Source organism: Trinickia sp. NRRL B-1857 (assembly GCF_050470685.1).
Classification (GTDB): domain Bacteria; phylum Pseudomonadota; class Gammaproteobacteria; order Burkholderiales; family Burkholderiaceae; genus Trinickia.
The window spans coordinates 3,498,609-3,613,951 of record NZ_JBFLUK010000001.1; the positions used below are offsets into that span (position 1 = coordinate 3,498,609).

The 115,343-nt window shown below is 63.8% G+C and carries 84 protein-coding genes (2 of these 84 cut by a window edge); 47 read left to right on the plus strand and 37 right to left on the minus strand.

Annotated features, from left to right (window positions below; genetic code table 11):
- On the minus strand, nucleotides 1-558 hold the 5' end (the start) of the coding sequence (locus AB1286_RS15685; RefSeq protein ID WP_430365084.1) for an FAD-binding oxidoreductase. It extends 864 nt beyond the left edge of the window; the window shows 558 of its 1,422 coding nt (coding positions 1-558); the start codon lies at nucleotides 556-558; its stop codon lies off the left edge, out of view.
- A 318-nt stretch (nucleotides 559-876) separates the two neighbouring features.
- Between AB1286_RS15685 and AB1286_RS15690 the strand changes: the two genes are divergently transcribed.
- A complete protein-coding gene (locus AB1286_RS15690) occupies nucleotides 877-1,458 on the plus strand; it encodes a cob(I)yrinic acid a,c-diamide adenosyltransferase (RefSeq protein WP_430364126.1) in 582 nt (193 codons plus the stop codon).
- A 153-nt stretch (nucleotides 1,459-1,611) separates the two neighbouring features.
- Nucleotides 1,612-2,820 carry an NO-inducible flavohemoprotein gene (gene hmpA, locus AB1286_RS15695; RefSeq protein ID WP_430364127.1) on the plus strand — a complete coding sequence of 403 codons (1,209 nt, stop codon included), beginning with the start codon at nucleotides 1,612-1,614 and terminating at the stop codon, nucleotides 2,818-2,820.
- 124 nt (nucleotides 2,821-2,944) lie between these two features.
- Here the strand turns inward: hmpA and aroG are convergent, their stop codons facing one another.
- The 4 genes from aroG to AB1286_RS15715 all read right to left on the minus strand — a co-directional run bounded on the left by aroG (nucleotide 2,945) and on the right by AB1286_RS15715 (nucleotide 10,961).
- Nucleotides 2,945-4,018: a 3-deoxy-7-phosphoheptulonate synthase AroG gene (gene aroG / locus AB1286_RS15700; RefSeq protein WP_430364128.1), complete on the minus strand. Its 1,074-nt coding sequence runs from the start codon at nucleotides 4,016-4,018 to the stop codon at nucleotides 2,945-2,947.
- 327 nt (nucleotides 4,019-4,345) lie between these two features.
- On the minus strand, nucleotides 4,346-5,812 hold the full coding sequence (gene tldD / locus AB1286_RS15705) for a metalloprotease TldD (RefSeq protein WP_430364129.1): 1,467 nt from the start codon (nucleotides 5,810-5,812) through the stop codon (nucleotides 4,346-4,348).
- 24 nt (nucleotides 5,813-5,836) lie between these two features.
- The gene (locus AB1286_RS15710) at nucleotides 5,837-6,673 is read right to left on the minus strand and encodes a carbon-nitrogen hydrolase family protein (protein ID WP_430365085.1); all 837 of its coding nucleotides are present in this window, start codon (nucleotides 6,671-6,673) and stop codon (nucleotides 5,837-5,839) included.
- 73 nt (nucleotides 6,674-6,746) lie between these two features.
- Nucleotides 6,747-10,961 (minus strand): YhdP family protein, encoded by a 4,215-nt coding sequence (locus AB1286_RS15715; RefSeq protein WP_430364130.1) that lies wholly within the window; start codon nucleotides 10,959-10,961, stop codon nucleotides 6,747-6,749.
- A gap of 201 nt (nucleotides 10,962-11,162) precedes the next feature.
- On the opposite strand from AB1286_RS15715, the gene glnE reads away from it, so the two are divergent.
- The gene (gene glnE, locus AB1286_RS15720; RefSeq protein ID WP_430364131.1) at nucleotides 11,163-13,976 is read left to right on the plus strand and encodes a bifunctional [glutamate--ammonia ligase]-adenylyl-L-tyrosine phosphorylase/[glutamate--ammonia-ligase] adenylyltransferase; all 2,814 of its coding nucleotides are present in this window, start codon (nucleotides 11,163-11,165) and stop codon (nucleotides 13,974-13,976) included.
- 51 nt (nucleotides 13,977-14,027) lie between these two features.
- Here the strand turns inward: glnE and recN are convergent, their stop codons facing one another.
- The gene (gene recN / locus AB1286_RS15725) at nucleotides 14,028-15,692 is read right to left on the minus strand and encodes a DNA repair protein RecN (protein WP_430364132.1); all 1,665 of its coding nucleotides are present in this window, start codon (nucleotides 15,690-15,692) and stop codon (nucleotides 14,028-14,030) included.
- Nucleotides 15,693-15,748: 56 nt separating this feature from the next.
- Complete coding sequence (locus tag AB1286_RS15730) at nucleotides 15,749-16,657, minus strand: NAD kinase (RefSeq protein ID WP_430364133.1); 909 nt, start codon at nucleotides 16,655-16,657, stop codon at nucleotides 15,749-15,751.
- 262 nt (nucleotides 16,658-16,919) lie between these two features.
- Between AB1286_RS15730 and hrcA the strand changes: the two genes are divergently transcribed.
- The 7 genes from hrcA to AB1286_RS15765 all read left to right on the plus strand — a co-directional run bounded on the left by hrcA (nucleotide 16,920) and on the right by AB1286_RS15765 (nucleotide 26,503).
- Complete coding sequence (gene hrcA / locus AB1286_RS15735) at nucleotides 16,920-17,939, plus strand: heat-inducible transcriptional repressor HrcA (RefSeq protein WP_430364134.1); 1,020 nt, start codon at nucleotides 16,920-16,922, stop codon at nucleotides 17,937-17,939.
- 203 nt (nucleotides 17,940-18,142) lie between these two features.
- Nucleotides 18,143-19,210 carry a ferrochelatase gene (gene hemH / locus AB1286_RS15740; RefSeq protein WP_430364135.1) on the plus strand — a complete coding sequence of 356 codons (1,068 nt, stop codon included), beginning with the start codon at nucleotides 18,143-18,145 and terminating at the stop codon, nucleotides 19,208-19,210.
- Nucleotides 19,211-19,349: 139 nt separating this feature from the next.
- Entirely contained in the window at nucleotides 19,350-19,757 is a 408-nt protein-coding gene (locus AB1286_RS15745; RefSeq protein WP_430364136.1) for an RNA-binding S4 domain-containing protein, read from the plus strand.
- 516 nt (nucleotides 19,758-20,273) lie between these two features.
- Nucleotides 20,274-20,846 carry a nucleotide exchange factor GrpE gene (gene grpE, locus AB1286_RS15750; protein WP_430364137.1) on the plus strand — a complete coding sequence of 191 codons (573 nt, stop codon included), beginning with the start codon at nucleotides 20,274-20,276 and terminating at the stop codon, nucleotides 20,844-20,846.
- Between the two features lie 258 nt (nucleotides 20,847-21,104).
- The gene (gene dnaK / locus AB1286_RS15755) at nucleotides 21,105-23,060 is read left to right on the plus strand and encodes a molecular chaperone DnaK (RefSeq protein ID WP_430364138.1); all 1,956 of its coding nucleotides are present in this window, start codon (nucleotides 21,105-21,107) and stop codon (nucleotides 23,058-23,060) included.
- A gap of 226 nt (nucleotides 23,061-23,286) precedes the next feature.
- Nucleotides 23,287-24,423: a molecular chaperone DnaJ gene (gene dnaJ / locus AB1286_RS15760; protein ID WP_430364139.1), complete on the plus strand. Its 1,137-nt coding sequence runs from the start codon at nucleotides 23,287-23,289 to the stop codon at nucleotides 24,421-24,423.
- A gap of 70 nt (nucleotides 24,424-24,493) precedes the next feature.
- The gene (locus AB1286_RS15765; protein WP_430364140.1) at nucleotides 24,494-26,503 is read left to right on the plus strand and encodes a chorismate-binding protein; all 2,010 of its coding nucleotides are present in this window, start codon (nucleotides 24,494-24,496) and stop codon (nucleotides 26,501-26,503) included.
- Between the two features lie 47 nt (nucleotides 26,504-26,550).
- Here the strand turns inward: AB1286_RS15765 and panB are convergent, their stop codons facing one another.
- Genes panB through AB1286_RS15800 form a run of 7 tightly spaced genes read right to left on the minus strand, consistent with a single transcriptional unit; the run spans nucleotide 26,551 to nucleotide 32,834 of the window.
- Nucleotides 26,551-27,366: a 3-methyl-2-oxobutanoate hydroxymethyltransferase gene (gene panB / locus AB1286_RS15770; protein ID WP_430364141.1), complete on the minus strand. Its 816-nt coding sequence runs from the start codon at nucleotides 27,364-27,366 to the stop codon at nucleotides 26,551-26,553.
- 56 nt (nucleotides 27,367-27,422) lie between these two features.
- Complete coding sequence (locus tag AB1286_RS15775; RefSeq protein WP_430365086.1) at nucleotides 27,423-28,052, minus strand: deoxynucleoside kinase; 630 nt, start codon at nucleotides 28,050-28,052, stop codon at nucleotides 27,423-27,425.
- Nucleotides 28,053-28,057: 5 nt separating this feature from the next.
- Nucleotides 28,058-28,651 (minus strand): 2-amino-4-hydroxy-6-hydroxymethyldihydropteridine diphosphokinase, encoded by a 594-nt coding sequence (folK, locus tag AB1286_RS15780; protein ID WP_430364142.1) that lies wholly within the window; start codon nucleotides 28,649-28,651, stop codon nucleotides 28,058-28,060.
- 55 nt (nucleotides 28,652-28,706) lie between these two features.
- The gene (gene pcnB / locus AB1286_RS15785) at nucleotides 28,707-30,299 is read right to left on the minus strand and encodes a polynucleotide adenylyltransferase PcnB (protein ID WP_430364143.1); all 1,593 of its coding nucleotides are present in this window, start codon (nucleotides 30,297-30,299) and stop codon (nucleotides 28,707-28,709) included.
- Entirely contained in the window at nucleotides 30,296-30,982 is a 687-nt protein-coding gene (locus AB1286_RS15790; protein ID WP_430364144.1) for an HAD family hydrolase, read from the minus strand. The genes pcnB and AB1286_RS15790 overlap by 4 nt, the downstream gene beginning before the upstream one ends.
- Before the next feature lie 11 nt (nucleotides 30,983-30,993).
- Entirely contained in the window at nucleotides 30,994-31,737 is a 744-nt protein-coding gene (gene hda / locus AB1286_RS15795; protein WP_430364145.1) for a DnaA regulatory inactivator Hda, read from the minus strand.
- A gap of 20 nt (nucleotides 31,738-31,757) precedes the next feature.
- Nucleotides 31,758-32,834, minus strand: a complete 1,077-nt coding sequence (locus AB1286_RS15800) for an AI-2E family transporter (RefSeq protein WP_430364146.1) — start codon at nucleotides 32,832-32,834, stop codon at nucleotides 31,758-31,760.
- A 60-nt stretch (nucleotides 32,835-32,894) separates the two neighbouring features.
- Between AB1286_RS15800 and purM the strand changes: the two genes are divergently transcribed.
- Together purM and AB1286_RS15810 are read left to right on the plus strand one after the other, a co-directional pair.
- A complete protein-coding gene (purM, locus tag AB1286_RS15805; protein WP_430364147.1) occupies nucleotides 32,895-33,962 on the plus strand; it encodes a phosphoribosylformylglycinamidine cyclo-ligase in 1,068 nt (355 codons plus the stop codon).
- Nucleotides 33,963-34,142: 180 nt separating this feature from the next.
- On the plus strand, nucleotides 34,143-34,394 hold the full coding sequence (locus AB1286_RS15810) for an AbrB/MazE/SpoVT family DNA-binding domain-containing protein (protein WP_430364148.1): 252 nt from the start codon (nucleotides 34,143-34,145) through the stop codon (nucleotides 34,392-34,394).
- 51 nt (nucleotides 34,395-34,445) lie between these two features.
- Here the strand turns inward: AB1286_RS15810 and miaA are convergent, their stop codons facing one another.
- Nucleotides 34,446-35,414: a tRNA (adenosine(37)-N6)-dimethylallyltransferase MiaA gene (miaA, locus tag AB1286_RS15815; protein WP_430364149.1), complete on the minus strand. Its 969-nt coding sequence runs from the start codon at nucleotides 35,412-35,414 to the stop codon at nucleotides 34,446-34,448.
- 5 nt (nucleotides 35,415-35,419) lie between these two features.
- Entirely contained in the window at nucleotides 35,420-37,450 is a 2,031-nt protein-coding gene (gene mutL / locus AB1286_RS15820; RefSeq protein WP_430364150.1) for a DNA mismatch repair endonuclease MutL, read from the minus strand.
- Nucleotides 37,451-37,629: 179 nt separating this feature from the next.
- On the opposite strand from mutL, the gene AB1286_RS15825 reads away from it, so the two are divergent.
- The 5 genes from AB1286_RS15825 to AB1286_RS15845 all read left to right on the plus strand — a co-directional run bounded on the left by AB1286_RS15825 (nucleotide 37,630) and on the right by AB1286_RS15845 (nucleotide 43,008).
- On the plus strand, nucleotides 37,630-38,316 hold the full coding sequence (locus tag AB1286_RS15825) for a DedA family protein (protein ID WP_430364151.1): 687 nt from the start codon (nucleotides 37,630-37,632) through the stop codon (nucleotides 38,314-38,316).
- 85 nt (nucleotides 38,317-38,401) lie between these two features.
- Nucleotides 38,402-39,028 carry a ParB-like protein gene (locus AB1286_RS15830; protein ID WP_430364152.1) on the plus strand — a complete coding sequence of 209 codons (627 nt, stop codon included), beginning with the start codon at nucleotides 38,402-38,404 and terminating at the stop codon, nucleotides 39,026-39,028.
- Nucleotides 39,029-39,044: 16 nt separating this feature from the next.
- On the plus strand, nucleotides 39,045-40,772 hold the full coding sequence (locus AB1286_RS15835; RefSeq protein ID WP_430364153.1) for a SulP family inorganic anion transporter: 1,728 nt from the start codon (nucleotides 39,045-39,047) through the stop codon (nucleotides 40,770-40,772).
- Nucleotides 40,773-40,847: 75 nt separating this feature from the next.
- Nucleotides 40,848-41,777, plus strand: coding sequence for a c-type cytochrome (locus AB1286_RS15840; RefSeq protein WP_430364154.1), 930 nt, complete (start codon nucleotides 40,848-40,850; stop codon nucleotides 41,775-41,777).
- A gap of 217 nt (nucleotides 41,778-41,994) precedes the next feature.
- Nucleotides 41,995-43,008: a zinc-binding alcohol dehydrogenase family protein gene (locus tag AB1286_RS15845; protein ID WP_430364155.1), complete on the plus strand. Its 1,014-nt coding sequence runs from the start codon at nucleotides 41,995-41,997 to the stop codon at nucleotides 43,006-43,008.
- Between the two features lie 95 nt (nucleotides 43,009-43,103).
- Here AB1286_RS15845 and icmH read toward each other — a convergent pair whose 3' ends face one another.
- The 3 genes from icmH to tssJ all read right to left on the minus strand — a co-directional run bounded on the left by icmH (nucleotide 43,104) and on the right by tssJ (nucleotide 45,953).
- Nucleotides 43,104-43,886, minus strand: a complete 783-nt coding sequence (gene icmH / locus AB1286_RS15850) for a type IVB secretion system protein IcmH/DotU (RefSeq protein WP_430364156.1) — start codon at nucleotides 43,884-43,886, stop codon at nucleotides 43,104-43,106.
- Nucleotides 43,883-45,229, minus strand: a complete 1,347-nt coding sequence (gene tssK / locus AB1286_RS15855; protein WP_430364157.1) for a type VI secretion system baseplate subunit TssK — start codon at nucleotides 45,227-45,229, stop codon at nucleotides 43,883-43,885. Before tssK ends, icmH begins: the two co-directional genes overlap by 4 nt.
- A gap of 91 nt (nucleotides 45,230-45,320) precedes the next feature.
- Nucleotides 45,321-45,953 carry a type VI secretion system lipoprotein TssJ gene (gene tssJ / locus AB1286_RS15860; RefSeq protein WP_430364158.1) on the minus strand — a complete coding sequence of 211 codons (633 nt, stop codon included), beginning with the start codon at nucleotides 45,951-45,953 and terminating at the stop codon, nucleotides 45,321-45,323.
- A gap of 356 nt (nucleotides 45,954-46,309) precedes the next feature.
- Here tssJ and AB1286_RS15865 point away from each other — a divergent pair, with 356 nt between their 5' ends.
- The 9 genes from AB1286_RS15865 (at nucleotide 46,310) to tssA (ending at nucleotide 57,014) form a co-directional block, all read left to right on the plus strand.
- Nucleotides 46,310-46,975, plus strand: a complete 666-nt coding sequence (locus AB1286_RS15865; protein WP_430364159.1) for a tetratricopeptide repeat protein — start codon at nucleotides 46,310-46,312, stop codon at nucleotides 46,973-46,975.
- 37 nt (nucleotides 46,976-47,012) lie between these two features.
- A complete protein-coding gene (gene tssB, locus AB1286_RS15870; protein ID WP_430364160.1) occupies nucleotides 47,013-47,543 on the plus strand; it encodes a type VI secretion system contractile sheath small subunit in 531 nt (176 codons plus the stop codon).
- Between the two features lie 18 nt (nucleotides 47,544-47,561).
- On the plus strand, nucleotides 47,562-49,052 hold the full coding sequence (gene tssC / locus AB1286_RS15875) for a type VI secretion system contractile sheath large subunit (RefSeq protein WP_430364161.1): 1,491 nt from the start codon (nucleotides 47,562-47,564) through the stop codon (nucleotides 49,050-49,052).
- An 81-nt stretch (nucleotides 49,053-49,133) separates the two neighbouring features.
- Nucleotides 49,134-49,637 carry an Hcp family type VI secretion system effector gene (locus AB1286_RS15880; RefSeq protein ID WP_116136620.1) on the plus strand — a complete coding sequence of 168 codons (504 nt, stop codon included), beginning with the start codon at nucleotides 49,134-49,136 and terminating at the stop codon, nucleotides 49,635-49,637.
- An 80-nt stretch (nucleotides 49,638-49,717) separates the two neighbouring features.
- The gene (gene tssE / locus AB1286_RS15885; protein ID WP_430364162.1) at nucleotides 49,718-50,236 is read left to right on the plus strand and encodes a type VI secretion system baseplate subunit TssE; all 519 of its coding nucleotides are present in this window, start codon (nucleotides 49,718-49,720) and stop codon (nucleotides 50,234-50,236) included.
- A gap of 66 nt (nucleotides 50,237-50,302) precedes the next feature.
- On the plus strand, nucleotides 50,303-52,129 hold the full coding sequence (tssF, locus tag AB1286_RS15890; RefSeq protein ID WP_430364163.1) for a type VI secretion system baseplate subunit TssF: 1,827 nt from the start codon (nucleotides 50,303-50,305) through the stop codon (nucleotides 52,127-52,129).
- Nucleotides 52,093-53,178: a type VI secretion system baseplate subunit TssG gene (tssG, locus tag AB1286_RS15895; protein WP_430364164.1), complete on the plus strand. Its 1,086-nt coding sequence runs from the start codon at nucleotides 52,093-52,095 to the stop codon at nucleotides 53,176-53,178. The genes tssF (AB1286_RS15890) and tssG overlap by 37 nt, the downstream gene beginning before the upstream one ends.
- Before the next feature lie 25 nt (nucleotides 53,179-53,203).
- Entirely contained in the window at nucleotides 53,204-55,882 is a 2,679-nt protein-coding gene (gene tssH, locus AB1286_RS15900; protein ID WP_430364165.1) for a type VI secretion system ATPase TssH, read from the plus strand.
- A 1-nt stretch (nucleotide 55,883) separates the two neighbouring features.
- Nucleotides 55,884-57,014: a type VI secretion system protein TssA gene (gene tssA, locus AB1286_RS15905; protein WP_430364166.1), complete on the plus strand. Its 1,131-nt coding sequence runs from the start codon at nucleotides 55,884-55,886 to the stop codon at nucleotides 57,012-57,014.
- Nucleotides 57,015-57,023: 9 nt separating this feature from the next.
- Here the strand turns inward: tssA and AB1286_RS15910 are convergent, their stop codons facing one another.
- From AB1286_RS15910 to AB1286_RS15925, 4 genes are all read right to left on the minus strand, one after another.
- Nucleotides 57,024-57,983 (minus strand): OmpA family protein, encoded by a 960-nt coding sequence (locus AB1286_RS15910; RefSeq protein ID WP_430365087.1) that lies wholly within the window; start codon nucleotides 57,981-57,983, stop codon nucleotides 57,024-57,026.
- A 4-nt stretch (nucleotides 57,984-57,987) separates the two neighbouring features.
- A complete protein-coding gene (gene tagF / locus AB1286_RS15915) occupies nucleotides 57,988-58,974 on the minus strand; it encodes a type VI secretion system-associated protein TagF (RefSeq protein WP_430364167.1) in 987 nt (328 codons plus the stop codon).
- On the minus strand, nucleotides 58,971-62,903 hold the full coding sequence (tssM, locus tag AB1286_RS15920) for a type VI secretion system membrane subunit TssM (protein ID WP_430364168.1): 3,933 nt from the start codon (nucleotides 62,901-62,903) through the stop codon (nucleotides 58,971-58,973). The genes tagF and tssM overlap by 4 nt, the downstream gene beginning before the upstream one ends.
- 89 nt (nucleotides 62,904-62,992) lie before the next feature.
- Nucleotides 62,993-63,856 (minus strand): M15 family metallopeptidase, encoded by an 864-nt coding sequence (locus AB1286_RS15925; RefSeq protein WP_430364169.1) that lies wholly within the window; start codon nucleotides 63,854-63,856, stop codon nucleotides 62,993-62,995.
- 125 nt (nucleotides 63,857-63,981) lie between these two features.
- Between AB1286_RS15925 and AB1286_RS15930 the strand changes: the two genes are divergently transcribed.
- Nucleotides 63,982-64,887 carry a phage tail protein gene (locus tag AB1286_RS15930; protein WP_430364170.1) on the plus strand — a complete coding sequence of 302 codons (906 nt, stop codon included), beginning with the start codon at nucleotides 63,982-63,984 and terminating at the stop codon, nucleotides 64,885-64,887.
- A gap of 30 nt (nucleotides 64,888-64,917) precedes the next feature.
- Here AB1286_RS15930 and AB1286_RS15935 read toward each other — a convergent pair whose 3' ends face one another.
- Together AB1286_RS15935 and AB1286_RS15940 are read right to left on the minus strand one after the other, a co-directional pair.
- Complete coding sequence (locus AB1286_RS15935) at nucleotides 64,918-66,048, minus strand: alpha/beta fold hydrolase (protein WP_430364171.1); 1,131 nt, start codon at nucleotides 66,046-66,048, stop codon at nucleotides 64,918-64,920.
- A gap of 141 nt (nucleotides 66,049-66,189) precedes the next feature.
- Nucleotides 66,190-67,359, minus strand: coding sequence for a zinc-dependent alcohol dehydrogenase (locus AB1286_RS15940; RefSeq protein WP_430364172.1), 1,170 nt, complete (start codon nucleotides 67,357-67,359; stop codon nucleotides 66,190-66,192).
- 218 nt (nucleotides 67,360-67,577) lie between these two features.
- On the opposite strand from AB1286_RS15940, the gene AB1286_RS15945 reads away from it, so the two are divergent.
- From AB1286_RS15945 to AB1286_RS15990, 10 genes are all read left to right on the plus strand, one after another.
- Nucleotides 67,578-68,072, plus strand: coding sequence for a ferritin-like domain-containing protein (locus AB1286_RS15945; RefSeq protein WP_430364173.1), 495 nt, complete (start codon nucleotides 67,578-67,580; stop codon nucleotides 68,070-68,072).
- Nucleotides 68,073-68,126: 54 nt separating this feature from the next.
- The gene (locus tag AB1286_RS15950; protein WP_430364174.1) at nucleotides 68,127-68,669 is read left to right on the plus strand and encodes a phasin family protein; all 543 of its coding nucleotides are present in this window, start codon (nucleotides 68,127-68,129) and stop codon (nucleotides 68,667-68,669) included.
- Nucleotides 68,670-69,050: 381 nt separating this feature from the next.
- The gene (locus AB1286_RS15955) at nucleotides 69,051-69,602 is read left to right on the plus strand and encodes a GNAT family N-acetyltransferase (RefSeq protein WP_430364175.1); all 552 of its coding nucleotides are present in this window, start codon (nucleotides 69,051-69,053) and stop codon (nucleotides 69,600-69,602) included.
- Between the two features lie 137 nt (nucleotides 69,603-69,739).
- Nucleotides 69,740-70,078, plus strand: coding sequence for a DUF6916 family protein (locus AB1286_RS15960; protein ID WP_430364176.1), 339 nt, complete (start codon nucleotides 69,740-69,742; stop codon nucleotides 70,076-70,078).
- Between the two features lie 50 nt (nucleotides 70,079-70,128).
- Nucleotides 70,129-70,746, plus strand: coding sequence for a phage tail protein (locus tag AB1286_RS15965; protein WP_430364177.1), 618 nt, complete (start codon nucleotides 70,129-70,131; stop codon nucleotides 70,744-70,746).
- 50 nt (nucleotides 70,747-70,796) lie between these two features.
- A complete protein-coding gene (locus AB1286_RS15970) occupies nucleotides 70,797-79,745 on the plus strand; it encodes a DUF4347 domain-containing protein (RefSeq protein ID WP_430364178.1) in 8,949 nt (2,982 codons plus the stop codon).
- 29 nt (nucleotides 79,746-79,774) lie between these two features.
- Complete coding sequence (locus AB1286_RS15975; protein ID WP_430364179.1) at nucleotides 79,775-81,358, plus strand: TolC family protein; 1,584 nt, start codon at nucleotides 79,775-79,777, stop codon at nucleotides 81,356-81,358.
- Nucleotides 81,355-82,179 carry an efflux RND transporter periplasmic adaptor subunit gene (locus AB1286_RS15980; protein WP_430364180.1) on the plus strand — a complete coding sequence of 275 codons (825 nt, stop codon included), beginning with the start codon at nucleotides 81,355-81,357 and terminating at the stop codon, nucleotides 82,177-82,179. Before AB1286_RS15975 ends, AB1286_RS15980 begins: the two co-directional genes overlap by 4 nt.
- 5 nt (nucleotides 82,180-82,184) lie before the next feature.
- Nucleotides 82,185-83,645 carry an efflux RND transporter periplasmic adaptor subunit gene (locus tag AB1286_RS15985; protein ID WP_430364181.1) on the plus strand — a complete coding sequence of 487 codons (1,461 nt, stop codon included), beginning with the start codon at nucleotides 82,185-82,187 and terminating at the stop codon, nucleotides 83,643-83,645.
- A gap of 35 nt (nucleotides 83,646-83,680) precedes the next feature.
- Nucleotides 83,681-85,792 carry an HlyD family efflux transporter periplasmic adaptor subunit gene (locus tag AB1286_RS15990; RefSeq protein ID WP_430364182.1) on the plus strand — a complete coding sequence of 704 codons (2,112 nt, stop codon included), beginning with the start codon at nucleotides 83,681-83,683 and terminating at the stop codon, nucleotides 85,790-85,792.
- Here the strand turns inward: AB1286_RS15990 and AB1286_RS15995 are convergent.
- Complete coding sequence (locus tag AB1286_RS15995) at nucleotides 85,789-86,649, minus strand: hypothetical protein (RefSeq protein ID WP_430364183.1); 861 nt, start codon at nucleotides 86,647-86,649, stop codon at nucleotides 85,789-85,791. The genes AB1286_RS15990 and AB1286_RS15995 overlap by 4 nt on opposite strands.
- A 79-nt stretch (nucleotides 86,650-86,728) precedes the next feature.
- Nucleotides 86,729-88,717, minus strand: a complete 1,989-nt coding sequence (locus AB1286_RS16000; protein ID WP_430364184.1) for an MAC/perforin domain-containing protein — start codon at nucleotides 88,715-88,717, stop codon at nucleotides 86,729-86,731.
- 263 nt (nucleotides 88,718-88,980) lie between these two features.
- On the opposite strand from AB1286_RS16000, the gene AB1286_RS16005 reads away from it, so the two are divergent.
- Entirely contained in the window at nucleotides 88,981-92,229 is a 3,249-nt protein-coding gene (locus tag AB1286_RS16005; protein WP_430364185.1) for an ATP-binding protein, read from the plus strand.
- A gap of 296 nt (nucleotides 92,230-92,525) precedes the next feature.
- Nucleotides 92,526-93,041 carry a hypothetical protein gene (locus tag AB1286_RS16010; protein ID WP_430364186.1) on the plus strand — a complete coding sequence of 172 codons (516 nt, stop codon included), beginning with the start codon at nucleotides 92,526-92,528 and terminating at the stop codon, nucleotides 93,039-93,041.
- A gap of 12 nt (nucleotides 93,042-93,053) precedes the next feature.
- Here AB1286_RS16010 and AB1286_RS16015 read toward each other — a convergent pair whose 3' ends face one another.
- On the minus strand, nucleotides 93,054-93,974 hold the full coding sequence (locus AB1286_RS16015) for a LysR family transcriptional regulator (RefSeq protein ID WP_430364187.1): 921 nt from the start codon (nucleotides 93,972-93,974) through the stop codon (nucleotides 93,054-93,056).
- A 107-nt stretch (nucleotides 93,975-94,081) separates the two neighbouring features.
- On the opposite strand from AB1286_RS16015, the gene AB1286_RS16020 reads away from it, so the two are divergent.
- Nucleotides 94,082-95,170 (plus strand): zinc-binding dehydrogenase, encoded by a 1,089-nt coding sequence (locus AB1286_RS16020; protein ID WP_430364188.1) that lies wholly within the window; start codon nucleotides 94,082-94,084, stop codon nucleotides 95,168-95,170.
- Between the two features lie 60 nt (nucleotides 95,171-95,230).
- Here the strand turns inward: AB1286_RS16020 and AB1286_RS16025 are convergent, their stop codons facing one another.
- The 4 genes from AB1286_RS16025 to AB1286_RS16040 all read right to left on the minus strand — a co-directional run bounded on the left by AB1286_RS16025 (nucleotide 95,231) and on the right by AB1286_RS16040 (nucleotide 100,109).
- A complete protein-coding gene (locus tag AB1286_RS16025; RefSeq protein WP_430364189.1) occupies nucleotides 95,231-96,940 on the minus strand; it encodes a lactate permease LctP family transporter in 1,710 nt (569 codons plus the stop codon).
- Between the two features lie 108 nt (nucleotides 96,941-97,048).
- Nucleotides 97,049-98,494, minus strand: coding sequence for a LutB/LldF family L-lactate oxidation iron-sulfur protein (locus AB1286_RS16030; protein WP_430364190.1), 1,446 nt, complete (start codon nucleotides 98,492-98,494; stop codon nucleotides 97,049-97,051).
- Entirely contained in the window at nucleotides 98,491-99,216 is a 726-nt protein-coding gene (locus tag AB1286_RS16035) for a LutC/YkgG family protein (protein WP_430364191.1), read from the minus strand. The genes AB1286_RS16030 and AB1286_RS16035 overlap by 4 nt, the downstream gene beginning before the upstream one ends.
- Nucleotides 99,217-99,218: 2 nt before the next feature.
- Nucleotides 99,219-100,109 (minus strand): (Fe-S)-binding protein, encoded by an 891-nt coding sequence (locus AB1286_RS16040; protein ID WP_430364192.1) that lies wholly within the window; start codon nucleotides 100,107-100,109, stop codon nucleotides 99,219-99,221.
- A gap of 130 nt (nucleotides 100,110-100,239) precedes the next feature.
- On the opposite strand from AB1286_RS16040, the gene AB1286_RS16045 reads away from it, so the two are divergent.
- Nucleotides 100,240-100,959 carry a FadR/GntR family transcriptional regulator gene (locus AB1286_RS16045; RefSeq protein ID WP_430364193.1) on the plus strand — a complete coding sequence of 240 codons (720 nt, stop codon included), beginning with the start codon at nucleotides 100,240-100,242 and terminating at the stop codon, nucleotides 100,957-100,959.
- On the opposite strand, the gene AB1286_RS16050 is transcribed toward AB1286_RS16045, so the two are convergent.
- Nucleotides 100,952-102,163 carry a multidrug effflux MFS transporter gene (locus AB1286_RS16050; RefSeq protein ID WP_430364194.1) on the minus strand — a complete coding sequence of 404 codons (1,212 nt, stop codon included), beginning with the start codon at nucleotides 102,161-102,163 and terminating at the stop codon, nucleotides 100,952-100,954. The two genes, AB1286_RS16045 and AB1286_RS16050, sit on opposite strands and share 8 nt — an antisense overlap.
- 124 nt (nucleotides 102,164-102,287) lie before the next feature.
- Between AB1286_RS16050 and AB1286_RS16055 the strand changes: the two genes are divergently transcribed.
- The gene (locus AB1286_RS16055; RefSeq protein WP_430364195.1) at nucleotides 102,288-103,202 is read left to right on the plus strand and encodes a LysR substrate-binding domain-containing protein; all 915 of its coding nucleotides are present in this window, start codon (nucleotides 102,288-102,290) and stop codon (nucleotides 103,200-103,202) included.
- Here AB1286_RS16055 and AB1286_RS16060 read toward each other — a convergent pair.
- Both AB1286_RS16060 and AB1286_RS16065 read right to left on the minus strand, forming a co-directional pair.
- Entirely contained in the window at nucleotides 103,192-103,485 is a 294-nt protein-coding gene (locus AB1286_RS16060) for a response regulator transcription factor (RefSeq protein WP_430364196.1), read from the minus strand. The genes AB1286_RS16055 and AB1286_RS16060 overlap by 11 nt on opposite strands.
- Nucleotides 103,486-103,662: 177 nt before the next feature.
- Nucleotides 103,663-105,918, minus strand: coding sequence for a multicopper oxidase family protein (locus tag AB1286_RS16065; RefSeq protein ID WP_430364197.1), 2,256 nt, complete (start codon nucleotides 105,916-105,918; stop codon nucleotides 103,663-103,665).
- A 274-nt stretch (nucleotides 105,919-106,192) separates the two neighbouring features.
- Here AB1286_RS16065 and AB1286_RS16070 point away from each other — a divergent pair, with 274 nt between their 5' ends.
- Entirely contained in the window at nucleotides 106,193-106,330 is a 138-nt protein-coding gene (locus AB1286_RS16070; protein ID WP_430364198.1) for a hypothetical protein, read from the plus strand.
- Between the two features lie 132 nt (nucleotides 106,331-106,462).
- Here AB1286_RS16070 and AB1286_RS16075 read toward each other — a convergent pair whose 3' ends face one another.
- Together AB1286_RS16075 and AB1286_RS16080 are read right to left on the minus strand one after the other, a co-directional pair.
- A complete protein-coding gene (locus AB1286_RS16075; protein ID WP_430364199.1) occupies nucleotides 106,463-106,684 on the minus strand; it encodes a hypothetical protein in 222 nt (73 codons plus the stop codon).
- Between the two features lie 153 nt (nucleotides 106,685-106,837).
- Nucleotides 106,838-107,035 (minus strand): hypothetical protein, encoded by a 198-nt coding sequence (locus tag AB1286_RS16080; protein WP_430364200.1) that lies wholly within the window; start codon nucleotides 107,033-107,035, stop codon nucleotides 106,838-106,840.
- Nucleotides 107,036-107,154: 119 nt separating this feature from the next.
- Between AB1286_RS16080 and tssF (AB1286_RS16085) the strand changes: the two genes are divergently transcribed.
- The 4 genes from tssF (AB1286_RS16085) to AB1286_RS16100 all read left to right on the plus strand — a co-directional run.
- A complete protein-coding gene (tssF, locus tag AB1286_RS16085; protein ID WP_430364201.1) occupies nucleotides 107,155-108,999 on the plus strand; it encodes a type VI secretion system baseplate subunit TssF in 1,845 nt (614 codons plus the stop codon).
- 19 nt (nucleotides 109,000-109,018) lie between these two features.
- On the plus strand, nucleotides 109,019-110,851 hold the full coding sequence (gene tssF / locus AB1286_RS16090; protein ID WP_430364202.1) for a type VI secretion system baseplate subunit TssF: 1,833 nt from the start codon (nucleotides 109,019-109,021) through the stop codon (nucleotides 110,849-110,851).
- 213 nt (nucleotides 110,852-111,064) lie between these two features.
- Nucleotides 111,065-113,482: a type VI secretion system Vgr family protein gene (locus AB1286_RS16095; RefSeq protein ID WP_430364203.1), complete on the plus strand. Its 2,418-nt coding sequence runs from the start codon at nucleotides 111,065-111,067 to the stop codon at nucleotides 113,480-113,482.
- Between the two features lie 16 nt (nucleotides 113,483-113,498).
- Nucleotides 113,499-115,343, plus strand: the 5' portion of a protein-coding gene (locus AB1286_RS16100) for a M23 family metallopeptidase (RefSeq protein WP_430364204.1). Its footprint extends 342 nt past the window's final position; 1,845 of the gene's 2,187 nt are visible here — the first part of the coding sequence; its start codon is at nucleotides 113,499-113,501; its stop codon lies off the right edge, out of view.

The window sequence follows — 115,343 nt, forward strand, 5'->3', positions numbered from 1 at the left end:
GCGCCCGTCGGCCAGCACCACGGTGAGGCCGAGTACGTTCTCGCGCATCGTGCCGTAGCGCACGGCATTCGTACCCGAGGCCCGCGTGGCCGACATGCCGCCCAAGCTCGCATCGGCACCGGGGTCGATCGGAAAGAACAGTCCGGTATCCCGTAGCGCTTCGTTAAGCGTCTTGCGCGAGACGCCGGCCTCGACGGTGGCCGTCATGTCTTCCGCCGCGATCGAGACGATCCGGTTCATGCCCGATAAGTCGATGCTGACGCCGCCTTCCACGGCAAGCAACTGTCCTTCGAGCGAGGAGCCGTTGCCGTAGGGGATGATGGGCACCTGGTAGTGTGCGCACAGCTCGACGATCGCGCGCACTTCCTCCGTGCTCTGCGCGAAGACGACGGCATCGGGCAATTGCGGATCGAATGGGGATTCGTCGCGGCCATGGTGCGCGCGCACAGCCTCCGATATGGAGACGCGTTCGCCGAATTGCGCTTGCAGCGCGGACAGCAACTCGGACGGGAACGGCCGGCGGGGGCGTACCGCGGCTGGAGGCACGGGGTGGTTCACGAATAGCGTCTCCCGGCGCGACGCGGTGATCGACGTGTCGCGCATTGGTATGTCGGTGTAGTCGAACGCAGGCGCACTTGGCGCGCGAGCAGCCTTCGGCAAGCGTGCCCCCGTTCAAAGCTTGCTTCATTCTACGCCGATCGCCGGGCCGTCAGAATTGGCCGAAAGGCTTAGCCGCATAGCCGAACGCCGGCCAAAAGCCCTTCGCCGCCCGCCTATAATGAGTCGCTTCGCCTATCGGCGTAGGGCAGCACCCATAGGCGCCGATGAGCGCCGATAACCGCCGGTACGTCGTCAACGCATAAAGGGAGTCATGACATGGGCCACCGCTTGAGCAAAATCGCAACGCGCACGGGCGACGACGGTACGACGGGTCTCGGCGACGGCAGCCGCGTGCGCAAGGACGATGCGCGCGTCGTGGCGATGGGCGAGGTCGACGAACTGAACTCGCAGATCGGCGTGTTGCTGACGGAGCCGTTACCGGCCGATGTGCATGACGCGTTGACCGCGATTCAGCACGACTTGTTCGACTTGGGCGGGGAGCTCTGCATCCCGGGCCATACCGTGATCGGCGATGCGCATTTGGCTCGGCTCGATGGATGGCTCGAGCATTACAACGCCGATTTGCCGCCGCTGAAGGAGTTCATCTTGCCGGGCGGCACACGCGCCGCCGCGCTTGCGCATGTGTGCCGCACCGTTTGCCGCCGCGCCGAGCGCGCGATCGTCACGCTCGGCGCCGCGCAGCCGCTTGCCGATGCGTCGGGCGCCGTTGCGTCGGGCGCCGGTGCGCCGCGCCGCTACGTCAATCGTTTATCCGATTTGCTGTTCGTCTTATCGCGCGTGCTGAATCGGGCCGGCGGCGGGCAAGACGTGCTGTGGCAGCCCGGGCGCCGCGCCTGATCGCGCGGGTGCAGCAGACGAGAGCGCGACAAAAGGGCAAACGCAGGGTTCCCGCGGCGTGCGCGGCATGCTGCCCTGCGACAATGTGTCGTATGGAGTGGGCGGTTTGTTAAAATGTATTCTTGATGCATCTTAACGAGGAACGCCAAAACGATGACCTCCGCCCTTACGCCCGACCAAATTTCCCGCGTCAAAGCAACCGCTCCTGTCTTCGCCGAACACGGTGCGACGATCACGAAGCACTTTTATCGCCGCATGTTTGCGAATCGCCCCGAACTGCGCAACCTGTTCAACCAGACGCATCAAGAGAGCGGCAGTCAAGCCGACGTCCTCGCGCACGCCGTCTATGCGTACGCGGCCAATATCGATAATCTCGGCGCACTCGGCTCGGCGGTCGGTCGGATCACGCATAAGCATGCAAGTCTGAACATCCGTCCCGAACACTACCCCATCGTCGGCGAAAACCTACTCGCTTCGGTCGTGGAAGTGCTCGGCGATGCTGTGGACGAAGCGACGCTCGAGGCTTGGCGAGCCGCCTACGCGCAGCTCGCACAGATCATGATCGGCGCCGAAGCGAAGCTCTACGACAACGCGGCATGGAGCGGCTATCGTCCGTTCACCGTTTCGCGCAAAGTGGTCGAAAGCGATGAGATCACGTCGTTTTACCTCACGCCGGCAGACGGCGGACCGGCCGCGGGTTTCGAGCCGGGCCAATATGTGACCGTGAAGCGGTATGTCGGCGAGCTGGGCGTCGACCAGCCTCGGCAGTACAGCTTGTCGGACGCGCCGCATGGTAAGTGGCTGCGCATCTCCGTCAAGCGCGAAAGCGGGAACGAGGCCATTCCGGCCGGCCGCCTCTCGACGCTGCTGCACGAGGGTGTGGAAGAGGGCAGCATCGTCGAGGTGACGGCGCCGATGGGCGATTTTCATCTCGATCGCACGAAATCGACGCCGGTCGTACTCGTGTCGGGCGGCGTGGGCATTACGCCGATGATGTCGATGCTCTCGACGTTGGCGGCCGAAGGCAGCGCGCGTCGCGTAGCCTTCGTGCATGCATGCCGCAACGGCAAGGTTCACGCGTTCAAGCAATGGCTCGCGCAAACCGTTCAGGCGCAACCGAACGTGTCCCGCGCGGTGTTTTACGAAGAAGTGGGGCCGGCCGATAAGCAAGGCGTCGATTACGACTTCGAAGGCCGGATCGATTTCTCGCGCATCGCCGAGCAAGCCGTCTTGCCCGATGCCGACTACTATCTGTGCGGGCCGATGGCCTTTATGGAAGTGCAGCGCGATGCGCTCGTGGCGCTCGGCGTCGATCCGGCGCGGATCCACAGCGAAGTGTTCGGATCGGGCGCGCTGGCCTGATTGATCTAGCCTAAGCGGCAAACGGGCCGCCCAGTTTCGGGAGCGAACGCTCTCGAAGCCGGGCGGCCCGCTTCATTGGTGCGGTCTGCGCCCATCGGGCGCAGACCGCGCATACCTCGATCGTTCAGTTGCCGCTACCGCGCGCAATGCGCCGCTGCTTGACGCTTTCGGCGAGCCCTTCCAATACCGCGACGCTTTCGTCCCAGCCGATGCAGGCGTCGGTGATGCTTTGGCCGTACGTCAGCGTGCAGTCCGGCTGCAAATCTTGCCGGCCGGCCACGAGATGCGATTCCACCATGACGCCGACGATGCGTTCGTCGCCGGCGGCCACTTGCCGGCCGATGTCGGCGCACACGGGAATCTGGTTCTCGTGCTTCTTCGAGCTGTTGGCGTGGCTCGCGTCGATCATCAGGCGCGCCGCCAGTCCGGCGCGGCCGATGTCGGCGCATGCCGCATCGACGCTGGCCGCATCGTAGTTCGGCGTCTTGCCGCCGCGCAGGATCACGTGACAGTCTTCGTTGCCTGCCGTCGAGACGATGGCGGAGTGGCCGCCCTTCGTCACCGAGAGGAAGTGGTGCGGCTGCGACGCGGCCTTGATCGCATCGACGGCGATCTTGACGTTGCCGTCGGTACCGTTCTTGAAGCCCACCGGGCACGAGAGCCCCGAGGCCAATTCCCGATGCACTTGCGATTCGGTGGTACGTGCGCCGATCGCGCCCCACGACACCAGATCGGCGATGTATTGCGGGCTGATCATGTCGAGGTATTCGGTGCCCGCGGGCAGGCCCAGTTCGTTGATACCGACGAGCAATTCGCGCGCGGCGCGTAGACCGTCGTTGATCTTGAAGCTGTTGTCGAGATACGGGTCGTTGATGAGGCCCTTCCAGCCCACGGTCGTACGCGGCTTTTCGAAGTAGACGCGCATGACGATCTCGAGCTCGCCGGCGAAGCGCTTGCGCTCTTGCACGAGCCGGCTCGCATACTCGAGCGCAGCCTTCGGATCATGAATCGAACACGGCCCGATGATGACGATGAGTCGATCGTCCATGCCGTGCAGGATCCGATGCAGTGCGCGGCGCGTGCCGTAGATGAGGTCGGAGACCGCTTCCGTGCAGGCGAACTCGCGAATCAAGTGCGCAGGCGGCGTCAGCTCTTTCAGCTCGCGGATACGGACGTCATCGGTATTGTGCGGGGGCATGTTGTACTTCTCCTCATCGGGTTCGGGGCTCGCCTACGATCGACCTGCCGAGGCGAAAAAAAACCGCCAGGTTCGCTGGCGGTTTTTCGGGAATTCGGGTTTGCGTAACGCGCTAACACCCCTCTCGATCCGCCAGCGGACTGAGATGCCAAAAGAAGTAAAAGTGAAAATGAAACTTCGGCGACATGGCAGGGGTGAGGCTCGTAAAAAAGGTGCGTTTCACTTTATACGCCCGTTAGGCGCGGTCGGCAACCCGTGACGGCAAACAATGCGGATATTCCGCGTCAAACGGCGTGGCGATGCAAAATGCGTGCATGGCCATGTCATTCAGACCGTGCCGCCTACCGTCAAATTGTCGATACGCAGCGTCGGTTGGCCCACGCCGACGGGCACGCTTTGGCCTTCCTTGCCGCAGACGCCCACGCCCGTATCGAGCGCCATGTCGTTGCCGATCATGCTGACGTACTTGAGCGACTCGGGGCCGCTGCCGATCAGCGTCGCGCCCTTGACCGGGTAGGTGACCTTGCCGTTTTCGATCATGTACGCCTCAGACGCCGAGAACACGAACTTGCCGTTCGTGATGTCGACTTGGCCGCCGCCGAAGTTGACGGCGTAAAGGCCGTGCTTGACCGACTCGATGATCTCTTGAGGGGCCTTGTCGCCGGCAAGCATGTACGTGTTCGTCATGCGCGGCATCGGCAGCGCGGCGTACGATTCGCGCCGGGCGTTGCCCGTCACCGGCATCTTCATGAGCCGTGCGTTCAGCGTATCTTGGATATAGCCTTTGAGCACGCCGTCCTCGATCAGCGTCGTGCATTGGGTCGGGTTGCCTTCGTCGTCGATGTTCAGCGAGCCGCGGCGGTTCGGCAACGTGCCGTCGTCCACGACCGTGACGCCCTTGGCCGCGACGCGTTCGCCGATGCGGCCGGCGAAGGCTGACGATCCCTTGCGGTTGAAATCGCCCTCGAGCCCATGGCCGATCGCTTCGTGCAGCAAGACGCCGGGCCAGCCCGGGCCGAGCACGACCGTCATCGCACCGGCCGGCGCCGGGCGAGCCTCGAGGTTCACGAGCGCAGCCTTGACGGCGTCGTCGACGTAACGAGCGAGGATGTCGTCGGTGAAGTAGCCGTAATCGAACCGCCCGCCGCCGCCGCCGCTACCGATTTCGCGCCGGCCGTCTTGCTCGGCGATCACCGTCACCGATACGCGGACGAGCGGGCGCACATCGGCCGCGAGCGCGCCGTCGCTCCGGGCGACGAGGACGACGTCGTATTCGCCCGCAAGGCCGGCCATCACCTGCGTGATGCGTGTGTCGCGGCTGCGCGCCATTTGTTCGATGCGCTCGAGCAACTTGACCTTTTCGGTGGCGTCGAGCGAGGCGAGCGGATCGGCCGCCAAATAGAGGTCGCGTCCCGCCACGCCCTTGAGCGCGCTGGCCACCTTGATCTTCTGTTTGCCGCCGCCCGCCTTTGCGATCGAGCGCGTCGCGTGTGCGGCTTGCGTCAGCGCTTCGACCGAGAGGTCGTCGGAGTAGGCGAAGGCCGTGCGGTCGCCGGCGACGGCGCGCACGCCGACACCCTTGTCGATGCTGAAGCTGCCCGACTTGACGATGCCTTCCTCGAGGCTCCAGGCTTCGCTGCGGGTCGCTTGGAAGTACAAGTCGGCGTAATCGACTCGGTGCGTGAAAATATCGGCGAGCGTGCGCGTGAGGCGCGCTTCGTCGAGGCCGTAGGGCGTCAAGAGGACGTCCTTCGCGGTCGCGAGATTGCGAATACCGGGTTCGATCAGGTTCATGCGGTCGTTTCGATACGAAAAAGGTTAAGCAAGCACGCGGTGGCGCCAAGCGGGGAGGCTGCGCCTCACTTCGTCGATGCGCGCGCGGTCGATGTCGCCGGCGACGACGCCCGCGCCCTCGTCGAGCACGGCCACGACTTCGCCCCAAGGGTCGATCAACATACTGTGGCCCCAGGTACGGCGGCCGTTTTCATGCGTGCCGCCCTGAGCCGCGGCAAGCACGTAGCACTGATTCTCGACGGCGCGTGCGCGTAGCAGCATCTCCCAATGCGCGCGACCCGTCGTATAGGTGAAGGCCGAAGGCACGACGATCAGCGCGCAATCGCCCATGCGCCGGTACAACTCCGGAAAGCGCAGATCGTAGCAGACGGACAGGCCGACACGCCCGAACGGCGCGTCGAACGTGCAAACCTCGCTGCCGGGGCGAATCGTGCGTGCCTCGTCGAACGATTCGGCGCCCTTCTCGAAATTGAATAGGTGGATCTTGTCGTAGCGCGCTTTGCATGCGCCGCTCGGATCGAACACGAGCGTGGTGTTGAGCACGCGCGCGGTATCGAGCGGATCGGTTACGGTCAGCGGCAGCGTGCCGCCGATCACCCAGATGCCGTGGCGGCGCGCGCTATCGGCCAAAAAACGCTGAATGGGACCGTCGCCGTACGATTCGCGCACCGTGAGCTTGTCGGCGTCCTTATACCCCATGAAACAGAAGTACTCGGGGAGCAAAACGAGCCCGGCGCCGCCGGCCGCCGCTTGCGCGATCAGGCGCTCGGCGTCTTCGAGATTGCGTTCGCGCTCGGGCGTGCTGACCATTTGGAGCGCGGCGACGCGAAACGGTGTCGTATGGACGGGGCGATCGCTCATGAATTCGATATCGGGTACTGCCGAGGGTCGTGGGCGCAGCGTGCTGCCGAGCGCTTGGCCCAGCGTGGGCACGCTACTTGTCCGTTGCCTCGGTCGGAGCAGTCATCTTACCCCGATCGGACGTGACCCGCTCGACGAGCGGGTGCGACCACGATCCCGTGACCGAATAGTCGTGCGCGAACGCATGCGAGATCGATTGCGAGAGCGCGACGTTCGCCACGAGCGCGCCGAGGCCGAGCAGGGGATTGACGACGGTCGCGGCGATCACGGCCGAGCCCGCCGACAACGTCGGCGTAATCGCCACGCGTAGATCCTGCGTCTCTTGCGCAAGATCGACCGTGCCCGACAAATCGGCGCGCATCGGCGCCGTCACGACATGGAAATCGTCGGTGCGCGCGATGCCGTTGCGCACGTGGGCCGTGGCCGTGACGCTCTTGAAGGGCAGCCCTTCGCCGATGACGTCGCGGAAGTTCAACGCAAGCACGCGCGTGATGCTTTGCAAACTCAACACGCCGAGCAGCTTGGCCACGGCCGGATCGACCTTCAGGATCTGGCCGTGATGGAGGTCTATCGCCACGTTGCCGTCGAGCGTCGGATAGTCGATAGCGGTCGGGCCGCCGCGCCATACCGCTTTGCCCGTCAGCGAGCCCGATCCGGCTTTCACCGTGCGCGGCAGGCCGAAGCGATCGAGGAGCGCGCCGGCATCCGCGACGTCGAGCTTGAAATCGACGATCGTGCGGCGCGGCGTATCCGCGTCGACGCTGTTGCCGAGCCGGCGCGAGCTGCGCCAATTGGCCGTCGCGACGAGATGAGCGGCCGGGTTCGAGATGTCCAGCCTATCGACCTGCCACACCGGTACGCCGTCTTCCTCGAAGTTGCGCGCGTTGACGGCGAGCCGGCCGATGGAGTGACCGCGCATCGTCAAATCGTCGATGACGAGATCGATCGCCGGCATCGGCTCGTTCGCGCTCGGCGCGAGCTGGCCGAGCAGGTCGTGGCCGACCGCGACCGGGATCGAGGCTTTGCTGAGCCGGGCGCGCAACTGGCCGCCCGCCGTATCGGCCTCGCCGGGATGCCAAAAGACGTTGCCGGCCACCTCGTCCGAGGCGAGATCGGCTTGCCAATCCGAGGCGGCATGCGTCGCGTCGATAGCGACGTTCGACCATTGGCGGTTCATGAGCTTGAGCGTCTTGAAGCGTGCCGCGATACGTGTCGGCAAGAACTGCGCGGCGTGCGACGGTGCGTTCGACGCCGGGCGCGGCTGCCCGCGCTCGCCCGTCGCCGCGGCGGGCGCTTGGTGCAGTTCGCGGGCGAATGCGCGCCAGGCGTCGGCGTCGAACGTGTCGCCGGTCAGCACCGCGCTGACGCCTTGCGGCGGTAGGGCGATGGGTTCGTTCAACGCGATCGCGCCGCTCGTCACCGAGATCGCCGATTTCCCCGCGGTGGGGGTGCCCCGTTCGACCATGTAGGCGGCGCGAACCGGCCCGAGTTGCAGGTCTGCGCGTGCGCGAATCTCTTCGTCCGATCCCTGCGCGGGGCCGAGCGGTTTGACTTCGAGCGAGAACGGCATCGGCGTGCCGAGCGGCTTGCCGAGCGGGGCGGGCAAGTCCAAGGCGAGGCCGCTCAGATCCGATGTCGCCGAGACCGTCGGCAACCCGCCCGTGTGGCCGCGTACGGCGATCGAGTAGGGCGCCGCGCCGTACGTATGGGCGAGCAGTTTCGCGGCGGGGCCTTCGAGATCCAATTGACGAGCACTGTCGGCTGCGATTCGGCCCGCGACGTCGAACGCATATTGGCCGTTCTCTTGCAGGGCTCCGCTGGCACGCACGTCGCCGCCGAGCCAGCGTCCCGCGACGTGCTCAAGCGAAAGCGAGTTTTTCGTGAAGCGCACCTGGCCTTTGATATTTTCGAGCGGCGGAAACTGCGGGGCGGACAAGGTATCGCCATCCAACGTCACCGCGCCCGTCACCCCGACGTGCGGCTCGTGGGTGCGGGGAACCGTCAGCGTGAGCGCGAGCCCGGCTGCGCCGCTTGCGCGTACTTTCTCGCCCGCATGCCCCGACATACCGGCAAGCGCGCTGTTGTTCACGTAGTCGAGCAGGTCGGCGAGCGGGCCGTGCGCTTGTCCGGCGATGACGAGGTCCGACGCATGGCTGCCGAGATCGTCGATACGGCCGGCAACGCTCGTGATCGCCGCGCGCTTGTAATGCGCACGCGCGATGTCGAAGCGCAGTTTGTTTTCCTTCAGCGTGAATACGCCGTCGATGCCGTCGATCGCGGGCCAGATATCGGGCGTGCCGTTTTTCAGCGTCTTGGGCGGGTAGGGCGAGGGATCGAACTTGCCGCCCGTGAACGGCGCGACGATGCGGAAGACGCCGGCCTGCGGTTCGCGCGAATACGGAAACTTGTCGAGGCTGCCATGCACTTCGATCGTGGCCTCGCGCGCCGTGCCCGCTTGCAGACCGTGCCCGAGGTAATGGCGCAGATGTTCGCCGATGCTCGTGGGCAGATAGCGCGGGATCGTCGGCACTTTCGCCCGGGCGATCGTCGCTTTCAGATCGAGTTGGCCTCGCCCGTGCCCCGGATTCGTATAAGTTGCCGCGACCGAGCCGGCCGTGTCCGGATTATCGACGCTGAGCTCGGGCACCGATACCGAAAACGACTTGTGCGCCTCGCCGGGCGCGCGCGTGGGACTGACGGTCCAATTTCCGCGCATGCGAAGCCGGTCGAACTTCAGCCGCGGATCGTCGAATTCCCCGGGAACCGTGACGGCGGCGTTAACGGTATCGAGCGCGATCGTGCCTTGTCGCTCGTCCGCATCGATATTGCCCCACAGATTTTCGAACCCGGGCAGGCCGGCTCGCGGGTGACCGGCCGCCGATAAGCCCGGCGGCGGCTCCTGCGCGGCGAAGCTTAAGCCTTGCAAGTCGGCCTTAAAGCGATAGTGGACGACGGGCGCGGTACCGGCGACGCGCTCTTCGCTGGCGGCGAGCGCATCGGCGGGGCGAGCGCGTTCGACCGCGATCGTGTAATTCGCGACCATGCCGCGCGGATCGAAGCGGACGAGTTCGTCGAGGAATCGGCGCGGTACCGGCAAGGCGCGCGTAAATTGAGCGAGTACGCCTAGGTCGACCCGATCGCCCGATACGCTCATCAATTGACCATGCTCGACCGTCGGTACGCGATAGTGCCCCGTGAGCGTGGTCAAATCCAGCGTGCGCGACACGGGCGTGCCGTCCGGCAGCGGCGGCTGTGCGAGTTCGGCCACGAGATCGGTCAACCGGATGCGGTAGTCGCGCTGCGCCTCGATTTGCACGGCCCAGCCGAATCGGGCGACGGGCATATCGAGTTTCGGTTGCGTCGGGCGTACGCGTAGCGCGATATCGGCTCCCTCCAAGCGGCCATGCGCCGAGCGGATGTGCCCGCCCGAGAAGCGCGCCCAGATTGCGTTGTCGACGCTGCCGCCGTAGGCTGCGATCGGCAATTTCACATAGCGGCCGAGCATCGCCAATTCGACGGGACCGGTGGACAGATACGCCTGGCCGGTCCAATTCTGGGGTTTGCCGACGGACTCGAGCGGCGTATGACGAAAGCGCGCCCGGAAGTCGAGCGGGCCCTTGAGCAGTGTGCCCTCGGCCGGCGCTTGCAGGGCGACCCGGTGCACATAGCCCGCGTTCAGGATTGCAAGGCGTACGTCGTGCAGCGCCAGCTCCGGTGCGTTGCGCTGTGCGTCGCGCCAGCGCAGCGTGCCGCCGCGCAAGACGATCGCTTGTTGCGACAGCAGCCAGGTCGAGAATGTATCGTTGCCCGTGTGCGTCGTGGGCACTTGCACGGCGCCGACCCAAAGCGTGCCGTCGGCTTCTCGCGCGGCCAGCACGTCCGGCCGGTCGATCACGAGGCTCGCCAGCACCGGTTTTCCGGTCAGCAGCGAACGCCACGAGAGCGTGGCGGTGGCATGCGGCACCGACAGCGCGCTCGCTCCCCGACGATCGCGAATGACGAGGCCGGTCACGTCGATTCCCGGTTCGAACCCGGCCCAATAGGGCGCCAGCTTGGCGATTCGGAGGTCCGCATGCAGGCGCTGGGCGACGAGCGCTTCGATGCGCGGACGAAAATCGTCGATGCGGGGCAGCACGATATAGCGCAGCCCGAGAAATAGGGCGGCAACTATGAAGTAGACGAGAAAAGCGACGGCCAGGGCGAACTTCAGAATGCGGCGAAGCCGTCGATGTTCATGATGCGCTGGTCCGGCAACGGCGGCTTCGGCGGATTCCTTGCTGTCGGACATACTGCGGCGGCGAATCGGGGATGTGGTAGTTTGGCGTCTCGGACGACGAAATGTATCACAGCGGCCGCCCGTCCCCGCGCGCGAGAACGTACGCCGCCCGCAATACTCGCAGCCGATTCGCGGCTGACGGCATTGCGTTGCAGCAAGCCACTTTAACGCGCGGCTGCCGCTACCGTTGCAACAAGCGAGCCACGCCTATCCATGACTGCCGCCGCACTGCTGAGTTCCGCCTATTCTACGTATGCCGCCCGCGCGATCGCCGCGCGTCCCGAGTTGGCGGACCGCATCGCCGCCTGGGCCGAGGCGCCGATCACGCGAGAGCGAATCGATTCGCGGCTGCGCGAACTCATCGCCGAACGCCGCCAGGCGGCCGGTGCGGCGCACGGCGCGCCGATCGGGGAAGAGGCGCTGGGGAGCGCCTTGCGCCGCTTACGGACGGAAGTCTTTTGCGCGGTGATGGAGCGCGATCTGGCCGGGCAAGCCGATGTCGCCGAAGTGACGGCCACCATGACCGATTTGGCCGAGGCCGCGATCCAGCGTGCCATCGACGTCCTCTCGCACGAATTGGAAGCGCTTTACGGCGAGCCGCGCGCGGCGGACGGCAATCGCCTGACGCTGGGCGTGGTCGGGATGGGCAAGCTGGGCGGCCGGGAGCTCAACGTCTCGTCGGACATCGATCTCATCTTCGTCTACGAGGATGACGGCGAAACCGCCGGCGGTAGCCGCGCAGCGATCTCGACGCAGGAATTCTTTACACGCCTCGGTCGCCGGTTGATCGGCGCATTGGCCGAAACGACGGCGGACGGGTACGTGTTCCGTGTCGATATGCGGTTGCGCCCGAACGGCGATTCGGGGCCGCTCGTTTGCAGCCTGGGCATGTTGGAAGAATACTTCTACGTGCAAGGGCGCGAATGGGAGCGCTACGCCTGGATCAAGGGGCGGCTCGTATCGGAGCAGGACAGCGACGCGGCCCGGCGTCTGTCGCAGCAGCTCGAGGCCCTCGTCAAACCATTCGTCTACCGGCGTTATCTCGACTTCGGCGTCATCGGTGCGATCCGTTCTCTGCATCGGCAGATCCGCGAAGAGGCGCAGCGCCGCGCCACGATGCGCCCCGACAAGGCGGACGACATCAAGCTCGGCCGAGGCGGCATCCGCGAGATCGAATTCAGCGCGCAAGTATTTCAATTGATTCGCGGCGGCCAAGATTCCGGCTTTCGGATCCGGCCGACGCTGGCCGTGCTCCGGCACGCCGCCGCGCGCGGCCTGATCGCGCCGTCGGTCTGCGCCGAATTGTCGAACGCCTATCGGTTCCTGCGCGAACTCGAGCACCGGCTGCAATATCGTCACGATGCCCAGACCCATGCGCTGCCCGTCGATGCCGAGGAGCGCGCGCGACTTGCCGAGACGATGGGGTTTGCCGATTTCGCCGCGATGGCGGCCGTGCTGGACGGCCATCGCGAGCGCGTCGAGGCGCAATTCGATCAGATCTTCGCGGACAAGGCCGGCGCGCACGCGCAGGGTTCGGAAAGCGGCGGCGCGCAAGCCGTGCGTGCCGGCGAGCTCTGGGACTGCGTGCTCGAAGACGAAGCGGCCGATGAACAAACGATCGCGCGCCTGAGCGCGGCCGGTTTCGACGATCCGCAGCAAGTCCATGCGCGTCTAAGTGCCGTGCGCCGTTCGGCGCGCTACCAGGGGCTTCCGGAGCGCAACCGCGAACGGTTCGACACGATTGCGGCACGCGCGCTCGATGCCGTCGCGGCGATGGAGCCGCGGCCCAAGCGTGCGCCGACGCTCGCACGCATGATCGATCTGCTCGAAGCCGTGGGCCGCCGCGGCGCTTACCTCGCGCTGCTCAACGAGTATCCGGCGGCGCTCGAGCGTGTGCTCGACGTGCTGGCCGAGTCGCGCTGGGCTGCCGGCTATTTGATTCGGCACCCCCAGTTGCTCGACGAATTGCTCGACGACGAAGCGATCGGCAGTCCCTTCGACTGGCCCGAATTCAAGGCATCGCTGCGTTCGCGGCTCGCGGCGGCGGACGGGGTGGAGCAGCAGATGGACTTGCTGCGCCATGCGCATCAGGCCGAGGTCTTTCGCATCTTGCTGATCGACCTCGCGGGCCGCCTGACGGTGGAGCAGGTTAGCGATCGTTTGTCGGAGCTGGCCGATTCGGTCCTCGACGTGACGCTCGAAGCCGTTTGGCAGCAGTTGCCGAAGCGACACCGCGAGGTGCCGCGCGTGGCGATCATCGCTTACGGCAAATTGGGCGGCAAGGAACTGGGTTACGCGTCCGATCTCGACCTGATCTTTCTTTACGACGATCCGGACGATGCGGCGGCCGATATTTACTCGACGTTCACGCGCCGGCTCATTACGTGGCTGACCACGGCGACGGGCGCCGGCACGCTCTTCGATATCGACTTGCGGCTTCGCCCGAACGGCGAATCGGGGCTGCTCATCACGGACCTCGGGGCGTTTCGGCGCTATCAGTTGCGAGAAGGCGACGCCGCCAACACGGCTTGGGTCTGGGAGCATCAGGCGCTGACCCGTGCGCGGTTTTGCGCGGGCGATGCACAGATCGGCCAAGCGTTCGAGGAGATTCGTCAGTGCGTGCTCACGACGCCGCGCGAGAGCGGGCCGCTCGCGGCGGAAATCGTGGCGATGCGCGAGCGCGTCGCGGCGGGTCATCCGAACCGAGGCGAGCTGTTCGACGTCAAGCACGATCGCGGCGGCATGGTCGATATCGAGTTCGTCGTTCAGTACTGGGTGCTGCTGCATGCCGCGCACGATCCCGAGCTCATCCGCAACACGGGCAACATCGCGCTATTGCGCGAGGTGGCGCGCTTCGGACTCATGAGCGCCGACGAAGCGGAGGCGGTCGGCGCCGCCTACCGCACGTATCGCAAGCTCCAGCACCAGTTGCGGCTCGACGGTATGGAAAAGGCGTGCGTGCCGCACGAGCGCGTCGCGCAGGAGCGAGAGACGGTGCTCACGCTCTGGCGGCGCGTGTTCGGTTAGATGCGAGGTGGCGAGGTTGCCTGGGGCGGCCGCGACGATGCGGTCCGCTCGCTAGGCGGCGAGCATTTCCTTGGCATGCCGGCGCGTCGTCGCGGTGATCTCTAACCCGCCGAGCATACGCGCCACTTCCTCGATGCGGCTCGCGTGATCGAGCGAGACGACGGTCGAGAGCGTCGTGCCGCCCGATGCCGCGGCCTTCGCCACTTGGAAGTGGTGGTCGCCGCGCGCGGCGACTTGGGGCAAGTGCGTCACGCACAAGACTTGCCGGTCGCGCCCGAGTTGATGCAGCAAGCGGCCGACGACTTCCGCCACGCCGCCGCCGATACCCGTATCGACTTCATCGAAAATCAGCGTGGGCGTGAGGCTGGCGGCACTGGCGATGACGGCCAGCGCGAGGCTAATCCGCGCCAGTTCGCCCCCGGAGGCGACTTTGGCCAGCGGCCGCAGCGGCACCCCGGCATGGCCGGCCACGCGAAACTCGACCTGTTCCAGACCGTGCGCGCCGCCCTCGGCGAGCGGCACGAGCGCCACTTCGAAGCTCCCGCCGGCCATGGACAGTTCCTGCATGCCCGTCGTGACAGCGGCGCCGAGCGCTTTCGCTGCCTTGGCCCGCGCTTTCGACAACTGCTTGGCCTCGGTCATATAGGCCTGGCGCGCTTTTTCGACGGCAGCCGTCAGCGCATCGAGATCGGCGGCCGCGTCGAGCGCCGCGAGCTGAGCACGACGCGCTTCATGTTCCTGCGGCAGCGTTTCGGGTTGCAGGCGGAATTTCCGGGCGAGCGAATGCAGCGCGTCGAGCCGATGCTCGACTTGCGCCAGCCGATCGGGATCGAGTTCCAGACGCTGCGCATAGTGCGTCAGCGAGTAGGCGCCCTCGCGCAACTGGATTTCGGCCGGCTCGAGCGCGGCGAGCGCATCGCCGAGTTCCGGATCGATGTCGGCCAGATCGCGGAGCTTCGAAATGATCGAGCCGAGTTGGCCGATCATCGCGTCGTCGGCTTCGGATAGGGCGTCGAGCGCGCCGCGTACACCTTCGATGAGATTGGCCGAATGGGCGAGCCGCCGATGCTCGTTGCTGATTTCTTCCCACTCGCCCGGCTGCGGCGCGAGCTTGTCGAGTTCGGTGAGCTGCCAGGCCAGCCGTTCTCGTTCGAGCTGTAGTTCGCGATCGCGCGATGTGGCGAGTTCGAGCGCTTGCTGCGCGTCGCGCCAGGCGCGATGGGCGCGTCCCACGGCGGCTGCGATCGTGGTCAGCCCGGAATGCGTATCGAATAGGGTGCGCTGCGCGTCGGGCCGCATGAGCAATTGATGCGCATGCTGCCCGTGAATGTCGACGAGCATCTCGCCCACCTCGCGCAACTGAGTGAGCGTGGCCGGCGTGCCGTTGATGAAGGCGCGCGAGCGCCCGCCCGCGTCGACGACGCGGCGCAGCAACACGCGGCTCTCGCCCGAGGATTCTTCGCCGCCGAGCGCATGTTCGTCGAGCCATTGGGCCACGTGCGCGCCGGCGTCGAATTCGGCGGTGAGGTCGGCGCGCGTCGCGCCGGTGCGAACGACGTCGGCATCGGCGCGGGCACCGAGCGTAAGGGCGAGCGCATCGATAAGTATCGATTTGCCTGCGCCGGTTTCGCCGGAAAAGACGGTGAAACCGCGGTCGAATTCGAGGTCGAGCGCGGCGACGATGACGAAGTCGCGTATCGAGAGGTGGCGGAGCATGGGTGTCGTATTAACGGCGTGTCTTGCGGAGCCGGCAAGAAGGGCGGCGGTCCGGGTTACGGGACCTGGGCATCGCCCTGCTCGTCCGAAGGGTGCTCGTTCCAGTGGAGCTTTTGCCGCAACGTCGCATAGTAGCTGTAGCCGACCGGATGCAGGAAGGGCACTGTGTGCCGCGAGCGACGCACCTCGATCGTGTCGTTCAGCTTGACCGCGGTGAACGACTGCATGTCGAAGTTGACGTTCACGTCGCGCCCGCCAATGATTTGAATGCTGACGTTGGAGTTGTCGGGCAGCACGATCGGGCGGTTCGACAGTGCGTGCGGGGCGATCGGCACGAGCACGACGCCTTGCAGTTGCGGATGCAAAATCGGTCCCTGCGACGAAAGCGCATAGGCGGTCGAGCCTGTCGGCGTCGCCACGATGAGCCCATCCGAGCGCTGGATGTACATGAAGCGCCCGTCGACCGACACGCGCAACTCCGCCATCCCCGAAAAGCCGCTCCGGTTCACGACGACGTCGTTGAACGCGAGCGCATGGTAGATCGGCTCGCCCTCGCGGACGATGCGCGCCTCGAGCAGCGTGCGCTCCTCGCGCTCGAAACTGCCTGCCAGCATTTGGGAGACGCGCTGGCTCATCTCGGAGATCGGAATGTCGGTGATGAAGCCGAGCCGGCCTTGGTTCACCCCGATGAGCGGCGTGCGGTACGGCGCGAGTTGCCGGCCGATGCCGAGCATCGTCCCGTCGCCGCCCAGCACGACGGCGACGTCGGCGCGCGCGCCGATCTCGGCGGGCGTCAGCGCGGGATAGCCGGTCACGCCGATGTCGCGGGCGGTCTCGGCTTCGAACACGACTTGAAAGCCGCGTTTCTCGATGCAGGCGGCGAGCGCCGTCAGCGGCTCGCCGATGCCTGGCGTGTTGCTGCGCCCCACGAGCGCCACAGTCTTGAACTGGCTGCCAATTTCCATGCCGGCATTACACCATAGGTGGGTGTCGAAAAGAACCGTCGTCGTGGTTTGCCCTCGATGGAGACCCACGTCCACACCGTCCCGCTCCGGCGATTTGTCGCTAGAATGACGGTGTCCCGATAAGACGCCGGCGGCCAGGCGCGCCCGCCGCCGGTATCGCGTCGCTTGCGCCCGGCCTGCCCGTCAATGCCGTGCGCCCGCGAACGATCGAGCGCCGTCACGCGCTCCCGGGGGGCACGTTGTTTGGCTAAAATTTTGCGTCATGCTAGAACCCCGCGCACAAACTCTCCTCAAAACGCTGATCGAGCGCTATATCGCCGAAGGCCAGCCCGTCGGCTCGCGCACGCTGTCGCGTTATTCGGGGCTCGAGCTGAGCCCCGCGACGATCCGCAATGTCATGTCGGACCTCGAGGAGCTGGGGTTGGTCGCGAGCCCTCACACGTCGGCCGGCCGGATTCCGACGCCGCGCGGCTACCGGCTGTTCGTCGACACGATGCTGACCGTCGAGCCGATCCAAGACGACGAGGCCGTCGAACGCGCGGTGCGCAAGACGTTGAAGCCGGGCGAGCCGCAGAAGGTCGTGGCCGCCGCGGCGAGCGTCCTGTCCAACCTGTCGCAGTTCGCGGGCGTCGTGATGACGCCGCGCCGCAGCCACGTCTTCAAACAGATCGAGTTCATGCGCCTGTCGGACAAGCGCATTTTGCTCATCGTCGTCACGCCTGAAGGGGACGTTCAAAACCGGATGATGGCGACTCAGCGCGACTATTCGCCGTCGCAGCTCATCGAGGCGTCGAACTACATCAATGCGCATTTCGGTGGGCTCTCGTTCGACGAAGTGCGCCGGCGGCTGCGCGAGGAAATCGACCAGTTGCGCGGCGACATGACGGCGCTCATGCATGCGGCGGTCACCGCCAGCACGGAGGAGAGCGACGAAAGCGAGACCGTCCTGATTTCGGGCGAGCGCAACTTGCTCGAAGTGGCCGACCTCTCGTCCGACATGGCGCGTCTGCGCAAGCTGTTCGACGTTTTCGATCAAAAAACGAGCCTCCTTCAATTGCTCGACGTATCGAGCCACGCCCAAGGCGTGCAGATTTTCATCGGCGGCGAATCGACGCTCGTGCCGATCGAGCAAATGAGCGTGGTGACGGCACCCTACGAGGTCAACGGCAAGATCGTCGGCACGCTCGGGGTGATCGGACCGACTCGAATGGCCTACAACCGCGTGATTCCGATCGTCGATATCACCGCACGCCTGCTTTCCACCGCCCTGAGTCAGCCGTAGCTCGACCGTAGTGCGGCCGGGCCCGCCCCGTCCTTAGCCCCGGGTCATGGCGCATCGTGCACCGGTTGCCGGCCGCGCGCCATTGACCGGACGGCCGAGCCGACCGCGCCGAGGGCCCCCGCTATAATGACGCTCACGTCAACCTAAGCGGCGCAGGCCCTGTGCCTCGCTGATGCCTCGCCTTCGGGCACATCCTATTGCTCATGCGTTTCGATCTCGAGTTGCCGTCGCAGCCTGCCGCCTCGCATCGCGTCGCGGTGCTGCTGATCAACCTCGGCACGCCCGACGCGCCGACGCCGCGCGCCGTGCGCCGTTACCTGGCCCAGTTCTTGTCCGATCCGCGCGTCGTCGAAATTCCGGCGCTGGTCTGGCAGCCGCTCTTGCGCGGCCTGATCTTGCCGCTGCGCGGCCGCACGTCGGCGAAAAAATACGCCTCGGTCTGGATGCCGGAAGGCTCGCCGCTGCGCGTGCATACCGAAAAGCAGGTGGAGGCGCTGCGTCAGTTGCTGCATGCGAACGGCTACCGGGTGCTCGTCGATTACGCGATGCGCTACGGCACGCCCAGTATCGGCGCCATGCTGGGGCAATTGAAACTCGCGGGCGCCGAGCGCGTGCTGTTGATGCCGATGTATCCGCAGTACTCGTCTTCGACGACGGCAACGGCGTTCGACGATGCCTTTGCCGCGCTTGCCCGGATGCGCAACCAGCTCGAAGTGCGCACGGTGCGCCACTATGCAGACCACCCTGCCTATATTGCCGCGCTTGCCGAGCAAGTACGGCGGTACTGGGCGTCGCATGGCCAGCCCGATTTTGCGGCCGGCGACAGGCTCGTGCTCAGTTTCCATGGCGTACCGAAGCGAACGCTCGATCTCGGCGATCCTTACCACGATCAGTGCCGCACGACGGCCGGGCTATTGATGGCGACGCTTGGGCTCACGCCGACCGAATGTCTGGTGACGTTTCAGTCGCGTTTCGGCCGCGCCGAGTGGCTCCAGCCCTATACGGCTCCCACGCTGCGCGAACTCGGCGCCGCGGGCGTGCGCCGCGCGGACGTTTTTTGCCCCGGGTTCACGGCGGATTGCCTCGAAACGATCGAGGAGATCGGTCTCGAGGTGCGCGATGAGTTCCTGCACGCAGGCGGGAAGGAATTTCATCGGATCGCTTGCTTGAACGCAGCGCAAGCCTGGATCGGGGCACTCGGCGAAATCGTCGCTCAGCAGTTGCAAGGCTGGCCCGTCCTCGAAGGCGTGCCGGTAGGCGCGGCGGTATGAGCAGCGGCATGAGCGGACGGATCGGAGGACGACGGCTCGCGGCTCGTTCGGGCTCCGGCTCCGGCCTTATTCCGGGCAGGGTCGTTGCGTGCTTCGATGCTCGAGCCCGTGCTTCTTTGTTTTCCTTGGCATCGCTCAGATGAACTACAAGATTTCGACTGAACCCGGGGCGCGCATGCGCATCGACAAATGGCTCTGGGCCTCGCGGTTTTTCAAAACGCGGTCGCTCGCGGCTGACGCCGTCGAAAAAGGGCGCGTGCGCATCGGCGGCGCGAGCGTGAAACCGGCGAAGGAGGTGCGCGTGGGCGACTTAGTCACGATCGAGATCGAGCGGATCGTGTGGGAGATTCAGGTGCTGGGCGTGTGCGAGGTGCGCGGGCCGGCGAGCGTCGCGCAGACGCTTTATGCCGAAACGGCCGATAGCCGCGCCAAGCGCGAGGTGGAAGCGGAGCGCCGCCGGACTTACCGCGAACCCGCGGCCGGGCTGCAAGGACGGCCGACCAAGCGCGACCGGCGCGTCATCGACAAGCTTTCGGGTGGGGAGTAAACAGCGAATCCATGGCCGCGTGGGCGCCGCCGTATTCCGTCGTGCAATCGGTCACTGCGCCGGACAAGCAGATGGTCGTGGTTCCCGCGACGAGTACCAGTGCGACCACGGCGATGGCAAAGGTCAGTTTCACGGTACTCCCTCGCGCGGAGAAAGGCGATACGGACGTAAGCGTCGGATGGGCGATGCGGCAGCGCTCGGTCGCCCGGCCTCGCCGGACGCGAAACGCATGAGGTCAGTGTAGGGCAAACCACGATGGCGCTCAACGCCGTTTTCGCGGTTCTGCCGTAACCGGTGTTACCGTTCGTTTCCACATTTGTGCCGTTGGTGCAAAAAATGGGCGGCCAAGGGCTTGAAACGGCTCCTGGCGCCCCCATTTGCCTCGCGACGCGCGACGGTAACGTCGTTTTTCGGCAACGGACCGTGAGAAATTCGGATCTGTGGCCCGGCGGCCCGTGACGTGACGCATCGGCCAGCCGTCGCATCGATTTCACTTTTTGGACGATTTTCAGCGACATGGAAAATACGCAAGACAATTCGGCCAGCCAGCAACAGCAACCCTCCGACGCCGCCGCGCAAAGTGCGGCCGAGAACGTTGCAGTTCAAACCGGCGCTGGGCAAGAGCCCGGCGCTGCCGGCGCAGACGCCGCGCTCGGCGATGCACAGGCGAAGATCACCGAGCTGAACGAGAGTTACCTGCGCGCGAAGGCGGAGACGGAAAACGTACGCCGCCGCGCCGCCGAGGACGTCAGCAAGGCGCGCAAGTTCGCGATCGAAGGTTTCGCCGAGCATTTGCTCCCCGTGTTGGACAGTCTCGAAGCTGCGCTGGCGGATACGTCCGGCGACGCGACGAAGCTGCGTGAAGGCGTCGAGTTGACGCTGCGCCAGCTCGCGAGCGCGATGGAAAAGGGGCGCGTCGTGGCGGTGAATCCGGTGGGCGAAAAATTCGATCCGCACCGCCACCAGGCTATTTCGATGGTGCCGGCCGAGCAGGAGCCGAACACAGTCGTTTCCGTGTTGCAAAAGGGTTATGTGATCGCCGATCGCGTGCTGCGTCCCGCGCTCGTGACGGTCGCGCAGCCGAAGTAATCCGAGGCCGGCCGTTCGCCGCATAAAAGAAAGCGCGAGCAATGAGCGCGCGATGTCGATGTCACCGTATTTTGATTTTCGAGATGCGGAAGGCGCCCGCCGAAACAATCGACGAGACGCCGGCGGTGGCAAGCGGTGTGAAGGCCTTGAAAACGGCGGCTCAGCACACATGTTGAGTGCAGGTTTGAATTGAGCGGGCGGTGGCGCAAACGAAGCGCCCCCCGTCGAAGCGATCGAATATTTCGGAGATCAGGAAAAATGGGCAAGATTATCGGCATCGACCTCGGCACCACGAACTCTTGCGTGGCGTTGATGGAAGGCAATCAGGTGAAAGTGATCGAGAACTCGGAGGGCGCGCGTACGACCCCCTCGATCATCGCCTACATGGACGACAACGAGATTCTCGTCGGCGCGCCGGCTAAGCGTCAGTCGGTGACGAACCCGCGGAACACGCTGTTCGCGGTCAAGCGCCTGATCGGCCGCCGCTTCGAGGAAAAGGAAGTCCAAAAGGACATCGGCCTCATGCCCTACAAGATCATGAAGGCCGACAACGGCGACGCTTGGGTCGAGGCGCATGGTCAGAAGCTCGCTCCGCCGCAAATCTCGGCGGAAGTGCTGCGCAAGATGAAGAAGACGGCCGAGGATTACCTGGGCGAGCCGGTTACGGAAGCTGTGATCACGGTGCCGGCGTACTTCAACGACAGCCAGCGTCAAGCCACGAAGGACGCGGGCCGGATCGCAGGTCTGGAAGTCAAACGGATCATCAACGAACCGACGGCGGCTGCGCTCGCATTCGGTTTGGACAAGGCCGAAAAGGGCGATCGCAAGATCGCCGTGTATGACCTCGGCGGCGGCACGTTCGACGTCTCGATTATCGAGATTGCCGACGTCGACGGCGAAATGCAGTTCGAAGTACTCTCGACGAACGGCGATACGTTCCTCGGCGGCGAAGACTTCGACCAGCGCATCATCGATTACATCATCGGCGAGTTCAAGAAGGAACAAGGCGTCGATTTGTCGAAGGACGTGCTCGCGTTGCAGCGTCTGAAGGAAGCGGCGGAAAAGGCGAAGATCGAACTCTCGTCGAGCCAGCAGACCGAAATCAATCTGCCGTACATCACGGCCGATGCCACGGGTCCGAAGCACTTGAACCTGAAGATCACGCGCGCCAAGCTCGAAGCGCTCGTCGAGGATCTGATCGCGCGGACGGTCGAACCGTGCCGTATCGCGATCAAGGATGCCGGCGTGAAGGTAGGCGACATCGACGACGTGATCCTGGTCGGCGGTATGACGCGCATGCCGAAGGTGCAAGACACGGTGAAGGAGTTCTTCGGCAAGGAGCCGCGCCGTGACGTGAACCCGGACGAAGCCGTTGCCGTGGGTGCCGCGATTCAAGGGCAAGTGCTCTCGGGCGAGCGCAAGGATGTGCTGCTGCTCGACGTGACGCCGCTTTCGCTCGGTATCGAAACGCTCGGCGGCGTGATGACGAAGATGATCAACAAGAACACCACGATCCCGACGAAGCACGCGCAAGTGTATTCGACGGCGGACGACAGCCAGTCGGCCGTGACGATCAAGGTGTTCCAAGGCGAGCGCGAGATGGCCGCGGGCAATAAGCTGCTCGGCGAATTCAACCTCGAAGGGATTCCGCCCGCACCGCGCGGCGTGCCCCAAATCGAGGTGACGTTCGACATCGACGCGAACGGCATCTTGCACGTGGGCGCGAAGGACAAGGCGACGGGCAAGGAGAACAAGATCACGATCAAGGCGAACTCGGGCTTGTCCGAAGCGGAGATCGAGAAGATGGTGAAGGATGCCGAGGCGAACGCCGAGGAAGATCACCGTCTGCGCGAGTTGGCCGATGCGCGCAACCAGGGCGACGCGCTCGTGCACAGCACGAAGAAGGCGTTGACCGAGTACGGCGACAAGATCGACGGCTCCGAAAAGGAAAAGATCGAATCTGCGTTGAAGGAACTCGAGGAAGCGCTCAAGAGCAGTTCGGCCGATAAGGCTGCGCTCGAGGCGAAGATCGAAGCGCTTGCCACCGCGTCGCAAAAGCTCGGCGAAAAGATGTACGCCGACATGCAGGCGCAAGGCGCCGCGGGTGCGGCGGCCGGTGAAGCGTCGGCCTCCGGCGCGAGCGCCGGTCAAGGCTCGAGCAAGCCCGAGGACGACGTGGTCGACGCAGAGTTCAAGGAAGTGAAGAAGGACTGACCGACGGTTGCGTTCTCGCGCCGTAAAGCGGCCGGCGTTTCGTACGAGACGACCGGCCGGATCGACGCCTGGCGGGCCTTCGGGTTCTCCGGGCACATTTGTTTTATGGAGGGCGGGGTGCCTGACCGGTCGAGCCGGTTCGGCGGTGCCTGTCTAACGGGTCGAAAGACTCCACAGTATGCGAAAGGAGCGGTCGCGCGACAACGCGCGAACCGGCGGTGAACCGATGGCGAAACGGGATTACTACGAGGTTCTGGGCGTTGCCAAGAATGCGAGCGACGACGAGATCAAGAAGGCGTATCGCAAGCTCGCGATGAAGTACCACCCCGACCGCAACCCCGACAACAAGAATGCCGAAGAGCGTTTCAAAGAGGTGAAGGAAGCCTACGAAATGCTCTCGGACGCGCAAAAGCGCGCGGCCTACGATCAATATGGCCATGCCGGCGTCGATCCGAACATGGCCGGGGCCGCCGGCGCGCAAGGCTTCGGCGGATTCGCCGATGCGTTCGGCGACATCTTCGGCGACATTTTCGGGCAAGCGGCCGGCGGCGCGGCCCGCGGGCGCGCGGGCCCGCAGGTGTACCGCGGCGCCGACTTGCGCTACAGCATGGAGATTACGCTCGAGCAAGCGGCGCACGGTTGCGAGACGCAGATTCGCGTACCGAGCTGGGTCTCGTGCGAAATCTGTCATGGCTCGGGCGCCAAGCCGGGCACGAAGCCCGAAACCTGCCCGACCTGTAACGGCTCGGGCGCGGTGCGCATGTCGCAGGGCTTTTTCAGTATTCAGCAAACGTGTCCCAAGTGTCACGGCAGCGGCACCTATATCCCCGATCCTTGCGTAAGCTGCCATGGCGCGGGCAAGGTGAAGGAGACGAAGACGCTCGAGGTCAAGATTCCGGCCGGAATCGACGACGGCATGCGCATTCGTTCGTCGGGCAACGGCGAGCCGGGCGTGAACGGCGGGCCGCCGGGCGACCTGTACGTCGAGATCCATATCAAGGCGCACACGGTGTTCGAGCGCGACGGCGACGATCTGCACTGCCAAATGCCGATTCCGTTTACGACGGCGGCGCTCGGCGGCGAGATCGAGGTGCCGACGCTCGCGGGCCGTGCCACCTTCACGGTGCCCGAGGGTACGCAATCGGGCAAGACGTTCCGGTTGCGCGGCAAGGGCATCAAGGGCTTGCGTTCGAGCGTCCCGGGCGATTTGTACGTGCACGTGCAGGTCGAGACGCCCGTCAAGCTGACGGACACGCAGCGCGATCTGCTCAAGCAGTTCGAGAAGTCGCTCGTGGAAGGCGGTCCGCGTCACAGCCCGCAAAGCAAGAGTTGGTTCGACCGCGTGAAGAGCTTTTTCGATTGATCGGCCCGACGGGCCGATCGGCTGCGCGCCCGCATGAAGTATTGAGCGGGCGCGCCGACGGATAGAGTAGATGAAGGTAGAACACCGCGGCGCCCCTTTCGTGCTGCTTGACGACTGCGAGGCGAGCGCGACGATGCCGACGAGCCGCCTTTATACGGACTTCGTGCGCGAACACGTGTGTGCCGACGCCGCCACGCTCGATTCGGTCTGCGCGGAACTCGAGCGCGACCTGCGCGGCGGATTGCATGCCGTCGTGCTCGGCGACTACGAGTTCGGACGAGACCTCGAGTTCGGTCAGCGAAGAGCGTTCGCGGCGGCTCGATCTCAAACGCATTTCACGCAGCGTGGCAGCGATGCCCCGCTGCGTTTTTTATTGTTCGCGCGATGCGAACGCCGCTCGCGCGAGCAGGTGGATGCGTGGCTGGCTGCGCTCGATCGCAGCTTGTCGTCCGACGTGCCGCCGAGCGTGGGCGCGAGCGCGGCGCTACCGCCGCCGTCCGTCGCCGGTGCGGCGAACGTCACGGAGAGTGTGACCCAAGACGCATTCGTCGAAGCGATCGCGGCCGTGCACGAAGCGTTGCGCGCCGGCGAGTCCTACCAAATCAATTACACCTATCGCCTCTCGTTCGATGCATTCGGCTCGCCCGTCGGACTATACCGGCGCCTACGGGAGCGGCAGCCCGTGCGCTATGGCGCGCTGATCGCCTTGCCCGGCGACGAGTGGGTGCTGTCGTGCTCGCCCGAGCTTTTCGTCGAAAAGCACGGAGCGCGGCTGCGCACTCGGCCGATGAAGGGGACGACGGCACGTGGCGTATCGCCCGAGGACGACGCGCGCGCAGAGGCGTTCTTGCGCAGCGATCCGAAAAATCGGGCCGAGAACCTGATGATCGTCGACCTGCTGCGCAACGACTTGTCGCGCGTGGCGAAAACGGGCTCCGTTCGCGTCCCCGCATTGTTTTCGGTCGAGCCTTATCCGTCGATTTGGGCAATGACGTCCACGATCGAAGCCGACCTGCTCGAAGGCACGTCGTTCGCCGACGTATTGCGCGCGCTGTTCCCATGCGGCTCGATCACCGGTGCGCCGAAGCACCGGACGATGCAACTCATCGACGAAATCGAAACGACGCCGCGCGGGCTCTATACGGGTATGATCGGCTGGATCGACGCCTTGCCCGCTCAGGCCGCCGGCGGCGAGGGTGTCGCACAGGCCCCGGGTTGCGGGGACTTTGGCTTGTCGGTGGCGATTCGCACCTTGACGCTCGACGCGCTCGCAGAGACGGGCGCCACACGGCGCGGAACGATGGGCGTCGGCGGCGGCATCGTGCTCGACAGCGTGGCGCTCGACGAGTATGCCGAGTGCCGGCTCAAGGCGAAATTCCTAACTGGCGCAGACCCCGGTATGCAACTATTTGAGACGATGTATGCGACCCGAGAGGAGGGCGTACGCCATCTCGAGCGGCATTTTGCTCGCCTCGGTATGAGTGCGGCCGAACTCGGTTTTGCGTTCGACGCGATGGCGCTGTGCGAGAGTCTCGCCGAACATTGCGCGCAACTGCCGGCAGGCGTCGGTCACCGTGTGCGGCTCGCTTTGAGCAAGAGCGGCCAGGCCGAGATCACGGGCGGCGCGCTCGGTGCCGTGCGCCGCATGACGGATACCCAATATGGCGACGAAGCCGGCGCTCCCGTCGGCGTCCTGCTGGCCGCGGAACATGGTTTTGCGCCGACACGTTCGAGCGAATTCTTGCTGCGCCACAAAACGACCTCGCGCAGCGAGTACGACCGGGCTTGGCGCCTCGCGGAAACGCACGGGGCGTTCGATGCGTTGTTCTTCAACGAACGCGGCGAGTTGACCGAAGGCGGGCGTACGAACGTATTCGTCAAGCTCGATGGGGCTTGGTACACGCCGCCACTGTCGGCGGGACTGCTGCCGGGCGTGATGCGGCAAGTATTGCTCGACGACGCGGCGATGAGCGCTCGCGAGCGAATGCTGACGCAAGCCGATCTATTGCGCGCCGAAGCCTTGATCATCTGCAATGCGCTACGCGGCGCATTGCCTGCACGAATTATTCGAAACGCATAAAGCTTGAGGCATCGCGGCCTTCATGGCCGCGAGCCTTTCTCGTTGCGTTAAAAGACGTGCTCGGGCCCGGGGAACGAGCCTTCCTTCACGGCTTTCACGTAAGCCTCGACGGCGGCGCCAATGCTCGGTGCGCCCGCCATGAAGTCTTTGACGAAGCGGGCCGGCTTGCCGGGGAAAATCCCGAGCATGTCCTGCAAAACGAGCACCTGACCCGAGCAGTCGACGCCTGCGCCGATCCCGATCGTCGGAATGGCGACCGCATTGGTCACGTTCGCGGCAACGGCGGACGGGATGGCCTCAAGCACGATCAGCTGGGCCCCCGCGTTCTGAACGGCGAGCGCGTCGCGCAGCAATTGCTGCGCGCCTTCCTCGGTCTTTCCTTGCACCTTGAAGCCGCCGAAGGCGTGTACCGATTGCGGCGTGAGACCCAGGTGCGCACAGACGGGCACTGAACGTTCGACCAGAAAGCGGATCGTCTCGGCCAGCCATTCGCCGCCTTCCAGCTTGACCATCTGCGCGCCGGCGCGCATGACCTCGACGGCGCTCGCGAAAGCATCGGCGGGCGTGCCGTAGGTGCCGAACGGTAGATCGGCGACGACGAGCCCGCGCGGTTGCGCGCGCGCGACGCAAGCCGTGTGATAGACGATATCGGCGAGCGTGACGGGCAGCGTCGTCGTTTGGCCCTGCATGACGTTGCCGAGCGAATCGCCGACCAACTGCACGTCGACGCCTGCGCGGTCGAGTAACGACGCGAAGCTCGCATCGTAAGAGGTCAGCATCGCGATCTTTTCACCCGCTTCGCGCATCGCTTGCAGTTTTGGCACGGTGATTCTCGGCCGGTTGGATTCCTGCAAATAGGTCATCGAAAGTCTCGCATTCGGAAAGGGAAATTAGCGCGAGCGCGCTGCCGGAGCGGATATTAAAGCGCTTTGACGAAGCTTGCCTTGCGCCCGCGCATCGTCTCGATATGTTCGAGGAGCAGGGCGAAATCCGCGTCGGATTCCAGCTGATAGAAGAATTGGTCGTAAGCGTTGCTGAGCTCGCGTAAATACGCTTCCGTGATGCGCCCTTCGTCGGCTCTTGCACGCTTTTGCACGCGCGCAAGCAACATGGCCGGGCTCGCCTGCAATTGGATGACGAGGTCGGGAACGGGGGCATCGCCGGCACCGATGCGCTCGGCTAGCCCTTCGTAGAGGCGCCACTCGTCTTCATCGAGCGTGAGGCGCGCGAAGATGCCGCTCTTTTGCGGCATGAAATCGGTGACGACGGCGTCGCCGCGGGCAAGCACGTCGGCCGTTTGCTCGGCCTCCTGGGCGCGCTGGACGGCAAATTGCAGCTCGGTGGCCAAGGCGTAGCGCGGCATGTCGCCGTAAAAGCGGGCGAGAAACGGATTGGCCTCGGGCCGTTCAAGCAGTAGGCGCATCGGCCAACGCTCGGCGAGCCGCTGCGCGAGCGATGTCTTTCCCGCGCCGATGGGCCCCTCGACGACGATGTAGCGGTGCGGCGCGCGCAGATCGGGCGCCGTCACCGTGACCGGCGGTGCGTTCATCGACATCAGGACTTACCGCCATGAGTTGCGGCTACCTCGCTCGATTCCGCGCGGGCCTGCGTGCATCCGCCGACGGCTTTTTTTGCCGCTTTCGCGAGTGCGTCGGCCACGGGGCAGCAGCAGGTCTTCACTTTTTCGATGCGTTGATGGGCCACGCTCGGCAGCAAGGCGTCCGCGCGACCATGACCGGGAATCTCGATCTCGGGATCGATCTCCACCAACGGGACCAGCACGAAAGCGCGCTCGAAGGCGCGCGGATGCGGGATGACGAGGTCGGGCTCGTCCATTCGCGTATCGCCATACAGGACGATATCGAGGTCGAGCGTGCGAGGCGCGTTGCGAAACGGGCGCTCCCGGCCGAAATGATGTTCGATCCGATGACAGAGCGCGAGCAGGGCGGGTGCACCCAGCGACGTTTCGAGCTTGACGACCAGATTGTAGTAATCGTCGCCGCCGGCATCGATCGGCGCGGTGCGGTATAAGCTCGATTTCGCGAGCACGGTGATGGCATGCTGCTGGGCGAGGCAGACGACCGCATCCTTCAGGGATTGGCGAGCATCCCCGAGGTTCGCGCCTAGACCGAGATAAGCAACCGTCATGGCATAGCTTCCTACGACTTCCTGACTTGGCGTTCGGCGGCGAGGCGCCGCCCGTTCAGTCCTCTTGCGAACTCGGTGCATCCACGGCGTCGGCGCTTTCACCTTCGCCTTCGCCGCTCTTGCGACTGCGCCCACCGCGGCGACGCCGCTTGCGCGGACCGCGTTCGCGGCCGCCTTGAGACAGCAATGCCTCGCGTTCGGCGGGGCTGCCTTCTAAGAAGGATGTCCACCACGCGCCGATTGCGGGATCGAGCTCACCCGATTCGCACCGTAACAGGAGGAAATCATAACCCGCTCTAAATCTTTGGTGTTCGATGAGCTTCAGCGGGCTGCGGCCGGAGCGTTTTTCCAGGCGCGACTGCAAACCCCAAATCTCGCGCATATCGGCCGAGAAGCGCTTGTGAATCGCCAGCTTCTCGGTTTGCATATCGAGCACGTCGTCCATCGCACGATGGAGCGCCGGCACCGGAAATTCGCCGTTCGCTTCATATTGCTGCGTGCGCTGCTGAACGTCGTGCCACAGCAGCGTCGCGAACAAGAAGCCGGGCGAGACGCCTTTGCCGGCCTTGACCCGCGCATCGGTACTGTTCAAGGCGAGCGTGATGAACGACTCGCCATGCGGCTGCTCCAAAACGACGTCGAGCAGCGGCAGCAAGCCATGGTGCAGGCCGTGCTTGCGCAGTTGCTTGAGGCAAGCCAGCGCGTGGCCCGACAGCAGCAGCTTGAGCATCTCGTCGAACAGTCGTGCGGCCGGCACGTTGTGGATCAAATCGGCGAGCGGCTCGATCGGTTCGCGCGTAGCGTCGTCGATCTCGAACCCGAGCTTGGCCGCGAATCGCACGATGCGCAGCATTCGCACGGGATCCTCGCGGTAGCGCGTGGCCGGGTCGCCGATCATCCGCAGCAGGCGCGCGCGCACGTCGGCCATGCCGTTGTGATAGTCGAGCACCGTCTGCGTCGCCGGGTCGTAGTACATCGCGTTGATCGTGAAGTCGCGACGGGTCGCGTCTTCGTGCTGCTCGCCCCAGACGTTGTCGCGCAGCACACGGCCGCTCGCGTCGACGGCATGCGTGCGCCGGTCGAGCTCGTCGCGGCGCAGGCGCTTCGGCGGCGCGTCTTCGGCGGGGGCTTCCTTCGGGGCGCCCCCCGAGGGGGTTTCCTTCGGGGCGTCTACCAGGGCGCGGAACGTGGAGACTTCGATGATCTCCTGCCCGAACTGCACATGAACGATTTGGAAGCGGCGGCCGATCAACCGAGCACGGCGGAACAGACGCTGTACTTGTTCGGGTGTCGCATCCGTGGCGACGTCGAAATCCTTCGGCGCAATGCCGAGCAATAGATCGCGTACGGCACCGCCGACGATGAATGCGCGGTAGCCAGCCTGCTGCAATGTGTCGGTGACCCGAACGGCATTGCGCGAGATCAGCGACGGATCGATGCCGTGGATGTCGGACGACAAAATCACGGGCGCATCGGGTCCCGGTGCGCTCGCGCGCTTTTCGGGCCGAGCCTTCTTGCGGCGCGGCTTGGGCGCTTCGTCGGCGGCGGCGTCGGTCCAGACGGCCTCTTCGGCGAGGGAATCGTCCCTCGCGGGCGCGGCCGTGTCCGTGTCTTGGCCGAGCAGCTTGCGGATGAGTTTCTTGATCACGACGGTTGGAAAAGATCGAGGATGCGCCAGCCCTTCGCTTGCGCATGGGCGCGCAGCGTGGCGTCGGGATTGGTCGCGATCGGATCGGTGACCTTCTCGAGCAGCGGGATGTCGTTATGCGAATCGCTGTAAAAGTAGCTGTGTTCGAAGTCGGCCCAATGCTTGCCGAGCGAGGCGAGCCACGACTGAACCCGCACGATCTTGCCTTCGCGATAGCTTGGGGTGCCCGTGCCGCGTCCCGTGAACGGCGAATGCGGCTGACCGTCGACGGTTTCGACTTCGCACGCAATCAGCATCGGCACGCCGAACGCATCCGCGATCGGGCGCGTGATGAATTCGTTCGTCGCCGTGACGATGCAGCACAGATCGCCCTTGTCCTGGTGCTCGCGAACGAGTTCCAGCGCGACCGGGGTGAGGGCCGGCTTGATCACCTCATGCATGAACTGCTCGTGCCACGTAGCGAGTTCCTCGCGCGAGCGATGAGCGAGCGGCGCGAGAATCGTCTCGAGATACGCGTGGATGTCGAGTTCGCCGCGCTTGTAGTCGGCGTAGAAGCGATCGATGTCACGCAGATACGACTCGGCATCGACAATGCCGAGCTTTACGATGAAGCGGCCCCATTCGTGGTCGCTGTCAGTCGGGATGAGCGTGTGATCGAGGTCGAAGAGTGCGAGATTCGTCATGAGTGCGCATTTTACTTGAAGCGGCTCGCCGCGGCCGGCGAGCCTTCGGGTGGGGCGTCGACGGCCGGCAACGAGAGCATGGTACGGAGCAACGGCAGCGTGATGGCGCGCTTTTGCTCGAGCGAGAAACGGTCGAGTGCGTCGAGCAACGCCATCAGGCTCGGCATGTCGCGCCGAAAGTGGGTGAGCAAGTACGCAGGCACGTCGTCGGCCAGCGCGATGCCGCGCTCCTTGGCCGCGAGCTTGAGCACGGCGCCCTTACGTTCGTCGGGCAGCGGGGCGAGGTGGAACACGAGGCCCCAGCCCAGGCGGGTGCGCAGATCCTCGCGCACGGCGAGTCCGAGCGGTGCGGCATTGCCCGTCGCGACGAGCGCGCTCGTGGGGTGCGCGCGCACCTCGTTGAACAAATTGAACAGAGCGATTTGCTGGGCGCCCGAAAGCTTATCGCAGTCGTCGACGGCATAGATCGCGATGCGCGGATCGAACGTGAAGGCCGCGAGCCCGCTTTGCGGACCGATGAACGAGGCGCGGCCCGGCGCTGCGCTATGCACGAGTGCCGAGAGCAGATGGCTGCGGCCGCTGCCGCTCTCGCCCCAGACATAGAACGTCCGGTCGGCGAGCGGTCCCGCCGCCAGCGCGCCCTCGAGCTCGGCGAGCCGCGCGACGAGTTCCGCGTTGGCGCCGGCGAAGAAGTTTTCGAACGTCGACGGCGGCGGCGTGCCGAGGTCGAGCGTCAATTGGCGATGCACAGTCACGATGTCGGAAACAGGAACGATCAATTCTTATAAAGCGTGCTCGCGAGGTAGCCGCGTCGCACTTCGCGCAACGCCGTCGACAAGATCGCGCTCACGGGCAGCGCGAGCAGCACCCCGAAAAAGCCGAACAACTGGCCGAACGCGAGCAAGGCGAAAATAACCGCGAGCGGATGCAAGCCGATGCGCTCGCCGACGAGGCGCGGCGTGAGAAAAAAGCTTTCGAGGATTTGCCCGATCCCGTAGACGATCGCCACGGCGACGAATCCGTAGACGCTGCCGAATTGCAAGAGCGCGGCGAGCAGCGCGAGCCCGAGGCCCGTCGCGAACCCGACATACGGGATGAATACGGCGAGCCCCGTGAAGATACCGACCGGCAGCGCGATCTCGAAGCCTGCGACCGTAAGCGCAATGCCGTAGTAGGCGGCGAGCACGCCCATCACGAGCAACTGGCCGCGCAGATACTGCGAGAGCGTACGGTCCATCTCGACAGCGAGCTCGAGCGTCTTGGGCAGCCAGCGCCGCGGCACGATCGAGGCGAGACGCGCGAGCATCGTATTCCAGTCGTACAGCAGGTAGTACAGCACGAGCGGCACCATGACCACATCGCCGATCACGGTGATCATGACGTTACTGCTTGTGCGCAGCGATTTCCACGCGGCGAGCGCGACCGTTTGCGCGCTGCCTTCGAGCTGGTTCGTGAGCATGTCGCGCAGGCTCGAGAAATCGAAGATGTCGCCGTAGCCGAGCGATGCGAGCCTCGGTTGAACCCAGTCGTGCAGATGCGAGATCAGCCCCGGAATTTGCGCTTTGAGCTCGGGTCCCTCCTTTTGCACGACCGCGAATACGAGTAGGGCGAGCAACGAGACGAGGATCGCGAAGACGAGCATCATCAAGAGTGCTGCGATGCCGCGCGGGATTCGATGGCGTACGAGCCAGGCGACACCGGGTTGCAGGATGTAGGCCAAGATCGCGCCGAGCAAGAACGGCGTAAGGACGGGGCTCAGCAACCAGAGCAGGATGCCGAGGCCGAGCGCGACCGCGCCCCAAAAGAGGGCCTGACGTTGGTAGGGCGTGAGAATCGGTGAATTCTGCGACAAAGGCGTATCCCGGTCTGCATCGGTTAAAATCGCATTTTACCGACCTTCTCGCCCTACCCCATGAATCAACCGAAATCCGCTTCGGACGCCAATGCCGGCGCCCAGGGTCTGTCGTATCGCGACGCGGGCGTCGACATCGACGCAGGCGATGCGCTAGTCGACGCCATCAAGCCCTTCGCGAAAAAGACGATGCGCGAAGGCGTGCTAGCCGGTATCGGCGGGTTCGGCGCGCTGTTCGAGGTGCCGAAGAAGTACCGCGAGCCCGTGCTCGTCTCCGGTACCGACGGCGTCGGCACGAAGCTCAAGCTTGCGTTTCATCTGAACAAACACGACACGGTCGGCCAAGATCTCGTCGCGATGAGCGTGAACGACATCCTCGTGCAAGGCGCCGAGCCGCTGTTCTTCCTCGATTATTTCGCGTGCGGCAAGCTCGACGTCGACACGGCCGCCACGGTCGTCAAGGGCATCGCGCAAGGCTGCGAGCTGGCCGGCTGCGCGCTGATCGGCGGCGAGACGGCCGAAATGCCGGGTATGTATCCCGACGGCGAGTACGACCTCGCGGGTTTTGCCGTGGGCGCCGTCGAAAAGAGCAAGATCATCGACGGCAGCACGATCGCCCCGGGCGACGTGGTGCTGGGTCTGGCCTCGAGCGGCATTCATTCGAACGGTTTCTCGCTCGTGCGTAAGATCATCGAACGCGCCAACCCCGACCTGTCGGCCGATTTCCATGGCCGCTCGCTCGCCGACACGTTGATGGCGCCGACGCGCATCTACGTGAAGTCGCTGCTCGCGCTGATGCAAAAGATCGCCGTGAAGGGCATGGCGCACATTACGGGCGGCGGCCTCGTCGAGAACGTTCCGCGCGTGCTGCGCGAAGGGCTCACGGCCGAGTTGCAAGCATCGGCATGGCCGATGCCGCCGCTGTTCACGTGGCTGCAACAGCACGGCGGCGTCGCCGACGCCGAAATGCATCGCGTCTTCAACTGCGGGATCGGGATGGCCGTCATCGTGGCGGCCGACGTGGCCGACGAAGCCGTGCGCGAACTGACGGCGGCCGGCGAGCAAGTGTGGAAGATCGGCACCGTGCGCGCCAGTCAGGAAGGCGAGGCGCAAACGGTCGTGGTTTAGGCGACCGGTACATTGTGCGCTGGCTTCACGGCTGCGCTTCTAAAAAACCGCTCGGGTTGGCCTTGAGCGGTTTTTTTCTTCCTTGCGCGAAGCAAGAGAAGTGTAGATCCAATATACATGGGTTGGATCCGCAGCCTTTACGAGGCGCTTGTGTAATGGATCGACATTTGGAGTACGGCTATGGAACTCAAGATCCGAAAATGGGGTAGCGGCGTTGCTGTGCGGCTACCGGCTGCATTGCTGGAGCACATCGACGTGTCGGTCGGGGACCCGTTGCACGCAGATATCCATCCAGAAGGCATATTGCTTACGCCTGTTCGGCGCAAGTATTCTCTGGGCCAGCTAGTTGCGCAGCGCGACTCCCAAGCCCCGTTGCCCGCGGACCTCGCCTCGTGGGGCGCAGTTATGCCAAATGGCCACGAAGTATGGTGAGCCGTCTCAATCCGAGTATGACAAACTCGGTGCGAGAAAGGCGCCGATAGCTTAGAGGCCGACGCGCCTTTTGTTTTCCCGCGCGACCGCCTCGACCGCGCGCACCGCATCGTCCGTCGCGCTCGGCGCGCAGCAGTCGATCACGATTCGCTCCGCCATCGAACGCAACCAAGTCAGTTGGCGCTTGCAAAGCTGGCGCGTAGCGAAAATCCCTTTGTCACGCATCGTCGCGTAGTCGATCGCCCCATCCAGATACTCCCAGGCTTGCCGGTAGCCGACGCAGCGCATCGACGGCAAGCTCGGATCCAAATCGCCGCGTGCGCGCAACTGCCGAACCTCGTCGACGAAACCGGCTTCCAGCATCGCGTCGAAGCGCTGCGCGATGCGTGCATGCAATACGGCGCGGTCGCTCGGCTCCAGCGCGATCGGCACGAACCGATACTCCGTCTCGTCGGGTCGCTCAGGCGCCGTCAGCAGATCCGACATTGCCTGCCCCGTCAGCATGAACACTTCGAGCGCACGTTGAATCCGCTGCGCATCGTTCGGCGCCAGGCGCGCAGCCGTGGCCGGGTCGATGCTTGCCAGCCGTGCGTGTAGCGCGGGCCAGCCTTCGCGCGCCGCGTCCGCTTCGAGCGCCGCGCGCACATCGGGATCGGCGCTCGGCAAGTCGTTCAGACCCTGCGTCAGCGCTTTGTGGTAAAGCATCGTCCCGCCGACAAGCAACGGCACGCGTCCACGCCCGATAATCGCTCCGATCGCCTGCAAAGCGTCCGCCCGAAAATCCGCGGCCGAGTACGCCTGCGTGGGTTCGCGGATGTCGATGAGATGGTGCGGCACGCCCGCTCGCTCGGCGAGCGTCGGCTTGGCGGTGCCGATGTCCATGCCGCGATAGACGAGCGCCGAATCCACGCTGACGATTTCCGTCGGATGCCTCGCCGCGAAGGCGAGCGCTGCCGCCGTTTTGCCCGACGCCGTCGGGCCCAGCAGGCAGGCGACGGCAATGCGTTGAGACTCGTTCACGCGCTTCACTGTCCGCGCAAGAAAAGGCGATCGAGGTCGGCGAGCGTCAATTGGTACCAGGTCGGCCGGCCGTGATTGCACTGATCGGCGCGTTCGGTCGCTTCCATCTGACGAAGCAGCGCGTTCATCTCGTCGAGCGTCAGCCGCCGATTCGCGCGCACGGCATGATGACAGGCCAGCGTGCCGAGCAATTCGTGCTGGTGCTCGGTCAGCACGCGCGAGCCGCCGTAGGCGTGCAAATCGGCCAGCACGGCGCGTGCGAGCGCCGGCAAATCGGCGTCCTTGAGCAATGCCGGCACGGCGCGGATCGCAAGCGTGGTCGGCGACAGGGCGGCCAGATCGAAACCGAGCGCGTCGAGCGCGTCCCGTTCTTCTTCCACCGTGCCGATTTCAACGGCATCGGCCGTCATGGAAACGGGAATCAAGAGCGGTTGCACGGCGATCGTGCGCTCGGCCAGCGCGCGCTTGAATTGCTCGTACAAGATGCGTTCGTGCGCGGCATGCATATCGACGATGATGAGACCGCGCGCATTTTGCGCGAGCACATAGACGCCGTGAATCTGACCGATCGCGAATCCGAGCGGATGATCGAGATCGGCGGCCATCGGTGCCTGCACGGCGCCAAATCCACCGCTCGCCGCCTGTCCCGCCTCGTCGCGCATCTCCAACGCGCCGGCGGGGGAGGCGAGCCACGGCGCGCCGTCGATACGCTCGCGCGGCGCCGCATCGTTCTCGCTCGCGCCGCTTTCAGGGCGTGCGCCGTCCTTGCGCCCGAACAGCGCATCGTAGAGTGCGAGCGGTTGGGCGACGGGCAGCGTGCCTTGAACCATGCGCGAATCGCGCATCCAGGTCGTGCCGCCGCGGTTGGCCGCCGAAATCGACGCGCCGCCAGGCAACGCACCGGCAGCGGTCGCGGCGCCGAGTTGCGCGCCGGGGCCGGGCAGAGGTTCGATCTGAGCGGCGTGACCGAGCGCAGTCGTTTCGGGGGAGGCGCCCGCATGCCGCGCGAGCGCGCGCTGAAGCGCATGGAACACGAACTGGTGGATCGAGCGCGAATCGCGAAAACGAACTTCGATTTTCGAAGGATGCACGTTGACGTCGACGGCTTCCGGCGGCAGGTCGAGAAACAGCACGTACGACGGATAGCGATCGCCGTGCAGGACGTCTTCGTAAGCCGAGCGCACGGCGTGCGTCAGCAGCTTGTCGCGCACAAAGCGGCCATTGACGAAGAAGTACTGCTGATCGGCACGTCCGCGGCTCGCCGTCGGCAGCCCGGCGCATCCATAGAGCGCGATCTGGCCGGCGTCGTGCTCGAGCGGCAGGTGCGCCGTTGCGAAAGCCTCGCCCAGTATCTTCGATACCCGCACCGGCGGCTCGCTCGCGTTCCAATGTTCGAGCGCGCGGCCGTTATGCATGACCGAAATCGCGACATCCGGACGTGCGAGCGCCGCGCGGCGGATCATTTCGACGCAATGGCCGAGTTCGGTCTGCTCACTCTTGAGGAACTTTCGGCGCGCCGGCGTGTTGAAGTAAAGCTCGCGCACTTCGATCGTCGTGCCTACGCCGCCCGCGGCCGGGGCCAATACGCCCGTCTGCGCGTCGATACGCGTCGCGTGTGCCGCATCGGGGGTGCGGCTCGTGATGAACATCTCGGCTACCGAGGCGATCGAGGCGAGCGCTTCGCCGCGAAACCCGAGCGTGGCGACGGCTTCGAGTTCGGCGAGCGAGCGGATCTTGCTCGTCGCATGGCGCATTAGCGCCAGCGGCAGTTCGCCTGGGGGAATCCCGCAGCCGTCGTCGGTGATCGAAATGCGCTTGACGCCGCCCCCGTCGAGCACGATGCGCAATGTCTTGGCACCGGCGTCCAACGCGTTTTCGAGCAGTTCCTTGACGACCGACGCGGGACGTTCGACCACCTCGCCCGCGGCGATTTGGCTGATGAGCTGGTCGGGGAGGGCGGCAATCGCACGGCGCGCCGGCGCGCGGGGCACAGCGGCACGCTCGGTCTCGGCCGGCGATTCGGGGAATTCGGACATGGCGTCATTATAGCGATTTGCCGTGGTCCGATTCCCCCGGCAGACAGGGGCTGCCAGGCTGTTTCGAGATCGGTCATTCGGTTTCGGTATCATGGTGCGAGGCTGTCGGCCGTTGCTCACCGCCGGTGAGTTCGGCCATGCGACGCTTCGCTCGTTTCGACTCTTAGGAAGGAATACCTTTGGACACGTTGCTTCATTTCGTCGCCTTGATTTTGCATATCGACAAGTTCCTCGGCGATTTCGTCCATCACTACGGCGCATGGGTCTACGCCGTGCTGTTCCTGATCGTTTTTTGCGAGACGGGGTTGGTCGTCCTGCCGTTCTTGCCCGGCGATTCGCTCTTGTTCATCGGCGGAGCGTTTTGCGCCTCGGGCGAGATGAGCCTGCCCTCGCTGATCGCGCTGCTGCTGGTTGCCTCGATCGGCGGCAACAGCGTCAATTACTGGATCGGACGGGCGATCGGACCGAAGGTGTTCAATACGCATATTCCCGTGCTGGAGCGCTTTCTCGATCGCGCCGCGCTGCAAAAGACACACAATTTCTACGAGCGCCACGGCGGCAAGACGATCGTGCTCGCGCGCTTCATTCCGGTCGTTCGCACGTTCGCCCCGTTCGTGGCCGGCGTCTCCGACATGCGCATGGGACGCTTCCAATTTTTCAACGTGACCGGCGCCGCATTGTGGGTGTTGCTGCTCGTGCTGGCGGGTTACTTCTTCGGCAATATTCCGTTCATTCGTCAGTACCTGAACTTGATCGTGCTGGTCGGCGTAGGCGCGGCGATCGTGCCCGTGGCGCTGGCCGCGGTATATAAGCTGTTGCGCAAGAAGTCGTCGGGGCATGTCGCATCGAACGGCGGCAGCCGTTAAGCGGGCCCAATCCGGGTTCGAACAAGCCTCGCGGCAGTGAAAGGCGAAAGGCGCTAGATAACGAGGAAACGAGGAGGGGACAGTCATGCAAGGTCCGACCAGCGATGTTCGTCTGATCCCGGCCCAACTCGACGCGTTGCGGCCCACGCAAATCACCGTGGGCTATCACGAAGTCGAGGTCAAGCGCGCGCATTGGAAGTCGCTCGACAAAAAAGCCCGGGCGCAGACGATTTCGACGCACTGGTTCCCCGCGGTTTTGGGTCCGAACGGGCAGTACTTCGTCGTCGACCACCATCATCTCGGTTTGGCCCTCATCGAAGAGGGCGAGAGCCGGGTGCAGATAATGGTGCTGCGCGATCTCTCATGGCTGGATTCGGTCATCTTTTGGCGCATGATGGAGCACTTCCAGTGGGTGCATCCGTTCGGCCCCGACGGTACGCGGCACGATTACGATCGTCTGCCGAACAATTTGACGCAACTCGTCGACGATCCCTATCGCAGCTTGGCAGGCGAGTTGCGGCGCGTCGGCGGCTTTGCTAAGGACACGACGCCGTTCAGCGAGTTTCTATGGGCCGATTATCTGCGGCCGAGAATTCCCGAGAAGCGGATCCGCAAGAACTTCGACAAGGCCCTTGCCGCGGCGCTCGCCTGTGCGCACGACACGCAGGCGCGCTACTTGCCGGGTTGGTCGGGCACGATCGCTCCCCGGTGACCTTACGGTTGATGCCATGACGATCGATACGGGGCATGCCGCCGCGGCGCATCTGCAAGATCCGTCCGAGTATGCGCAGCCCGGGGCTCGCAGGCCGCCGGCGCAGCGTCTGCTCAAGGATGCGCTTGCCGGGATGTCGATCGCCGGCCTGCTGTTGCCTGAAGCCGTCGCCTATGCCGGCATCGCCAATATGCCGCCGCAAGCGGGGCTCGTCGCGCTGCTCGCCGGTCTGACTGTTTACGCGCTACTGGGGCGTAGCCGCTTTGCCATCGTGTCGTCGACATCGTCGTCGGCGGCCGTGCTCGCGGCCACGGTCAATGCGCAAGCGGGCGGCGGCACAGCGCAACTCGCCTATGCCGCCGCGCTCGTCGCCGCCACCGGCGTGCTGTTCGTGCTCGCGGGCCTTGCTCGCCTAGGCGGCATGTCCGACTTCGTTGCAAAGCCGGTGCTGCGCGGCTTTGCGTTCGGGCTCGCGTTGACGATCGTCGTCAAGCAGCTCCCGAGCATCTTAGGGGTGTCGTCGCATTACGCCGACGTGCCGCGCGTGGCGTTCGATCTCATGCGCCACCTTCCCGCCTCGAATGGGTATAGCGTCGCGTTGGGCGGTATCGCGCTCGCGATTTTGTTCGCGCTCGGCCGGCGTGCGCGCATTCCGGCAACGCTCGTGGTCATCGTGCTCGGGATCGGCGCGGGGTATTTCATCGATTGGCATCGGTGGGGGATCTCCGTCGTCGGTACGATCGACGTGCGAGACCTCGGGTTCGGTCTGCCCGCATTCGCACGAACGCAGTGGGCGCAAACGGCCGAACTCGCGTTTGCGCTGATGCTCATCTTGTACGCCGAATCGTACGGCTCGATTCGCAGTTTCGCGCTTAAGCACGGCGACGCGATGTCGGCCAATCGCGATCTCGTCGCGCTCGGCGGCGCCAATATCGTCTCCGCCCTCTTGCAGGGGATGCCTGTCGGCGCCGGTTATTCGGCGACCTCGGCCAACGAGGCGGCCGGCGCGCAGACGCGTTGGGCGGGGATGGTCGCCGCCGCCGTCGTCGGGCTTATCGTCATCTTCTTGAGGCCGCAGCTTGCGCGTATTCCTGAGCCCGTCCTTGCGGCCATCGTCATTTATGCCGTTAGCCATTCGTTGCACCCGGACGCCTTCCGGCCATACTGGGTTTGGCGGCGCGACCGGCTTATTTCGATCGCGGCTTTGGCCGGCGTGCTCGTGTTCGGTGTGCTGCACGGCCTGGTGGTCGCGATCGGCGTGAGCTTACTGCTGACGCTGCGAGATTTCTCGGAACCGTTGGTGAGTGTGCTCGGCCGCTTGCGCGACAGTCATGATTTCGTCGATTTGTCGACGCATGCGGACGCCCGGCCCGTCGACGGCATCATGATCATGCGGCCTGAGGCACCGCTGTTTTTCGCGAATGCCGATCGGGTGCTCAGCGAAGCGCGCAAGCTCATTGCTGCGCAAGGCGGTATGCTCAATACGATTATGCTGAGCCTCGAGGAGACCCCCGACGTCGACGGCACGGCGATCGAGGCGCTGCGCATTTTCGCCGCCGAATTGCGCGCGCATGGGCAGCGGCTCGTGCTCGTGCGCTTGAAGCCGAGGGTGCTCGAGGTGCTGGGCCGCGCTGCCGACGACACGCTGCCGCGCGATGCGCTTCACGAACTGAGCGTCGACGAATGCGTACAATCGGTGCTCGCCGAGGCGGCGGAAAGCCAAGCGAAGACGCGGCAAAGCTGATACGCGGTGTCGATCGCAAGAAGATGTCGAGCCCAGGCGCTCGGCACATACATTGGGTGTGAGGAGACGAATACCATGAAGCCATACCGCGCAATGGCCGCGCTCGCGTCGGCGCGTCGCTCGCTTGATCAACCCGCGCGTGTGCGGGCCCTCTCGGTCGCATGCTCGTTGGCGGTGGCGTTCACGGCTTTCGGCGCCGGCGCGGCCGAAAATAATCAGGCTGCTCCAGCGCCGGGTGCGGCGGGAAGCGGCATCGTGAGCGCGGACACGATCGAGGCACGGCTCGCCGCGCTGCCTGCTGGGCCCGACAAGGATGCCGTCATGCTCGGCTATCACTTGTCCGTCGATACCCCGGGTTACGCGCCCGGCCACGTGCCGGGTGGGGCGATGTCGTGCGCGAGCTGTCATATCGGCGCGGGCACGACGCCGCATGCGTCGCCGTGGTACGGCATGATCGGCGTGACGCCGGCTTATACGCCGCGCTCCGCCAAAGTCGAGTCGCTCGCGCAGCGTATCAACAACTGCTTCTTGCGATCGGAGAACGGCGTGCCGCTGGCATTCGATTCTCCCGAAATGACGGGCTTGCTTGCGTATATGACGTTCGTTTCAAAGGGCGTGAAGAGCGGCGAGTTCGGGCCGGGGCGCGGGATGGGCTCGATCGCGAACATCGCGAAGATGACGCCCGACCCGGCGCATGGCAAAGCGATCTATGCCGAGCGCTGCGCATCGTGCCATGGCGCCGAGGGGCAGGGCACGCAAGGCGGCGGCCGCTATGTCTTTCCGCCGCTCTGGGGCGAGGCATCGTTCAATATCGGCGCGAGCATGGCGCGCATCGGCCCCGCAGCCGCGTTCATCAAGCACAACATGCCGCTCGGCAACGCGACGCTCAGCGACCAAGAGGCGCTCGACGTCGCGGCCTACGTCTCGCATCAACCGCGTCCCGATTTCGCGGCGAAGGCGGATGATTGGCCCAAGGGCGGCAAGCCCGCCGACGCGCGCTACTAATGCGGGCAAAGGCGGGGGCGATGTAGTGGGGCCGGGTACGGCCCCAGGGCTTCGTGGAGGCGATTTTCATCGCGGCGACGAAACTGTAGAGCCGTATGGGCACTGTTCATGCGGCGCTTGGGCCGAGATGATTCGGATTGAACACCGCGGCGGCACGCGTATGGAATGCCCGCGTGCCGCCGCTGTTACGTCATCCATGCCATAAGGAGCCTGCCCCATGAAAGCCGTCGCCTACTATCGCAATCTGCCGATCGACGATCCCGAATCGTTGGTGGATGTGGCGCTACCCGATCCGCAACCGGGGCCGCGCGATCTACTCGTCGAGGTGCGGGCCGTCTCCGTCAATCCCGTCGACGTGAAGATACGCGCGGGCGTGGCCCCCGAGGCGGGGCAGCCGAAAGTGATCGGTTGGGATGCCGCGGGTGTCGTGCGCGCGGTCGGTGCGGACGTGACGCTCTTTCAACCGGGCGACAAAGTGTGGTACGCGGGCTCGCTTACGCGTGCCGGCACGAATAGCGAACTGCATGTGGTCGACGAGCGTATCGTCGGGCATATGCCGAAATCGCTCGATTTCGCGCACGCGGCTGCCTTGCCGCTGACGACGATCACCGCTTGGGAGCTCCTGTTCGACCGCTTGCGTGTGCCGGAGGGCAATGCGCAGACGGGCCGATCGCTGCTAGTGATCGGCGCGGCGGGCGGCGTGGGCTCGATTCTCGTGCAGCTTGCGCGTCGGCTCACGGGATTGACCGTCATCGGTACGGCCTCGCGGCCCGAAACGGCTCAATGGGTGAGCGATCTCGGTGCGCATCACGTCATCGACCACACGAAGCCGCTTTCGGAAGAACTCGCTCGGATCGGGGTGGGGATGGTCGACTACATCGCGAGCTTGACGCACACCGATAGCCATTTTCCGCAAATCGTCGAGGCGATCAAACCGCAGGGCCAGGTCGCGCTCATCGACGATCCCGATCTCATCGACTTCCGCCAACTCAAGCGCAAGAGCGTGTCGCTGCACTGGGAGTTCATGTTCACGCGCTCGATGTTCGACACGCCCGATCAAATCGCGCAGCACGAATTGCTCGAGCGCGTGGCGGCGCTGATCGACGCAGGCACGCTGCGTACGACGTTCGGGGATCACTTCGGAAAAATCGACGCGGCGAATCTAAAGCGGGCCCATGCGCTCATCGAGAGCAATCGGGCGCGCGGCAAGATCGTGCTCGAGGGGTTCTGATTGGGCCGATGCTAGGCGGTGCGATCGATAGCCGTCGATCGACCGGAATGCGAAGCGGGGAGCGGGGCGGGCGGTGAGCCGGCCCCGCTGTCGCTTTAAGGCAGCGAAATCGTCAGATTGGCCGATTGCGCTTCCGGCTGAATGAGCTGGGAGTACGGGGCGAGCGTACGCATCGTGGATCCGCGCAGGTACGTGTTCAACCCGAAATAAGCACCGAGCGCGACGAATGCGAACACGGCGCCGATCGTCCATAGCGGCAGTTCGTGCTTGAGCCGGTGCGCGATTTGATCGGGCAGCGGCCAATGCGGTGCGAACGGCGCGCGCTTGCCTTTCATTTGCGCGATTTCGTCGCCGAGCCGGCCCGTCAAATAAGCGAGTTTCTCGGGCCCTTCGAGCAGGTACTTGCCTTGGAAGCCCAGCAGCAGGCACAGGTGGAAGACCTCGAGCGATTGCAGTCGCGACGCGCCTTGCGCGCGGCACGATTCGAGCAACTCGAAGAATTTTTCCCCGGCCAACTGTTCGCCGAAGAGCACGAGTTGCAGCGGCCGGCGCTCCCACTCGGCGCGGATCTTGAACGAGGAGGCGAGCACCGCTTCGTCGATCGCCGCGCAAAACGCGAACTTCGAGGCATAGATGTCGTCGGCCGAGGCATTGAGCTTTTTCGCGCCGCGTTCGAAGTCGGCGAGGAATGCCTGCACGCGCGCGCCGAACTCGCCCGCATCGCCGGGTTCGCGTCCTTGCTTCAGCAAGAACACCATGAAAAACCCGTCGTATAGCAAGTCGCGTAGCGACCGCGCTTGGACGTTTGCCTCGGTCGAAGCCGAGGGCGGCGCGGACGACGGCGCGTTGGCGCCGAACAGCGAAGGCATTTGACTCATGACGTGACCGCGATAAGTTCGAGTTTGAGGTCGTTGATGCCGGACGGCGCGTAGATCATGGCCGACTGCGCTTGCAGCATTCGGTCGTAAAGGCTACTGCGCGATTCGAACGCGAAATAACAGGCGCCGGGACGCACGGGAACGGCCGGCGGCACTTGCGGCGTATAGACGAGCCGCACGCCCGGCATGGCCGACAGCACGAGCTTGTCGACGTCGTCGGGCGCACCCACCTTGAAGCGCGCAGGGACTGCTTCGACGAGTTCCACGGCGGGCATGTCGGCGGACACGGCCAGATAGAACGTGGTCTTCTCGTCGATCTTGCCCGAATCGAGCCGGCCCACGTGGAACGACGGCCGCACCTCGTCGAGCCCGATCGCGAAATAGCGCGTGGAAATGACGGTCTCGAGCAGATCGCGCACGATCGTGTCGAGCAGCGCGAAGCCCGCGCCGGGGTCGTCGTGTCGATAGGCCGGCAAATCGGCTAGCGCGTAGCGCTTGGAGAACGTCATCAATTGACCGGCGAGGCGCAGCAGCTCCTGGAACAGGCGCTCCGGATGCAACGTGGGCTGCTGGAGCAAATGCACGAGCGAGGCGACCGCGCCGTTGGCCGTGTGCAACAACCAGAACGAGGCGATGTCGCCCGAACGGAATTCGATGATGTTCTTCGTCGGCTCGCGGTGAAAGCCGTAAAGCGCGCTGACCTTCGCTTGAAGCGCATCGATCAGCTGGCGCAGCCGCTGATGCAGGATCGGCGAGGCTTCGACGGCTAAGCACGGCGGCACGAACGCGTCGTCGAGTTCGAACCCCGACGTGGCCGTGCGTCGCAGCCGGGCGAGCGGCACGGCGTGCAATTGCGCGCGCGGCTCCGTATGGCTGATCAGCTTGACGCGCGTTTTGAGGAACGTCAGATTGGCGACGGCCGCATCGGTGAATTGATCGGGCACGCTCGCCTGCTTGGAGGCATAGCGCGAGACGAACGCATCGGTCGATTCGTCGGCGCAGTTGCCGCCCGTCTCGCGCAGCGGATGCAGCGCGAGATAGAACATGAACTCGCCCACGCCCTCGGGCAGCGTATCGAGCGCGACCGGTTGCGGCAGCTCGTCGGCCAGCGGGGCAGCGTAAAGCGTGCCGTCCGGAAAGACGAGGGAGAGCTCGGACAGGCGCAGCAGATTGTTCGCCAGGGCGTCGGCGTCGAACCGTACGCTGCGCAGGCCCCAGTTGAAAGGTTGAATGGCGCGTATCGATTCGAACAGCCGCGCCTCGTGATAGGCGTCTTGTTGTTGGAAATGCTGGGGCCGCAGAAAGAGCCCCTCGCCCCAAAGCAATTTCGCCGAATAACTCATCTCGATTTCACTATCAGGTTTTCGTATAACGCCGAAGCGGCCGCCGCGCTCGGGGGCGGCTCGCCTTGCAACGGATCTTTTGGCCGGCGCACTAGCCGCAACTCACGGACGAGAGCAGATTGAGCGCTTGCATCGGCAATTGCGGATCGGGCGAGATGACTGCGCCGCTCGTGACGGTCATCGCGCAGTTATGTAGGCCGATCATTATGCCGGATTTCTCCGATTTAGCCGGATCGAAGGCGAATTTCCAACGCTGCAAGGCCGGGTCGCGAAACAACGCGACTACGCCGAACGCTTGGGCTTCGCGCGTCACTTTTTCGGTCATTTGGTAATGCTGACCGGGAATCAAGGTGATCTCTCGGACACTCAGCAAATCGGCGCCGAGCGCGCTCTTTTCCTTGGCCGGATCGGTGAACGTATCGAACGGCGCCTGCTGGAACGAGGTGGGGTCCTTCAACGCATAGAGTCTTACTACGAGCGCGAGCGGATGGTTGTCGGTGGCCGCGTTCAGATTGGACGCGGCCGCGAGCGTCAGCGGGACGTCGCGCGGCGGCTTTTGCGAATCGGGCACGGGCGGCTTGCCGATCCCGGCGGCTTGCAGCGCCGTGGATGCCGCGGCGCCGATGACGGAGATGCCGGCGGCGCAGCCGCCCAACGACGCGCAGACGGCGAGCGGCCATACAAGGCGCGACCAAAATCGATAACCCCAAGCTTTACGACTCACGCCAGTACCCCGTGCAAGTTGATGCATTTATCCATTCCGCCGCCCTCGAATCGAGGTGGGAATGCCGCGCCGCGAAGACGATAGCTTGCGGCGTACAAGTTTGTCTATCTCAAGCCGAGACGAGGAAATTTTTTCCGCTATCAAATTTACCCTGCGTTGATTCGGAAATTATTTCAGCATTCTCAAATTGTCTATCTGGGATATTGCACCGCATTCAAAACCGGAAGAATCTGGTTCGGCGCAGGCCAGTTGAATTATCGAAAATTGGCCGGTACTATACGCGCGCACTCGCCGCAAAGCAAAGTTGCGGTTTCCCTTCCGAGAATTAATAAGCCGCTTGGCAGTAAGTAAGAATGATGAAACAACGACTTTCCCAATTTTCAGCGGTGGTGCTCGTGTGCGCCGCAATGGTCGGCTGCGCGACGCAAAATTCGGGTGCGCCAGCGTCTCCCGAAGCGTTCAACAAAGCGCTTTCCGATGCGGACGCGGTGGCCAAGGGCGGCGATCAAACGCGCGCGCTCGCACTCTACGATCAACTGACGAAGATGGACCCGACTCGCGAGGAGCCGTGGTCGCGCATCGCGCAGATCCAATTCCAGCAGTCGCATTACGGGCAAGCCATCGTCGCGGCGCAAGAAGCGCTGTCGCGCGATCAGAGCGATCGCGATGCGAAGAGCGTGCTGGCCGTGAGCGGCCTGCGCGTGGCGACGGAATCGCTCGGCCAATTGCGGCAGGATGCTGCGCTCGCCGGCGACGCCAAGTCGGACGCGGCCGTGCTCGCACATCAACTGCGCGACACGCTCGGCGAGAGCACGCTGTTCCCCGAAGAAGTCGAGAAAAAGCCGGTCGCGAAAAAGCGACGCTACGTACGCCGTCCCGTCGCGGCCGCGCAAAAGCCCGCGGACAAGCCGGCCGAGAGCGATGCGGCCGCGACGCCGCCTGCCGCGCCGGCTAAGAGCGCCGCGCCGGCTCAGCCCGCGAAGAGCGGCGGTGCATCCGATCCCTTCAGTGCGCTTCGCTGATCGGTCCTTTTGACCTAGTCGCTTTTGGGAGTCATCGATGGCGAAGAAAGAAAGCATCCAAAAACGCCTGCAAAAGGTGCGGCCGCCGCGCGTGCAGTTGACCTATGAAGTCGAGCGCGGCGACGCGATCGAGGTCAAAGAGCTGCCGTTCGTCGTGGGCGTCGTGGCGGATCTCGGCGGCCAATCGGAGATCGAGCAGCCCAAGCTGCGCGATCGCAAGTTCGTCAGCATCGATCGCGACAATTTCGACGACGTCATGAAGGGCGTCGAGCCGCGGGCAGCATTCCAAGTCAAGAACGAACTGACGGATGCGGGCGGCTCGTTCGGCGTCGATCTGCGTTTCCGTTCGATGGAAGATTTCGGGCCCGACGCCGTGGTCGAGCAAATCGAGCCGCTGCGCCGTTTGCTCGAAGCACGTTCGAAGCTGGCCGATCTGCGCAACAAGCTCGCGAGTAACGACAAGCTCGAGAGCCTGCTGAGCGACGTGCTCGCGAATACGCAGCAGTTGCAGGCGCTGGCCGGCGAGACCGGCGCGCGCGGCGATGGTGAAGACAAGCAAGGCGAATAACCGGAGCGGGGTGTCAGCATGAATCAACAAACGGCCACGGCTCCCGCCGGCGCCGCCCAAGCGGGCGCTAGCACGTCGCTGCTCGACGACATCGTCGAGAAAAGCAAGGTTGCGAAATCCGATTCCGAGCACGCGCGTGCGAAGGATCTGATCGGCGAACTCGTCCATCAGGTGATGGACGGCACAGTTGTCGTCTCCGACAACCTATCCGCAACGATCGACGCGCGTATCGCCGAACTCGACCGCCTGTTGTCGGCGCAGCTCAGCGAAGTCATGCACGCGCCCGAGTTTCAGCGCATGGAAAGCACTTGGCGCGGGCTCAACTATCTGTGTAAAGAGAGCAACACGGGCTCGACGATCAAGATCCGCGTGCTCAATGCGAACAAGCGCGAAATCGTGCGCGATTTCAAGGCGGCGTCCGAGTTCGATCAGAGCGCGCTGTTCAAGAAGGTCTACGAAGAAGAGTTCGGCACGTTCGGCGGTGCGCCGTTCGGCACGCTGATCGGCGACTTCGAATTGACGCGTCAGCCCGAAGACATGTACTTCATCGAACAGATGTCGCATGTCGCCGCGGCCGCACACGCGCCGTTCATCACGTCGGCCTCGCCGGAATTGCTCGGCCTCGAATCGTTCTCCGATTTGGGCAAGCCGCGCGATCTGGGCAAGATCTTCGATACGGTCGAGTACGCGAAGTGGAAGTCGTTCCGCGAGTCGGAAGATTCCCGCTATGTCGGCCTCACTCTGCCGCGCTATTTGGGACGGTTGCCGTTCCATCCGAAGGACGGTCTCATTGCCGAGACGTTCAACTTCGTCGAAAGCGTCGACGGCTCGGATCACAGCAAGTACCTCTGGTGCAATGCCGCGTGGGCGTTCGCCGCACGGTTGACGGCGGCGTTCGACGATTTCGGCTGGTGCGCGGCGATTCGCGGCGTGGAAGGCGGCGGGCTCGTCGAAGACTTGCCGACGCATACGTTCAAGACCGACGACGGCGAAATCGCGCTGAAGTGCCCGACGGAAATCGCGATCACGGACCGGCGCGAGAAGGAGCTCAGCGATCTCGGCTTCATTCCGCTCGTGCACTGCAAGAACTCGGATTACGCGGCGTTTTTCGCAGCGCAATCGGTGCAACGGCCGAAGAAGTACAACACGGATAGTGCGAACGCGAATGCCGTGCTGTCGGCGCAACTGCAATACATCTTCTCGGTGTCGCGCGTTGCCCACTATCTGAAGGCGATGATGCGCGACAAGATCGGCAGCTTCGCTTCCGCGCAGAACGTCGAGCAGTTCCTCAATCGTTGGGTTGCGCAGTACGTGCTGCTCGACGATAACGCCACGCAGGAGCAAAAGGCGCAGTTCCCGCTGCGTGAAGCGTCGATCCAAGTGTCCGAGATCCCGGGCAAGCCGGGGTCGTACCGCTCCGTCGCTTTCTTGCGGCCGCATTTCCAACTCGACGAGTTGTCGATTTCGCTGCGGCTCGTCGCGGATCTGCCGAAAGCCGCTGGCGCTTAAACCTAAGAACCATTCCGAGCGCGGCCCGGGCGTACCCGGCTCGAGGCCGCTTATAAACCGCTACCTGGGAGTTAGCAAGTCATGAAAGACGTTTATCTGAAGTTTGGCAATCCCGCCATCAAGGGCGAATCGGCCGACAAGGACCACAAGGACTGGATCGAGATCAGCTCGTGGAATCACTCGATCGTCCAGCCGCGCTCGGCGACTGCGTCGACGGCCGGCGGTGGTACGGCAGAGCGTTGCGAGCACGGCGACATGGTGTTCACGAAGGACATCGACGTCGTGAGCCCGCTGCTCTACCAACACGCGTCGGGCGGTACGACGTTCGACGAAGTGACGGTCGATTTCATGCGCTCGGACGGCGAAGGCAACCGCGTCAAGTACCTCGAAATCAAGATGAAGTACGTCATCATTTCGAGCGTGACGCCGAGCGTCGTCGGTGAAGGCCTGCCGACGGAGCAATTCTCGCTGAAGTACGCGGCTGTGCAATGGAAGTACACGCAGCAGAAGGTTGGCGGCGGCCAAGGCGGCAATGCGCAAGGCGCGTGGAGCCTGACGAAGAACGACAAGACCTACGCGGTCTAAGTCGGGACCGATACGCCGCTCGCTGCCGTACCCGGCGAGCGGCGGTCCGAATGACCAGATTGACCTGAGCATGCTGCCCGATGAAGCGCTTCGAACCGAGCTTGCTCGATAAACTTTTCGACGACGATCCTCGCTCGCCCGCGCCCGCGGCGATGCGCCAGTGGTCGCTCGACGAGTTGAAGGGCCGCGTGGCGCGCGACGTCGAGGCGTTGCTCAATACCCGCATTGTGCTGACCGAGGAGGCGCTCGCCAAGCTGCCCGAGTGTCAGCGGTCGGTGCTGACCTACGGTTTGAACGATTTCGCAGGCCTGAGCCTCGCAAGCCACTACGATCGGACATTCATCTGCGAATCCATCGAACAGGCGATCGCGCGGCATGAACCGCGCTTGCAGGACGTCCGTGTATCGCTCGAGGTCAACGAGCAGTCGACGAATGCGCTGTATTTCGTTATCCGCGCGAGGCTCGTCGTGCATCCGGCCGAAGAGCCGGTCAGCTTCGATGCGATGCTGCAAGCCTCCACATTGCAATATTCGGTCTCGCGGTCGCGCCGCGCCACGGACGCGGGGCGTTCCCGAGTGCGCGAACTGGGACTCGGCTAGTCGATAAGAGCGCACAGAAGTGCCCTGAAACAAGAAATTTCTCCCTCAGGGTGCCGGGGATCATTGATGGAAGCGTTGCTGCCTTACTACGAGCGCGAGCTCGCGTTTTTGCGCCGTTATTCGCGCGACTTCGCCGACCGCTACCCCAAGATCGCGGCGCGGCTCGCGACGGCCGGCGAGCAGGGCGACGACCCGCACGTCGAGCGCATGATCGAATCCTTCGCGTTGCTCTCGGCACGCGTCAATAAAAAGCTCGACGACGATCGCCCCGAATTCACCGAGGCGCTGCTGGAAGTGCTGTATCCGCACTACCTGCGCCCCTTTCCCTCGTGCTCGATCGCGCAGTTCAGCGCGCGGCGCGAGGGCATGCCCGAGTCGATCCCACGCGGCACGCCGCTCGCTTCGCGCGAAATTCGCGGCGTGGCCTGTCAGTTTCGCACCGCTTATGACGTGACGCTCGCGCCATTGCGCCTCGTGCGTGCACGGCATACCCCGCTAGCCGAGGTGCCGCTGTCCGCGATCACGCTGCCGGGCGATGCATCCGCGCTGCTGTCGTTCACGTTCGAGACCACGTTGCCCGAGGGCTCGCTCGGCGCGCTCAATCTGTCGACATTGCGGGCCTACCTGCACGGCGAGCAATCGTTTATAGCGGCGCTGACCGATTGCCTGTTCATGAAGACGATCGGCGCTTATGTGGAAACGCCGGAAAGCCGCGCATGGCGACCGCTGGCCGAGATCCCGATCGCGCCCGCGGGCTTCCATGAGGACGACGCGCTGATCGACTATCCGGCGAAGTCGCATCCGGCCTATCGCCTGCTCACCGAATATTTCGCGTTCCCCGAAAAATTCGACTTCATCGACTTCGACTTGGCGGCGATGGTCGGCATGGCGGGGCGTTGCCGGCGGCTCACGCTGCACGTCGCGCTCGGCGAGTTGCGTGAGGAGCCGCATATCGAGCGGCTCGTCGAATCGCTGAGCGCGAACCACGTGCGCTTGTTTTGCACGCCCGTCGTCAACTTGTTCGCGCGGCGCGGCGAGCCGATTCACGTAAGCCATGAAGCCGTGGCCTATCCGGTCGTCGCCGACGCGCGCCATGCCGGCGATTACGAGGTCTACTCGATCGACCGCGTGAGGCGCGTCGAAACGCGACCGGACGGGCAAACCATCACCGAGTTTCGGCCGTTCTACGCGCTTCATCACGACGAGGCGGCGCGCGTCGGGCGCTACTGGTTCGCGCGCCGCAACGATTGGGTTGCGCAGTGCAGCCCGGGCTACGAGACAGAGATTTCGATCGTCGATGCCGACTTCGAGCCGCTCGAAGCCCGCACCGATACGCTGAGTCTGGCGCTTACCTGCACGAATCGCGATTTGCCCGCGCGGCTGGCGATCGGACTCGAAGGCGGCGATCTGTTCGCGCAGCCCGAGTTGGCGGCGGGTCCCATCGGCTTGTTGTCGCGGCCGAGCCCGAGCGTGCGCGTGCCGCGCGGCGCCTCGATGGGCTGGCGGCTCGTCTCGCATCTGGCGCTGAACCACGTCTCGCTCGCGGACGGGCTCGCACCGCTCAAGGAGTTGCTGGCGCTCTACGACGCGCGTCGCACGGCCGTTTCGGCGCGGCATATCGCGGGCATCGTCGGCATCGAGCAAAAGCCGGCCGTGCACTGGCTGCCGGGCCGGCCTTATGCGACGTTCGTGCGCGGCGTGGAAATCCGCGTGACGTTCGACGAAGCGCACTACGTGGGAACGAGCCTCGCCACGTTCGTGCGCGTGCTCGATACCTTCTTCGGTCTGTTCGTCCGGTTGAACAGTTTCGTCCAACTCGTGGCCGTCGCAGGCCGCACAGGCGAGGAGATCATGCGATGCAAACCGCGCAGCGCGGAATCGACGCTGGCGTAGTCGAGCGGCTGCTCGACGAGCCTTACCGGTTCCAGTTCTTTCAGGCGGTTCGTGTGCTCGAGACATGGTTCTCGAAGCGAGACGAGCCGGCGTCAAGCGATCGCACACGGACCGGCGTCGCTTTTCGAAACAGCCTCGCGCTGACGTTTCCGCCGAGCGAGCTCGAGCACGCGGTGCCCTATGACGAGGCGGGCGAGCCGCTTGCCGGACCCGAAGCCGTGCGTGACGCGCTTGCGCACAGCAAGCTCGAGCGCATCGAGCTCACGCCGTCGTTTTTCGGTTTGCTCGGCGGGCAAGGCGCGCTGCCGCTGCACTACACGGAGCAGTTGATCGCGCGCGCACAGGTGCAGCGAGACCATGCGGCCCGAGAGTTCTTCGACGTCTTCTCGAACCGTGCCACGGCGCTGTTCTACGCGGCATGGAAGAAATACCGGCTTCCGTTTCACTACGAGCTCGATCGCGACGAGCGCTATCTGCCGTTGCTGCTCTCGCTGGCGGGGACGCCCGATGCCGCGACGCGCGCGCAATTGCAGGAAGGGCGCGGCGCCCTGATCGACGAAGCGATCGCCGGCTATGCGTTGCCGGCGCGCCACCGGCCGATGTCGGCTGCCTATTTGGCGCGCACGTTGACCGAATACTTTCGCGTGCCCGTGAAGGTGGAGCAGTTCGCGGGCAAGTGGTACGCGGTGCCTTCGCCGCGCCTGACGGTGCTCGGCCGCGAGAACGCGACGCTCGGCGCGACGGCGCTCGCGGGCGAACGCGTTTGGCAGCGCGACATGCGCGTGCGGATCGTCGTGGGCCCGCTGGGCAAGCGCGACTATGAAGCCTTTTTACCCGGCGAGGCGCGCGCGGTCGCCCTCGAGCGCATGTTGATGCTGCTCGCCGGTATCACCATCGAATACGAAGTGTCGCTCGTGCTGGCGCGCGAGGAAGTGGGCATGAGCCGCCTCGGAAAAGGCGCTCGGCTCGGCTACGACGCTTTCCTGTGCACGCGCCCGGCCGAGCGCGACCGCGACGACGCGCGTTACGAACTGAACGTCATCCATTGATCCGACAAGCGAGAATCGTCCCGACATGAGTACCCCCCTGAAGACCCTCATCTCCAAGCTCGACCCGCTCTGCCTGAATGCGGCGACGCGCGCCGCGAGCCTCTGTCTGGCGCGCGGCCACTACGAAGTCGATCTCGAGCATTTGTTGCTCGCGCTAATCGAGCAGCAGGCGAGCGATCTCTCGGTCGTGCTGCGCGCGAGCGGCCTGAGCACCGAAGTGCTGCGCTCGGACCTCGAACGCGGACTCGAACGGTTGAAGACCGGCAACACGCGTACGCCGGTGTTTTCTCAGCATTTGATCTCGCTGTTCGAGCAAGCGTGGCTCATCGCCTCGCTCGATTCGCAGGCGGCGCGGATTCGTTCGGGGCACCTGCTGCTCGCGCTGTTGACTTCGCCCGAGCTCTCGCAATTCGCCGAACGGATGTCGCCGGTGCTGACGCGCGTGCCGACCGAGGAACTGAAGCATCGGTTCGCCGAAGCGACGGCGGGCTCGGAGGAGGCCGAGGTCGCGGCAAACGCCCCGTCGCGCACGAGTGCGCCCGCGGGCGAGGAAGGCATCGGCGCCGGGCCGTCGAAGACGCCGGCGCTCGATACCTACACGACGAACCTCACGCAGCGCGCCCGCGAAGGGCAGATCGACCCCGTGATCGGCCGCGAAGCCGAGATCCGGCAGACGATCGACATCCTGATGCGCCGCCGTCAAAACAACCCGATCCTGACCGGCGAGGCGGGGGTCGGTAAGACGGCCGTCGTCGAAGGGTTGGCGCTTCGTATCGCGGCGGGCGACGTGCCGACGCCGCTTATCGGCGTGGCGCTGCATGTCCTCGATATGGGTTTGCTGCAAGCCGGCGCCAGCGTGAAGGGCGAGTTCGAAAATCGCCTGAAAAACGTCATCGACGAAGTGAAGAAGAGCGCGACGCCGATCATTTTGTTCATCGACGAAGCGCATACGATCATCGGGGCGGGCGGCCAGGCCGGCCAGAACGATGCGGCCAATTTGCTGAAGCCCGCGCTCGCGCGCGGCGAGCTGCGGACAATCGCGGCGACGACGTGGGCCGAATACCGTAAGTACTTCGAAAAAGACGTGGCGCTCGCGCGGCGTTTCCAAGTCGTGAAGGTCGACGAACCGAGCGAAGCGCTTGCTTGCGCGATGGTGCGCGGTCTTGCGCTGCGCATGGAAGCGCATTTCGGCGTGCGCATTTTCGACGAGGCCATCACCGAGGCCGTGCGACTGTCGCACCGCTACATCACGGGGCGGCAACTGCCCGATAAGGCGATCGGCGTGCTCGATACGGCATGCGCCAAGGTCGCGCTCGCGCAGGGTTCGACACCGGCCGTCATCGACGATACGCGCAAGCGCATCGAGCGGATCGATGCCGAAATCGCCTCGCTCGAGCGCGAGAGCGCGAGCGGTACCGCTGGGCCGGCGCACGACGAACGGCTTGCGAACCTGCGCGCGGCGCGCGAAGCCGACGTCGCATCGCTGACCGCCGACGAGGCCCGCTACGAGCAAGAGCGCGAGCTGGCGAAACGGATCGAAACGTTGCGCGGCGAACTCGCCGCGGCGGCGGCGCCTACGGGCGAGCAAGCGGCGAATAGCGACGCTCTAGCGGCGTTGCGCGAGGAGCTCGCCGGCCTTACGTCGAAGCTTCAGGCGCTCCAGCAGTCGAGCCCCATGGTGCCGTTGCAGGTCGATGGGCTCGTTGTGGCGGAAATCGTCGCAGCGTGGACAGGCATTCCGCTCGGCCGCATGGTCAAAGACGAAATCGGCACGGTGCTGACCCTCAAGGATCTGCTTGCGGCACGTGTGATCGGCCAAGACCACGCGCTCGATGCGATCGCGCAGCGCGTGCGCACGGCCAGCGCGAGTCTCGAGGATCCGAACAAGCCGCGCGGCGTTTTCCTATTCGTGGGGCCGTCGGGCGTGGGCAAGACCGAGACCGCGCTCGCGCTGGCCGATTTGCTCTACGGCGGCGAACGCAAGCTCGTCACGATCAATATGAGCGAGTACCAGGAAGCGCATAGCGTATCGGGCTTGAAAGGCTCGCCCCCGGGCTACGTCGGCTATGGTGAGGGCGGCGTGCTGACCGAAGCCGTTCGGCGCAATCCGTACAGCGTGGTGCTGCTCGACGAGGTAGAGAAGGCACACCCTGACGTGCTCGAGATGTTCTTCCAAGTATTCGACAAAGGTACGCTCGACGACGCCGAAGGGCGCGAGATCGATTTCCGCCATGCGCTGATCATTCTCACGTCGAACGTCGGCTCCACCGCCGTCATGCAGGCTTGCTTGAATCAAGCGCCCGATGCGCTGCCCGATGCCGACGCGCTCGCCGAGCTGCTGCGGCCGCAGTTGTACAAGACGTTCAAGCCCGCGTTCCTCGGGCGCGTGAAGGTCGTGCCTTACTACCCGATCTCGGATGACGTGCTTGCCGAGATCATCGAACTGAAGCTCGAGCGCATCCGCACGCGTATCGCCGAGAACCATCGCGCCGAGTTCGCCTGGGACGAATCGCTCGTCGATGCCGTGCTCGCACGGTGCACGGAAGTGGACTCCGGCGCGCGCAACGTCGACCACATTCTCAACGGAACGCTGTTGCCCGAGCTTGCGCAGCACGTGCTCGGACGCCTAGCCGGCGGCGAGCGCATCGAGCGCATCGACGTGCGCGCGCTCGAATCGGGCGAGTTCGAATACAAGGTGGCCTGACATGCCGATCGATTTAGCTCCGCTCATCGCGCCGCTCGAAGGCGCGTCGCCTTGCGGCGAGGATTTGCTGTTTTCAAACGACTTCGACGCGATCCAGCAAGCACGGCGCTTCGACGACCCGTCGCTCGATCAAGGCGAGTGGGTCACGGAAATCAAGGAAGCCGATTGGGGTTTCGTCATCGAGCGTTGCTCGCAGTTGCTCAAGACGCAAACCAAGGACCTGCGCCTGGCCGCCTGGCTCACCGAAGCGCTCGCGATGAAGCAGGGCGTGGAAGGGCTGTCGCAAGGCTATACGCTGCTCGCGGCGCTTGCCGAGCGCTTTTGGGACACCGTGCATCCGCTGCCCGAAGGGGACGACACGGAGTATCGGCTCGGCAACGTGAGCTGGCTCGTGGGCCGTACGTCGCAGCTGCTGCGCGAAGTGCCGCTCACGCAATCGTCGTCGGGCGAGTTCGGCGGGCTCGATTGGGAGGTCGCGAGCAACGTGGCACAAGCCGTGCGCCGCGACCCCGATCACGCGGACGAGCTTGCGCGCGGCAAGCCTTCCCTGGAGCAGATCGAAGCGGCCAAGCGGGCGACGCCCCCGGCGTTCTACAAGGCGCTGATCACGGATTTGAAGGCGTTCGAGGCTGCGATGCTGGCGCTCGAACAGACGTTGGATGCACGCGCGGGCACGTCGGCGCCGAGCTTTCGGCAAACGAAAGATGCCTACGAATACGTGTTCGGTCTGGCAGAGCGTTTCGCACGCGACGTCGGGGCGAAGACCGATTCCACGCCGGCCCAACCCCAAGCCCAATCGCAAGCCGGTGGGGGCTCCACCGAACGTGCCGAGCCCAGTTTCAAGACGGCCCCTTCTCTCGTAGAGACTTCGATGCCCACGCAAACCGCCGCTACCGGTGTCGTTCATGCCATCGGCGCAATACAGAGCCGTGCCGAAGCCGTCGCGCAACTGCGCGCGATTGCGCGCTTTTTTCGTGCGACCGAGCCGCACAGCCCGGCCGCCTATCTGGCCGACAAGGCGGCCCAGTGGGCCGACATGCCGCTGCACGAATGGATCGCGTCCGTCGTGAAGGACGACGGCTCGCTCGCGCATGTCCGCGAGATTTTGGGGGTCAAGTCCGACGAGGCTTAAAGCGGGCGCTTACTGCCCAACACGGAACTCGATCCGTCGATTGCGCGCGCGGCCTTCATTGGTGTCGTTCGACGCAATCGGCTGATCGGGGCCGACGCCCATCGTGGCCATCGCCCTCGGCGCGACCCCCTTCGTCACGAGATAACCCTTCACGGCATCGGCGCGCGCCTGGCTCAGTGCGACGTTCGAGGCACGGTTGCCCGAGTTGTCGGTATGGCCGATGATCTCCACGGTCTTGCCCGGCAGCTTGACGAGCACGGCCGCCATTTGATCGAGAATGGCTCGGCCTTCCGGTGTCAAGGTCGCGCTGCCCGTTTCGAATTCGATCGTGCGATTCGCGAGCGTCGAATCGAGCAAGCCTTGCTCGGATGCGCTGACGCGCAGCCCGTTGTGGATCGTGTAAGTCGGGTTCAACGCCGTGGCCATGTCGCTTGCGACCTGCTGCCGTAGCGCTTCGTTCGACACCTCACCTTTCACGTCGATCTGCGTGCCGTCGATCTTGAGCTGGCCCTTGCTGATCTGTTTTAGTTGCGGACCGAGCAGCTTTTGGACGTTCGCGCTCCAGTTCGGCGGCGTGGACACGCCGCCCACTTCGATTTGATCGACGACGTTTGCGGCGCCGTACGTCTCGCGCAGCCGGGCGAGTACGGCGCTATGTGTCGCTTCGTCGGGTACCTTGCCGCTGGCGACGACTTGGCCGGGCGCGGCGTCGGCCGGTGCGGGCACACGCGTGGGCGCACTCGGCGCGCCGGCGAAATTGTTCGCGGCCAATTGCGTCGCCGGCGGCAGCGCCGTCGTGCGGACGCGCGCACCGCCCGCATCCACGGGCATGACCGTTGCCGGCGAGGCATCGTCGGCATGAGCGCCGAACGCGGCGAACGAGGCGCAAGCGGCGAGCGCCAGCGCGGCGGCACGCCGTACGACGCGGCGCGGCTTGGAATGGGGATAGGAATGCGAGAAGCCCGTCATCGCGTCATGCCCCGACGAATACTTCACGGAAGGTGTCGACGGCGATGCGCAGCGACAATTCCGGTTGTTCGAGATAGCTGACGAGCTTGCTGATTCCATGTTCGTTCTGAGCGTGGTCGTCGACCCATTCGGGATCGTCGATGTCGATGTTATGCGTCGCGTAAGCCTGCGGATCGATCACGCTATGCAGCGTTTTGGCCGATGCGCCGTTAAAGCCGATGACGAGCCGTTCGCGCTCGGCGATCGTGCCGATGAAAATTGCAATCTCGAAATCGGCCTGCGCGAGGAACGGCGCGATCAGCTCGAGCCAGAACGTCGCCACGAGGCTGCGGTAGAACGTGTCGTTCGGCAGCGGCAACGTGAGCCCGCGTTCGAGATTCGGCGCATGGCTGAGCATGACGGGCTTGAGGAGCGAGCCGAGCGCGAGCATCGCGCCGCGCAGCCGCACCGGATGGCCGCTTGCCAACAGCATTTGCTCGAGGCCGGCGAGCGTTTGATGCTCGACGAAATCCGAGAACGTGCCGTCGTGCGAGTTCGCGACGCCCACGTCGATCGGCACTTGGGTGTCCCCTAGGGCTTGCAGCGCGGCGCCGGGCTCTTCGCAATCGTAGAGCGTGCGCATCTGCGTGGCTGCGCGCGACCAAAGCCGCGCGAACGCGAGCGGGCTGCGGGCGAGGAAGGCGAGGGGACGTTCGACTTCGAGCGCCGTGGCCGCGAGCAGCGGGAAACGGCGCGACGATACGTCGTGGCTCGACATCAAGTGGCCGGCGATGGCCAGGCGGCTTTGCGAGCCGAGAAAGGCGAAGTGCATCGGCTTCGCACTTTCGTAGACGATCTTCCAGCGCGGGTCTTCGGCGAGCAGCTCCATCGCTTGCGCGACCCAGCGGTCGAGCGTCTGGAGCAACTGCGGATTATGCGTGCTTTTGACGAAGTCCCCGCGCGAAGGAATCTTGCCGAAGTAGGCGAGTTGCGCCTGCACGGATTGCGTCATTGCGCGGCTCCTGTTGCTGGGTTCGAGACCGCCGCATCGGCGGCCGTGGGAGTGGTCGATTGCGCGGCCGGCGTCGATAGGGCGGGGGCCGCCAGCGTGCCGGGCGCGGCCGGCGCCGAGCCGCCCACCGCGGCGGCTGCCGCGGTACGCGCCGCGGCTGCGTCGGCGACCGATTCGGGCAGACGCACACCGGTGAGGCTCGCCTGCTGCGGTGCGCCGCCACCGCCGCTCGAAGGCTGCGAGGTGCTGATGATCTTCATGCTGAGCGCAACCGTGACGCTGCCTTGCGTCCATGACAGCGCAAACGTGCCGTCGGCGTTGCGCGTGCGCTTGGCCGAGTTGATCAGCTTCTCGAGACCGTAGCGGCCGGGTTCGTTGACGAGTTCGATCGTGCGGCCGTCGAACGAGGTGGCCGTGAGCGTCGCGCCGGGCGAGCCCTGCGGATTCGGCCAGACGAAGTTCGTCCATTGCGGCGGCGTGTTGCGATAGCGCAGCTGCTGGCCGTCGATATTGATCGTGTACTCGGTCGTGCCTTGGCCCGGCTGCGGCAGGATCTGGAACACCGTCTGCGGTTCGGCCGCGGCACCGCCGCCGCCTGCCGCCGCGCCCGACAGCGGTGCGACCCAGCGGGCGAAGCCGTTCGAGAACTCGGGCGACAACGCGATGCCCATGCCGCCCCACGTGCGCGGCGAGAGCGTGTCGCCGCGGCGCACGGCGAGCGGGCCGAGCGTCGTGCCGACGAACTTCGAGATCGCACCGTCCGGCCCGAAGACCTGGGCGATTTCGCTCGCGCCCGCTTCGACCTTCGCTCCGCTCGAGAACGGGTACTTGTTCACGAGCGAGGTCTGGAACGTTTGGTAGACCTGCGCGTTCCACACCTTGTTGACCTCGTTGCTGGCCGGTTCGATCACGACCGCGAAAGCCTGCATCAGCGGCCGAACGAGCAGCGGACGCAGCGTCTTGCGCTGATCGTCGGTCAGGCCCGTCAGCATCTGCTCGTCCACGAATTTGAGCGAATCGGCCAACTCGGAGCCGTTGCCGTCGAGCGTTTGCTGCATGAGCTCGCGCGCGCCCGGGCCCGGATCGCCTTGGTTCTTCAAGATGTTAAAGCGCGTACGGACCTTGGACAGTGTATCCATGTAGCCGCCCAGCAGCGAGGCGTTTTCTTGTTTGGCGACGATGCGCGCGAGGCCGCTGAAGGCGGTTCCAACCGGGCCGGGCGCCATCGAGCCATCGAGATTCATATCGATGTCTACGCCGGCGTTTTGCGCCGCCTGCTGCTTCGAGGAAAAGAGCCGCTTGAACCAGCCCGTCACGCCGTTTTGCGCCTTTTGCAGCGGGCCGGCGGCGAGCGCGGGGTTGTCCCACGACGTTTGGTCGTAGGCCGTCTCGAGCACCTTGCGGATCGGCGAGTCTTGCGGGTCGCCCAATCGATTCATCGCGTCCACAGCCTGTCCGAACGTGCCGAAGTCGCGTACGGCAATGCCTTGCATGAAGCGTTGCCAGTGCTGCGCGTATTCGGTCTTATACATGCCGACGAGCGCTTTCTGGATCTGTTCGGGGCTGCCCTCGAGCGTCAGATCGTCCTGCGACGAGGTACCGAGCACCCAGTCCTTCGCTTGCAGTTCCTTCGTCGCGGCATCGCGGATCGCCGGTTTGACGTAACCGAACCAGGCTTCGCGCGTGAACGTGCCCGGGATCGCATAGCTGCCGCCGACGAGGTTCGCGTTGTTCTCGCCGACGATGCGGGCAATCGTCATCGGCGCGTAGCGCGTCGAGGCGCGTGCCTTGATCTCTTCGTACACGCGCTGGCGAGCCGGCATGCCGCGAACGACGCGACGCAGGTTCTCGCGCGTCTGATCGATCAACGAAAGGTTCGCATCGATCATCGGCCAGTCGTCGTCGGACACGCGCGCAAGGTAGAACGTGATCAAGCGCTCGGCGCTACGGATCATTTCGTCGCGCGACATATTCCCGCGATTCGTCTCCAGCCAGCCGCGCCAGAAGCGGGCGAGCTGATCCGTGAGGTGCGCGGCTTCGACATGGCGCTTGTCGGAGAGCATTAAGTAGGTTTTCAGCGCGTTGTACGCGTCTTCGACGTTGGTCGGCGACGCATCGCTATAGAGGCCGCCTTGCATGGCGTTGCCGTTGCCGATCGCGCCGCTGCTGCTCGTACCGCCGCCCGTGCGCGCCGACACGGGCATCGCGCCCGATTCCGGGGGATGCGTGAGCGGGGCGAGCTGATCGGGGTGCGCGTCGACTTCCTTCAGGAACGCGGCGAGGTTCTGCGCGACCGGGTCGAGCATCAACTGCTTCACGCCGCGGTAGTACTCGGTCAGCAGTCGCTGCTCCATCCGATCGCCCTGATACAGCCCGAGCGAGACGGACAGCGGCCGCTTACGCTTGAATTGCTCGAGTTGTTCGATACGATCCTCGAGAATGTCCATCGCCTGCAAGCGCGATTGCAGATCGTTGCGGTTGTTTTGCAGGCGCACGATGTTGTCGAGATCGGCCTGCACGTTCGATGCGAGCTGCTCGTTGCCGATCGTCGACCAGGTCCAACCGCCGAGCGCGAGCGCAAGCACGGCCACGAAGGCGAAGAACGTGCCGTAGCGCATCCGCGTTTTCGCGGGGCTCGCGAATTGCCGTACCGTCTGGCGGTCGGCGAAGATGACCTTGGAGAACAGATCGCGCAGGAAAAAGCCGTTCTTGGAGGCGGCGGCTTGCGGCTTTGGCAAGCCGTCGACGGCCAGGCCGAAGCGCTGGCCGATGCGTTGCGCGGCCGCGCTGCTCGTTTCGCCTTCTTGCAGCGCGCTGGTGAAGTAAAAGCCGCGCAGGATCGGTTTGTACTGGAACGGGTTGCTCTCGAACAGCGTCGCCAGAAACACGCGCAGCGCCGGCTTGATCGCGAGGAATTCGAGGGGGAAGCTCAATTGCCCCGGGGACAGCATCGTGCCGCGATTGATCGACATCTGAGCGACGCTGATTTCCTTCAGGCCGTCGTAGAGCTCCTCGAAGCGTTCGTCGAACAGGGCGACGACGTCGCGTTTCTCGTCGCGTTGGTAGGGCAGGGTGGCGCCCCAGACGCGGTCGTATTCATGGCGCTCGCCGCCGCTGAAGAATTCGGCGAACCCGGTGATGAGATCGGCCTTCGTGAACATCACGTAGACGGGCGCGAACACCTCGAGCTTTTCGGTCAACTCTTGGACGCGCTGACGCAGGCTGCGCGCGAGATTGATCGTCGCATCGGGCCGGCTGCTCGTGAGTTCGGCGATGCTGGCCGTCACGATGATGCCGTTGATCGGCGCCTTCGGCCGGTACCGCTTGAGCAGATTCAGAAAGCCGAGCCATTCCGTGCGGTCTTCCTCGTGGACCGAATAGCGACCCGCCGTGTCGAGCAAGATACCTTCGGTCGTGAAGAACCAATCGCAATTGCGCGTGCCGCCGATGCCGTGCACGATCGCGTCGCTTTTTTCGGCGAACGGAAATTGCAATCCCGAATTCAGAACCGCGCTGCTTTTGCCGGCCGCCGGGTTGCCGATGACGATGTACCACGGCAGATCGTAAAGCGCCGCGCCGCCCGATACCTGACCGATCTTCGACGTCTTGATCGTGCGCACCGCTTCGGCGAGCCGCGTGCGCAGCACGTCCAGATCCGCCGGTTTGGCGCCCGTCGCTTGCGGGGCTTTGCCCGTTTCGGCTTGCTGCTCGAGCATGTCGCCGAGCTTGCGACTGGCCCTGCGCGCCGCGATGCGCCGCCAGAGCCAGACGACGAAGATCAGCGCGAGGATGGCGACCATTGCCGCGATGGGCCAGGCGAGCGGCAGGTCGAACCAAAGGGCGGAACCGAACAGGATAGCCGCGATGACGACCACCCCGACGACGGTCATCGTGCGTTTGCTGGTCAGCGCATTGAGGAAGCGTTGCATAAGGCTTTAACTTGGCGTTCTAGGTCGAATGGCCCGGCGCTGCATGGCGCGAGGCTTTTGCGTATCGGTGCGTGGCGATCGATTTTCGTCTATTGCCCGGCTAGCGCACCGGTAGGTTTGCGTCCTAAGACGAATCCGGGCTTGTGGTATTCAACGTGGCCGAAATCCATCAATTTCCATCGTCCGCCCCATACCAAGCCGACTTGCTCGGCCGTTTGCCCGTACAACTCGTAGCCGTGCATGGCCCAGGGGTCTTTTTCGGAAATGACGACTTTGCCGTCCCGCAAGAAGGCGTTGTCGGCGGCAAGCCCGTATTGGTGATAGCTCTGATATGCGGCCGCATTCGTTACGCCCCCCAACTGCGCGAGCCGGTTTTGTCGATCCGGGCTCCGATAACCTTCCAATAGCACCATTTCGTACCCGTACTGCTCGCGCATGATCTTGTACACGAGCAATAGGCGAGTTCTGAAATCGGCATCCAGCAAATTCCAATCGCGGCTGGCGTCGCGCAGTGCGGGACGGACCTGTTCGACTTCTTTGGTCTCGAAGACCTCGGGCGGCAACGGCGGCGGTGGAACGAGCTGCTCGCCATTGAGCAATGCGGCGATTTTCTCGTCCGGCACGCGGGTATCGCCATCGAACTGAAACAATTGGCGCCCGCGCAATGCAATTGCGATCAATGGAGGCGCCGCAAGGATACCTGCCGTAATCAAAATCATCAAGCGCCGCCGAATCAGTATTTTTTTCGTGTCGACGAGTGCGCCATGAGAAATTCTTACTGATTTATCGATACCGCTTCGGAGATGCGACATTCCCCGCGTGGTTCTACGCGACATACGCCTTTGTAATGCGAGCGCCGCCGAGACGAATGCGCCGCGCGCGGCAGGCAATAGGAACAAGGCGGCGACGGTTACGGCGACGGCGAAATAAGCGGCGAGTGCAACGGCAATCAAGATAGGCCCCGGGGGGAAATAAATTGTATTTTGTAATGCTTGCTCTTAGAATCTGGCCTGCTTGCCAAGGGAGGCCGGATTCCTATTATCACGGCGAATTAAACTACGATTCAACGAGATACTGAATGAGTGCACCGGAAACCACTTCGAAAGGGCGGCCGAGCCTACTTTCCGAGACGGCGCCCGGTGTCCCGGACAGCAGTTCCCGCATCCTCGCGAGCCTTGAAGGGCGCGTGTCCGCGCAGCAGTTACCGCGTCGGCGTTCGAGCAAAAAGCCGCTGGCCGCCGTCGCGTTGGCGGCGGCGATAGGCGCCGGTGCGTTCGGCGCTTGGCAGTGGCAGCGCGCGCAAAACACCCCGCATCCGACGCTTGCCGGCGTCGACCGTTCGCATACGGCGCCCGCCGCCCTAGGTGCGAGCGGCGCCGGCGCGACGGCTAAGGCCGCGCAAAGCGGGCCGGCGGCGGCATCGACGCCGCAAGCGGCCGTGATCGTAGCCGACGATCCGTCGTCTAGCTCTGCATCCGCCTCGGCGTCAGCGCCGGCCGCCGATCCGTTGTCTCGTGCATTGGCGAGCGGCGTCGTGGCGTCTACGGACAAGCCCGCTTCGGTGCCGAGCGCGGATGCGGCGTCGGGTTCGAAGTCGGTGGCGAAGGTGGGTGCAGGCGCACCCGCGCCCGCTACTGCCCGCAACGAGCGCGACAATGCGAAGAGCCGCCGCGAGAAGCTAGCCGCCGCACATCCGGCGAAGCGTGCGAAGGGCCACGCCTCCGGGCGGCCGGACGATCCCGATGCCGATTTGTTGGCTGTACTCGTCGCGCGTACGAAGCCCTATGATTCGCATGCGCCGGTCGCGGCGAGCGGCGCGAAAGGGGTGAGCGCCGCGCATCCCGCGAGCTTGGCCGCGCAAATCAAGCAATGCGACAAGTCCAATTTCTTCGAGGCGCAGCTTTGCCGTTGGCGTGCCTGCTCCGATCACTGGGGTAAGGATCCCGCGTGCCCCAGCGCGAATTCGACGGCGCAAACCCGATAGCGCCGAAGACGAGCGGAAGGTCTGCGACGGCTAACGCGCTTGGGCAACCCAAGCGCCGATCGCAGGCCATGCGTGCTCCAGCGTGCGCGAACCCATGAACAGCCCGATGTGTCCGCCCGGCACCAGGCGCTTCGTGATCTGAGCGGGCGGTGTGCCGAGGTATTTCTCGGCGTCGAACACCTGCTCCTTGGTGGTGATGTCGTCGGCTTCGCCCGCGAGCAAATAGACGGGGCAGACGATCGTGCGCAAATTCAACGTCTTGCCGAGCGCGACATAGGTCCCCTTGGCGAGCCGGTTCTCCTTGAACAGCTGAACGATCGCTTGTAGATACCAGCGGCCGGGCAAGTCGATCGGATTCTCGTACCAGCTCTCGAACGCCTCTTCCTTTTTTAGATAGGCAGGGTCATCGATGTGTTCGTATAGATCGATGTGCTTGGCCATGTAGTGCTGCTCGGGATGCATGTTTTTCCAGCCGCGCAGCATGTACTCGCCGCGCATCAACCCGCCGCCGAGCTCCACGAGCTCTTCGTAAAAGGACGTGGGGTAGGTGTGGGCCATGCGTTTGACGGGGCCGTCGCCGGCGTCCGTATCGATCGGCGAGCCGGCCAGCACCAGCGAAGCCACCTTGTCCGGAAAACGCGCCGCGTACATGGCCGACATCCATCCGCCTTGGCATAACCCGACGAGATTGACGCGGCCGCCGAGATCGTCGACGCATACGTTCAGCTCGGCCAAGTACTGATCGATTTCGAGGTCGCGCATGTCCTCGGTGGCCGATTTCCAATCGGTGAGGAACAAGCGCGACACGCCACTGGCCTGAAGCGTCGCCATCAGGCTCTGACCGGGCTGGTAATCGGCGATCATCGCCGTGTGCCCTGCGAACGGGGCGTCGACGATCGTTGGGATAGTGGCGCCGTGGGAATCCGTCGCATCGCTCGACGAGTAATCGCGCAAGACCATCGTGCGCAGGTCTAGCCGAACGGTATTGGGCGTGGCAAGCTGCGGCCGCAATTCGACGTGCAGCTTTTCTTCTTCCGCGAGAAAGGCGAGGTTTTTCGCATAGAGTTCTGCACCTTCCTCCACCATCGCGGCGGCGGCCGCCATCGGCCAAAACAGTGGCACGCCGAGCGTGGCCAGGTGATGCGGGTGTTTCGCGGACATCGACTCACTCCTTCTCGGCAACTCGTTTTATGCCGGCTCGGGCGGCCGGGACGTGGGTGTGCAGCATCGCTGCAAACGGCGTCAATTGTGTGTCGATTCGAGGTGAGTGCGGTTGACGCGCGTCAACCGCAAGCGGGCATCCTAGGGTTTGAGTACGACCTTGATGCAGCCGTCCACTTTGTCGCGGAACGTCTTGTATAGCCCTGGCCCCTGCTCCAGCGGCGCGGTATGCGTGATGACGAACGACGGATCGATGCGTTTGTTGTCGATGAGTTCGAGCAACTCGCCCATCCAGCGATTGACGTGCGTTTGCCCCATACGGAACGTGAGGCCCTTGTTCATCGCCGCGCCGAACGGAATCTTGTCGAGCACCCCACCGTAGACGCCCGGAATCGAGAGCGTTCCGGCCGGCCTGCACACATAGATCATTTCGCGCGGCACGTGCGGTCGATCCGTCTCCAGCATGACCGCCTGCTTGACGCGGTCGACCATCGAGTCGATCGCGCGTCCCGCATGCGACTCCATGCCCACCGCATCGATGCACACTTCCGGACCTTTGCCCTGCGTCAACGCGTTCAACCGTTCGACCACGCTTTCTTCGTCGAAGTCGATCGGCACCGCGCCGGCCGAGGCCGCCATCGCCAAGCGCTCGGGTACTCGATCGATGACGACGACTTGCTTCGCGCCGAGCAACAACGCGCTACGCACGGCCATCTGTCCGACGGGTCCCGCGCCCCAGATCGCGACCGTATCGGTAGGCTGAACGTCGCATTGGACGACGGCTTGCCAGCCGGTCGGCAGGATATCGCCGAGAAAGAGCACTTGCTCGTCCGTCAGTCCCTCTGGCACCTTGATGTGTGTCCTGTCGGCGAACGGCACGCGGACATATTCCGCTTGTCCGCCCGCATAGCCGCCCGTTAGATGCGAGTAGCCGAATAGCCCCGCGGTCGCATGCCCGAAGACTTTGTCGGCCATGGACTTGTTGCGGTTGCTTCGTTCGCAAACGGAAAAATTCCCGCGCCGGCACTGGTCGCATTCGCCACAGATGATCGTGAAGGGAACGACCACGCGATCGCCGGGTTTGAGCGCGCGATTGTCTTTTCCGACTTCGACGACTTCGCCCATGAATTCGTGGCCCATCACGTCGCCGTGTTCCATGCTCGGCATGAGTCCGTCGAACAAGTGCAGATCGGAGCCGCAGATCGCGCAAGTGGAGACCTTCACGATCGCATCGCGTCCGTCTTCGATGACCGGATCGGGCACCGTGTCGTAGCGGATGTCGTGCTTGCCGTGCCAACAGAGCGCTCGCATGTTGGTTGTCCTTAGCGTGGCCGGGCGCATCCGCAGAAACAGGAAGTCCGCAGCGTGTGGTTTCGAGGGAACGACGAGCTCGTTCCGAGCAACGCGCGTTCCTATGTCCACTCATTGCGAAGGCACGAGCGTTGCGGCAGTGCGGCAGACCCGAGCCGCTTCTCATGAGGCGTATCCGTTTCGGGCAGCACTTATCGTTGACATAAAGGACATTCACCATGGCACGCAAAACATTGGAAGATCTGTTCATTCACGCCCTGTCGGATATGTACAGCGCGGAGAAGCAACTGACGAAGGCACTCGGTAAGCTCTCGCGCGCGGCGACGAACGAGCAACTGTCTAAGGCCTTCGAGACGCACTTGCAGGAAACGCACGGGCAAGTCGAACGCATCGATCAAGTTGTGGAGAAATGCGGTATCCGGCTGAAGAGGATGAAGTGCGCGGCGATGGAGGGTCTGATCGAAGAAGGCGAGGAACTGATCGACGAGATCGAGAAGGGCCCCGTGCTCGATGCCGGCTTGATCGGCGCGGCGCAGAAAGTCGAACACTATGAGATCGCCTCGTACGGCACGCTATGCGCACTGGCTAAGCAGCTCGGCCGGCAAGAGGCCGTGACGTTGCTCAAGGAAACGCTGGAGGAGGAGAAGGCGACCGACAAGAAGCTCACCGAATTCGCCGAGAAAGTGGGCAATCCGGAGGCGAGCAAGCACTGACGTTTCCGACCGATTCGTTCCTGTATCGATTTCTCTCTTCGATGGAGTCAAACGATGAGTTCATCTGCAATCGACTATGCCGGCGAAGCCGCGCGTGCGCGCTCCGCGGGGCAAGTGGCCTTCGCATCGATGGCCGATATCGCCAACCAAACGTTCGACGGGTTCGAGCGTCTCGCGCGCTTGAATCTGCAAACGGTGAAGACCACGCTGGCCGAGCAGCACGGCATTGCGCTCGAGGCCGTCGATTCGCGTTCGATCGCGTGGATCGTGACGCTGCCGACGGCGCAGGCACAAGCCGGCTTCAAGAAAGCGCTCGCCTATTGGCAGCATCTCAGTGCGATCGCTAGCGAGACCGCTGCGAACAACGCGGGGGCGAGTTGGGAAGGTCTGAGCGCCTGCACGAATTGGTTCGCGTCGACGTATTCGGAGGTGGCGCGCTCACGCACGGGCGGCACGCTTGTCCTTGCCTCGCCCGATGAAAGTTTGCCCGTACCGGCCGAGGAGCAAGCGGCGATGACGGCGAAGGGCGCAGCCAAAAAACGCTCGGTAGAGATTGTCGACGGTTCGGGAAATGTCGTTTCCTCGGTCAAGCAATAGTGGATTGCGCCTCGAGCGCTAGACGCCAGTGCGGCCGATTATGAAGAAAACGTAATGGCGCGCTAACGTTTGCATGTTTTCAAAATACGGTATCCACCCTGTTTTATTTTGGAAAACGGTTTTCCGAGATTTTGAACGGCGCCCGGCTCGAGGCGCCGTTTTCTCCACCCGAGCGCGGATGTACGCGTGTCGATCCGGGTATCCCCGTAGTAAGCGCGCATCGACTGCGATTGCTAGTAGCGTATCTCTAGACTAATATCCACACCGTCATGTCGCCTATCGACACTTGTTAAGTTTCATGGCCCGATCGACACCCTTCACAGTGAGGCGTTTATCGGCCGTCATGAATGATGGTGAGATCTCAGAGGCGTCGAGCCGCGTATGAATGAAGGTGCGAGCATGTTGAGCGGGATGGGCGAGCGGTTGCATTTACGCGCTGCGAGCGAACCCGATCGCGCTTTTTTGTACAGCGTGTTCGAAAGTACGCGCGCGGACGAATTCGCACGGGCCGGTTTAAGTGCGGATCGTATTGCGGCGTTGTTGGCCCAGCAGTTTTCGATGCAGGACGCGTATTACCGCACCCACTATCCGCACGGCTCATTCGATGTGGTGATGCTTGGTAATGAACGTGTCGGTCGTCTCTACCATGATTGGCGCGCCCACGAGGCGCGTTTGATCGATATCGCATTGTTGCCGGCCTATCGCGGAGCGGGGCTCGGGACGAAGTTGATGAACGCTTTCGTCGCTCAAGCGGCGGCCAAGGCGATTCCGATCGTGTTGTATGTCGAGATGGAGAACCCCGTGCAAGCGCTTTATCGCAGGCTCGGGTTCGAGGCCGTCGGCGAGAACGGTGTTTATATCCAGATGCGGCGTGAAGTTGCGCCGTACGCCGGCGCCGACGTGACGTCCGTTGCAGGGCTCGCGTTGGACTAAGCGAGGCAGTACTGAACCGTGCGGTTGAAATAGGCGCAGGCGCGCCGGCGCCGCGGGCCACGGAGATAAGGCGGTAAGAACCACAGACCACGGTTGAAGCATCGACCGTAAATAACGAACGACGAGCGGGGGCTTGTTTGCTGTCCATTCCTACCCACGAAGAGTTGCTCGCAGCCATCGGGCAGCGCTTCACCATCAGCGCCCACGGACATACCGTTGAGGCCGTGCTGTCGCACGCGCCCCTCGGCATTCCCATGAACGAGAGCTTCGTTTGCTATTCAGGCACGTTCGAGCTGCCCGCCGGCGTTTTTCTTCCGCAAGACGTTTATCGCATCGGTTCGCCGACCGGCTCCGCTTGGGACCTGCTGGCCACTCCGACGCAACCGACAGGAGACGGACTCTCGACGCTGAGCTTCGTCGTGCATTGCCGTATCGACGAGCTGGCCCAGGGCGCCGGCTCGCGGGACGTTCAGTAGGGCGTTGTTTTCATTTTTCGAATCTAGGAATTATCGACAGGAGGCGTGTGATGAGTGATCCGTTTATCGGTGAAATCCGCATGGCGGGCTTTAACTTTGCGCCGACCGGCTGGGCGCAGTGCCAGGGCCAAACGATTGCGATTTCACAAAACCAGGCGTTGTTCGCCTTGCTCGGCACGGTTTACGGCGGCAATGGCGTATCGAATTACCAACTGCCGGATCTGCGAGGCCGCACGCCCGTCGGTATGGGCCAGGGCTTGGGGTTGTCGAACATCGACATCGGTGAATCGGACGGGGTGGAGAACATCACGCTGACGTCGGGCAACATGCCGCAGCATACGCACGTAGCAGCGGTGACGGGAGGCGGCACCGTAACGGGGGCGATCGCGATTCCGGCGACGACGAGTACGGCGGCGCAAACCGAAGGTGCGACGCCTGGGCCGACGACGGTACTCGGACCGATCGCCGTCACCGGTCACCCAGGCTCGCTCTACAGCACGGCTGCACCGAATACGACCCTCGCGCCATTTAACGTGAGCCTACAAAGTTCGGCACCGGCGATTCAAAACGGGTTGGCGGGAAGTAGTTTGCCGTTCTCGTCGCGCAATCCGTATCTGGGCATCAATTTCATCATCGCGCTTCAGGGCGTCTTCCCGTCACGCGGGTAACGGATGATGCATGCGTGCCGCGCGCGGCACGCTTTTTGGGATATCAAGCGATGAAACTTGCCGCCAACCTGTCGAAGCTCCTCGCCGCATTGCGCGCATCGGAGAAACGCACCCATAACATGGGCGCTGCGTTGCCCGCGCCGCTGATCGTCGCGCTCGAACCTCGCATCGTCTACGATGCATCGGCTGCGGCAATTGGGGCGGCGGCTACGGCTGCGCAACATCACCCGGTGGGCGAGCAGGCACATACCGGAGGCGCTGCCGCGCGCGAGGCGGCGAGCCCGATTGCCGCGATGTCGCGCATCGCCGCGGCGGCGACCACGCCGGCAGCGGGTGCCGAGCCAAGCTCGGGTATCGGCGCATCGGCACGTGCGGGGTATGGTTCTACGGCGCTAACGCAGGCGATGGCGACGAAGGCCGCCGGCAGCCAAGATGTCGCAGCAACCGCTCGCGGCGGTTATACCGTCGCGCCCTCGGCCGATTCGCCCTCGGAAATGTCGACGGTGCGCGCGGTACACGGCTATACCGATATGGCGGGTGCGGCGGCGGGCAAGCAAGTCGTTTTCATCGATTCGAACGTCAGCGGTTATCAAACGCTCGTCGCCGGCTTGCCTGCCGGGACGCAATACGTGGTCCTCGATTCGTCGAAGGATGGGCTCGCACAAATCGCGCAATATCTCGAGCAGCACCCTGGCGTGAGTTCGATTCATCTCGTTTCGCACGGCGCGGACGGTGAAATTCAAGTCGGAAATACTTGGCTTAACGAAGGTGACCTGTCGGCCTACAGCGCCGAGCTTGCAAAGATCGGCGCGGCGATGAAGCCGGGCGGCGATTTTTTGATTTACGGCTGCGATGTCGCGCAACGGGCCGACGGCCAACTGCTCGTGCAGCAAATCGCATCGATCACGCATTTGAATGTCGCGGCATCCACGGATCTGACCGGCGCCGCCTCACTCGGCGGCAACTGGAACCTCGAATACGATGTGGGCGCAGTGACGACGCCCGTGATCTTTTCGCAGGCCGCCGAGGCGAGGTACGGCGATCTTCTGACCCAGACCAACGACAGTTACAATGCCTACGCGAACGGCGGCGCCGGGGAAACCGTCGCGACCTCCGCGACTTCTTTCACGCTGGACGGTGTGACCTACACGACCGACGGCGCGGTGACGAGCGGTGTGTACACGGCCAATGAAAGCGCTCCGCTCTCGGTTTCCGCGAGCGACGGCGTACTGATGATCAATCAGCCGGGCGACGTCCAAATGACGCGCGTGACGATCACGCTCGCCAACGGCGATCCGCTGGCGGTGACTAGCTTCGACTTCGACGAGGGCCTGAGCGACGGCACAATCTGGTTGCGGCCGAACGGCAACACCACTGGCCAGATTCAGCTATCGGGTGCTCAGTTATCCGGGCACGTCGATCTTTCCGGTTATAGCCAGTTCAAGGGCATCACGTCGCTCGTTATCGTCGATTCCGGCGACTCGGGCACCTTCACGCCGACGCTGAACAACCTTACCTACATCGACTTGTCCTCGCCGCCGGTCGCCACCGCCACGGGCGGCAGCACGGCATTTGTGGCTGGCGACAACGTTACGTCCACGCCAGTTGCTGTCGACTCGGGCATCACGTTGACCGACGGCGATTCGACTACGGCCGTCAGCGCTGCCGTCTCGATCACGGGCAATTTCCATAGCAGCGAGGACACGCTCGCCTTCACGAATACGAGCGGGGCGACCTACGGCGATATATCGGCTACCTATAACGCGGGTGCGGGTGTACTGACGCTGACGTCATCCTCCGGTACGGCGACGATTGCGCAGTGGCAAAACGCGCTGCGAGCGGTCACGTACACCGATACCGCCATCACCCCGAACACGGCTACGCGCACCGTCAGCTTTACGATCACGAGCGACGGGTATACGGCCGGTAACACCACGACCAAACAGGTCAGCGTCGCTGACACCGATCAAACGCCGACCATTCATACGACGGGCGGGACGACGAGCTATGGCGATGGCGGTTCGGCCGTCACGATAGACAGCGACATTACCGTCAGCGATACGGACAATACAACGCAATCGTCGGGGACGGTATCGATCTCGGGCGGCTTCCATAGCGGCGATACGCTCTCGTTCACGAACGACGGCTCGACGATGGGCAACATCGTGGGCTCGTACAACGCGGCGACAGGCGTACTGACGCTCACGTCCTCCAGTGCGACCGCAACAGATGCCCAGTGGGGGCACGCCCTGTCGGCGGTTTCCTTCTCAAGCACGAGCACGACGCTAGGCTCGCGGACGATCTCGTTTGCGACCAGCGACGGCACGAAGACGAGCACGGCTGCAACCGATACCGTCAACGTCGTGAACCCGATGCAGGTGACGACCGATTCGGGCTCTGCCGCGTTCGTGGCCGGCGATAACGTCACCTCGACCCCGGTTGCCGTCGATTCCGGCATCACCTTGACCGATGCGGCCACCGGTACGTTGTCGATGGCGACCGTGGCGATCACGGGCAACTACGTCAACAGCGAAGACGCTCTGGCGTTCATGAACGACGGCTCGACGATGGGCAACATCGCGGCCTCGTATAACTCGGGGACGGGCGTGATGACGCTGACGTCGTCGGGCGCCACGGCCACGCTCGCGCAATGGCAGAGCGCGCTGCGATCGGTGACCTACACCGATACGGTCGTGACGCCGAACCCGGCGACGCGCACGATCAGTTTTTCGGCCACCGATAGCCTGGGCAACACGAGCGCCACCGCGACGCGCACCGTGACGGTGACCGATACGGATCAATCGCCGATCGTCCATACGACGGGCGGAACCACGAGCTACGTGGGCGCAAGCTCCGCGGTGACGATCGACAGCGGCATCATAGTGAGCGATCAGGATAATGCGACGCAATCGTCAGGCACGGTGTCGGTGTCGGGCGGCTTCCATAGCGGCGATACCCTATCGTTCACGAACGACGGTTCGACGATGGGCAATATCGTGGGCTCTTACAACGCCGCGACGGGCGTGCTGACGCTGACGTCGTCGGGCTCGTCGGCCAATGACGCGCAGTGGGCCAATGCTTTGAAGTCCGTGACGTTCTCGAGCACGAGTACCACCTACGGCAATCGGACGATCTCGTTCGCGACGAACGACGGTACCAAGACGAGCGTCGCCGCTACGGACACGGTCAACATGACGGCACCGCCGGTGATTACGACCGATGCGGGGTCGGCGGCGTTCGTGGCAGGCGACAACGTCACCTCGACGCCGGTGGCGATCGATTCCGGCTTGACCGTCACGGACGGCAGCGCGACGACGCTCGGCTCGGCGACGGTCGCGATCACGGGCAACTTCCATGGCAGCGAAGACGCGCTCGCGTTCACGAACGACGGCTCGACGATGGGCAACATCGCGGCTTCGTATAACTCGGGGACGGGCGTGATGACGCTGACGTCGTCGGGCGCCACGGCCACGCTCGCGCAATGGCAGAGCGCGCTACGATCGGTGACCTACACCGATACGGTCGTGACGCCGAACCCGGCGACGCGCACGATCAGCTTCACGGCGGTGGACGGCGCGGGCAACACGAGCGGCACGTCTACCCGAACCGTCACTGTCACCGACACCGATCAAACGCCGATCGTTCATACGACGGGCGGCACGACGAGCTACGTGGGTGCATCGGCGGGCGTCACGATCGACGGTCACGTCACGGTAAGCGATCAGGACAACACGACGCAGACGTCGGCCACGGTGGCGGTTACGACCGGCTTTCACACGGGCGACGTGCTGAGCTTTACGAACGACGGTTTGACGATGGGCAATATCCAGGCGTCGTACAGCGCGGGTACGGGCGTGTTGCTGCTCACGTCGATCGGCAGCACTGCGACGAACCCGCAATGGGAGAGCGCGTTGAGCGCTGTCACGTTCTCCAGCACTAGCACGACCTACGGCGACCGGACCATCTGGTACCAGGTGAACGACGGTACGAAGAACAGCACGCAGGCGGCGGACACGATCCACATGACGGCGCCGCCGGCGATCACGACCGATTCGGGTTCGGCCGCGTTCGTCTCGGGCGACAACACGACTTCGACGCCGGTGACGATCGATTCCGGCCTGACCGTCACCGACGGCAGTGCCGCGACGCTCGGCTCGACGACCGTCGCGATCACGGGCAACTTCCATAGCGGCGAAGACGAGCTCGCGTTCACGAACAACGGCACGACGATGGGCAACATCACGGCCTCGTACAACGCGACGACAGGCGTGATGACGCTGACGTCGGCGGGTGCCACGGCCACGCTCGCGCAATGGCAAAGCGCGTTGCAATCCGTGACCTATACCGACACTGCCGTCACGCCGAACACGGCGACACGCACGATCGCCTTCACGGCGTTGGATGGGGCGGGCAATACGAGCGCCACGGCCACGCGCACGATCTCGGTGACGGCGACCGATCAAACGCCGATCGTTCATACGACGGGCGGCACGACGAACTATGTCGGCGGCGCGGCGGCCGCGACCATCGACGGTGGGGTCTCGGTCAGCGATCTCGATAACACGACGCAGTCCTCCGCCACGGTCTCGATCGGAACGGGTTTCCATTCGGGCGATACGCTCACGTTCGTCAATACGAGTTCGGCGACGTTCGGCAACATCGTCGGTTCATACAATGCCGGGACGGGCGTGTTGACGCTGACCTCGTCGGGGGCGACCGCGTCGGACGCGCAGTGGTCGAATGCGCTGAGTGCAGTCACGTTCGCGGCGGCATCGAACGCGACGCCCGGCAATCGCACGATTTCCTTTGCGACGAGCGACGGCACCAAGACGAGCACCGCGGCCACCGATACGGTCGATCTGCTCGGTCCGCCCACGATCGCGACCGATTCGGGCTCCGCATCGTTCGTCGAAGCCGACAATACCGCCTCCACGCCGGTGGCGATCGATAGCGGGCTTACGCTGACCGATGGCGTCTCGCCGACGCTGGCTTCGGCCACCGTCGCCATCACGGGCAACTTCCACAGCGGCGAAGACGTGCTCGCGTTCGTCAATACGAATGCGACGACGTTCGGCAACGTTGCCGCTTCCTACAATACAGCGACGGGCGTGTTGACCTTGTCCTCGACGGGCAACACGGCCACGCTTGCGCAATGGCAAGCCGCGCTCGAGGCTGTCACCTACACCGATACGGCCGTCACGCCGAACACGGCGACGCGTACGCTCAGCTTCTCGGCGGTCGATACGAGCGCCGTGACGAGCAATACCGCCACACGCACGGTCACGGTCACGGCGACCGATCAATCGCCCACGGTCGCGGTGACGGGCGGCGCGAGGAACTACGTCGGCGGTACGACGGCCGCAACCATCGACGGCGGGGTCTCGGTCAGCGATCTCGACAACACGACGCAGTCCTCCGCCACGGTCTCGATCGGGACGGGCTTCCATTCGGGCGATACGCTTTCGTTCCTCAATACGAGTTCGGCGACGTTCGGCAACATCGTCGGTTCGTACAATGCCGGGACGGGCGTATTGACGCTGACGTCGTCGGGTTCCACAGCGTCCAACGCGCAGTGGTCGCATGCATTGGCCGCGGTGACGTTCTCGGCCGGGTCGAGTGCAACGCCGGGCAACCGCACGATCTCGTTTGCCGTCAACGACGGTACGAAGACGGGCCCGACGTCCAGCGACACGGTCGACGTACTCGGGCCGCCCACGATCACGACCGACTCGGGCTCGGCCGCTTTCGTCGCGGGCGACAACACGAGCTCGACACCGGTGACGATCGACTCCGGGTTGACGTTGACGGACGGTGCGGCGCCGACGCTCGGCTCGGCGAGCGTGTCGATCACGGGCAACTTCCATAGCGGCGAGGACGTGCTCGCGTTCACGAACACGAGTGCGACGACGTTCGGCAACATCTCGGGTTCGTACAATGCGGCAACGGGCGTGCTGAGCCTGTCCTCGACGGGCAACACGGCGACGCTCGCGCAATGGCAGGCCGCACTCGATGCCGTGACCTACACCGATACGGCCGTGACGCCGAACGCCGCGACGCGCACGATCAGTTTCTCGGTGGTGGATACCGCCAGCGTCACGAGCAACACCGCGACGCGAACGGTGACGGTTGCCGATACCGACCAAACGCCGATCGTCACGGCGACGAGCGGTACGACGAATTACGTGGCCGGGACGTCGGCTGCACCGATCGATACCGGCGTGTCGGTCGCCGACCTCGACAACACCACACAGGCATCGGGCACCGTATCGATCGCGACCGGCTTCCAAAGCGGCGATACGCTCGCATTCGTCAATACGAGTTCGGCGACGTTCGGCAACATCGTCGGTTCGTACAATGCCGGGACGGGCGTATTGACGCTGACCTCGTCCGGCGCGACGGCGAGCGATGCGCAGTGGTCGGCCGCGATGCGCGCAGTCACGTTCTCGGCGAGCGCCGGCGCGACCCCGGGCAACCGCTCGATCGCCTTCTCGACGAGCGACGGCGTCAAGACGAGTGCGGCGGCAACGCGCGCCGTCGACGTACTCGGGCCGCCCACGATCACGACCGACTCGGGCTTGGCCGCTTTCGTCGCGGGCGACAACACGAGCTCGACACCGGTGACGATCGACTCCGGGTTGACGTTGACGGACGGTGCGGCACCGACGCTCGGCTCGGCGAGCGTGTCGATCACGGGCAACTTCCATAGCGGCGAGGACGTGCTCGCGTTCACGAACACGAGTGCGACGACGTTCGGCAACATCTCGGGTTCGTACAATGCGGCAACGGGCGTGCTGAGCCTGTCCTCGACGGGCAACACGGCGACGCTCGCGCAATGGCAGGCCGCACTCGATGCCGTGACCTACACCGATACGGCCGTGACGCCGAACGCCGCGACGCGCACGATCAGCTTCTCGGTGGTGGATACCGCCAGCGTCACGAGCAACACCGCGATGCGAACGGTGACGGTTGCCGATACCGACCAAACGCCGATCGTGACGACGGCGAGCGGCACGACGAACTACGTTGTGGGCACCGCAAGCACGATCGTCAATCCGCACGTAACCGTTACCGACCTCGACAACGCGACACAATCGTCAGCGACGGTGGCGATCACGAGCAATTTCCATAGCGGCGAGGACGTGCTCTCGTTCGCGAACACGAGCGCAGCCACGTTCGGCAATATCGCCGCGACGTTCGATGCGGCGACGGGCGTGCTCACGTTGACCTCGGCCGGCGGCACCGCCACCGACGCGCAGTGGGCGAGCGCGCTCAGCGCGGTCGGTTTTTCGAGCGTGGGGACGCACTTCGGCAATCGCACCGTTTCGTTCGCCACGAGCGACGGTACCAAGACGAGCGCGGCGGCCAGCGCGAGCGTGTCGTTCATCGACAAACCGAACGTCACGCTCGACACGGGGTCGGCTTCGTTCGTCGCCGCCGACAATGCGACCTCGACGCCGATCGCCGTCGCGCCCGGACTCACGTTGAGCGATGCGAGCACCACTTTGTCGACGGCCAGCATCGCCATCACGGGTAACTTCCATAGCGGCGAGGACGTGCTTGCGTTCACGAATACGAACGCCGCGGCATTCGGCAACATCTCGGGTTCGTACAATGCGGCAACAGGCGTGCTAAGCCTATCCTCGGCAGGCAACACGGCCACGCTTACGCAATGGCGGACCGCGCTGGCTTCGGTCACCTATACGGATACCGCGGTCAAGCCCGCCAATGCCGCACGGACGATCAGCTTCACGGTGACCGACGGCAACGGTACGGCGAGCGACGTGCACGCTCGCAGCGTGACCGTGACCGACACGGACCAAACGCCGACGCTCGCCGTCGGCGGCAGCGTGACGTTCACATGGAACCCTGCCCACTCGACGCCGGTCGCGGTGGCGCCGCAGGTGAGCGTCGGCGATCGCGATGCGAGCGCTACGCTGACCTCGGCGCAAGTGAAGATCACCACAGGTTTCGATGCGGCGCACGATACGCTCGCATTGGCGGCGGGAACGAGCGGCTTCACGGCGAGCTACGATGTCAACACGGGCGTGCTGACGTTGACGAGCAATACGGCGACGCCGGCGCAATGGCAAAGCGCATTGCAGTCGGTCACGTATTCGAACTCGGAATTCCGCGCGACGGGTAGCCGCACGATCAGTTTCACGATCAGCGACGGCGTGAAGACGAGTGCCGCCGCCAAGAATACGGTCACCATCGTTGCCGGGCCGGCCGGCGGTACGCCGACCGCGGCATTGCCGGTTACGCCCCCCGCCGAACCGCCTTCGACTGTTACTTCGTCGCATCCGACTGGATCCGACGACACCGCGCCGCCTGACGTGCTCGGCGAATTGGGCGACAGCCGCCCGATCGGCTCCGTGCCGTCGGTGCCGACGATCACCTTCTCCGATCCGAGCGCGCCTGCCACCGGCTTCTCGCTCAATCGCACGACGGTGACGAGATTCGACCCGGCAGCGTTGAACGCGGCGCTGGCCGTGACGCCGTCCCCGATACCGATGTCGTTCTCCGACTTGGCCGTGCCGGTGCCCGAACACGATCCGTTCTCGATCGAAGTGGCGACGCTGCTGCCGCCGTCGCAGGCGATGGGCAGCGCGATGTCCGATGTCACTGTGCGTATGGCCGACGGCCGCTCGTTGCCGGGCTGGCTGCACTACGACGCGGCAAGCGGTGCGTTGCGCGGCAAGGTACCGCAGGGCATCGAGAACGTGCACATCGTCGTCGAGGTGCACGATGCGTCCGGCCATACTGCACGGCGCGAGGTCGTGCTCGCGCCGCGCGGTACGGCCCACGAGGTCGCGCATCCGGACCGCCACACCGTGCACCCGTCTGCCCATCCGAACGGCCATGCCGATCGCGGCGTGACCCAACCGCTCGCCGCGCGCGCCGCCCGTCCGCTCGGCAAGCCGTCGCTCGATCAGCAATTCGCGCAGGCGCGTGCTGCCTTGCACGTGGCGCGTCCCAGCGGCCCGGTCCGCCGCGTATGAATATAAATTCCCGTCATCTTCCAATACCAATGAGCGCACAAACGACCCCCGCCGAACTTCACTTCTCGTCCCCACGCGGGTCAACATCGAAGCAGGGCTCGCGCGGCCTGCGCCTCTCGCTGATCGGCGTCGCCGTTGCGGCGCTCGCGCTTTCGGGTTGCGCGATTCGTCCGAAGCCGTTTACGGATGCCGAGCGCGCGCAGACGGCGCAAGCCGATCGCACGGCGATGTTCTCGGGGCAGCCGGCGCTCTCGGGACCCTTGACGCTCGAGGAAGCCATGGCGCGGGCGATTCGTTACAACCTCGACCATCGCTTGAAGATGATGGAAGAGGCGCTGGCGCAAAAGCAACTCGATCTCGCCAATTTCGACATGCTGCCGAAGCTGACCGCGGACGCCGGGTACACGCACCGCGATCATCTACTCGTATCGTCCTCGGAGGATTACTTCACGCGCGGGCAGTCGCTGCCGCCTTCGTATTCGAGCGACCAGAACGAGCGCACGGCCGATCTCGCGTTTTCTTGGAACATCCTCGACTTCGGCGTGAGCTACTTCGAGGCAAAAGAGCAGGCCGACCGTGTGCTCGTCGTGGAGCAACGCCGCCGCAAGGTCGTGCAACTGATGATGCAGCAGGTGCGCGAGGCGTATTGGCAGGCGGCCGGCGCCGAGCGTCTGTCGAGCCGCATCGCGCCTTTACTCGTGCAAGCGAAGCAGGCGCTCGAGGAATCGCGCCAATCGCAATCGGAACGGCTGCGCTCGCCGCTCGAGACGCTCGCCTATCAGCATGCGCTGCTCGACATCATGCGTCAGCTTGAAGCCGTGCGCGATCAGCTCGACGAAGCCAAGCCGCGGCTCGCTTCGCTGATGAATATCGCGCCGGGCACGGATTTCAAGTTGGCTCCTCCCGAGGGTTTCGCGGTGCCGACGTTCGGCATGCCGATGCCCCAGATGGAGGAGACCGCGCTCGAACGCCGGCCGGAACTCGTCGAAGCGAGCTACAACGAACGCATCAGCGTCAACGAGACGCATAAAGCGATCGCTAAGCTGTTGCCCGGCATCGAGTTGCAATTGGGCTCGCACTACGACAGCAACAGCTTTCTGATGTTTCATTCATGGCGCGCGGCGGGCGTGAATGTAAGCTGGAACCTGCTGAATCTGCTCAACGAGAAGAGCATCCGCGGCGCCGCCGATGCGCAGCACCAAGTGGCGCGCGCGCAGCAGCTCGCGTTGTCGATGGCCGTGCTCACGCAAGTGCACGTGGCCCGCGCCGAGTTGGCCGCGAAGCAGCGCCAGTTCGATCTGTTCAAGCAATTGAACGACGTCGATGCGCAGATCCTGCAACATACGCACAACGCGACGATCGCCAATGCGCAAGGCAAGCTCGAGGAGATTCGCGCGGCGACGTCCGCGATGATGTCGGAATTACGCCTGTATCAAAGCTACGGCGAACTCGAGAGCGCGTACGGGCAACTGCTCGCGACGCTCGGCCTCGATCCGCTGCCGGCAAGCCTCGGCGCAGGTAATGGCGATTTGAAGACGATCGAGCAATCGATCGAGACGGAGCAAGCGCGCTGGGCGTCGTTCGGCAGCGCGGACGGAGTCAAAAAGCAATGAATCGATGGTGTAGGGCAGGGCTGCGCGCCGCGGCCCTGATGTGGGTGGTTCAACACGCGCTGGCCGCGGCGCCGCAAGCCGCGGCACCGCATGCGCCGGCGCCTGCCGTTCCCGCGGCCCCGGCGTCCGTATCGGCTTCCGGTCGTACGCAGGACGACGGCCGCATTCGCATTCAGCTCGTCGCGCGCGATCAAGTCGATTTGTCGAGCGAGATCAGCGCGAAGATCGCCTCGATGCCGTTTCGCGACGGCGACGCGTTCCGCGCAGGGCAAACGCTCGTCTCGCTCGATTGCTCGCTGTACGCGGCGCAACTGCACAAGGCGCAAGCCGAGGCCGACGCGGCCGTGCAGCTCAAGCGCGTCGACGATCGGCTCTCGCAATTGCATTCGATCGGCGAGATCGACGTCCAGCAGGCGGAAGCCAAGGCCAAGGCGAGCGCGGCCGAGGTGGCTTATATGCAGGCGACGGTTCGCAAATGCGGCATCGCCGCGCCGTTCGACGGCCGCGTGGTCAAGCGCAGCGCGGCGGCGCAACAGTTCGCCGAACCGGGCAAGCCCTTGTTGACGATCGTCGATACGAGCCATCTCGAACTGAAGATGATCGTGCCGTCCAAATGGCTCGCGTGGCTCAAGCCGGGCCATCCGCTGAGCGTCAATGTCGACGAAGTCGGCAAGACCTATCCCGCGACCGTTGCGCGGATCGGCGCACGCGTCGATCCCGTGACGCAGACGGTCGATGTGACGGCGGCCCTCTCGGGCCGAGCGCCCGAGTTGTTGCCGGGCATGAGCGGCTGGGCGAGCTTCGCCGACGTGGGCCGCTGATCGCCATGAACGCTCCGCTGCAAATCGAGGCGGGCACGCTTGCCGTCCTGTGGCAGTTGTCGGCGCGCGCGCGTGAAGCAAGCAGCGAGGAGACGCTCGGCTTCGTCATCGTCAACGAATCGCTGTCGCTCGTGCCCTATCGCCAGGCGGCGTGGTGGCGTGCGCGATCGCCGGTGCCGGGGGCGGTCGCCGCAGTCTCGGGGTTGCCGCAGAGCGACCCGGGCGCACCCTACGTGCAATGGCTCGGACAGGTATGCCGGGTGCTCGAGCGTCGATCGATCGACGAGGGCGGGCCCGCACAAGAAGCGAGGCCGGACGGCGCCGGCGCGGATGCCGGGACCACTGCCGCGGCTGCGGCGCAGCCGGCCGCTCCCGCTCCCGATCCCGCGCCGCGCGCGTGGCCGCAGGCGTTCACCGCTGCGCTTCTGCCCGAAGCACTGGCCGCCGATTGGGACGACTGGTGGCCGGCTCATGCGCTCTGGGTGCCGTTGGTCGACCGGTCGGGGCGCTCGCTCGGCGGCGTCGTTTTCGCGCGCGAGCAGGTTTGGACGCCCGTGGACGAGGCGCTCTTCGCCGAACTGGCGCGCGTCTGGTCCCATGCGCTCGCGGCATTCGCGCCGCGTGCATCGTGGCTGGAACGCGCGAAGCTCACGTTCAGTACCGGTAAGCATCGGCGCCGCGCGCTTGCTGCGATCGCGTGCGCACTGGTGCTGCCCGTGCCGCTGACCGTGCTCGCGCCCGCCGAGGTGACCGCGAAAGATCCGTTCGTTGTGCGGGCGCCGCTCGACGGCGTGATCGATCGCTTGTTCGCGCAGCCGAATCAGCGCGTGGCCGCCGGCGCGCCGCTGTTCGCGCTCGATTCGACCGCGCTTGCCTCGCGCTATGCGCTGGCTAACAAGAATTACGCGACGGCCCAGGAGGAATACCGGCAGACGGCCCAGCTTGCGGTCACCGACGACAAAGACCGGCTCGACATGGCGCTCCGTAAGGGCAAGCTCGACGAAAGTGCGATCGAACTCGACTACACGGCGCGCGAGCTTGCGCGCGTGCGAGTGAATGCGCCGCGCGCGGGGGTGGCCGTATTCTCCGATCCGAACGATTGGAACGGCAAAGCGGTGTCGATCGGCGAGAAGGTCATGCTGCTCGCCGATCCGGCCAGCGTCGAATTGACGGCCTACGTACCCGTCGCCGATAACGTGGACGTCGTCCCCGGCGCGACGCTCACGCTCTATCCGAAGAGTTCGCCGCTCGCGGCCTACGATGCGCGTATCGATACGGTTGCCTATCGGGCGGAGCCGACGCCCGAGGGTGTCATCGCCTACCGCGTCAAGGCGACGTTCGAGGGGGCCGTCAAGCCGCCGCTCGGCGTCATGGGCACCGCGCGCATTCACGGCCGCTGGGTGCCGCTCGCCTACTATCTGCTGCGCCGGCCGCTCGCAACGGCCAGGCAGTGGCTCGGCTGGTAGGCGAGACGTGCGCCACTCTCTGAGCTAGCAAGACGATGCCTCGCCTTCCGTCCCTTCGCCAAGAACTGAGCTTGACGCCCGGCGCCGCAACGCCGGACGGCGCGCCGACATGGATGCTCCACGATCCCGCCGGCAACCGCTTCTTTCAGATCGGCTGGCCCGCGTTCGAAATGCTCTCTCGCTGGCCGCTTGATGACGCCGAAGCGATCGTCGCATCGGTCAATGCGGAAACGACGCTGCGTTTGACGGTCGACGATTTCGAGCTGCTCGTGCGGATGCTGCATCAACAGCATCTGCTCGTGGCGGCGAGCCCGGCAGACACGGGGCGGCTCGCGGGCGCGGCCGCGGCGAGCAAGCTCTCGCATGCGATGTGGCTGCTCAAGCACTATTTGATGATCCGCGTGCCGCTCTGGCGTCCGATGCCGTTTCTGCGGCGCTTCGCGCGCTATGCCGAAATCGCCTACCGGCCCGCGTTTTGGATGGTCATCGCGCTCGTGGCCTTGACGGGGCTCGTGCTCGTATCGCGCCGCTGGGATGAGTTCGTCCATACGTTTCATGGCTACGCCGATCTGCGCGGGCTGCTCGCGATCGGCGTCGCGCTAGGATGCGCCAAGGTGCTGCACGAATTCGGCCATGCGTTTACCGCGCATCGCTACGGGTGTCGCGTCCCGACGATGGGCGTTGCCTTGCTCGTAATGGTGCCGGTGCTTTATACCGACACCACCGAGGCGTGGAAGGTGCCGGGCCGAACCGAGCGATTGCGTATCGGCGCTGCCGGCATGCTCACGGAATTGGCGTTGGCGGCGTTCGCGACGTTGGCTTGGAGCATCCTGCCCGACGGGCCGATGCGCGCGGGGGCGTTCCTACTCGCTACGACCACATGGATCGGCACGCTCACGATCAACGCCAGCCCGTTCATGCGGTTCGACGGGTACTTCCTGCTGTCCGATTGGCTCGATATGCCGAACCTGCACGATCGCGCGTTCGCGTTCGGGCGCTGGTGGATGCGCGAGCGATTGTTCGGGCTCGGCGATCCGCAGCCCGAGCCGTGCGCACGGCCGCGCCGGCGATTCTTGATCGCGTTCTCCTTTGCCACTTGGTTTTATCGGCTCGCGGTTTTCTTCTCGATCGCGCTCGTCGTGTATCACGCGTTCTTCAAGGCGCTCGGCGTCGCGCTGTTTTGCGTCGAGTTCGGTTGGTTCATCGCGCGGCCGATCGTACGCGAGGCGATCGCTTGCTGGCGCATTCGCGCCTCGTTGCGTTGGCGGCGTGAGACCAGGCGTACGGCGCTTATCGGCGCCTTGCTCGCCGGGTTGCTCGTGCTGCCCTGGCACGGCGGCGTCAGTGCGCCGGCCGTGCTCGGGCCTTTACGCGCGCAAGGGCTTTATGCCCCCGAAGCCGCGTATGTCCTCGGCGATGCGCCGATCGCGCATGACGGCCAGCACGTTCGGGCGGGCCAAGTATTGGCCGTGCTGTCATCGCCCGACCTCGCGCATAAACTGCAAGCGGCGCAAGCCGAAGAGACGCTGCTGCGTTGGCAGGTCGAGCAGCAGTCGTTCGACGATCGCTTGCTGGAGCAGGGCGTAGCGTTGCAACGGCGCTGGGACGCGGCACGCGAAACGGTCACGGGGCTCACGGCGCAAGTTGCGCAGTTGACGCTGCGCGCGCCGTTCGACGGTGTCGTGCAAACCGACGACGAGTTGGCGCCCGGTACGTGGCTGCCGCGAGGCGAGCACGCGTTCGATGTCGTGGGCCCGGTGGGCGTGAAGGGCGAGGCATTCATCGGGGAAGACGACGCCGCGCGCGTGCGGCCCGGCGATCGTGTGACGTTCGTGGCGTCGGTGCCCGAACTCGGCGCGTTGCGTTGCAAGGTGGCGGCCGTCGATCGCGTCAATGTCGCCACGCTCGATACGCCGGCGCTAGCAAGCGTCTACGGCGGCCCGCTGCCCGCGCAAATGCAGCCCACTACCCACCAACTCGTGCCGCTCGCGGCGACCTACCGCGTGCGCATCGACGAATGCCCGGCAAGCGAGGCGTGGCCGCGCGAGGTCGTCGGCGAAGCGACGGTCGGCGGTGCCCGGCAAAGCTTCGCGTGGCGCGGCTTGAAGTGGCTCGCCTCGGTGTTCCAGCGCGAAAGCGGCGCCTAGCTCGCCTCGGGCTCGGGCCGTCTGTGCCGGGTGGGCGTTTGCTCTTCGTGGTAGTAGGGGCGGGTCGCCGGATCGCCCATGACGGCGGCGTTGCCGAGCACGGTTTCGGTCGGCAAGGCACGCTCGTCGCACGCGAAGCGGCACGCCAACGCCGAATTGCGATTGCCGTGCAAATTGACGACCGCCATCCAGGCATCGTGCTTCGAAGCGCCCGGTGGCGGCGGTTCGGGGAAATGTTGCGGCGGCAAGATCAAGGCGTCGCCGGGCGATAGCCACAAATCCGCCAGCGCAATCTCGTGCGAAAAGGGGCGCCAGCGGGCAACGCTCACCACCAGCGGCAAGCTTGTGTGACGCGAAAAGAACACGTGCGGAAATGCGTGGTATTCGAGGTCCGTCGGGTTGTAGGTCAGCAACTCGCGGCGGCGGCCGATCTCGAGATAGGGTGACTGGTGACCCGCCCACTGACCGTAGGTGTACTGCCCGCATAGGAGCCCGTCGAACTCGAAGCGGATGCACTCGTCCGAGCGCAGCAGCGTCATGCCGAAGGCCTGGGCCGTCGCTTGGGTGGCCCAGAGCGGCTCGTAATCGACGAGCTCCGCATGGAAATCGAATTCCTTGATCGTATAACCGCCGTCGCGCGTCGGAATACGCTTTTCGCGCCAACCGATGCCCGTGTACTTGGTGCCCCTATCCAGCAGCGGATCGCGAGGTGCGAGCACGATCTCGTTACCGCGCGGCTGTGCATACTGCTCGCATCGGCCGCGATGGTTGTAAAGGTAAGGAAACCGCGCGCAATCGAGCGCGTAGGCATCGCCGTCTTCGATAAACAGGACGGGGTCGAGGTGAGAAGCGGACATGGGAGATTCCGGGCAAACAGTCGAAAGGATGAAGCGCGGCGGCGCCGCGCTTCGATCGTGCAACACACTACCTGATAGGTTATTTCTCTTGCCAGTGGAATCTGTCGTGGCGCTTTAGCGACCAGAGCATGAAGGGTTCCATCCATCGCCGGACCGACGCCGTGTTTCCGATTTGGACGAGGTCTTTATGATGACCGTGGTAATGCACGAGTTCAAAATGCGTGTGCTCTGCGTTGCCGCGAACATCCCAAAGCACATCGTCTTGCTGGAAACGGCCATCGTCGCCATAGGGGAATAGCATGCACCGGCTTTCGTTGTTGAACCCCTGCAAGCAGGCGCCCGTTTCGAAGTTGATCAGAATGTGCGTATTCTGGAGGTCGTCATAGCGAGAAAATCGAAGGAAATACCAGTATTGCCCGAGATAGGTGTCGCCGTCGTTCGTTCGATGCCCGGCCTTGATCATTTCGATCTGCGTCTTGTCGCCCGAATCGGATGCCGCCAGCGCGAGCCGGTCGCCATCGACGTTGCAGATCGTTTGCAGCTTGGTATTGGTCTCCTGCACTACTTGGGTGACGAGCACTAGGCTCTTCGATTTGCTATCGGCCACGATGCGCGCCGTCACCTGGACGGTAGGCGAAATGTTGGGTTGATTCGGCGTGCCGAAGCCGGCCACCACGAAATCCGTGGAGTCTGCCGACGACATCCCGCGTCCCGCCAGCACGTAGGTCAGCCCGGCGATGCTGCACGGTTGCATGTTGCGAACGAGTTTGTGCCAGCGATTCAACGTTTGCTGGTTTGCGCCGTGGACGAGCAATTGCGCTTGCATATCGGCCGAGGGGTAAAAGCGTGCATCGCGGGGCCAACGCTCGGTGGCGAGCAGCACCATTTCATGCCGATCGGTGACGCCGGCCAGCATCTGCGTTGCTTCCTTCCAAAAGGCGGCGAAAGCGGCCTTGTCGGCGCCGCGCTCGGGCGCATAAAGCCGCTTGTCGACGCGGCGTGCCCGGTTTTTCCCGACGATCACGATATGCAACGCCGGTGCGTCGCTCGTGTCGTTTTCAGCTTGTGCGGCGCTCGCCGACATTTCCTGCACGGAGATCGTCGAACTTTGCCAATTGGCTGTGATTTTCGCTTCGAAGCCCATGTACCATTTGCGCGCCTTTTCGATCGCGTCGTGCTGGGTGACGTAGTGCGCTTGCGGAACGCAGTCTTGAATCGGCTTGAGCTCGACATCCACGACGCGCGGCGCCTTCGATAGGCTCTTTCTCCACTTCTCGTAATCCGCGTAGCAACTCGCAGGGTTGATCGGATCGAAATGGATCGCCTCCGTTCCGCCCGACGAACGGATCTTGGCATTCAACGTTTTGGCCGTTCTTTTCTCTTCGTCGGTGATCGATGTCGAGGCGCTCGTGACAAACGTCATATACGAGGCCGAAACAGTCGCTTCCAAATCGGTTTTCGAGCTGAAGGACGACTTGTCGACCATCATCGAAAACGTCGCATTTCCGCCCACTACCACCTTGGTGACGACATCGGTTCCGAAGGTCTTGAAAAATGGAACGTATTGTTCGACGTTGGCAAGATCGTCCGACAGTTTGGGCAATTCGCCCAGCGCCGTCTTGAATCCCGCGGAGAAATTGCGTTCCTCAACCTCGAGCTTCACGCTCCAGAGTTGTTTGAACTCATTGCATATCGCGGCGTAGTGCGTGTTGAGGATGGACGTATCGCGAGAAAACGTCGTGGAAAATCCACCGCTGAAGGCGCCGTAGCTGCCCTTTGCGTTGGCCTGCACCGTGCTCTTGTGATTGAATTCGGCCGTCGACTCGAAGCTAAAGGTGCTCTGCATGCTGTCTGGGACCTGTGTCAGCAACACACGGCGTCCCATGCGGTACGTCGTGCCGTCGATAACCTTTTCTACCTCGTCGATCAAAGGATCCAAGACATGGTTTTCGTCGGTCGGTGCGGTGGCCCAGCTTCGTTGGCCCAGCCCGGTACCCAGCAAATTGATTCCGCCTACCGCATCGAGCTGTTGCTCATTTGCTAGTGCGGCGAGAGCGCGATCGTTCATGGTATTCCCCGTCGTGGTTTTAAAAAAACCCGCAATGCGCGGTCTCCGGTTGCGGGATTGGGAACAGCGAGATCAGTCTAAGAGGCTCTCGAATCGGCGGCAGTATCAGTTCGGTATCAGCTCAGGCGGTGTTCTCGGCGCGTGCATATTCACACTGTGTAATGGCCGCCGCCGATGCATAAAAGGCGCGCAGTACAATACCGATTTGCGCGTCACGTCGGTCGTCCGTGAATTGCCGCGCATTCTTTCAATTCCATTTAGCGATGCGCGAAACCGATTTCGCCGTGCACGACGGTCGTGTACTGCTCGATCCCGGGGTGCTGAAAAGCCTGCGTAAAACTCAGGGACACAGCCAGGAAACGCTCGCCTATGCGTGCCTGGATCGGCATCTGTGCGTCTCGGTCGCGTCGATCAAGCGGGCTGAAACGGGGAAGCCCGTTCTGTATCGCACCGCCCGGCATTTGGCAAACATGTTCGGGGTGGAAATCGATACGCTGATCGGCCAAGCCGGTGCGAAGGCTGTTCGGCATACGCCGGAAATCGAATCGGTTTCGCCTGTCCCGAACGCTCTTGGCATTGCGCCCGAAGAAGTCATTCGTTATGTCGTGGTGTTGCGGTTCGCCCCTCGTGCCGAGATACCGGTCGAGCAAGTCTTCTCGCTGATTCGTCAATTCGGCGGGCAGGCTCGGCACGACCGCTATGTGGCCGCATACTTCGGCATGTCTCAAGCTTACGGCAGCGATAGCCGGCGGGCGCTGATGTGCGCAATGACGCTGCTGCGTTCGCAATGGATCGGCGGCGAGCGGCCGGCCGTGCTCGAGTTGCAGCGGTGGGCCGATGACGTGGATGGCCCGGTGCCGCACGAGCGGTTCGGCGCGCCATCGGACGAGGCGGCCGTGTATGTGGGGCAAGCGCTTGTCGACCAGTTGTCGCGTTGGTTTGAATTTGCCGAAGCGCAGCGAGATGCGCCGCGATACCGGGCCTGTTTGCGCATACGCGAGCAAGGCCAGACGAGTGCCCGCGGGCTTGCGGGAAGATCGATCGAAGTGCTTCAGTTCGACGCCGTGCTCGATGCGGTACTGGAATGCCAGGACAGTCACGTCGTGTATGTCCGCGGCATGGCCGGGATCGGCAAGACGCGGCTGGTGGAGACATTCCGGGCGATGGCGCTGAGCCAAGGGTTCGCGTGCCACGGCGGGGAGTTTCATGACTTCGGCATCGATAACGGCGCGACGTTGTTAGCTCAGGTGGTGTGCAGTCTCGCGGGCGTGCCGGCAGGTGTCGAGCTGGCCGCCGGGAGTGCGAGCATCGCCTCGGCGGCGGCCCGTGCATTCCGCGAATGGGCGCTGCCTGAGCCGTTGCACGTTTTCCTGCTGGCTTTGCTCGGGGCGGCGCCGGGCGATTCGGCGCAACAAGCCCGCTATGCGGCGATGACCGATCGCGAACGTGTCGACCAATTGCAGGCGGCGATCTGCCATCTCATGTTGAGGCGAGCAATCGATAAGCCGCTGCTGATTGCCATCGAAGATTTGCATTGGGCGGACGCCCCGACCGTGGCGCTCCTGGCTCGATCGATGGCCGCGACAAGCGACGCGCCCATCGTCTGGGTGCTGACATCGCGTCCCGAGGGCGATCCGCTCGACGCCGCGATCCGGCCCAACTTTGCCGCGGCGTTGAGCGTGCTCGATGTCGCACCGCTGAGGCCGCGCGAAGCGGTCGCCTTGGCGGCGCACTTCAGCGGCGTCGATCCCGGATACCGCGCCGCGTGCATCGAGCGGGCGCAGGGCAATCCGCTTTACCTCACGCAATTGCTGGCCAACCACGAGAGCGAATTTCCCGATAGCTTGCGCCATCTGGTCCAGACGCGTGTCGATCGGCTTGCTCCGGCGGCGCGCAATGCCCTGCGGCATGCGTCGGTGCTGGGGCACCGCTTCGATCTCGCCTCGTTGCGTGTCGCATTGGGCGATAGGGACTACGTCCCCGAGCAAGAGATCCGGCAGATGATGGTTAAAGAGATCGATGCGGGGACGTACGGCTTCGTACACGATCTCGTCATGCAGGGCGTGTACGAAAGCATCCCGGCCGACGCGCGCAAGCGGTTGCATCGCACGATTGCCGAGCTTTATGCTCAGACCGATCGCGCGCTCTATGCTCAGCATTTGGCGCGAGCCGGCGATCTACGCGCATGTCCTGCGCTCTTGGCGGCCATGCGCGAGAAGCTCGCGGGCTATCACTATGCGCAAGCCTTCGATCTTGGCTTGCTATGCGAGGGGCGCGCGACGCACACGGTGGAACGTCAAGCGCTTGCGTTCTTGCGAGGGCAGGCTTGCACCGGCCTTGGGCGGATGAGCGAGGCATGCGAATGGTTTGTCGAAGCGCTCGATCTGGCCGTCTCGCCTGCGGCGCAGATCGAGGCTGTGCTTGGCCTGGCCCCGGTGCTCAACGCGCTCGACCGGCTCGACGACGAGGAGACGCTGCTCGAAAAGACGCTGCCGCTTGCGCAAGCGATCGGCGCCGACGTCGAATTGGCGCGCTTGCTGCATTTGCGCGGGAGCATTCGTTTTCCGCAGGGCGATTATGTGCTGTGCCGGCAATTGCACCGCCAGGCGTTGCGCCACGCGAGGCGGGCGCGCCACGCATCGAGCGAAGTGCAGGCGCTAAGCGGCATCGCCGACTCCTACTATGCACAGGGCCGGATGTCGCGAGCCCACGCCCTTTACGACCAATGCATTCTTCGTTGCGAAAGCGGCGGCGCGAGCGATATGGCGGCAGGCAATCTTGCGGCACGCGGGTCGACGGCCTCGTACCTGGGTCTGTACGAGTCGGCATTGACCGACTGCGAAGAGGCCGCGGTACGGAGCGAGCGTATCGGCAACCGCCGAGCCGAGGTGTTCGCCCGGCTCGCCGCCGTTTGGGCACTAAGCGATGTGGGACGAGACGAGCAGGCGCAAGCGGCGGCCGACCGCGCGCTGATACTCGCGCGGCAAATCGGCACGAGCCGCTTCGAGCCGATGCTGCTGGAAGTATCGGCTCGATTGGCGCGCCGTCGAGGCGACGGCGCGCAGGCGTGGCGCTTGATCATGCAAGCCGCGGCGCTCGTCGATCGATTGCGTTTGCATCGCTATGTGGGCGCTTGGGTGCAAGGCACGATCGCTTCGATTGCCCCCGATCCCGTGCTGCGCGAGCTGGCGCTCGCCAAAGGGGCCGAACTTTTGGCGCAACGATGCTTGGCACATAACGCATTGCGTTTTCATGTCGCGGCGGCGGAGCTGGCGTTGTCGGCGAAGCAGCCGGCGCAGGCGCTGCGACATGCGCAGAGTCTGCGAGCGTTGGCCGAGCGCGAGCCCTACGCATGGATCGAGCACCATGCACAGTTGATCGAGCACGGTGCGCGGTGGATAGAGACGGGTACGCAAGAGTCGCTAGCTACATTGACGGTCGTTCGGCAAGCGGGACTTGCGGCAGGCTTTGCCGCGACGATGCCGCAATGGACGGCATCGATATCGATTTGATCGCCGTCCAAGGTGGCGAGAAACGCTGTCCGCCCTCGGCGCTAAGCCGAACTCGGTTTGCCTGTGAATGTGGAGATCGGTTTGTCGACTTTGCGCTCGATAGACTGTGCGCTCGAGCCCGGCGGGTTTGTTCCTCCTCGACATAGCAGTAGGCCGAAAAGCATCGAGCGAGGACCGGGCTGCCGATTCGCCCGCATAGGCACACTCGATGCTTGGTCGATAAAGCGATGTTTCGACTACGGAGTCTGCGATGACGAATGCGCAGGAAATCGAACGCGGCGACAAGTGAGGTTCCTATGAGCAGACCATTGAGCTTACTGAAGATCGGCAAGCGTGGTGCGGCGGCCGCTCGGGGCGCGCTCGATTTGCGGCGGGCGGCGGCGTCAGGGACGGTGGCTGGGCTGTGCGCGGCCGGAGCGGCAGCCTATTGCGCGCGCCAAGAAGGCGCTACGGCATGTGCGCCGCTCAACGCGGTCACGCATTGCGTGTGGCCCGAGCGGGCGCCGCGCGAGCAAGGCTTCAGTGTCCGTCATACGTTATTCGGGCTGGGTATCCATCAAGCGGCGGCAATTTTCTGGGCGCTTCTTTTCGAGCGTATCGCCCCGCGCGCACCGCGCAAGCATCCGGCTGCCTTGCTCGCGGCAGCCGCGGGGACGGCAGCCACCGCCTACGTCGTCGACTATCACCTCGTGCCCAAGCGGCTTACGCCTGGCTTTGAGGCCCACCTCGGGCCGCGTTCGATGACGCGCGTATATGCGGGTATCGCGTTGGGGCTGGCCGCCGTCGCGTTGCTGCGTTCGTCCGAACGCTGATACCAGCATCTGTCACCGCGGCCAATGCTCGGCCACATCGACGAGCGTTTCGCGCAGCCATAGGCTCGCGGGATCGAGGTGGCTGCGCGGGTGCCACGCCGCGAACATCGAAAAACCGCGCGCGTCGAACGGCAGATCGAATACGTCGAGCTTGTCGCGGTAGCGCGTGACGAGCCGAGACGGCAACGTGGCGACGTAATCGCTAAGCGCTACCAAATCCGGCACGGCGGTGAAATGCTGAACCGAAAGCGCGACGCGGCGCGCGCGTCCCATCGCCTCCAGGTGCTCATCCATAAATCCGAAGAAACTGCCGCCGCTCGTCGAGACGAGCACGTGATCGAGCGCGCAATAGGCGTCTAAATCCGGCGCCGTCGCCCCGCGCGGGTGGCGCTTGCGCTGCACGAAGACGAATCGTTCGTCGTAGAGTTTGCGCGCTTTGGCCCATGCGGGCACCCCACGCTCGGAACCGATCAATAGATCGATCTCGCCACGCTCGAATCGCTCGAGGCTGCTCGAATGCTCCGACGCCACGAAGGCGAGCTGCACATTCGGGCCTGCGCGGTCCGCCCACGACTGCATCAACCGGAAGCCGAGCACGGCCACTGCTTGGTCGCTGCCGGCGATCGTGAAGCGGCGCGTATCGGTCATGGGATCGAACGACGGTTGCCGGCGCACCACGGCTTCGAGTTGCGTCAGTGCGGCTTTGAGCGGCGCCATCAGCTCCGTCGCACGGACGCTGCGCGTCATCCCTCGACCGCTCGGCGCCGGGATCAAGAGTGGGTCGCCGAAGATCTGCCGCAGACGAGCTAATTGCGTCGAGACGGCCGGCTGCGTCAAATGCAGCCGCTCGGCGGCACGTGTGACATTCGATTCTTCGAGCAACGCGTCGAGCGATACGAGCAGATTGAGATCGATACCCCGGAGATCAATCATATTGATGGGTCGAATTCTATTAATTGATTTCAAGAATACGTCGGGCGTCGCTACAGTTCAACCATCCGATCTCGATCGACATGAAGAACTCAACGGAGGTAACGACGATGAAAGCCTGGATGCTCGACGAACCCGGCAAGCCGCTGGCCCTGTGCGACGAACCCGTGCCTGAGCCGCGTCGCGGCGCGGTGTTGCTGCGGATGGAGGCGGTGCCGCTGCTCAGCTATACGCGCGCTTATCTCGAAGGCAAGCTGCCGTATGCGTTCCCACCCGGGCCGTTCTCGCCGGGCACGAACGGCGTCGGCCGGATCGAGGCCGTAGGCGAAGGCGTGTTCGGATTCCGAAAAGGGCAGCGTGTGGCGGTCAACCCCTATTGGCGCGCGGACGAAACCGTCGGCGAGCCCGAGCAAGTGTTGATCGGGTTGACGGGTATCAGCGCCGGCAGTGCGCCGATGCTCGCCGATTTTCCGCACGGCACGCTACGCGAACTCGCCGAGTTTCCCGTATCGACGCTCGTCGCACTCGATGGTCTCGAGACGATGAGTTCGACGCGGCTCGCCTCGCTGGGCAAGTTCTCCGTGCCGTTCGGCGGCTTGCGCCGCGGGCGGTTGACGGCCGGCGAGACGGTGGTCGTCAACGGCGCCGGCGGCTACTTCGGTTCGGCCGCGGTTGTGGCTGCATTGGCGCTCGGTGCGAGCCGAGTCGTCGCGGCGGGCCGCCGAGCGCAAGCGCTGGCACCGCTCGTCGAGCTGGGGCGCGGCCGCGTCAAATCCGTCGTGTTGACGGGCGATGCGGCGGGCGATGTCGCGGCGATCCGCGAGGCAGCGGGCGGCGGCGCGGATCTCGCATTCGATATGGTGGGCCATGCCAGCGATGCGGACGCGACGCTGGCGGCGCTGCGTAGCTTGCGCCGCAACGGCCGGCTCGTGTTGATGGGCAGCATGGAGGTGCCGCTGCCGATCCCGTACGGCGAGATGCTGATCAACAACTGGGAGCTGATCGGCAACTTCATGTACACCCGTGCCGATTACTTGGCGCTCGTCGCGCTCGTGGCATCGGGGCAATTGTCGCTCGACAGCGTCGATATCGCAGCTTATGCGTTCGCTCAGTTGGAAAGCGCGATCGACCGGGCAGGCAGCGCGCAGGGTCTGCAATGCACGGTCGTGTCGAGCGAGGTTGAACGCGGTTGGGACTGATGTGCGTTGCACGCCGGCCGAGGCCGGCGCGCTTGACGGCGCACGCGATGGGACGTGGCGTCAGTTGACGAGCATACCCGTCAGCCAATAGGCCTGCACGAGCGTCATGATGCCGACCACGGCCGCGAAGAACAGACTATGGCGCAACGTGAAGCGGAACAGCGAGGCTTCTTGGCCGACGAGCCCCGTCGCCGCGCAGGCGACGGCAATCGACTGCGGCGAGATCATTTTGCCGGTCACGCCGCCTGTCGTATTGGCCGCGACGAGCAGTGTGTCGGACACGCCGATTTGATGGGCCGTCGTATGTTGCAGCGAGCAAAACAGCGCATTGGACGACGTATCGGAGCCCGTGAGAAAGACGCCGAGCCAGCCGAGCAGCGGCGAGAAGAGCGGGAACGCGGCGCCGGTGCCGGCGAGCAGCAGCGCCAACGTGGAGGACATCCCCGAGTAGTTCTCGACGAAGGCGAACGCCAGCACGAGGCCGATCGAGAGGATGGGGCGGCGCAGTTCGGCGAGCGTTTCGACGAACGTGCGCGCGGCGACGCTCGGACGAACGCGAAGCAGCACGGCCGAGATCAGGGCGGTCAGCAAGATCGCCGTGCCGACGGCCGAGATCAGATCGAGCTTGAACACGGCGTCCAACGCTTTGGGCGTGCTCACGATGGGCGCCGCCTTGAGTACGAGTCGATCGAGACCGGGCACATGCAGCGAGAAAACGGTCCCCGCGAGCGCGCCGTGGGCGCCGAACAAGGCCTTGAACGAAGGGAGACTCCAGATCGTGACGACGATCGTGAGCAGGCCGAAGGGCGCCCACGCACGCAGCGTCTGAGCGCCCGTGTACGGCGACGCTTGCCGGCTCGTATTGGCGAGGCGCGCCGCGCCCGGCGCACCGCCGAAACCCGAGAGCGCTGCGGCGCCGCCGCCGCTCGCCGTCATGGCCGCTTGGGCCGCGCTTCGAGGCTGCCAGACCTTGAGGAATGCGGTCAGTGCGACGAGGCTGACGAGCGCCGACGCGATGTCGGGCAACTCGGGTCCGATGTGGTTCGAGGTGAAGTATTGCGTGAGTGCGAAGCTGCCGCCGGCGACGAGCGCGGCAGGCCATGTCTGTTTGACGCCGCGCACGCCGTCCATGATGAACACAAGCCAGAACGGGACGAACAGCGAGAGCAGCGGCAATTGCCGCCCGGCCATCGCGCCCACATGGAACGCGTCGAGTCCGGTCACCTGTCCCGCCACGATGATCGGAATGCCCATGGCGCCGAACGCGACGGGCGCGGTGTTCGCGATGAGGCACAGACCTGCTGCGTATAGCGGGCTGAAGCCGAGGCCTACCAGCAGCGCCGCCGTGATGGCGACCGGGGCGCCGAAGCCCGCGGCCCCTTCGAGAAACGCACCGAACGAGAAACCGATCAACAGCATTTGCAGCCGTCGATCGTCGGTGATCGAAAGCACCGATGCGCGAATGATCTCGAATTGGCCCGTCTTCACGACGATCTTGTAGAGGAACACGGCCGTGACGATGATCCATGCGATAGGCCACAAGCCATAGGCGAAGCCGTAGCCCGCTGCCGTGAATGCCATCGTCGCCGGCATGCCGTAGGCCGCGATGGCAACGGCGAGCGCGAGCGCAAGCGTGATTGCGGCTGCGAGATGACCTTTGATCTTCAGTACGGTGAGCGCCGCGAAGTAAAAAACGATCGGGATGGCGGCGGCTAGGGACGATAGCCCTAGGCTGCCAAGCGGTGTGTAGGTTTGGCTCCAAATCTGCATGTCGGTCTCCTCCGTTGATGCAAAAACAATACGGTGCTCGGCCGCGTCGCATGGCGCGCGGCCTGAACGTGATTCAGCCTGCTTGCGGACGTTGCCCGCGCGGGTCGTTTATTCGGGTTGGCCGCGTTCGCGCAGCATGTCGGCCAAGCTGCGCGGGGCGGGTTTGAGCGGCGTTCGGTGGTCGGTCCATCCCATCTGCCGCGAGGGGGCGAATGCGGCGAGCCGGGTCGCTGCCCAACGAAAGACGCGATAAGCGCGCGGATGAGCGAATGCGCCGCGCCAGAACCGCCAGACGATATGCTCGCGGCGCGTGTAGTTCGCGCCTTGGCCACGCAGCGGATGTTCCACCGCATCGTCGGGTGCGCGATTCGCTTCGGTGCGCAGGCGGATCAGCAATTGCGGGATCGGGATGCGCACGGGACAGACTTCTCCGCAAGCGCCGCATAGCGACGAAGCGGTCGGTAGATCGGCCGTCGCGTCGAGACCGAGCAGGTGCGGCGAGATGATCTTGCCGATCGGACCGGGATAGGTCGTGCCGTAGGCGTGGCCGCCGATGCGCGTATAGACGGGGCAGTGATTCATACATGCGCCGCAGCGGATGCATTGCAGCGTCGCGCGCAACTCTTCGTCCGCGTAGGCCTGCGTGCGCCCATTGTCGAGCAGCACCACGTGCATCTCGCGCGGTCCGTCGAGCTCGCCCGCGCGGCGCGGCCCGGAGATGAGATTGAAGTAAGTGGTGATCGCTTGGCCGGTCGCCGAGCGCGTGAGCAGGCTCGCGAGCGGCACGATGTGTTCCAGCTTGGCCACCACTTTCTCGATGCCGACGATCGCGATGTGGACGTCGGGCACCGAAGTCGAAAGCCGGCCGTTGCCTTCGTTTTCGACGAGCCATAGCGTGCCGGTGTCCGCTGCCGCGAAGTTCGCACCGGATAGGCCGATGTCGGCGTCGACGAACGCATGGCGCAGCGCGCGCCGCCCCGTTTGAATCAGCGCGTCGACGTCTTCCGTGTACTCGGCATCGTCGATGTGCGCTTCGAACAAGCGCGCGATGTCCCGCTTCGTTTTGTGAATAGCGGGCATGACGATATGCGAGGGCTTTTCATCCGCCAATTGGACGATGAATTCGCCGAGGTCGGACTCGGTGCAGGTCACGCCGTGCTCGGCCAGAAAATGATTGAGCTCGATCTCCTCGCTCGCCATCGACTTGCCTTTGATGATGCGCTTCGCCTCGTGCGTTTGCGCGATCTTCAAGATGATGGCATTCGCTTCATCGGCCGTCGCAGCCCAATGGACATGCGCACCCGCCGCGACGAGGTTCTCTTCGAGCTGCGTCAGCAACTCGGGCAGACGCGCGAGCGCGTCTTGGCGAATCGCTTGCCCGAGGTCGCGTAACGCCTCGCGTTCATCGGTATCGGGAAACTGCGCGGTGCGCTTGTCTTGCAAGAACGTCATCGCGCCGCGAAAGCTCGCGCGCAGCGCTTGATCGTCGAGCGCGGCGCGCGCGCGCGTTTTGAAGTCGTTCGTCGGAACGAAATGAAGCGGCTGGGTGCTCATCGACGCTGCTCCGTCGGCGTGGCCGTGCTGGTCTTGCCTTCGTCCGTCACGATCACGACCCACAACCTGCGCGGGCCATGCGCACCGTAGGCGAGCGTTTGCTGGATGTCGGATGTCTTCGACGGCCCGGAGACGAGTGCAAGGTTCGTTGGCATACCTTCGCGCCAGCGCTCCGCGCGGGCGGCTTCGTGCAAGTCGCGGTGCAGCGTGTCGGCATGCACGAGCGCGATGTGTAGCGGCGGCGCGAGCGACATCGTACGCGGCGAGCCGCGGTCGGGTTCGATGACGAGCGTGCCCGTGGCCGCGATACCGGAGCGCGCCACGGTGAATCCTGCTTCGACCGTATCGAAGAGTTCGCGCTTCCAGGTTTCGATCGGCTGTGCGAATGGGAGCGGCTCCACGGTGTCGGGCAGGGCAGCGGCCAGCGCGGCGCCTTCGGCCCGCTGCGTATCGAGCAACAATCGGCTTACGCCGGCATCGGCGATGCGGCGGGCCATCTCGGCGACCCATGTCGCCGCACTCGCTCGCCAGACTTCGGCGTGCGCGGCGATGAGCGCTCGCTCGAAGGCATCGATGCGTTGCTCGTGCGTCGCCTCGGCCAGCGGGCGCCAAGTCGCGTAATGGAGGTCGATGCGGTGATCCATTGAGGCCGTGTCGAGCGTCGGTGCGCGGGCGCCGGCGGCTCGCAGTTTTCCTAGGATGCGTTCGCGAGAGGTGAGCATGCTTAGCAGCCCTCCGTCTTCAAGGCCGCGAGCGCGGTCACCGGTTCGGCGCCGTGCGACGCGCGCTTTGCCGCTTGAGCCTTGGCGTCGTACGCAGGCCGTGCGTCTGCGCCTGTGCGCCGCCAGAGGAAGCTGGCCAGATGCTCGACCGCGAGCGGCGCACCCTCGTGCTCGGCGGCATGACCGATGTTGAGCATGCAGCCGCAGTCCGCCGTCACGAGTCGTTCGCACCCCGTGGCGCATGCCGAAGCGACTTTGTCGCGCACCATAGCGCCGGAGATGTCGGGATGCTTGAGCGAGAAGGTGCCGCCGAAGCCGCAGCATTCCGCTTCGCGCTCGTGTTCGACTCGCGTGACGCCCGGGAGCGCGTCGATTAGCGCGACGCCGTGTTCGCGCGTGCCCATCTCGCGGCGCGCGGCGCACGACGTGTGCAAGACCACGCGTTCCGTTTCTTTCTGCCCGCTGTGCAAGGCCGCGTCGACCGCATCGGTGAAATCGACCTCGAGCACGTGGACGAGAAATTCGGCGAGTTCGAAGACGCGCTCGGCCAGTTGCCGTGCCTTCGCTTCGTCCGCGCTATCGCCTTTGAACAGTTGCGGCCAGTGATGCCGCATCATCCCTGCGCAGGACCCCGAAGGAACGACGATGGGCCAGGGTTCGCGAAACAGATCCAGTTGGGCGCGCGCCACGGCGCGGGCGTGCTCGGGATTGCCGCTGCTGTACGCGGGTTGACCGCAGCAGCTTTGGGCTTTCGGAAAGTGCACGGTCAGCCCTTCTCGTTCGAGCAGGCGAACGGCGTCGAGTCCCGCTTGCGGAACGAACAGGTCGACGAGGCAGGTGGCGAACAGATATACATCCGTGGGCCGACGGGGCGGGTAGTGCCGATTCGGCATGTCTCTCTCCAAAGCCGTTTTTCGACGACGGCATTGGGCGCATAATTGCCGCAATCGCGAGTGGCCACAAATTGGTTGGACCAGCGCGATGGATCGGCCGCCTGACGGCGGTCGATCCAAGGAGAGACGGATGAAGCAGACCATGGGGGACCGATCGCGCGTGCAGGCCACGATGCGCGAATTGGAGACGTCGTTGCTCGACGGAACGTTCGCGGCGGGCGCGCGCCTGCCGGCCGAGCGTGTCCTGGCCGAGCGCTACGGCGTCTCGCGCAACACGGTTCGCGAGGCCATTCAGCGGTTGGCCGCGCGTGGGCTCGTGCATAGCCGGCCGGGGGCGGGCGTCTACGTGACCGACCGGTTGCGCACCGGCGTGGCGTCGCCCTGGGGCGAGCTCGTGGCCGACCATCCGGCGCTGCGCGACGACATCTTGGAGTTTCGCCGAGTATTGGAAGGGGCGACAGCCTACTTCGCGGCGATGCGGGCGACCAAAGACGAGATCAAAACGATCGAGGCGCTGATGCGCGCCCTCGAGAAGGCTCGGCGCGACGACGATAAGGCGGGCGAAGCGCAGGCCGATGCGAAGCTGCACGAGGCGATCGCGAAAGCTTCGCACAACGCCATGTTTCTGCATCTGCACGCCGGTGTGCTCAGCGTACTGCGCGAGCATATCGCGATCAACGGAACGGGCCTGCGCGAACAGGGCGAGGACGCGTCCGAGCTACTGCTCTTGCAGCATCGCACGCTGTGCGACGCGATCTGCGCGCGTCGCCCGGAGGAGGCGCGCACGGCGATGCAGACTCACATCGACTTCGTGCGCGGCAAGGTAAACGAACGCGGGCGGGTTAGCTGACCGTCGCGCGCAGATTGGTCCAACCACGTGAGCGCAGCAAGACCGGAAACGCCACGCATCCGATCGCCGCGACGACCGTGACGAATGCCGCGAGCGCCGCGACGGTACCGGGCAGGGCTGCGACGAGGTAGATGGCGAGCGAGCCCGCGATCATGTGCAGCGCGCCCATGAGCCCGGATGCGGCGCCGGCGCTGTCGGGAAAGCTCGTGACGCCGCCGGCGAACGATAGCGGGAGGATGAAGCCGTTCGCGAGCGTGACGACCGAGATCGCGAGAATCATCGGCAACGGCGTGGCCGGCGCGAAACTGGCGCCGATCAAGCATGCCGCGCCGACGGCGAGAATGGCGAGCCCCACGCCGATGAGCCGATCGATGCCGTAGGTTTTCGCGAAATGGCGCGACGTCAAATTGCCGACGATATAGGTCACCGACAAGCTCATGTAGCAATAGCTGATCGTCTTCGTCGACAGGCCCATGCCGACCAGCAGCACGGGCGAGGCCGCGAGATAGCCGAGATACACCGCGTAGCCCACGCATAGATTGAGTGCGTACGACCAGAACCGCGGCTGGACCAACAGCATCGGATAGCTGCGGAAGGTGCGTGCGATATTGCTATGACGATTCGCCTTGGGCACCGTCTCCGGGATATAGAGCGCCAGCAGCACGGCGGCGGCAATGCCGAGCGCGGCCGTGAACATAAACGGCGCGCGCCAAGAAACGTAGGTCGTAATGTAGCCACCGATGAGCGGCGAGAGCGCCGGTGAGGCGCCGACGATCGGCATGATCGTCGTGAACGTGTGGGCGGCTTTCTTCGCATCGAAGATGTCGCTGACGATCGCGCGGCCGATGACCATCCCCGCGCCCGCGCCGAGCGCCTGAACGATTCGCGCAAGTCCGAATGTCGTGACGTTCGGTGCCAGCGCGCAGCCCACCGACGCGGCTGCATAGAGCAGCATTCCGCCGATGACCAGACGGCGCCGGCCGTAGGCGTCGGAGAGCGGACCGTAGAGCGCCTGGGCGAGCGCGAGTCCAATGATGTAGACGCTGAACGTGTGTTGCAGCGCCGAGATCGGCGTGCCGAACGCTCGTGCGGCGAGCGGCATGCCGGGCAAATTGATATCGGACGCGACGAGTCCGCTCGCGCTTAGCAACACGAGCGTGACGAGCAGCACCCCTTGGGGGATGGCGCGGCGAGGCGGGTTCATGACGGTCGTTTCCATGGGTCTTGTGTGGACATCGCGGGAATCACAAGACCGAAGCTTAGCGACTGGATATAATGCCGTCCAAGACTTAATAGATCATAGTTGATGCGAAAAAGGACATAACCACATGGAACTTCAACAATTGAGGTACTTCGTGGCGGTGGCCGAAACGGAGCACGTGGCGCGGGCCGCCGAGCGGCTGCATATTTCGCAGTCGCCGTTGTCACGTCAGATCCGGCAGCTCGAAGATCATCTCGGTCTGCAACTTTTCGAACGCATCAAGCAGCGTGTGCGGCTGACGCCGGCAGGACGTGATTTCCTCGAACAAGCGCGGGATTTGTTGAGCCGCGCGGAGCGTGTCGAAGAACGCGCGCGACAGATCGGGAAGGGCGAAGCGTGTTCGTTGTCGGTGGGCTATTGCGAGGGGATCATCCACAACGGGCGGCTCCCGGCAGCGCTACGTCATTTCCGGGCGGCGCATCCGCGGGTCAATCTGAAGCTGGCGGCGATGCGCTCCGGCGAGCAGATCGAGGCGCTCGAACGCTCGCTGATCGATGTCGCTTTCGTCTACAACTTGCCCAAGCCGACCGAATCGCTGACGAGCCGTTTGCTGACCAGCGAGCCGTTCGTGCTTGCGCTCGCAGACGATCACCCGCTGGCGGCAATGGATGCGATCGCCCCGAGCGATCTGGACGGCATGCCGTGGATCGCGCTGCCCAAAGCCATCAATCCCGCTGCGCGCGAGCGCTTTCTGGCGGCGTGCGCGGCATCGGGCTTCACGCCCGATATTCAATTCGAAGTGGCGCACGTTTCGACGACGCTCGGCCTCGTCAGCGCGCGGCTCGGCGCGGCGGTCATGCAATCGAGCATGCAGCGGATGAGCCCGCCCGGCGTAGTGTTCAAGCGCATCGATTGGCTGCCGCTCACCGTGGATATTCACCTGCTTTGGCGTGCGCACGCGCAAACCGCAGGGCTACGTCATTTCATGCGCGCGATCGAAGAAACGAAGGACGCCGGCACGCTGGACGCGATCAGCGCTTGACCAAGTTGTGCGAGTAGGCGAGGGCGACCACGTGGCTGCGGCTGGACGCTTTCAGCTTCTCGCGAATGTTGGCGACGTGGAATTTGACCGTCCGCTCGCTAATGTCGAGGATCGCGCCGATCTCCCAGTTCGTCTTGCCTTCCTTCAGCCAATCCAAGACTGCGAATTCGCGGTCGGTCAAGGGCGCGAACGTCACCGACGGTTCGCAGCAAGACCCCGCTTCGAGTGCGATGTCGCGCGCGGGATGCAGGCGTTCGCCGAATTGCTCGTCGGAATTGTTCATCGGATTCTCCACTTCCTCGCGCCGCGGGACGCTCTCGGCCTATGCGGCTGGGCTCGGCTAGGCATATGAGCGACAGCATATAGCGACGGGACCTGCGAATACCATCGGCCAAATCACATGCAGGATATGTGCGATTCACGATGCCGCTCGACGACATGGGCGGCTTGAGCGGCGCCTTCACTTCGCCGCGATCGCCTGCGCGTTGCCGACACCGCATATCGGCGCGGTGAAGGCAAGCTGGGCGGAGCGTTGCTTGCCGTAGCGCAGCGTGTCGACGAAAGCGTCGACGTCCGCTTTGGCGCGCACAAGCGGCGCCGTCAGGTGCGAGATAAGCGCCGTCGTGGGCGAAACGATCGCGACGTTCGCCATCATGCCGGCGTCTTCGTGATCGAGCACATGGCAGTGCATGACGAATTCGCCTGTGAAATCCTGGTACTGCGTACGCATGACGATCGTATAGCCCGGTTTGATGAATATCGTATCGAGAAAGACGCCGCGCAGCGTGCAGTACTCCGGGTCGCCGGTGCCGCGCTCCGCCGCCGTGCAATTGCCGCTCGAATCGTAGATCGAGACGCCGTGCGTATTGAGCACGTCGACGATCTCGAACGGATTCACGTGGATGTGGAACACGTGCGCGCCGTTGCCGCCCGCCGTGATGCGCCATTCGTCCGTCGTGCCCAGCACCGCCGTGTAGTCGATCCGCGCCGGATCGTACAACTGCGCGTTCATGACGAATTGAGGTTTGCCGTTCGCGACGGCGACGTTCATCAGCATCGGCACTTGTTTGTTGATCGGACCGGCGAGCGGCTGCTCCGGTGCGTACACATGCGTGTCGAGCGTACGGAGATTGGCGAGAACGTCGGCCGGCAGATCGCCGTTCGCGTCGACGAGCGAATTGCGCACGTATTGCCAGTACTTCGAATGGCCGACGCCGTCGGGCGTGTAGTCGGGCACGTTGCTGCCGGCGCCCACGCGCACGAAGGCCAGCAACCGGCGATCCTTGACCTTGTCTGCGCCCGATTGATAGGCGATCGTCGACGCGGCGTCCGCGGCTTCGTCGAGCACGCAATACAAGCCCGGCTGCGGAAAGGCGACGAGCACGTCGCGGCGATAGCCGGGATTCAGCGTATCGACGTCTTCTTCGATCATGCTGCTGCGGGTCAAGCCGTCGTCGGCGATCTCGACTTGCTTCACCACTTCGCCGCCGCAGAGTTGATCGAGCGTCGTCGCGGTTTGCGCGCGGGTATGCGGGCCGGCCAAGAGCGCACGCGCGGCCCGTGCGGCGCTATCGATGGCGGTCGTGCTTGCCGCGGCATTGCTTGGGCCGCCCACCACCGCCAGGTTCGCTTGTACGATTTTCAAGTTGATCGTATCCCGATCGCCGCCGTGCACGAGGCGCCAGCGCTGAATTTGTCCCGCCGGCAAGAACGTGGTGGCAGTCGGAAACATGGGCTGCACGACACCGTTGATCTGCGTGTAGCGCCCTGAGATCGCCCAGGTCGAATTCTTTTGACCCGTATGCCCCGGGCGCGGATCGGCCACGAAGTTCAACTGGTTCGTGTAGTTGCGTAGCTCGCCGACGCTGCCCGACGGACAGACCCAAGCGAACGTCACCGGATCGGCGAGTGGCGCAGTGGCTTGCGCATCGGCGAAGCAGCCGTATTCGATTTGCTGGAACAGGAAGACGTGCTCGGGGAATGGCGTGCCCGAACGATCGTGCAGGATCGTGTCGATGTCGGCGACGCCGCCGTTCGCCGCGCGATTGGCCGCCGTCCGCCGACCGCGAACGATGAGTACGCCTTCCATGCCGCTCGCGACGTCGATCGCTGTCGAGCCGTGATGGTGAGAGTGATACCAGAACGTCCCGGCCGGGTGATTGGCCGGAATGGGATAGGCGTAATTGGCGGAGTTGCCCGGCCCGATGCTCATGAATACGTTGTCGGCATTGCCCGATGGCGAGACGTGCATCCCATGCAGATGCAAGTTCACCGTGTTAAAGCAGTGCGGACTATCGTGGGGTGCGTTGGGCGGGCACGTCGTGGCCGATTCGGCCGGCAACGTATTGTTGAGTTGTACTTTCAGCGTTTGTCCGGGATAGACGTTGATCGTCGGTCCCGTGGGGCAGCCGTTGTAGGCGCGGACGTTGACTTGATCGTAGGCGTCCGTTGCGGGGTTATAGATGGTGTAAGCCGAGTAGCCGGCGGTCAGGGTGATGGGATTCGATCCGTAGGCGACGTAGCCGGGGCCGCTGCAATTCGCCGGCGCGTCGAACGGCCGGGCACCTTTGGCGAGCGGCTGCGCGACGGTTGCGCGGGGAGCGGAATCCAGATCGACGAACGAGCGAGCCGAGCTTGGCGCGGCTGTTGCGAGTGCGCAAACGGATAGCGACGCGCAAGCCGCCACCGCGGCAAGCAACCGAGTGAACCACCGCATAAATAACTCCGCGTAGCGATCGATATAGTGGGATTTATTGCAAATGTGACGTAAGCGCGGCGGCGAGTTGCTTGGAACTCGACCGATAGCACACGAAAAAGGCTAGCAATTGCTTAGCTTAAAAAAAATTCAGCGCCAAAAAGGAATGCTTATTGTCCGAAAACCGCTTTTTTTATTTGCGAATGCCCTGCGGTGACGGCCATTAAAGCCGGGCCTGGCGGCGTATTCGTAGGTGTCGTCAGGCTGAAAAATAATTCATTAACGGAGCGGCCAGATGATACCGACTTCGAGTAGCAATAGCGTGGGTGTGTCACATTTCGATGCCGACCGCTACGATGTGGGCGCGGCCATCGTCGGTCTCGTTCATCCGAAGGCATCCGATTCGAGCGATAGCCCGATCATTCGGCGGTAATAGCCCGTACGAAGCTGCCGGAAAAGGACAAGGGCAACCGTGCGCAATGCACGGTTGCCCTTTGAGTTGGATTCTCGGTTTGCGCGGGTGGAAACAGAAAACCTTGCCACCTGGCGGGTTCGTCGACGCGATTCAGCGAAGAAAGAGCTTCGCGAAGGTGAGCGTAATGGCGACCAGCCCGGCGCCCTCGATCATGGGCAGCCACCGCGTTTGCCGGTTCAACTTACATGACTCGGCGGCAAGCTTCAGCATTTCGGCGGAGAGCTTGAAGGTTTCTGCTTCGAGTTTGCGGCTGTCGGCGCGGAGCCTCTCGATTTCAGCGTCGATTTTTTGACTTTCGATCGTGCTTTCCATATTCGTCCTTTTGGAATGAGGGCGTGCGCGGCGATACGACCTAGACTTCAGGTCTAGCGCGATCGCTACGAGAATCAAGGCGTTCGTGAGCTGGCCCGTTCGCTTCGGCAGTGTGATATGCGGAGGAACGGAACCGGTGTGCTGGGCGATTTTTCAGACGAAGTACTGCGCGGCCGTGCCGCGAAAGCGGGGCGAGCCCATCGACCAAGGCAGGCTGGGCATCACCGATTTGACGGCCGCTTGGGTCTTATGGGTGGCATTAAGTTGCGCATGGCGTTGGGATACCGAGGCGACCGCGAATTCGCCGAGGACACCCTTCGAGTCGTCTTCGAAGCTGATGTGGTAGCTCATCTCTCCCAATATCTCGGAATATTCCGGCGTTCAGGACAGGCGCTGCGACGGAAAATGAACCGATCGACGATCGTCGGATTCAGCCGGCGTCTGCCGTCGTGCCAGACTCCGAGAGATAGATGGACGAGTTGCTGCCGTACTACGAGCGCGAACTAAGGTTTTTGCGCCGCCATTCCGAAGACTTCGCGCAGCGTTACCCAAAAATCGCGGGAGGACTGCTGCCGGAGGGCGAGCATATCGACGATCCTCATCTCGAGCAGGTGATCCAGTCGATCGCGCTGCTGGATGCGCGCATCGCCAAGAAGCTCAAGGACGGCTATCCGCACAGCGTCGAGACGTTGTTCGACACCTTATATCCGCACTATCTGCGGCCCTTTCCCGCGTGCTCGGTTGCTCAGTTTTCGATCGATCCGGCAGGCGGCGAACAGCGGGTCCATACCTTCGTGCGGGGCACGGAATTGATCAGCCGATCGATCGACGGCGTCCATTGCCGATTCAGAACTGCGTACGATGTCACGCTCGCACCGATCGCGATCAGGGAAGCGCGCTACCTACCGGCGGCGGCCGCACCCGCACCCGTCGTTCTACCCGTGAGCGCAGCAGGGATCGTATCGATCACATTCGAGTCGACGGCGCCGCAGGTCGATTTGCGCTCGCTCGACCTGCGTATGGTCCGCGTGCATTTGAACGGCGAGTCGTCATTCACTGCGGCGCTGGCCGACGGTTTTTTCATACATGCGCTGACAAGCTATGTGGAGGCCGAAGGGGATGGCCACTGGAAGCCGCTGCGGGCGGTGCCCATTAGGCAAGCCGGCTTCGGTGAGAGCGATGCGCTGCTCGACTATCCTTTACGATCGCACCCGGCTTACCAGCCGCTGAGCGAATATTTCGGATTCCCGGAAAAATTCGATTTTGCCGACATCGATCTCGGTGCGACGCTCGATACGGTGGGTCCGTGCCGACGCGCCACGCTCCATCTGGTTTTGAAGGAGGGCTGCGGCAAGCCGTATGCGGGACGGCTGTTGGAGTCGTTGTCGAGTGCACATTTCAGGCTTTTTTCCACGCCGATCGTCAACCTGTTCAGCCGGAGAGGCGAACCGATTCGCATCACGCACGAGGAGGTCATGTATCCCGTCGTGGCGGACGCGAGTCACGCATCTGCGTACGACATCTACTCGATCGATTCGGTCGAGCTCGTACGGCAAACGCGGGAGCAAAGCCAGGTCATCGAGTTACGGCCGCTTCACTCGCAGCGTTATGGCGACGACCAGCGGGCGCGGTGCTATTGGTTCGCACACCGCAATGATGCGGCGGCGTCGATGAGCCCCGGTTACGAAACGGAAATTTCGGTAATCGACGCCGATTTCGACCCGACGGTCGCGCAGACGGATACGTTGAGTCTGAAGCTGACCTGCACGAACCGTGATCTCCCATCGCGACTGGCGATGGGGCTGCAAGGCGGCGATCTGTTTATGGAGGACGATGTCGAGGGGGGAGCGGTGCCGGTCATCGCCATGCTGCGTCGGCCGACGCAAACACTACGGTTCGCGTTCGACGACGATCTGCAATTGCGGCTGGCCTCGCACATGGCGCTCGGCTACCTTTCGCTCGCGGAGATGCATCTCGCGGGACTCAAGACGATGTTGGTGCTGTATGACATACGCCGCTCGGTGGTGTCATCGCGTCATATCGAAGGGATCGTCGATGTCGAGTCGCACGAGTCCGTGTTGGAGTTGTCCGGCAATCCGTTTCCGACAGCCGTACGAGGCATCGAGATACGTCTGATCATCGATGAACGCCACTTCGTTGGGTCCGGTATCGCGACATTCGCGGGTGCGATCGATACGTTTCTTGGGTATTACGTGCTTCTCAACAGCTTCGTGCGGTTGGTCGTCGTGTCCAAGCATACGGGAGAAGAGATCATGCGATGCAAGCCGCACAGCAGCGACTCGGTGCTCGGATAACGAGAGGAAGCCTTGACCGATGACCATAGACTACGATGATCTCGACGACGACGTGCTGCGCCACTGCTATGAACAGGAGCTTGAGACGCTGCGCCGCGACATGCGCGCCTTTGCTGAGCGGAACCCGCAAGCGACTGCGCGCCTATCGATTAACGGCGATGGGCGCTCGGATGATCCGGGCGTCGAGCGTCTCGTGCAATCGACGGCGTTGTTGAACGCCCGCCACCGCGCGAAGATCGACGACGATTATCCGGAATTGTCCGTGGCGATCATCCAGCGGTCGTATCCGCAGTATCTGCGGCCCTTTCCGTCGTCTTCGATTGCCCAGTTCGATCCGGGAAGCATGTTCAACAGTTCGACCGAGCCTGTTCGGTTCGCGCGCGGTACGCCGTTGGAGACGTCCGTGGGCCAGTTCCCTTTTCGAACTGCATATGACGTCGTGCTTGCGCCACTGCGAATCGCGCAAGCGCAGTACTTCCGCACGCCAACAATCCCGACCAGTGTGACGGTGCCGCACGATGTCAGCGGCATGCTGTCCGTGAGCTTTCGTTCGGCCAAGATCGGCGGGCACCTCGATGCTGCAACCGTTGCTACGCTTCGCGTCTATCTCATGGGCGAGCCGGCGATGGTGGCCGCACTCACCGATACGATGTTGCTGCGTGCGACGAGTGCTTACGTGGAAAACGGCGACGGGCATTGGATACGCCTTTCGGACATTCCGCTCAAACCGGTGGGCTGGGGGCTGCGTGATTGGCTTGTTACGGATCACGAGGAACCCGGTCAGGCATTCGGGCAGCTAGGGGAGTACTTCGCGTTCCCGCAACGTTTTCATTTCGTCGACATCGATCTCGAATCGTTATGCGCGGCGGCTCCTGGCGACCGCCTCACACTGCATCTTCTTGTAACGGGCACGACATCGAGTTCGCGAATGGCCGAGCAGCTCACGCACTTCTGTGCGGATCATCTGAGGCTGTTTTGCACGCCGGTCGTGAATTTATTCCGCAAGGAAGGCGTGTCGCTCAAGTGCGACCGGAAGAGTAGTGCGTGGCCGATCTCGATCGAAAGTAAGAACGACGCACCCGCCGAGGTCTGGGCGGTTGAGCGAGTCTGCACGGACAAGGGCGAGGGGCTTTTGTCATCGGACGCGCTGATGGCGGGTCACGCGAGCAAAGCACACCCTAGGTGGACCTTCGTCCACCTTCCGCGTCCCACGCCATCTGCTCCCACCCAGGCATCGGTGCTGCGCCTAGCCAGTGCAGACGGCCCGGTCGAATCAAAGGGCGTTTCTGAGGCCTTGCTGGTCGATCTGACGTGCTCCAATGGGGATCTGCCTCGTTCAATTCCTATTGGTGCTCGCAACGGGGACATGCGGATGCAAGGCAACGCACAAACGGCCAAAAAGATCTCGCTGCTGCATGCTCCGACGTCCGTCGCTCGGCTTGCTCGCAAAAACGGAGCGCTATGGCGGCTCATCGGCCAGCAGGCAACGCACGCCATGAACCTGAATCAGTTCGGACTGCCGGCCCTCAAACAGGTCCTCCAGCAATTTGCCGAGCTCTCGCCGCAAAAGGCGCGACACATCGACGGGATCAGGGGCCTTCGCCATCGGCCGGTCATGGCGTTGATGGCGAGAGGCCCGCAGCCGGCGATGGAACGTGGGATCGAAGTCACCTTAGAAATCGACGATCAGTCCTTCGTGGCGCACAGTGTGGCAGTGTTTGCCGGTGTGATGGCACGTTACTTCGCACCTTATGCGACGGCTAACAGCTTTGTGCAATTGGTTGTGGCCTCGACGAGCGGCGCAATCCTCTGTCGGTGTGAACCGAGACGAGGGGCTGGTCCGCGCTTATGAGGATCTAGATCTTGAATCGATGACGATTGCCGATATCCACAAAGAGTCGACAATTTTTTAGAAAACGTCAATCAGTCCGAGTTTCGCTCAATCCCATGAGGGTGTGTAAATTCACCCAATAAAATCACCCGATTTCGAATATTGGCGTATCTGCCAGGCTTGCCAATGAATATCAAGTTGTCTGTTCAGGATTTACGTAAGCTCGCTGCGGGGATGCAGAATAATCGACTACTGGCTTTGTCGTTCCCACGGGGCGATACGCCGTACAAGGTCCTGCTCGCGAACCGCTTCGAAGGCGAGGAATACCTTTCGCGCGATTTTCGATTTGTTGTCGAGATCTTGTCCGATAATGCCAAGCTCGACCCAAGGGATTTCGTCGACAAGCAAATTTCGGTGCAGTTGCTACGGAACGACGGAAGCTTTCGATATTTCAATGGTTATATATTTTCCTTTCGGCTGGTTAAGACCGATGGCGGAGTCGCTTCTTATGAAGCCGAAATGGGCCCGTGGGTTCGCTATCTGACGCTACGCAAGAACAACCGGCTCTTCGCGGATCAGGCTATCCATAGCCAGAGCGCCGATATTTTCGGCGACTATGGCGCGTTGGCGGTGTGGGATTGGAAGGTTCGCGAACGCGACCCTGCGATGCCGATGGCCTGCCAGTTCGACGAGCACGACCACAACTACGTTCATCGCCGCTGGGAGCATCGCGGCTTTTGCTATTGGTACGAACACACGGCCAGGGAGCACAAGCTGATCGTGTCCGATCCGACACGCGACGAGCCGGCGATCGATGGTCCCACGCCCAAGATTCCGTACCAGGACGAGACAGGCTCCGAGGAAGCGGACGGCATTCGGTCGTGGTCGCTCATTCACGAGAGCACCTCTACGCATATTGCGGAGTCTCGCACCGACTTCAAACACTTCGGCCTGAACGCGCGTAGCGGCGGCTTCGTTGATTCGCGGACGGATGCGTGGAAGGGCAGTGGCAAGCAAAAACTCGAGATGTACCGGTACGCGGGCTCGTTCGGCCATCAAAACACGGAGGACGGCCAGAAGCTCACCGATGTCCAAGTGGAAGCGATCGAGGCGACCGCGCGACGATGGGAGGCAGAGGGCAATAACCGATTCGTGATGCCGGGTCGATGGTTTCAGTTGACCGATTACTTCGGCCATTCGATCAGCGACGACAAGTACGACGACGAATACCTTATTACCTGCGCGTATCACCTTGCGACGAACAACTATCTCCAGGGTGTCGGCGTGCCGGCAACCTACAGCAACCGATTCAGGTGCGTGCATCTACGGACGCCCTGGCGGCCTGCGCGTGGGTACAACAGCATCGACACGCGCATATTGGCGCCTCAGACGGCGAGGGTCGTCGGGCCGGAGGGCGAGAGTCTTTACACGGACGAGTACGGCCGTGTCTTGGTGCAGTTTCATTGGGACCGGGAAGGTAACCATACGACCTGGGTCCGCGTGTCGAGCGGATGGGCGGGAGGCAATCAAGGCATGACCGCGCTCCCTCGGATCGGCTCCGAGGTGATCGTCATGTGGTTGGATGGGAATCCCGACCACCCCATCGTTACGGGCAGGCTCTTTGGGCGTGACAATATGTCGGCGTGGCGGTTGCCGCACCAGCGAGCGCTGACTGGCATCCGCAGCCGCGAATTAGTTGGAGATCAGGGCAATCAGGACGTCGGGCGCAGCAATCATCTCATCCTGGACGATACGGCGAACTCGATTCAGACCCAACTGCGTAGCGACCATGCTGTCAGTCAGTTATCGCTCGGGAGTATTACCCGCATCGACGATTGGCAAGGTCGGCTAGATGCGCGAGGGGAGGGATTCGAGTTACGCACCGATGCGGTGGGGGCGATTCGCTCGGGAAAAGGCATGTTGGTTAGTACCGAGATTCGGCCGACAGGCAAATCGCACATCGCGGACGTGAGTGAACCGGCATCGCGTCTCGTGCAAGCGCAGCGGCAGCACGAGGAGCTCGGCAAACTGGCTCAGCAGCATCGGGCGCAGGATAGCGGAGGCGATCAAATAGGCGTAGCCGACGCGTTGCGGATTCAGGTCGACAGTATTAGTGGACGCCCGGGTGTTCGCGGCGATAGTTCGTTTCCCGAACTGAACGAACCGCATCTATTACTCGCCGCAGCGAGCGGCCTGCAAGCAACCACGCCTGCGACAGTACACATCAGTGGCGAGCAGCACATTGCGCTCACGGCGGGCCGAAGCCTGTCGATTACCGCGAGGAAATCGCTGCTGGCCAGTGTGCTCGACAAAATCAGTCTATTCGCCCAAAACCTGGGAATCAAACTGTTCGCAGCCAAGGGCGCCGTCGAACTCCAGGCGCAAAGCGGCGAGATGGCGCTCATGGCGCTCAAGGACATTTCAATTTCGAGCACCGACGGACGAGTCGTCATCACCGCTGCGAAGGAAGTCTGGATCGGCGCGGGCGGCTCATATGTGCAGATAAACGGCAGTGGGATCACTAACGGCTCATCGGGGCCGATCGTCGAGAAAACCCCGAAATGGAGCAAGCAGGGAGCCGACGCGCAGGTGCCCAGTTTCCCGCCGTTCGGATCGGGCACGCCGACCGACGATTACTCGCATTCACTTTAATCCTTGCAAGCGTTCTATGATCATCAGCCCTCCCTTTCTTGTAGCGGCGCAGCCTCAGCAGAACGATGTGATGTCGACTGCGGATGTAGGCAATTCGGTTGTGCCCGATGGCGACGTATGTGCGACGAACATGCTCGAATGTTCGCCCGGCAACGGCGCTTATCCGATCAGCTTCAACCTTGGCTGGCATGGGGGAGCGCATTTGATCGCGCCGACCGACGGCAACCAGCCGGCTCCCGTGCGAGCGATTGCGGACGGCAAGGTCGTACATGTGCGCGCCACGGATACGACCAAGAATCCGGCGCTTCAATACCGCGGCGTACGCACCGATGATGGCTGTGTGGTGATTCGGCACGATACGGAAATTGGCGAAGGCGACAACGCGAAGATCACCTTCTATTCGGTGTACATGCATCTGCAAACCGTCATGCCAACGCTGGCCGTGGGGAAAAAGATCTATCGCAAGGACATCTTGGGCACTCCCGGCCAGATCTATGGACAGTTTCCCCAGATCCACTTCGAGATCGTGTGCGACGAAGCGAATCTGAAGAAGATCATCGGCCGCGAGCCCGGGCCGGTTGGGCAAACCGGGAGGACCGATGCGGTCTATGGGGACATCTGGTTCTTCGTGCCCAAGGGAGCCAAGCTTTTCGCCAACGAGCCCCATCCTTATCGTGATGACGATAGCGCTCCGGCTGTTGGGGGGCTCCACGCACAGTCTTCCATCGTAGGGACCGGAACCAGTTGCGATCTGGTGTTTCGTATGCATTACGACAAAGACTGCACGTTTGCGGCCTATGTTCAGGACGCAGCCGGAAATTGGTCGGCTTCTGGAGCAATGGCGACGGAAAGGGACGCGGAATACAACTTATACAAACGCGCTAGCGACCTGCAAAGCCGCTATAACGACGGCAGTCTCGCGGGCGTTACCGGGATAATCGCACCATCGCCAAGCGCGATCTTCGAAATGATCCGCTTCGGCCGCTGCGTTGTTGACCAGATTCCGAATGGCGCGAGCTTCTACCATTGGAGAAAGGTCAATACGCCCGATGGTGAGGGGTGGGTCAACCTGTCTTTGGCCGCTGTACGGATTTATAGCGATGCTGATTTTCCTGAGTGGGCTGGCTGGAGCTTCATTAAGGATGACCCGACTCCTGACAGTCTGTGCGACTCGCCCACGGTAAAGCAATGGCTTGATGTCAATCACTCGGGGCATGTCACGCATGCCGACGCCATAGAGTCATTGAGAAATGATGTTGTCAAGCGGCGTCTCGCGTATGCCGTCTGCAAATTCCCGAGCGAATGGAGCAGAATTGGACGATTCGACCGGTACATGTGGTTGAAGAGCCCGCACGAAGCTTTGAGCAGTCCACTGTCCAATGAGGATTTCCTAACGTTGATGGAGCACGCGCGCGTCCTGGGCTTTTGGGAGGATATTGTCGATGTCGACTTGCCACCAGCTAACCAGTGCTGGCATTTTCCTGTCACTGGATTCATAAAACAAATGAGAAATTGTCGTTGGCTCTCCTTCGACGAGCTGGAGCTGATTTATCCGAATACATATTTCGAGAAATCCGATGGGAAGTTGCATCAGGCTGATAATGCGCTGTCAGATGATGTGCGCAATCGATATGGCGTAATTCTGAATCGACTTATGGAAAAGCATTCAATTACTAGAAATCCAAATCGAATGTCTCATTTCTTAGGGCAGGGGGCGCAAGAGTCGAGAACGCTCGCGTGGATGAATGAGAATAGAAGCGAGGCTTCCTGCAATTCTCTTTATGCTCGATCAAATGGAAATGATCTTCCTGGGGATGGGTACAAATTCCGAGGAAGAGGTATGAAACAGTTAACGGGAAAA

Coding starts and splice junctions, on each gene's coding strand:
- AB1286_RS15945 (WP_430364173.1), top strand. CDS start 67,578: ATGGCACGCAAAACATTGGAAGATCTGTTCATTCACGCCCTGTCGGAT.
- AB1286_RS15835 (WP_430364153.1), top strand. CDS start 39,045: ATGACGATCGATACGGGGCATGCCGCCGCGGCGCATCTGCAAGATCCG.
- AB1286_RS16005 (WP_430364185.1), top strand. CDS start 88,981: ATGCGCGAAACCGATTTCGCCGTGCACGACGGTCGTGTACTGCTCGAT.
- AB1286_RS15970 (WP_430364178.1), top strand. CDS start 70,797: ATGAAACTTGCCGCCAACCTGTCGAAGCTCCTCGCCGCATTGCGCGCA.
- tssH (WP_430364165.1), top strand. CDS start 53,204: ATGAGTACCCCCCTGAAGACCCTCATCTCCAAGCTCGACCCGCTCTGC.
- AB1286_RS15995 (WP_430364183.1), bottom strand. CDS start 86,649: ATGTCCGCTTCTCACCTCGACCCCGTCCTGTTTATCGAAGACGGCGAT.
- AB1286_RS16015 (WP_430364187.1), bottom strand. CDS start 93,974: ATGATTGATCTCCGGGGTATCGATCTCAATCTGCTCGTATCGCTCGAC.
- AB1286_RS16050 (WP_430364194.1), bottom strand. CDS start 102,163: ATGAACCCGCCTCGCCGCGCCATCCCCCAAGGGGTGCTGCTCGTCACG.
- tagF (WP_430364167.1), bottom strand. CDS start 58,974: ATGACGCAATCCGTGCAGGCGCAACTCGCCTACTTCGGCAAGATTCCT.
- tssM (WP_430364168.1), bottom strand. CDS start 62,903: ATGCAACGCTTCCTCAATGCGCTGACCAGCAAACGCACGATGACCGTC.
- AB1286_RS16035 (WP_430364191.1), bottom strand. CDS start 99,216: ATGCTCACCTCTCGCGAACGCATCCTAGGAAAACTGCGAGCCGCCGGC.
- AB1286_RS15775 (WP_430365086.1), bottom strand. CDS start 28,052: ATGAACGCACCGCCGGTCACGGTGACGGCGCCCGATCTGCGCGCGCCG.
- mutL (WP_430364150.1), bottom strand. CDS start 37,450: ATGTCCGAATTCCCCGAATCGCCGGCCGAGACCGAGCGTGCCGCTGTG.
- tssC (WP_430364161.1), top strand. CDS start 47,562: ATGAATCAACAAACGGCCACGGCTCCCGCCGGCGCCGCCCAAGCGGGC.
- AB1286_RS15910 (WP_430365087.1), bottom strand. CDS start 57,983: ATGACGGGCTTCTCGCATTCCTATCCCCATTCCAAGCCGCGCCGCGTC.
- AB1286_RS16080 (WP_430364200.1), bottom strand. CDS start 107,035: ATGAGCTACCACATCAGCTTCGAAGACGACTCGAAGGGTGTCCTCGGC.
- grpE (WP_430364137.1), top strand. CDS start 20,274: ATGGAAAATACGCAAGACAATTCGGCCAGCCAGCAACAGCAACCCTCC.
- AB1286_RS16075 (WP_430364199.1), bottom strand. CDS start 106,684: ATGGAAAGCACGATCGAAAGTCAAAAAATCGACGCTGAAATCGAGAGG.
- AB1286_RS15730 (WP_430364133.1), bottom strand. CDS start 16,657: ATGGAAATTGGCAGCCAGTTCAAGACTGTGGCGCTCGTGGGGCGCAGC.
- hrcA (WP_430364134.1), top strand. CDS start 16,920: ATGCTAGAACCCCGCGCACAAACTCTCCTCAAAACGCTGATCGAGCGC.
- AB1286_RS15935 (WP_430364171.1), bottom strand. CDS start 66,048: ATGTCCGCGAAACACCCGCATCACCTGGCCACGCTCGGCGTGCCACTG.
- tssK (WP_430364157.1), bottom strand. CDS start 45,229: ATGAGTTATTCGGCGAAATTGCTTTGGGGCGAGGGGCTCTTTCTGCGG.
- AB1286_RS15990 (WP_430364182.1), top strand. CDS start 83,681: ATGCCTCGCCTTCCGTCCCTTCGCCAAGAACTGAGCTTGACGCCCGGC.
- AB1286_RS16055 (WP_430364195.1), top strand. CDS start 102,288: ATGGAACTTCAACAATTGAGGTACTTCGTGGCGGTGGCCGAAACGGAG.
- AB1286_RS15955 (WP_430364175.1), top strand. CDS start 69,051: ATGAATGAAGGTGCGAGCATGTTGAGCGGGATGGGCGAGCGGTTGCAT.
- tssB (WP_430364160.1), top strand. CDS start 47,013: ATGGCGAAGAAAGAAAGCATCCAAAAACGCCTGCAAAAGGTGCGGCCG.
- icmH (WP_430364156.1), bottom strand. CDS start 43,886: ATGAGTCAAATGCCTTCGCTGTTCGGCGCCAACGCGCCGTCGTCCGCG.
- AB1286_RS15980 (WP_430364180.1), top strand. CDS start 81,355: ATGAATCGATGGTGTAGGGCAGGGCTGCGCGCCGCGGCCCTGATGTGG.
- AB1286_RS15745 (WP_430364136.1), top strand. CDS start 19,350: ATGAACTACAAGATTTCGACTGAACCCGGGGCGCGCATGCGCATCGAC.
- dnaK (WP_430364138.1), top strand. CDS start 21,105: ATGGGCAAGATTATCGGCATCGACCTCGGCACCACGAACTCTTGCGTG.
- AB1286_RS15845 (WP_430364155.1), top strand. CDS start 41,995: ATGAAAGCCGTCGCCTACTATCGCAATCTGCCGATCGACGATCCCGAA.
- recN (WP_430364132.1), bottom strand. CDS start 15,692: ATGCTCCGCCACCTCTCGATACGCGACTTCGTCATCGTCGCCGCGCTC.
- AB1286_RS15710 (WP_430365085.1), bottom strand. CDS start 6,673: ATGAGCGATCGCCCCGTCCATACGACACCGTTTCGCGTCGCCGCGCTC.
- purM (WP_430364147.1), top strand. CDS start 32,895: ATGAATCAACCGAAATCCGCTTCGGACGCCAATGCCGGCGCCCAGGGT.
- AB1286_RS15950 (WP_430364174.1), top strand. CDS start 68,127: ATGAGTTCATCTGCAATCGACTATGCCGGCGAAGCCGCGCGTGCGCGC.
- AB1286_RS15965 (WP_430364177.1), top strand. CDS start 70,129: ATGAGTGATCCGTTTATCGGTGAAATCCGCATGGCGGGCTTTAACTTT.
- folK (WP_430364142.1), bottom strand. CDS start 28,651: ATGACGGTTGCTTATCTCGGTCTAGGCGCGAACCTCGGGGATGCTCGC.
- AB1286_RS15865 (WP_430364159.1), top strand. CDS start 46,310: ATGAAACAACGACTTTCCCAATTTTCAGCGGTGGTGCTCGTGTGCGCC.
- AB1286_RS16070 (WP_430364198.1), top strand. CDS start 106,193: ATGATACCGACTTCGAGTAGCAATAGCGTGGGTGTGTCACATTTCGAT.
- tssF (WP_430364202.1), top strand. CDS start 109,019: ATGACCATAGACTACGATGATCTCGACGACGACGTGCTGCGCCACTGC.
- hemH (WP_430364135.1), top strand. CDS start 18,143: ATGCGTTTCGATCTCGAGTTGCCGTCGCAGCCTGCCGCCTCGCATCGC.
- tssF (WP_430364201.1), top strand. CDS start 107,155: ATGGACGAGTTGCTGCCGTACTACGAGCGCGAACTAAGGTTTTTGCGC.
- glnE (WP_430364131.1), top strand. CDS start 11,163: ATGACTGCCGCCGCACTGCTGAGTTCCGCCTATTCTACGTATGCCGCC.
- AB1286_RS15930 (WP_430364170.1), top strand. CDS start 63,982: ATGAGTGCACCGGAAACCACTTCGAAAGGGCGGCCGAGCCTACTTTCC.
- tssF (WP_430364163.1), top strand. CDS start 50,303: ATGGAAGCGTTGCTGCCTTACTACGAGCGCGAGCTCGCGTTTTTGCGC.
- AB1286_RS15810 (WP_430364148.1), top strand. CDS start 34,143: ATGGAACTCAAGATCCGAAAATGGGGTAGCGGCGTTGCTGTGCGGCTA.
- AB1286_RS16030 (WP_430364190.1), bottom strand. CDS start 98,494: ATGAGCACCCAGCCGCTTCATTTCGTTCCGACGAACGACTTCAAAACG.
- tldD (WP_430364129.1), bottom strand. CDS start 5,812: ATGAACCTGATCGAACCCGGTATTCGCAATCTCGCGACCGCGAAGGAC.
- AB1286_RS15940 (WP_430364172.1), bottom strand. CDS start 67,359: ATGCGAGCGCTCTGTTGGCACGGCAAGCACGACATCCGCTACGACACG.
- AB1286_RS15715 (WP_430364130.1), bottom strand. CDS start 10,961: ATGTCCGACAGCAAGGAATCCGCCGAAGCCGCCGTTGCCGGACCAGCG.
- AB1286_RS16000 (WP_430364184.1), bottom strand. CDS start 88,717: ATGAACGATCGCGCTCTCGCCGCACTAGCAAATGAGCAACAGCTCGAT.
- panB (WP_430364141.1), bottom strand. CDS start 27,366: ATGACCTATTTGCAGGAATCCAACCGGCCGAGAATCACCGTGCCAAAA.
- AB1286_RS15690 (WP_430364126.1), top strand. CDS start 877: ATGGGCCACCGCTTGAGCAAAATCGCAACGCGCACGGGCGACGACGGT.
- AB1286_RS16045 (WP_430364193.1), top strand. CDS start 100,240: ATGAAGCAGACCATGGGGGACCGATCGCGCGTGCAGGCCACGATGCGC.
- AB1286_RS15840 (WP_430364154.1), top strand. CDS start 40,848: ATGAAGCCATACCGCGCAATGGCCGCGCTCGCGTCGGCGCGTCGCTCG.
- AB1286_RS16060 (WP_430364196.1), bottom strand. CDS start 103,485: ATGAACAATTCCGACGAGCAATTCGGCGAACGCCTGCATCCCGCGCGC.
- AB1286_RS15830 (WP_430364152.1), top strand. CDS start 38,402: ATGCAAGGTCCGACCAGCGATGTTCGTCTGATCCCGGCCCAACTCGAC.
- AB1286_RS16020 (WP_430364188.1), top strand. CDS start 94,082: ATGAAAGCCTGGATGCTCGACGAACCCGGCAAGCCGCTGGCCCTGTGC.
- AB1286_RS15985 (WP_430364181.1), top strand. CDS start 82,185: ATGAACGCTCCGCTGCAAATCGAGGCGGGCACGCTTGCCGTCCTGTGG.
- AB1286_RS16095 (WP_430364203.1), top strand. CDS start 111,065: ATGCAGAATAATCGACTACTGGCTTTGTCGTTCCCACGGGGCGATACG.
- AB1286_RS16025 (WP_430364189.1), bottom strand. CDS start 96,940: ATGCAGATTTGGAGCCAAACCTACACACCGCTTGGCAGCCTAGGGCTA.
- tssE (WP_430364162.1), top strand. CDS start 49,718: ATGAAGCGCTTCGAACCGAGCTTGCTCGATAAACTTTTCGACGACGAT.
- AB1286_RS16010 (WP_430364186.1), top strand. CDS start 92,526: ATGAGCAGACCATTGAGCTTACTGAAGATCGGCAAGCGTGGTGCGGCG.
- AB1286_RS15975 (WP_430364179.1), top strand. CDS start 79,775: ATGAGCGCACAAACGACCCCCGCCGAACTTCACTTCTCGTCCCCACGC.
- dnaJ (WP_430364139.1), top strand. CDS start 23,287: ATGGCGAAACGGGATTACTACGAGGTTCTGGGCGTTGCCAAGAATGCG.
- tssG (WP_430364164.1), top strand. CDS start 52,093: ATGCAAACCGCGCAGCGCGGAATCGACGCTGGCGTAGTCGAGCGGCTG.
- AB1286_RS15765 (WP_430364140.1), top strand. CDS start 24,494: ATGAAGGTAGAACACCGCGGCGCCCCTTTCGTGCTGCTTGACGACTGC.
- aroG (WP_430364128.1), bottom strand. CDS start 4,018: ATGCCCCCGCACAATACCGATGACGTCCGTATCCGCGAGCTGAAAGAG.
- tssA (WP_430364166.1), top strand. CDS start 55,884: ATGCCGATCGATTTAGCTCCGCTCATCGCGCCGCTCGAAGGCGCGTCG.
- AB1286_RS16040 (WP_430364192.1), bottom strand. CDS start 100,109: ATGCCGAATCGGCACTACCCGCCCCGTCGGCCCACGGATGTATATCTG.
- AB1286_RS15790 (WP_430364144.1), bottom strand. CDS start 30,982: ATGACGAATCTCGCACTCTTCGACCTCGATCACACGCTCATCCCGACT.
- AB1286_RS16065 (WP_430364197.1), bottom strand. CDS start 105,918: ATGCGGTGGTTCACTCGGTTGCTTGCCGCGGTGGCGGCTTGCGCGTCG.
- hmpA (WP_430364127.1), top strand. CDS start 1,612: ATGACCTCCGCCCTTACGCCCGACCAAATTTCCCGCGTCAAAGCAACC.
- AB1286_RS15880 (WP_116136620.1), top strand. CDS start 49,134: ATGAAAGACGTTTATCTGAAGTTTGGCAATCCCGCCATCAAGGGCGAA.